This window comes from Bradyrhizobium sp. HKCCYLRH3099, from assembly GCF_051167855.1.
Lineage (GTDB): Bacteria > Pseudomonadota > Alphaproteobacteria > Rhizobiales > Xanthobacteraceae > Bradyrhizobium.
This window is the reverse complement of sequence record NZ_JBNPTW010000011.1, coordinates 1-115,343: the sequence shown is the minus strand read 5'-3', so window position 1 is coordinate 115,343 and position 115,343 is coordinate 1. Positions and strand designations below refer to the sequence as shown.

The following is a 115,343-nucleotide window of genomic DNA, read 5'->3' as shown; positions in this document are numbered from 1 at the left end:
CCGTCGACTACTACCTCGAATACAAGGACACCAAGCTGACCCTCCACTTCACCCTGCCGCTGAAGGCGCCGGTGAAGCCCAGGGAGCTGCAGGTCGAGGTGTACGATCCCAGCTATTTCATCGATTTCCAGATGGCGGAGAAGGATCCCGTCAAGCTGGTCAGTGCTCCCTCAGGCTGCAAGTTCGGCCTGGTGAGACCGAGCGACGGCGGCGCCGTCGCGCAGACCATGAACGAACAGACATTCCTGAGCGGCGGGGCGAACGCCAATTTCGGAATGAATTTCGCCAACAAGATCTCAGTGGAATGTCCATGACGCCTCGCCCCAGCTCTCGACCGCTCCTGACCTGCGCCGCGATCCTTGCCGCGCTTCTCGCCGCCGACGCGGCGTCCCATGTGCTGCTCGCCAAGTCGCCATTCGGCGCGCCGGCCGAGCCGCAGGTCGGCGGCATCGTCGGTTGGATCCTGGCCAAGCAATCGGAATTCTACCGCCAGATGTCGTCGACGATCCGCGCGGCCAAGGCCGACGGCTCGGCGGTGTGGTGGCTGCTTGCCATCTCCTTCGCCTATGGCATCTTCCACGCGGCCGGCCCCGGCCATGGCAAGGCGGTGATCGCCTCCTATCTCGTCGCCAACCAGGAAACGGCGCGGCGCGGCATCGTGCTGTCGTTCGCCTCGGGCCTGATGCAGGCGCTGGTCGCGGTCGCGATCGTCGGTGTCGGCGCCGTGCTGCTCAACGCCACCGCGGCCACGATGTGCAGCGCCGAGAAGGTGGTGGAGATCGCGAGCTACGGCCTGATCGCGCTGCTCGGCGCGCGACTGGTGTGGGTCAAGGGCGCGTTGTTCCTGCGCACGTGGCAGCCCCCGGCGCCGGCACTGGCGCTGGCGGGCGCGCCAGCCGCGGTGGTGACGTCGGCGCATGATCACGGCCACGCGCATGATCATCAGCATCGTGCGCCTGTGCATGATCATCATGGACATGATCACCACGGCCACGATCATCACGGCCACGATCACCATGGGCATGACCATGGTCACGGGCATCATCATGGCGACCACCATCATGGGCATGATCATCATCACCACGATCATGCCCCTGTGGCCGCTGCGCATCGTCACGGCGCTCATGATCACGTTCATCACGATCACGCGCACCATGGCCACGTGCACGGCGACGATTGCGGCTGCGGCCATTCCCACGGCCCGGCGCCGAGCGAGCTCGCCGGTCCCGGCGGCTGGCGGCGCGGCTTCCAGGCGATCTTCGCCGCCGGCATCCGCCCCTGCTCGGGTGCGATCCTGGTGCTGGTGTTCGCGCTGGCGCAGGGCATGTTCTGGGCCGGCGTTGCCGCCACCATCGCGATGGGCATGGGCACCGCGATCACCGTCGCCACCATCGCGGTGATTGCCGTTGCCGCCAAGGACGTCGCCCGCCGCCTCAGCGCCGGCCGCGACGGCGGCGGCGCGCTGATCATGCGGGGCTTGGAGTTTGGGGCGGCGGGGCTGGTCTTGTTGTTCGGCGTGGGCCTGCTGTTCGGCTACATGGCGGCGGAACGCACGACCTGTTTCTGAGCGGGCTGCGCTGAGCTACGACGCTCCTGCCCAACGCATCCGCCACGGCGTACTGGATGCCCGCCTGCGCGGGCATGACAGCGGTGGTGGTGGGCCGAGTTCGCGCAATACGATCACTGTCGTCCCGGACAAGCCACGAGCGCGCACTAGCGCGATCGTGGCGCCGATCCGGGACCCATACGCCGCGGCGGCTGTGATTGAGCGAGCCTTTAACTACACGCCTGCCTCGAACTGCTCCCTGTGGTTATGGGTCCCTGCGTTCGCAGGGACGACAGCAGAGTGCTTGGCGAACGCGTGCCCCACAACGGGTGTCGTCCCCGCGAACGCGGGGACCCATACCGCGGATGCTATCGAGGGACGTTGCTGCCAGCGGTCCGCCTCGTCACGAGCGGTGAGTATGGGTCCCGGGTCAAGCCCGGGACGACAGCGTGGGTGTGGACGCGATGTGGCCATGCCCCTGCGGCCGCAGCGCGCGGCCGAGGGCCATCAGCGGGAAATAGTGGCGGTACATGCCATAGCGCAGCATGAAGGCGCGGGAGAGCTCGGGGCCCTGCATCAGGCGCTCGGACAGCGCGGGATCATTCAGCTTGATGGTCTGGCCGACGCCATAGCCGGGGAAGCCGGTGCCGGTGAATTCGGGCTCGTCCCAGGTGCCGGCGGACTGGCGCTCGACCAGCCACATGCAGCCGCGCTCGATGGCGTCCTTGTCCTGCGGACGGTTGACGGCGAGCAGGGCCATCAGCGCCCACGCCGTCTGCGACGCCGTGGTGGTGCCGCGGCCGACGGCTGAGATGTCCATGTAGGAGGCGCAGCTCTCGCCCCAGCCGCCGTCAGGCTGCTGATGCGCAACCAGCCAGTCGCAGGCGCGGCCGATATAGGGCTGGGTCATGTCCTCGCCGATCGCGGCCAGCGCCGGCAGCACCGCGCCGGTGCCGTAGACGTAGTTGACGCCCCAGCGGCCGAACCACGGGCCGCTCGGCTCCTGCTCGCGGCGGATATAGTCCAGCGCCTGCACCATCGACGGATGGTTGCGCGAGATGCCGAGCTTGCCGAACGCCTCGATGATGTGCGCGGTCACGTCGACCGAGGGGGGATCGAGCGCCTCGCCGTAATCGCAGAACGGAATCTTGGTCAGGATCTGCTGGTTGTTATCCTTGTCGAACGCGCCCCAGCCGCCACCCCGGCTCTGCATGCCGATCAGCCAGTCGACGCCGAGCTGGATCGCCTCGTCGATGCCCTTGGCCTTCCACTTGGGATCATGGCGCAGCGGGGCCAGCGCGATCAGCGCCACCGCGGTGTCGTCCGTGTCGGGATAATAGTTGTTGGCGTATTCGAAGGCCCAGCCGCCGGGCTTGACGTGCGGCAGCTTCATCGACCAGTCGCCGGGCACGCGCACCTGGCGGTCGAGCACCCAGTTAACGGCCTTTTCGACCGCTTCGGGATAGTCGCCGAGCACGCCGGCATCGTCGAAGGCGAGAAGGGTGAGGATGGTGTCCCACACCGGGCTGTTGGTTGCCTGGATAAAGGTTGCATCGCCGACGTCCACGCGCCAGCCGGGATCGTTCAGCGCATCGAGCCCCTTGGCGAGCACGGGATGATTGAGCGGATAGCCTTCGGTGTACAGCGCCATCAGGCCGTAGATCCAGGGCGGCTGGATGCCGCCCCAGGCGCCGTCGAAATCCTGGTGGCGGATCATCCATTCCAGCACGCGGCTGGTCGCGGCGGGGCGGAACAGGCCAAGATTGAGCTTGTTGCCGAGGTTCTGCAGCGCATGCAGCACCTTGTCGGCACCGCGGAAGAACTTGTCCCAGCCGCCGGCATTGGCCTTGACCGGCAGCTCGTAGTCGAAGGCGCCGCGGCCGCGCGGAAACAGCGCGTCCAGCCGGTTCTCCGGCGGCAGCGGCCGGCTCGGCTGCTTGGCCGAGAGCACCGCGATCGGCATCAGCGTGGCGCGCGCCCATTGCGCGAAATTGTAGATCGAGAACGGAAACCAGAGCGGAAACCAGATGACCTCGGGCGGGATGTTCGGCGTCTTCTCCCACGGCCATTCGCCGATCAGCGCCAGCCAGTAGCGGGTGAACACACGGATGTTGCGCAAGCCGCCCTTGGCCTCGATCCATTCGCGCGCGCGTCGCACCGGCGGCTCGTCATCGCGGAAGCCGAGCGAGCGGAGCGCGGCATAGGCCTCGACGGTGGCGTTGATGTCGCCATTGGGCGCGCCGAAATAGACCTGCCAGGCGCCGTCAGGGCGCTGGCTGTCGAGCAGCGATTGGCCCAGGCGCTTGCGCAGGGGATGGTCCTCAAGGCCCAGGAACCACAGCGCCAGGCACCATTGCGCCTCCATGCAGGCGTTGGACTCGGCGCGGCCGACCCAATGGCCATCCGGCTTCTGGTTGGCGATCAGCCAGTCCGAGGCCGCCCGCACCGTCGATTGCAGGGCGGTCTGGTAGTTTCCCGGGTCGCGCGGCGCGCGCGCGGAGGCCGAGCTGGTCAAGGTCATCACAAGTCCTCTGGCGGCCTTACGGCGCCGCTGCAGCAGTCCGAATTCACCCCGCCCTATAGGGAATTTTACTGCCAAATCCAATCAACTGGCTGTAGCGGGCCGGATCAAAGGGGAAACGAAAAGCGTACAGACAGAGGTGTTCCGCCCCCTTGGTTAGCAGCCCCGTGGGGACGGGGATGTGACGCCCCTCACGTCCGGCGCGGGCTCAGACGGGCAGGTAGACGCGCAGCAGCGGCAGGAAAAAGATCCCGACCGTGATCAGGAAGCCGATCGCCCACAGGATCGAGCGCAGCGAGGGCCGATCGCCGATATAGGTCAGCACATAGGCCACCCGCACGATGACGAACAGCACCGACAGCTCGTTGATGAGGTTCTGCGGCGCGGCGCGGAACTCCGCCAGCAGCACGGCGGCGGCGAAGAACGGGAACGCCTCGATGCCGTTCTGGTGGGCGCCCAGGGCCCGCTCCCGAATCCCGGCGCGGAAAAACGCGGGATCGCGCGGCCTGGCATTGTCGTAGCGACCGCCGCCCTCGACGCTGATCCATTTCGCCGGCACGATCGTTATGAGATAGAGCATTACGCTGGCGAAAATGCATAGCTCAGCAATCGTCATGGCTCCTCCAGCCCGATGACATCGGTGAAATGGCCCTTATCTTGACAATGTCGAAACAAGCCGCCAAGCCACGCCCTTCACCAGTCACGGGCATCATGACCGCCGCCATCTCTCTCGACAATGCCAGGCCTGTCGAAGTCAGGCCCGTCGATATGAAGCCGTCACCAGCCGCGAGCACGGCGCGGGTCGGCGTGCTGCTCGTCAATCTCGGCACGCCGGATACGGCCGATGCCGCCGGCGTGCGCGTCTATCTCAAGGAATTCCTGTCCGACCGCCGCGTGATCGAGGACCAGGGACTGTTGTGGAAGATCATCCTCAACGGCATCATCCTCAATGTCCGGCCGCGCAAGAAGGCGAAGGACTACCAGTCGATCTGGAACAACGAGAAGAACGAATCGCCGCTCAAGACCATCACCCGCGCGCAGAGCGAGAAGCTTGCCACGGCGATGGCCGATCGCAGCCATGTCATCGTCGACTGGGCGATGCGCTACGGCAATCCGTCGATCAAGGCCGGCGTCGACGGCCTGATGGCCAAAGGCTGCGACCGCATCCTGGTGGTGCCGCTGTATCCGCAATATTCGGCCGCAACCTCGGCGACCGTCTGTGACGAGGCGTTCCGCGTGCTGACCGAGATGCGCGCGCAGCCGACGATCCGGGTGACGCCGCCCTATTACAATGACGATTTCTACATCGAGGCGCTCGCGGTCTCGATCGAAGAGCATCTCAAGACGCTGCCGTATACGCCCGAGCTGATCGTGGCGTCGTTCCACGGCATGCCCAAGGAATATGTCGACAAGGGCGATCCCTATCGCGAGCAGTGCGTGGCGACGACGGAGCTGCTGCGCAAGCGGCTCGGCATGGACGACACCAAGCTGCTGCTGACGTTCCAGTCGCGCTTCGGCTTCTCGGAGTGGCTGCAGCCCTACACCGACAAGACCATCGAGAAGCTCGCCAAGGACGGCGTCAAGCGCATCGCGGTGGTGATGCCGGGCTTCGCCGCCGACTGCCTCGAGACGCTCGAGGAAATCTCCGGCGAGAATTGCGAGATCTTCAAGCACAATGGCGGCGAGGAATTCTCGGCCGTGCCGTGCCTGAACGACAGCGCGCCCGGCATGGAGGTGCTGCGGCAACTGGTGCTGCGCGAGCTGCAGGGCTGGCTCTGAAGCCGGCAGCGGTATTGCCGGCCGTCTAGGTAAGCTCCACTTCGGCACAAGATCGACGGAGCCGCGGCCGTCGAAAATATGTTGCTGAACCGTGACCATCGGACCCCCGACAAAATCATGCGGCAATCCCTAGATTGTGATTGCTGCAGAGTTCGGTGAGGAGACGGCTGTCTCCTCCCTTGGAGGATCCATGAGCGGTTTCGACATTTTCGCCATAGCGCTGGTGCTGCTGGTCATCTTCACGCTGTACTCCGGCGTAAAGACCGTGCCGCAGGGCTTCGACTGGACCGTGGAGCGGTTCGGCAAATACACCCGCACCTTGTCGCCCGGCCTCAACATCATCGTCCCGTTCTTCGACCGCATCGGGCGCAAGATCAACATGATGGAGCAGGTGATCGACATTCCCGAGCAGGAAGTCATCACCAAGGACAACGCCACCGTCACGGTGGACGGCGTCGCCTTCTACCAGGTGTTCGATGCGGCCAAGGCGAGCTACGAGGTGTCCAACCTCAACCAGGCGATCATCACCCTGACCATGACCAACATCCGCTCGGTGATGGGCTCGATGGACCTCGACCAGGTGCTGTCGCATCGCGACGAGATCAACGAACGGCTGTTGCGCGTCGTCGATGCCGCGGTGTCACCCTGGGGGCTGAAGGTCAACCGCATCGAGATCAAGGACATCGTGCCGCCGGCGGATCTGGTCGAGGCGATGGGCCGGCAGATGAAGGCCGAGCGCGTCAAGCGCGCCGACATTCTCCAGGCCGAGGGCCAGCGCCAGTCGGAGATTTTGCGCGCGGAAGGCGCCAAGCAGAGCCAGATCCTGCAGGCGGAAGGCCGCCGCCAATCGGCGTTCCTCGACGCCGAGGCGCGCGAGCGCGCCGCGGAGGCCGAGGCCAAGGCGACGCAGATGGTGTCGGACGCTATCGGCAAGGGCGACGTCGCCGCGCTCAACTACTTCATCGCCGACAAATACATCAAGGCGTTCGGCCAGCTCGCGGATTCCCCGAACCAGAAGGTGATCATGCTGCCGATCGAGGCGACCGGCATGCTCGGCTCGCTCGCCGGCATCGGCGAGATCGCCAAGGCGACGTTCGGCGAGAATGCGGTCGCGGCCGCGCGCCGCGGCGGCTCGGTGCCGCCAGCGGGCACGCCGCCGAAGCCGCCGCAGGCCTGAGGCAGGGGAGGTCACTCATGAGCGACATTCTGGTGACGCTCGGCACCTGGAACTGGCTGATCTTCGGCGTCATCCTGATGGCGCTGGAGCTGCTCGCGCCGGGCGTGTTCCTGATCTGGCTCGGGATCGCCGCGCTTCTGGTTGGCGTGATCTCGTTTGGCTTCGCGCCCGCCTGGCAGCTGCAGATCCTGATGTTCGCGCTGTTCTCGATCGCGGCGGTACCGCTGTGGCGGCACGTCGCGCGCAGGAGCACGGCGTCGGACAGCGACAACCCGTTCCTCAACCGCCGCTCCGCCGCGCTGGTGGGGCGCGAGTTCACCCTGGAGAAGCCGATCATCGACGGCAACGGCACGGTGCGCATCGACGACACGGTGTGGCGCGTGGCCGGTCCGGACACACCCGCAGGCAGCCGCGTCCGCATCGTGCAGGCGGATGGCGCCCATCTGACGGTGACCGCGGCGTAGGTCTTCTGCGGGCGGTGTTGCTTGATTGAAGCGACGCTCCAACCGCGTCATTGCGAGCGCAGCGAAGCAATCCAGGGCGTCACGTGCGGCCCTGGATTGCTTCTTCGCTTCGCTCCTCGCAATGACGGGGAGAGAGAGGGCGGGGGCTCAGTTCTGCAACCTCACCCCCAGCATCACCACCGTGCCCGACGACGCCGCGCCTGCGATGTTCGAATCCAGCTTGTCGTAGCGTAGCGTGCCCTTGACCCAGAGGCTGCGCGTCATTTTGTAGACGAGGTTGCCTTCGGCCGAATAGGTCCGGTCGTTGCGGCCGTAGCCCTGGTAGTCGAGCGTGCCGAAGGTGAACTTGCCGATGCCGGTCAGCCAGCGGCGAAAGTCGTGGTCGACCTGCACGGTGTAGGTGCGGATCAGCACGCCGGAGGCCCCCGCGACGGTGGTCTCGGCGACCTGCGTGTCCGAGAGGAAGCGCGCCGTCGTCAGCGGCGTCGCCGACCACACCAGCGAGGCCGAGGTCAGAAATCCCTGCAGCCGGTCGAGCCGTGGATCGGTGTAGCTGCGCGTGGCGTAGCCGAGCGAGAGCTCGCCGGTGAGCAGACGGGTGAACTCGAAGGAGGTGCCGGCCTTGGCGTAGCCGCCGGCCGAATCGCGCTGATAGCCTGAGCGGTCGAACTGCCGGTCGTAGGTGCGGGTATTGCCCTGCACCTCGACGAACGGCTTCAGGGCGGGCGTGACCTCGTAGGACACCCGGCCGATACCGCCGAACTGGTTGTAGTTGCGGTCGTCGTTCGAGGTCATCGTGCCGTCGGTCAGCTTGCTCTGCTGATAGCTGGTGCGGTCGGCGGTGGCGCCGGCCGAGATCTGCAGCCGGTTGAAGCGCTGATCGAAGCCTACGGTGGTGCCGAGCGTGGTGTAGACCGGATAGCGGGCCAGTCCCGCCTGCACGCTCGGGCTACCGGGATTGTCGGTCGCGGCGCGCAGGCGGAGCTGGGCGCCGACCGAGGTGTCGCGGGTGACATCGAGGCGGCCATCGACATGGCCGGTGAAGTCGGGACGGTCGAGCGTGGTCGGCGCCGAATTGATGCCGCCGTCCATCATGGCGGGCAGAGTGCTGCCATAGCCGGTGAACGAGCCGCGCAGATCGGCGACCAGCGCGTGGCGCTCCCAGTTCGACACCGCCAGAAATTCCGGCGCGATCATCCAGGCCGGCATGCCGCGCGGCCGCGCGAGGCGCGCCGGGTTGCTGTCATAGCCGGCCGACAGCTCGACCGCGCCCTTGATCAGGAACGGCCCGACATAGTCGCCGACCGCGCCGAACGGGTCGTCGTCGATCCGCAGCCGCTTGCGCGGCGGCTGGCCGGGCACGGTGCCGGCCATCGCCGGCGGGACTGGCTGCCGGTTGGCGGAGGCGGACGGCGGCAGGGCCGGGCGGAGTTGCCCGGTCAGCTCACCCGAAGGCGGCGTGCCCGGTCCGGGCGCCGGCTTCGGCCGCGGTTGAGCGGGGTAGAATTTCGGCTTCTTGCGGGTGCGGTTCAGCGAATCATAGCCGACATCGGCCGCGCCGCTGGCGGCGGGGACGCCGGGCAGCGGGACCCGCGTCTGGCGCGCCGGGGAGCCGGGCGGAGGCGGCGTGGAGGGGACGCCGGGTGTCGTGACCGCATCGGACAGGCCGCTGACCGCGGTCCGCCGCAGCGGCGACTCCTGCGGGGCGAGAAAGCCGTCGCGCACGGGCCGGAAGACGTCGATGGTCTGGGCGCAGGCCGCGTCGGTGCCGAGGGTGCCGAGCAGCAGGCAAGCGGCGGAGACGCCGCGCCGCATCGCGCGCCCCCCGCGGCCGCTGTCAGGCCTCCACCCCACGATGAAAATACTCCAACAAAATCAATTGCGTCGCGAGGCCGTCCCGCGCCGCCGGCCAACACCGTCGTTAAGGGAGTAAAAACAAATATGGTTAATGGGCTGTTGATGACGCCTTGCCGCCTTACCCATGCTAAAGAGCGGCGCCTGACTGTCTCAGCCTTTGAATCAGCCTGGAAGCGAGAATGCCGAGATCGAAGCCGTTGACCGAAGCCCCTCCCGCCAACGCGGACATCCAATCGGCGCTGCGCACGCTCGACGCCGGCAGCAACGGCATTGCCGCGATCTCGGCCGCGCTGCGCGGCCCGTTGGGGGCGGCCTTCGCCGCCGCCGTTGAGCTGATCCGCCAGGCCAAGGGCCGCGCCATCCTGACCGGGCTCGGCAAGTCCGGCCACGTCGCGCGCAAGATGGCGGCGACCCTGGCTTCGACCGGCACGCCGGCCTTCTTCGTCCATTCCGCCGAGGCCGGCCATGGCGATCTCGGCATGATCACCTCGGATGACGTCGTCATCGCGCTGTCCTGGTCGGGCGAGCAGCCGGAGATGAAGACGCTGGTCAACTACACCAAGCGCTTCGCCATCCCCATGATCGCGATCACCTCGAACGCGCAATCGTCGCTGGGGCAGGCGGCGCGGATCGTGCTGGAGCTGCCCAAGGCGCGCGAGGCCTGCCCGCACAATCTCGCGCCGACCACCTCGACCTTGATGCAGGCCGCGATCGGCGATGCGCTCGCGATCGCACTGCTCGAGGGCCGCGGCTTCACCGCGCTCGAATTCGCCAATTTCCATCCGGGCGGCAAGCTCGGCGCCATGCTCAAGCACATCTCCGACCTGATGCGCTCCGGCGACGCCGTGCCGCTGAAGCCGCTGGGCACCGGCATGGCCGATGCGCTGGAAGAGATGTCGGCCAAGGGGCTCGGCTGCGTCATCATCGTCGACGGCCGCGGCCATGTCGCGGGCATCATCACCGACGGCGATCTGCGCCGGAAGATGCGGTCCGACCTGCTGTCCGTTTCGGTCGACGAGATCATGACCGCCAACCCGCGCACCGTCCGTCGCGAGGCGCTGGCGTCGGAGGCGCTGGAGATCCTGAACTCCGCCAAGATCACGACGCTGATCGTGACCGATGGCGCCAAGCCGGTCGGCATCCTGCACATGCACGATCTGCTGCGCGCTGGGGTGGCGTGATCTCAGCCGTCGTCATTGCGAGCGAAGCGAAGCAATCCAGAGTCCTTGCTGAGCCCTGGATTGCTTCGCTACGCTCGCAATGACGACGATTGATATAGCGGCCTGGGTTGTTGGAAGTTTTCGTCACGATGTCTCCCGACTTCAATCTCGACAAATACCTCGCCCGCATCGGCTATCGTGGGCCGCTGACGCCGACGTTCGAGACGCTCGCCGGATTGCAGGCGGCGCATGTCGATGCGATCGCGTTCGAGGGCATTGATCCCTTGCTCGGCCGTCCCGTGCACATCGACCTTCCTTCGGTGCAGGCCAAGATCGTCGACGGCCGCCGCGGCGGCTATTGCTTCGAGCAGAACGCGCTGCTGAAGGCGGCGCTGGAGGCGATCGGCTTTGCGGTGACGCCGCTGTCGGCGCGGGTGCGCTGGCGGCTCGACGCGACCGCGCCGCATACGCCGCGCACGCATATGATGCTGAAGGTCGACCTGCCGGAGGGACCGTACCTCGCCGATGTCGGCTTCGGCTCCTGCCTGCTCGATACGCCGCTGCGGATGGTCCCCGACATCGAGCAGCCGACGGCGATGGGTATGTTCCGTCTGACGCTGTCCGATGGATTGTATTGGCTCGCGGCGAAGCAGCCGGCGGGCTGGCGCACGATGTATGTGTTCGATCTCACGCCGCAGATCCACGCCGACTATGTGCTCTCCAACTGGTTCACCTCGACCAGCCCGCTGACTCCGTTCACCTCGATGCTGATCCTGGAGCGGCTGACGTCCGAGGCGCGCTACAAGCTGGTCAACCGCCGGCTGGTGGTCGAGGCGCGCGACGGCGAAGTCAGGAGCGAGCAGATCATCGAAACGCCGGAGGCGTTGCAGCGTGTCGTCGAGGAGGTCTTCGGCGTCACGCTGCCGGTCGCCGTCGATGCGATCTGGGCGCGGATCGAGAACTGATCGGAAGGCGATGCGATGGCGGACGAGTTTCAGCTGGAATCTTATCTCGCCCGTATCGCCTATCGCGGGCTGCTCGCCCCTGACCTGGCGACGTTAAGCGCCCTGCAGGCCGCGCATGTCGATGCCCTGCCATTCGAAGCGCTCGATCCGCTGATGGGGCGCCCCGTCCATGTCGATCTCGCCTCGGTGCAGCGGAAGCTCGTCCACAGCCGCCGCGGCGGCTACTGCTTCGAGCAGAACGTGCTGTTCCAGGCGGCGCTGGAGTCGATCGGCTTCAAGGTCACGGGCCTGACGGGCAGGGTGCGCTGGCGCTCGCAGCCGACCGATCCGCTCGGACCGCGGCAGCACATGATGCTGCTGGTGGAAGCCGAAGGCCGGCCATATCTGGTCGATGTCGGCTTCGGCATCTGCCTGATGGATGCGCCAATTGCACTGGAGGTCGGGCCCGAGCAGACCACGCCGATGGGCACGTTCCGCATCGGCCTGTGGGACGGGCTCTACACGATCAGCGCCAGGCAGCCGGCCGGCTGGCGCATGATGTACGCCTTCGACCTTGCGCCGCAGATCCACGCCGACTACGTGCTCGGCAGCTGGTACACGTCCACCAACGCGAATGTGCCGGCCACGCACACGCTGATGATGGAGCGCGTGGAGCCGACCGTGCGGCACAAGCTGGTCAGCCGCCGCTATCAGACGCAGGCCCGCGATGGCGAGGTGATCGAGGAGCGCACGATCGCAAGCGCCGACGAACTCGGCCGGTTGATGGACGAGGTGTTTCGGGTGACGCCTCCCGTGCCGGTCGAGGACATCTGGGCGCGGACGACAGCCTGATTGTCAGTCGGCTTGATGTGTCAGTGATCGGCCGACCGTCCTGCCGCAAAGACGGTGCGCTCCCCTCCCCCTTGCGGGGAGGGGGCGGGGGTGGGGGTCCACGAATCCAGACCTACGTCGTTGAGCTGAACTCTTCCCCGCGGGCGAACCGCTCGCTTAAGCCGATGAACTTACCGCGTCATTGCGAGCGCAGCAAAGCAATCCAGAGGCCTGCCCACGACTCTGGATTGCTTCGCTGCGCTCGCAATGACGGAAGTAGCTAGAGTGGAGAGCGTCGGCGGGAGCTGCGACTGCCGCTTGCTTGGCTGAAGAGCCGGCGGACTCAACTTCGTTCAGCGCCCGGGGACCCCCACCCCCGACCCCTCCCCGCAAGGGGGAGGGGGGCGCAGCGAGCTCGGGGTTGGCGGATCGGGTCCGATTAAGAAGGTAGAGGCCAATACGCGCGGCGTCTGCCGCGCTCAGCGCGGCAGCTCGGTCTTGCCCATCAGGAACTTGTCGACGGCCTGGGCGCACAGCCGGCCCTCGCGGATCGCCCACACGACCAGCGACTGGCCGCGGCGCATGTCGCCGGCGGAGAACACCTTCGGCAGCGAGGTCTGGTAGTCCGAGAGGTTGGCCTTGACGTTGCCGCGCGGGTCGAGGTCGACGCCGAGGCTCTTGAGCAGGCCCTCGTGGACCGGATGCACGAAGCCCATCGCCAGCAGCACGAGGTCGGCATCGAGCACGAACTCGGTGCCGGGGATCGGCTTGAACTGGGCGTCGACGCGCACGCAGTGCATCTTCTTCACCGCACCGTTTTCGCCTTCGAACTTCTGCGTCAGCACCGCGAATTCGCGCACCGCGCCCTCGGCCTGGCTCGACGAGGTCCGCATCTTCAACGGCCAGTTCGGCCAGGTCAGCGCCTTGTCCTCGCGCTCCGGCGGCGCCGGCATGATCTCGAGCTGGGTGACGGACAGGGCGCCCTGGCGCAGCGAGGTGCCGATGCAGTCCGAGCCGGTGTCGCCGCCGCCGATCACGACGACATGCTTGCCGCCGGCGAGGATCTCGGTGGCGTTGACCGGCTCGTTGCCGACGCGGCGGTTCTGCTGCGGCAGGAAGTCCATCGCGTAGTGGATGCCGGCAAGGTCGCGGCCGGGGATCGGCAGGTCGCGCGGGGCTTCCGCGCCGCCGGTCAGCGCCACGGCGTCATAATCCTTCAGCAGCGACTTCGGGTCGATGCCGTCCTTGCCGCCGACATGGGCGCCGTAATGGAACACGACGCCTTCGCCTTCCATCTGCGCGATGCGGCGGTCGATGATGCCCTTCTCCATCTTGAAGTCGGGAATGCCGTAGCGCAGCAGGCCGCCGGCCTTGGCGTGCTTCTCATAGACGTGCACTTCGTGTCCCGCGCGCGCGAGCTGCTGCGCGGCGGCAAGGCCCGCGGGGCCGGCGCCGACGATCGCGACCTTCTTGCCGGTCTTCACCGCGGCCGGCTCCGGCTTGATCCAGCCCTGCTCGAACGCCTTGTCGACGATCGCGCATTCGATCGTCTTGATGGTCACCGGATTGTCGTCGATGTTCAACGTGCACGACGCCTCGCACGGGGCGGGGCAGATGCGGCCGGTGAACTCCGGAAAGTTGTTGGTCGAGTGCAGGTTGCGCGACGCCTCTTCCCAGTTGCCATTGTAGATCAGGTCGTTCCAGTCCGGGATCTGGTTGTTGACCGGGCAGCCGGGCGTGCCCGGCGCGGCCGAGCCGGTGCCGTGGCAATAGGGGATGCCGCAGTTCATGCAGCGCGCCGCCTGGTCGCGCAGCTCCTTCTCGGAGAGCGGCACCACGAATTCCTGGAAATGCTTCAGCCGCTCGGCAACCGGCGCGTACTTGCGATCGTGCCGCTCGATTTCGAGAAAACCTGTGACCTTGCCCATGACCTGTGACGTCCCTGACTGCTCGGGCCTCATGGTTCGAGACGGCGCTTTCGCGCCTCCTCACCATGAGGAATTTCCTCTGTGCTTCCCCTCATCCTGAGGAGCGGCGCCTTCGCCGCGTCTCGAAGGATGAGGCCTCGATCCTGGCCTCATGGTTCGAGACGGTGCTGCGCACCTCCTCACCATGAGGATCTAGTTTCCTGCTTCTCCTCACCCCCGGGGAGCGGCGCTTGCGCCGCGTCTCGAAGGGCGAGGCCCCGCTCTCGGCCTCATGGTTCGAGACGGCGCTTCGCGCCTCCTCACCATGAGGAGCAACATCAAGCCCCGATCGCGATCTTCGGCTCGGCGTCGGCCTTGGCCGCGAGCTCGCGAAGGGCGCGGCGGTACTCGACCGGCATGACCTTGCGGAACTTCGGCGCAAATTCCTTCCAGTTCGCCAGGATGTCGGCGGCGCGCTTGGATCCGGTGGCCTTGGCGTGACGCGAGATCAGGACGTGCAGGCGCTCGACGTCGGACGCCAGCAGGTTCTTGAACACGTCGACCCGGCCATGCGCCTCGAGGTCGCCCATCTGGTGATAGGTGTCCTCGGCGATCATCTCCTCCGACAAGACAGGCTCAAGCTCGACCATCGCCATGTTGCAATGCTTGTCAAAGTCGCCGGCCTCGTCGAGCACGTAGGCGACGCCGCCCGACATGCCGGCCGCGAAGTTGCGCCCGGTCTTGCCGAGCACGACCACGATGCCGCCGGTCATGTATTCGCAGCAATGATCGCCCGCGCCTTCGACCACCGCGACAGCGCCGGAGTTACGAACCGCGAAGCGCTCGCCGGCGATGCCGCGGAAGAAACATTCGCCGGAGATGGCGCCGTACATCACGGTGTTGCCGACGATGATCGACTCCTCCGGCACGATGCCGGAGTTGCGCGGCGGCTTGATGATGATGCGGCCGCCCGACAGGCCCTTGCCGACATAGTCATTGCCTTCGCCTTCGAGCTCGAAGGTCACGCCGTGCGCCAGCCATGCGCCGAAGGCTTGTCCCGACGTGCCCTTCAGGCTGACATGGATCGTGTCCTGCGGCAGGCCGGCATGGCCGTAGATCTTGGCCACCGCGCCCGAGAGCATCGCGCCCGCCGAACGGTCGGTGTTGTTGATCTCGGCCTCGATCCTGACCGGTGCGCCGCGGTCGAGCGCGGGCCGCGCCTGCTCGATCAGACGACGGTCGAGCACGGCCTCGAGGTGATGGTCCTGCTTCTCGGCGTGATGGATCTTCTGGCCCGGCGCTTCCTTCTGCTTCACGAACAGCTTGGAGAAGTCGAGGCCCTTGGCCTTCCAATGCGCCACCAGCTTGGACTGGTCGAGCATCTGCACCTGGCCGACCATCTCGTTGAACGAGCGGTAGCCCAGCGCTGCCATGATCTCGCGGACCTCTTCGGCCACGAAGAAGAAGTAGTTGATGACGTGCTCGGGCTGGCCGGTGAAGCGCTTGCGCAGCACCGGGTCCTGGGTGGCGACGCCGACCGGGCAGGTGTTGAGATGGCACTTGCGCATCATGATGCAGCCCGCCGCGATCAGCGGCGCCGTGGCAAAGCCGAACTCGTCGGCGCCGAGCAGGGCGCCGATCACGACGTCACGGCCGGTGCGGAAGCCGCCATCGACCTGGACCACGATGCGGCTGCGCAGCCGCTCGCGCACCAGCGTCTGATGCGTCTCGGCAAGGCCGATCTCCCACGGCGAGCCCGCATGCTTGATCGAGGTGAGGGGAGAGGCGCCGGTGCCGCCCTCGAAGCCGGCGATCGTGACATGGTCGGCGCGCGCTTTCGCGACGCCGGCCGCGACGGTGCCGACGCCGATCTCGGACACCAGCTTGACCGAGACCTGACCGTCGGGATTGACGTTCTTCAGGTCGTAGATCAGCTGCGCGAGATCCTCGATCGAGTAGATGTCGTGATGCGGCGGCGGCGAGATCAGGCCGACACCAGGGGTCGAGTGGCGCACCTTGGCGATGGTGGCATCGACCTTGTGGCCGGGCAACTGGCCGCCTTCGCCGGGCTTCGCGCCCTGCGCCATCTTGATCTGCATCATGTCGGAGTTGACGAGATACTCCGTGGTCACGCCGAAACGTCCCGAGGCGACCTGCTTGATCGCCGAGCGCATGGAATCGCCGTTCGGCAGCGGCTTGAAGCGGTCGGCTTCCTCGCCGCCCTCGCCGGTGTTCGACTTGCCGCCGATCCGGTTCATGGCGATCGCGAGCGTCGTGTGCGCCTCGCGCGAGATCGAGCCGAAGCTCATCGCGCCGGTGGCGAAACGCTTGACGATCTCCTTGGCCGGCTCGACCTCGTCGAGCGGGACCGGCTTGCGCTTGTCGTCCTCGGCCGACTTGATCCGGAACAGGCCGCGCAGGGTCAGGAGCCGCTCGGACTGCTCGTTGAGCAGTTTGGCGAATGCCTGATAGCGGTCCTTGGAGTTGCCGCGCACGGCATGCTGGAGCGTTGCGACCGACTCCGCCGTCCAGGCGTGATCCTCGCCGCGGGTGCGGAAGGCGTATTCGCCGCCGACGTCGAGCGCGGACTTGTAGACCAGCGCGTCGCCGAACGCGTCGCGGTGACGGCGCGTGGTCTCCTCGGCGATTTCGGCGAGGCCGACGCCTTCGACGCGGGTGTGGGTGCCGGCGAAGAACTTCTGGACGAACTCGGCACGCAGCCCGACCGCGTCGAAGATCTGGGCGCCGCAATAGGACTGGTAGGTCGAGATGCCCATCTTCGACATGACCTTGAGCAGGCCCTTGCCGATCGACTTGATGTAGCGCTTGACGACCTCGTAGTCGCTCAGCGCGCCCGGCAGCTTGTCCTTCAGCGCGATGATGGTCTCGAAGGCGAGATACGGGTTGATCGCCTCGGCGCCATAGCCGGCCAGACACGCGAAGTGATGCACCTCGCGCGGCTCACCGCTCTCGACGACGAGACCGACCGACGTGCGCAGGCCGGTGCGGATCAGATGGTGATGCACGGCGGCGCAGGCCAGCAGCGACGGGATCGGGATCCGGTCGTTCGAGACCATGCGGTCGGACAGGATGATGATGTTGACGCCCTCGCGGACGGCAGCTTCGGCGCGGCCGCAGAGATCGTCGAGCACCTGCTCGAAGCCGGCGGCGCCCAGGCTCGCATCGAACGTGGTGTCGAGCGTGCGCGAGACGAAGTGGCTGTCGGAGACCTCCGAGATCGAGCGGATCTTCTCGAGGTCCGCATCCGTCAGGATCGGCTGATGCACTTCGAGCCGCTTGGTCGAGGCGACGCCTTCGAGGTCGAACAGGTTCGGGCGCGGGCCGATGATCGACACCAGGCTCATCACCAGCTCCTCGCGGATCGGGTCGATCGGCGGGTTGGTGACCTGGGCGAAGTTCTGCTTGAAGTAGGTGAACAACAGCTTCGGCTTGTCCGACAGCGCCGAGATCGGCGCGTCGTTGCCCATCGAGCCCGTCGCCTCCTCGCCGGTGGCCGCCATCGGCGTCATCAGGATGTTGATGTCCTCGGCGGTGTAGCCGAACGCCTGCTGCCGATCGAGCAGCGGCAAATTGGTGCGCGCGCCCTTGGTCGGCGCATCCGGCAGCTTCTCGACCTGGATCTGCGTGCGGGCGAGCCACTCGGTATAGGGATGGCTGGCGGCGAGCTGCGCCTTGATCTCGTCATCCGGGATCAGGCGGCCCTGCTCGAGATCGACCAGCAGCATCTTGCCGGGCTGCAGCCGCCACTTGGTGACGATCTGGTCCTCCGGGATCTTCAGCACGCCCATCTCGGACGCCATCACGATGCGGTCGTCCTTGGTCACGAGATAGCGCGCCGGCCGCAGGCCGTTGCGGTCGAGCGTGGCGCCGATCTGGCGGCCGTCGGTGAAGGCGATCGCGGCGGGGCCGTCCCACGGCTCCATCAGCGCGGCATGATATTCGTAGAACGAGCGGCGCTCCTCGCTCATGAGCGGATTGCCGGCCCACGCCTCCGGGATCATCATCATGACCGCGTGCGGCAGCGAGTAGCCGCCCTGCACCAGGAATTCGAGCGCGTTGTCGAAGCAGGCGGTGTCGGACTGGCCTTCATAGGAAATCGGCCAGAGCCGGCTGATGTCCTTGCCGAACAGCTCCGACGACACCGACGCCTGGCGCGCCGCCATCCAGTTGACGTTGCCGCGCAGCGTGTTGATTTCGCCGTTATGCGCGATCATCCGGTAGGGATGCGCCAGCGACCAGGTCGGGAAGGTGTTGGTCGAGAACCGCTGATGCACCAGCGCCAGCGCGCTCTCGAAGTCCGGCTCGTGCAAATCGGCGTAGTACTTGCCGAGCTGGTCGGCCAGGAACATGCCCTTGTAGATCACGGTCCGGCACGACATCGAGCACGGGTAATAGCCCGACATGCCGCGGTCGCGGCGCTGATAGATTGCCTGCGAGATCGACTTGCGGAGGATGTAGAGCTTGCGCTCGAACTCATCCTCGGTCTTGGCGGCGCCGTTGCGGCCGATGAACACCTGCATGCTGCGCGGCTCGGTCGGCTTGACCGTCACGCCCAGCGAGGAGTTGTCGGTCGGCACGTCGCGCCAGCCGAGCAGCACCAGGCCCTCGTCCTCGATCTGGTCGGCGATGATGCTCTTGATGACGTTCCGCCAGGCTTCGTCGCGCGGCATGAACAGCGCGCCGATGGCGTATTCGCCGGGGGCGGGCAGGGCGAAGCCGAGCTCCTTCGCCTTGCGCGAGAAGAAGGCGTGCGGAATCTGCACCAGGATGCCGGCGCCGTCGCCGAAGCGCGGGTCGGCGCCGACGGCGCCGCGGTGCTCGAGGTTGCACAGGATGTTCAGCGCATCGGCGACGATCTGATGCGACTTCTGGCCCTTGATATTGGCGATGAAGCCGACGCCGCAGGAATCCTTCTCCAGCGAGGGATCGTACAGGCCCTCAGCCTCGGGGCGCCACGTGTGCAGCTCGCGGGTGATCTCGGCCGGTTTTTCATGCGAATCCACAGCCAGCACCGCGCCGCCCAACTTTCCGTGCTCGACCTTCGATCCGCTCATATCCGTCCCCATCAGTTATTGGTCAGGGCCTTCACCACAGTCCGGTACACAGTCCGGCGCACCCCGGGCGCTGCGCGGGCCCCTCTCCGGAACCAACGCTCGTCCTTGTCAGCGAGCCGCATTTGCAGAGTTCAGGCCAGCCACCGGGGGACCATGTCCCACTGAACGACCGCGGCCTGTTCATGTCGCAGCGCCCACGATCGGGAGCGGCGCCGTAACATCATTGCAAAGTCTCGGTCACCTTTGCAACGAAATTTTAGACAGCAATTCTGTCCTAAACCGCAAGATGCCAAACTTGACCCTATCACACAAGCGGCCCGGAGTCCCCGGTTCCGCAGCGCTCAGGCCGGTATTCTCCAGGCAAATCTCCCGTTTTCTCTTCACTGAACGGCCCGTCCGGCTCGGCCGATCACGTGCATCGCTCGATTTTGCAACACGGCGCCCCGATCCCGCCCACACTCCGACCCAGGACCGCCGGAATCGCGGCAGACCTTCCGTGGCACTTGAGAAGAAGCGAACAGCTTCACGTGCGGGGGCATGCAGGAGCTTTGAGCCATGAAGTTGCTAGTTGGAGCCGTCTCGGCCTCGTTGATCGCAGCCTTTGCCGCCCAGGCGGAGCCGCTGCCGGGTATGCGCGGGCCGTACACGGCGGTCTCCGATTTCGATGCGCCTTATTCCGAGGCGCCGCCGCCGGCGGTCGTGCCCGCGCCGCCGCCACGCTACGGCTACGGACCGGGGCCGGACGACGGCTATCGCGAGGAGCGCTACGCGCCGCCGGCGCCGGTGTACCGCCAGGATAGCTACCGCGACGGCTACCGGCAGGACGGCTACCGTGAAGGCTATCAGCAGGACTATGGCTACGCGCCCGCGTTCCTGCCGGTGCACGAGGTCTACGCCATCCTGCGCGACAACGGCTTCTCGCCGCTCGGCGCACCGCGCCAGCGCGGCAACGTCTATGTCGTCGCGGTGCTGGACCGCCAGGGCGAGGACGGCAAGCTGGTGGTTGACGCCCGCTCCGGCCGCATCATCCGCTTCGTGCCGGCGTTCCAATGGGGCGAGCAGTACGAGCGCATGCGCTACGAGCCGGCGCCGCGCGGCGGCCTCGACCGGCTGCCGCCGCCGACCGTGATCCGCGCTGATCCACGTATCGTGCCGCCGGCTCCGGTGGCGCCGCGGGTGGCGGCTGTTGCCCCGACGCAGGCACCAAGGCTGGCCGCTCCGGCCGTCCGACCCGCCGCGCCGTCGCCGCAGACCGCGGCGCTCGCGCCGAGGCCGGCTGACGCCCCCAAGGCCGCTGTGCCGAAGGTCGCCGACGTCAAGCCGGCCGAGATCAAGCCTGTCGAGTTGAACCCTGCAGAAACGAAGTCGGCAGACGTGAAGCCGGCAGAGACCAAGCCGATCGAGGCCAAGGCCGACGCGCCCAAGCCGGCCGAGGCGAAATCGTTGGAGGCGAAGCCGGCCGACGCCAAGCCCGTCCAGTCTGCGGCAGCCGCTCCGCAGACGACCGGATCGACCGCGCCGGCAGCCAAGCCGGCGCCGCAGATCCTGCCCACCGCAAAGATGCCGCCGGCGCAAGGCCTGGAGTAGCAGCAGCCGGCAAGCGGTCCGCCCCACCGCCTGCCGCCACCGCAACTGTCACCGCCCGGCTTGACCGGGCGATCGGGTCGCCACCGGCACCTCCGTTCATCACCACTGCCGCGGCGTGCGGGATGCCCGCCTCTGCGGGCATCCCATCTTCAGTTGGAAGCCGGCATCGCCGGAGGCACTACTCGTGCTGCCTGGCCGCCTTGAGGATCAGCTCCGCGATCTGCTTCGGATGCGAGACCATCGACAAATGTCCGGCATTGAGCTCGATCGTGGTGGCGTGCATGCGGCTGGCCAGGAAGCGCTCGAAATCGGGATCGATGGTCTTGTCCTGTTTCGACACCGCATAGAATGACGGCTTGTCGTGCCACGCCGCCTGCGTGGTGCGGTTGGCGAAGATCGTCGCCGCCGTCGGCCACTGCACGGCATAGAGCTCCTTTGCGGTGGTCGCATCGACGCCGTTGGCGAAGTCGTTCAGAAAGGCGCTCTCATTGAGCTTGGTCTCGCCGTCATGATCGACGATACCCGCCCGCGCCGGCGGAGTAGGATATTGCCCGGCGAGCTTGACGAAATCCTCGTCCGCATCGGGCGCCCGTGCCGCGACATAGACCAGCGCGCTGACCTTCGGGTCGGTGCCGACCTCGCTCACGACCGTGCCGCCCCAGGAATGGCCGACCAGCACGGCCGGTCCGTCCTGCTGGTCCAGAGCGCGGCGGGTGGCGGCGGCCGCGTCCGCCAGCGAGGTCAGGGGATTTTGCACGGCCGTGACCTTGAGGCCGGCGGCCTGCAGATAAGGGATGACCTTGGCCCAGCTGGAGCCATCGGCCCAGGCGCCGTGCACCAGGACGACATTATGGACCCTGAGCGGCGCTGCCGGCTGGGCGAGGGCGGGGCCGGCCACGAAGGTCAGGGCGGCGATGAGGGTGAGAGTGCGAACGACGTTCAAGGAGAGGCTCCAGTGACTTAGGGGTAGGCAACACTGGGCTGTTCGCGTCCGGTACGCGGGCCGTTACCGACCTCACAAGTGTTTGATTGCACCGCAGCAAGGCTAGAGAAGACGCCCGGCGGCTCCGCGCATGTCGTCTTCAGCGCGCGGTCGGCCGCTTCTAAGCCGCGCGGACCAGCCACCAGGTCCAGACCAGTTCGAGCGCGATCCAATGCTGCAGGCGCTGGTAGAAACCGGCGTCGAGCAACACCTCGCCGCGGCGTGGTCCGAGCGTGAGCCAGCCCTGGTCGCGCGCGGCGGCCAGCAGCTTGTTGAGATGGGTCCGCGAGACGTCTACGCGCGGCGCCAGGATTGATGGCTGGACGGCGGTCAGGACGCCGATACCGTCGGTGGGGCCGCAGTTCTGCAGCAGCTCGAGCAGAAGCAGATAGCCGGACGCCCGGTCCATGAAGGCCTGGATCTCCGGGAATCCGTCATAGAGCCTGAACCGATGGCGCGCGAAGACTTCGACATTGCCGCCGTAGAAGGCGAGCATCACATGGCGCTGGCGGCCCCATTCGTGCGCAGGAGCGGGAAGCGGCTGCACGGTCTCCAGCGCCGCGAGCCGCGCTGCGACATTGTCGCTCTGGATGTCAAGCAGCAGTGGCAACGGTCGCAACCGCGTCGCGCGCCCGTCGGTCGGATGGTCGTCCTGCCCGATCAGGTCAAATGACAGCAGCGTCTGGATTGCACCCTTCACCGCCTTCGGGCCCGCGAGGCCTCCGTTGGTGCAGAGCTCGATGAGTTGCGAACTCGTCGTTCCCTCGGGGCTGACGTGATCGAGATAGACGATCAGCACCGCGACCGCCCAACCCAGCGTATGGCCGAGTCCGATATTCGCGAGGCGACGGCCGGCATGGGTCTCGATCATGCCCTGGCAGAACGCCCGGACCGCGCGATCAAAGTCCGGATGGGACCGCAAAGCCCGCGCTTCCTGATCGAGCGCGGCCCGGTCCGGCGCGGAATTAGAGTCCCTTTGTTTCATTGCGTGCATTCCTGTGGCCGATCTACTTTCCCGTAGAAATACTGTGAAACAGACCAGGAAATCGAGGGGCAGCAGATCGTGGGGACGGCTGAACTGCGTTCCGGATATCGTCCGCCGGGCGCGGGGGACGGCTGCGATCCGAGCGGTCTAATCTCATGGCTCTTTCGGGCCGGCCAGCGCGGCCTGTACTCCCTGGCAGCCTTCGCGATTATCGCCTCGACATTGGCACTTGGCTCGAGCCCAGCGCGCGCCGTCATATGCGGTGTTGCAGGCGCGACCGCGGGAGGCAGCGTGGCGTCTGTGCCGTCTGGAACGGTGATCGCGGTCAATGCTTTTCCCCCTTCCGCTGTTTACGCGATACCCATCACGGGTGGTGCGCCCGCGGGCTCTCCTACGTATCTCGGGGCGCCGGGTGCCTTCGTCTCTCAGCCGATCGTGAATGGGGCGGGAAATGACGCAGGCGCGGCTGATAGTTTGGCATGCGGAGACGGTGCAGTTGCGCATGCAGCGGCAGCAACCGCAATCGGCGCCCGTTCGGAAGCAACTGGCGGTGCCAGCACGGCGTTAGGGATCGATGCTCGCGCCAGTGCAGTAAACTCCATTGCCATTGGCTCCTCCGTCGTCAATGCAAACTCCTACAACGGCATCGCCATAGGTCAATCGGCCGGTGTACTCCCAGCAAGTAACAACGCGATTGCGCTTGGCGTCGCAGCCAGGTCGAATGGTGACAACGCCGTCGCGATCGGCACTGTTAATACGGTCAATGGGAGAAGCAGCGTCGCCTTAGGCAGCTTCAACTCACTAAACGGCATTAACTTTGTCGGTACGCCGGGCTGGGGCGACAACGTCACCGTCCTCGGCTTCAACAATCAAGCCGCAAGGACGGCTAATGCGTCAGGCAGCGCCATCGTCGGCAATAGCAACGTGGTCAACGCCCAGAACGCGATCGCGATCGGCAACAACACGTTCGTGACTGGCGATACTTCAGTAACGATCGGCTTCGGCGCGGAGTCGTCTGGTCTCAGCGCGATCGCGATCGGCAATGGCGCTACGTCCGCCGCCAGCTCGGCGGTGGTCGGCGCCGGCGCCACCGACAACGGTTTCGCCAATGCTGCGGTCTACGGCGCCGGTGCCCAGGTCGGCGCGGCCGGCAACGTTGCGATCGGCAGCGGTGCCAACGCGGCCGGCGCCAATTCTGTCGCGATCGGCCAGGGTTCGGTGGCGAGCGCAGCCAATACCGTGTCCGTCGGAGCGGCGGGAAGCGAGCGGCGTGTGACCAACGTGGCCGCCGGCGTTAGCCAGACCGATGCCGTCAACGTCTCGCAGCTCAGCAGCGTGGCTGCGGGTGTCCAGACCCAGATCACCGGCCTGCAGACGCAGATCACCGGAATACAAACGCAGATCAACGGGCTGCAAAGCCAGATCAGCCAGGCCAATTCCGGCATCGCGATGGCGATGGCGATGGGCGGCGGCTTCCTGCCCGACAACAAGCGTTTTGCGCTCGCGACCAATTACGGCACCTTTGCCGGCCAGAGCGCGGTCGCGATGACCGCGCTGGCGCGGATCTCCGACAACGTCGTGCTGTCGGGATCGGCGAGCTACGGCATGCGCGCTGAAGGCGGCCAGTTCGGAGGACGCGTCGGCGTGCAGGTGGCGTGGTAGATCGACGCCTGATCGTTGCTGCTGGCTCGGAACGGCGCTGCCGCTGGCTGCTGACCGGGTTGGCGGTCATGCTCGATCCAGGCTTAGTCCTCGCCCAGGGCGCACCAGCGCCACCACCTGTTCAACAACAGCAACCGGTCCCACAACAGGTCGCGCCGCAGCCGCAACCGTCGCCGCAATGGATGCAGATGCCGCGGATGCAGCTCGAGCGGCAATATGCTGGCCCGCTGCAGGACACCATCGTGCAGCGCTGGCGCGATCCGGCGGACGGGGCGGTCTGCTACATCTATCTGCCGATCACCGTGCAGCATTCGCCGCCGACGTCTGCCGGCTTCGTACAGTATGGCGGCAACGCGATCGGGACCATCTCCTGCTTTGCAGGCCCCGCGCCATCGCCGCCGCGCGCTGCTGCTCTGCCCCGTCCCGCGCCGCAGCAACGGGCTGCGCAATAATCGCGATCGCGGTCGAACGACGGACCGCGCCGGTCCCCCACAAAAAACGCCCCGGTCTCCCGGGGCGTTCGTAGTCCTGATGAGCTGTCGGGCCGGTGACGCGGCGGCCTTCTCAGCCGTGCCTTCAATCGCTGGCCGCAGCGCGACCGGCCGCACCCGTCGATGCGCTGCCCCCGCCGCCTGCCGCCACACGCAGTACGGTCTCTGCCTGCAGGAGTGAAGTTGTGGCTGTGCTCATATTCGCGCTCCTGGTGTGGCGGATGGTCACAGTTGCGGGGCCGACCACGAACCCGAAGCCTGCGGGGGGCAACGAACATCTGCCCAGTCAAATGAAGGGCGTCGGTAAATCTCATTTGCACCCCCACAAGGAGCTAGTCCCATGACGCGCAATTCCCTCAATCGTGTTTCCGCTCTCGCCGCGGCAATCTCTGCTACCTTCCTGCTGACCGCTGCCCACGCGACCGTCCCGTCCGCTGCTCCGGCCGATACGGTCGTCGGTGCTCCGGTGCAGACGGCAGGCCTTGCCTGGCGCTGCGGCAAGAACAACCCGGCCGAGTGGGGCACGTTCGGCAACGGATGCCTGAAACAGAAGCGCGCGGCTCGGCGCAATGCATCCTTCATCGGCCCGGAGTCGTCTCAGCCAGCGTGATGGGGAAACTTCATCAGACCCTGGAGGCTGGCGGCCTCCGGGGTCTCCGCTACACCAACTCGCGGCGTAACTTCTGGTTAAGCCACCGCGATCTTGCGAGGCGCCGGGCAAACCAGCCAGGTGAGACGCGCCCGACCCCATCGGTCACCGACCACGCCGTCGTCGGCGGACTTGTGCAAGCACCGTCACCGCTGGCTCTCAGCGTTGCCATCGCACGATGATCAATGACTCGACACTTCAGCATGATTCGCCGGAACGCGGCGGGTAGCGTCGCGGTCCTGACGCGTCAACTCCACCGTGTCTTACGGATCTCAGTCAAGAATAGCGAGACGCCCCGGTTTCCCGGGGCATCTGCGACTGCAACGAATGACGGAAGATCGACGTGCGATCAGGCGGCGGCCTTCTCGGCGGTGCCTTCGAGCATCGGCTGCTCGGCGCCTTGCGCCGACGTCGAGATCGGAATCGACCGCGGCTTCTTGGCCTCGGGGATCTCGCGCACGAGGTCGACATGGAGCAGGCCGTTCTCGAGGCTGGCGTTCTTCACCACCACGTGGTCGGCGAGCTGGAACGAGCGCTCGAACGCGCGGGCGGCGATGCCGCGATACAGCACTTCGCTCTTCTTGCCGTTCTCGTTGGCGGCCTTCTCGCCCTTGATCGTCAGCGTATTTTCCTTCGCGACGAGGGAGAGTTCGTCCTTGCCAAAGCCGGAGACGGCGACGGTGATGCGGTAGGCGTTCTCACCGGTGCGCTCGATATTGTAGGGCGGATAGCCGGGGCTGGGCTCGGCGGTCGCCTGGTCGAGCAGCGAGAACAGACGGTCGAAACCGACGGTGGAACGATAGAACGGGGTGAGATCATAGGTACGCATGGTCAAAGTCCTCCATTGAGCGACTGCTGGGCAAACCCGCCCGCCATCGGGCCGGGCTGTCGTGCAGCCGTGACGGCCTGCACCTCCCCGATATGGTTCGGACGTCTGGACGTTCAAGGGCTCCCGAAAGCAGCTCTTTTTGCCGTTCCACCCCTTGATTCCCGCACCCTTTCACCTATTCGATGGGCGCCTCATGACGCTCGTCTCGATTCCCGCCAATCCCGTTCCCGAAAACGCCACCTCCGGCACCATCAAGACCCCTGATGGCGCCGAGCTGCGCTTTGCGCGCTGGGCGCCGCCGGCTGGGCGCAAGGGCACCGTCTGCGTGTTCACCGGCCGCAGCGAGTCGATCGAGAAGTATTTCGAGACGGTGCGCGATCTGCGCGACCGCGGCTTTGCGGTCGCGATCATCGACTGGCGCGGCCAGGGCCATTCGTCGCGGCGGCTGCGCGATTCCCGCAAAGGCTACGTGCGATCGTTTTCCGACTACGAGCTCGACGTCGAGACCTTCGTCACCGAGGTCGTGCTGCCGGACTGCCCGCCGCCTTACTTCGCGCTGGCGCATTCGATGGGCGGCACCGTGCTGCTGCGGCTCGCCCATGCCGGCAAGCGCTGGTTCGACCGCATCGTGTTGTCGGCGCCGATGATCGACCTGCCGGGCAACCGCACCTCGCTGCCGGCGCGGCTGCTGCTGCGCGCGATGCGCATTGCGGGGCAGGGCGGCCGCTACGTTCCGGGCGGCAATGACGAGATGAGCGGGCTGGCCCCCTTCGTCAACAATCCGCTGACATCAGATCCCGTGCGCTACGCCCGCAACGCCGCGATCCTCGAGGAGGATCCGACGCTCGGCATCGCCTCGCCCACCGTGGCCTGGGCCGATGCCGCCTTTTCGGCGATGATGACGTTTCGCGGCATGACCTATCCGTCGCAGATCCGCCAGCCGATCCTGATGCTGGCCGCCTCCAGCGACACCGTGGTGTCGACCGCGGCGATCGAGGAGTTCGCCTATCACTTGCGCGCCGGCTCGCATCTCGTCATCGCCGGCGCCAAGCATGAGATCCTGCAGGAACAGGACCGCTACCGCTCGCAGTTCTGGGCCGCGTTCGACGCCTTCGTCCCGGGCACGCCGCTGTTCGGCTGAGTTGATTGCCCCACACCTACCGTCATTCCGGGGCAAGGCCGAAAGGCCTTGAACCCGGAATCTCGACATGGCCTGGAATTCTTTTTCAACAAGCTCGAGATTCCGGGTTCAATCGTCGACGCGCGGCCGCGTCGCGGCCCCGCATTGCCGATTGCCCCGGAATGACGGTGAGGAAGCTTATTGAGCTCGGTCCGACCCAGGAGCAGCATCCGCCTGTTTGCTGGACACCTCATCTCCTCGCGGGCTAGACCTTTCGTTCCCCTCGCGTGGTGATGATGGATCGTGAGCAAGGCGCAGAACAGGTTGCAGGCGCAGGCGCTGCAGGAGGCCATCCACGCGCTGCGTGGGCGGCAGTTCGCGCGTGCCGAGCAGATCGCCGCCTCGATCCTGCGTACCGCCAAGACCGATCGCGCCGCGCTGCTCGTGCATTCCCATGCGCTGCTCGGGCAGCAGCGCGCCGCCGAGGCGGTTGCGCCGCTGGAAAAGGCGGCGTCGCGCGGCCCCGATCCCGAGATCGAGACGCTCTTGGGCGCCGCACTCTGCGACTCCCGGCGCGCGGCTGACGGCCTCGCGCAACTGCGCAGGACTGCGGCGCGGCGGCCGCCGTTCCTCCCCGCGTTCCAGGAACTGGCGGGGCGGCTTGCGAAATCCGGCCAGATCGCGGAAGCGATATCCGTCATAGAGGAGGCGCTGGCGCTGGCCCCCGACACCGTCGATCTCAAGCTCGATCTCGGACGGCTCTGCCTGCAGGCCAACCAGCGTGCGCGGGCGCGCGAGAACTTCGTCGCGGCGCGCGACGCCGCGCCCGGTCGTCCCGACATCCTGATCGAGCTCGCCTGGGTGCAGTTCCTCGACGGCGACTACGCGGACGCGGCCGGGACCTACAAGCACGCGCTCGGCCTGCGCCCGGAGGACACCCAGACCCGCGCCAATCTCGCGATGTGCCTGATGGAGCTGGGCGACCGCGCCGGCGCGGAGGCGGCGCTGCGCACGATCATGCGCGGCCGGCCGCATCTGCTCAGCCGCGCCGCCTACACGATGGCCGTCAGCTCGCATGGCCGCTTCTTCTTCCGCCCGAGCGACGCCGCGAGATTCCTCGGCGCCGACGGGGCAGGGGCCATCAAGCCCTGAACTGCTTGCGGTACAGGCCCTGCTCGCGCTTCAGGGCGTCGCGGACGCTGTGAATCTCGGCAACGTCCTCGTCGGTGAACGGCGCGGTCTGCATCGCCCAATCCTGCCGCTTCACCGGGATGCATTGCGCGACCGGCGTGCCCCTGGGCAGCACGCCACGAAATGACATGTCGTGCCAATGCGCCGGGAAATGCACGAAGCTGTCGTGAAAGCGGTCGCTGTCGACGAGCCCCGTCACGGTGGTGAAGGGCAGGTCGAAGCGGTTGAGCGGGTGCGTGAACAGCAGCGACCAGCCCTCCGGCGCCTCGATCGTCCATAGATTGTGAAACTTCAGCAGGAAGCGGTCGGCCTCGAACAGCGGCGAGCCCGTGACCTGCGACACGTCGTGGAAACTGACCGGCGAGCGCGGAAAATCGATCGCCCCGCCCGGCGGCAGCTCGTTGTCCCAACTGATGCCGCCGTCCTCGACCTTGAGGTCGCAGACCAGCGGAATCAGGAAGCCGGCCGCCATCGCATCGATGAACGGCGGGCAGCGCTTGACCGTCTGCTCGTCCGCCTGGTTGAGCTGACTGAACGCGGTGGCCGGCATCGCCTTGACCCAGTCGGGAATGCCCATCGGCGCTGGCACCGGCGGTGGGATCAGGCCGTCGAGCTCCCGCGGGCAGCGGAATTTCAGCGTGAGGGCATCAGTCTCGGACATCGGCGCCGCGGCTCTCCTGTGGTCGACAGGAGAGGTCTACGCCTCCGGCGCCGAAACGCCAACCCGCAGCTATTTGGTCGAGAGCACCTCGCCGAACCGCTCCCACTGCTTGCCGGTGAAGCGCATGAACTGCACCTGCTCGACCGGCAGGTGGTCGCCCTCCGATGTGCTGATCCTGATGCCCGGCAGCAGCATCGGCAGCTCCAGGTCCTTGATCGACAGCACCTGCTTCAGGATGTTCTCGCGCGACAGGTCGTTGCCCGCGGCCTTCAGCACGTGCTCCAGCACCATGCCGTTGTTGTAGCCGTTGACGTAGTTGGAATCGCGGATGTCGCCGTCGGGCACGTATTTCGCCATGTACTCTCGCCAGCCCTTGACGCCGGCATCATCGGCCCAGGCCGGATCGAGCGGGTCCTTGACATAGGCGGTCGAGATGATGCCGGTGCCGGCCTCGAGCCCGGCTGGTTCCATCACCGAGGACACCCACACCGAGACGTTGGTCAGGAACGTCATCGGCCGCCAATTGATCTCGAAGGTCTTGCGGATCGCCTGTGCGGCGAATTTCGGCGTCGCGGCGATGATCAGCGCGTCGGCGCCGCTCGATTTCAGCTTTACGATCTGCGAGTCGATGGTCGGCTCGGTCGACTCATAGCTTGCCACCGTCACCGCCGTGTCGAAGCGCTCGCCGAGCACGTCCTTCAGCCCGGCAAGATAGTCGCGGCCGAAATCGTCGTTCTGCGCGAGGATCGCGAATGTCGCGTCCGGCTTCTTTTGCAGCGCGTAGCGTGCATACATCCGCGCCTCGTTGCGGAACGGCGCCATCACGCCCATCAGCGCGAACGGAAACTGTGCGGGGTCGCCGAACTTCGAGGCGCCGGAGGCCACGAACAGCTGCGGCACCTTCTTGGCCGATAGATATTTGGCGATGGCGGTGTTGTGCGCGGTGCCCATGGTCGAGAAGATGAAGGACACCTCGTCGCTCTCGACCAGCCGCCGCGTCTGCTCGACCGTCTTCGGCGGCACATAGCTGTCGTCGAGCGATATCAGATTGACCTTGCGGCCGTTGATGCCGCCGCGGTCGTTGACCATCTTGAAATAGGCCACCTCGCCCTTGCCGAGGATGCCGAAGGCGGACACCGGCCCGCTATAGGGCATGGTCTGGCCGATGCGGATTTCGCTCGCGGTGATGCCGGGCTGATCCTCGGCGCGCGCGCCAGGCGCCAGCACCGACGACATGACCACCAGACCTGCGGCTGCGATGACGCTTCGCATGGACTCCTCCCCTGAAGGCCGCTCGATCGGCGGCGTTTTGTTGGCAGCATAGGCTTGCCTCCGCGTCCGTCGCAAACAAAAAATATATTTTTGTATGAAAATCTATTTTTCGAGTCTGTTATGGTCGCGCGCGATGCCATCGAGTCCTCCCATGTCCGGAAGCGCGACCCAAACCGTCTATGAGCAATTGCGTGCCAGCCTGCTCTCCGGCCTCTACCGGCCGGAGGAGAAGCTGAAGATCAGCGAGCTCGGCTCGGCGTTCTCGGTCAGTCCCGGGGCGATCCGCGAGGCGCTGGCGCGGCTGACGGCGGAGGGGCTGGTGACGGCGATGCCGCAGCGCGGCTTCCGCGTGGCGCCGGTGTCGGTCGCCGATCTCTGTGATCTCACCGAGATGCGTATCGAGATCGAGACCAAGTGCCTGCGCCGGGCGATCGCCAACGGCGATCTCGCCTGGGAGACGGCCGTGGTTGCCGCCCATCACCGCATGGCGGCGACGCCGATCGCCGCCGCCGACGGCAGCTTCTCGCCGGCCTGGACCATCGCGCATGGCGAGTTTCACGCCGCGCTCGCCCAGGCCTGCGGCAGCGTGTGGATGATGCGGGTGCGCGATCTCCTGTTCGTCCACAATGAGCGCTATCTGGACCTCGCCCGCAAGGCCGATCGCGGTCATCGCGACGTCGCGCGAGAGCACCGCGACCTGATGGAGGCGGCGCTGGCCCGCGACACCGAGCGGGCGGTAAATGTCATGACGGCGCATCTCGGCAAGACCCGGGACACGATCGAAGCGGCGCTGCTCGCGTCCGCCGCGCTGAGCGCGGCGAGGTGAGGGCGATGACAGCGCGGCCGCGGACTGTGCTCCGGCGGCTCTCGCGCAACGCGCCGGCTTGCGTCATCCTGCCCCCGCCGCGCCTGACCAGCATGCGTGCGACCGACCTCTGCGGCCCCTGCGCGTCACGGGCTGCAGGACGCCAACGAATGAGATGACCATGCGGGACCAGCGCGAATCTCTGAGGGCCCTTCAGGACTGGTACGCCGCCCAATGCGACGGCCAGTGGGACCCGCTGTCCGGAATCCGGATCGGGACCCTGGACAGTCCAGGGTGGTCGCTCCGGATCGACCTCTCATCCACCGGTTTGGCCGGGCGGCCGTTCACCGAGGTGAAGGTTCAGGGCGATGACGATGACGATTGGTGCCACTGCCGCATCCAGAGCGAGGTGTTCGAGGCCTTTTGCGGTCCCGATCATCTCGTCGATGTGATCGCGATCTTCCTGGCCTGGGCGGTTGCGGCCGCGCGGAATGCCGCGCACTGAGCGCAACACTCGCGCGTCCCGCGGCGACGCAAAGCGGGCATTCTGCGACCAGGATGGACAGCAGCGCTGCCGGGATTTCTGGTGACCGATCGGGTTAGCCGGCATATGATACCGTTAAACGTCGCCAGTAAGTCCGGAGAGGCCGCCTCGTGGATCGGTCGGAAAAGTATCGTTCGTTCTATGCCAAGTTGATCTGCGCCGCCGCGAAACACGATGATGCTCGCATCGAGGAGGCGTTTCGCGCGGTCAGGCGCGAGCCCTTTGCAGGACCGGGTCCCTGGTGGATGATCATCGGCGGCCATCCCTATGTGCAGACGCCCGACGATGATCCGGCGTTTCTGTACCAGAACCTGCTGCTCGCTCTGGACCATGAGCGCGGCATCAACATCGGCCAGCCCGCCGCGCACGCGCTCTGGCTCGGCGCCTGCAAGATCAAGCCGGCGGATACCGTGGTGCAGATCGGGGTTGGCAGCGGCTACTACACAGCCATCCTCGCGCAACTGGTCGGTCCCCAAGGTCAAGTCTACGGCTATGAGATCGACGAGGCGATGGCGGCGCGGGCGCGCGAGAACCTGAAGGACCTGTCGAACGTCGGGCTGCGCACACAATCCGGCGCCGAGGCGGAGCTGCCGCCGGCCGACGTCATCTACGTCTGCGCCGGGGCGGCGAAGCCAAGCCCGAGCTGGCTGAACAGCCTGCGGCCTGGGGGACGCCTGCTTTTCCCGCTGGCGCCACAGGACGTGTTCGGCGGCATGCTGCTGATCACCCGTCCCAGCACGGGCGCGGCGTGGCCGGCCACGTTCGTCAGCCGCGCCGGATTCATCGGCTGCGTCGGCCTTCAGGACGACGAGGGAGGCCGTCGCTTGAGTGAAGCCTTCTCCGGCAGATGGGACGCCGTACGCTCGCTCCATCTCGATGATGCGCCCGATGAGAGCTGCTGGTTCGCGGGTGACGGCTGGTGGCTGTCGACCAGAGAGGTGACCGTTCCAGGGACGGACTAATTCGACTGCATCGGAAGCAGCCGAACGGTTGCCATGCCACCGTCGTGCCGGGCGGGTGCACCGGCAAAGACGTGCATCATCACCAGCAAGCGCGTCCTGCGCGCGCCAGCAGTCCACCCCTGCTGCCGGCATCGCGATCTCCAGGCGGGAGAGCTGCACGATACTCACATTTTTCGTGCGCCCGCATACCGCGCGTAGCTCATCAATTTCAACCACCCCCCGTCAGCGTTAAGCAGGCTTCATGCTGGCCGCCTTGCGCATTCAAGGATGCATTCACCACGCGCTATGCGGCCAGCTCCCTTCTCGATGCCCGGAAACTTCCCGGTAACGCGCCCTCCCTCTAGTGATGCGCGTTGATATTTCCAGGAGGAGACATTCATGTTGAAGATGATCGCGCGAAAACTACTTGGTCCCCACGCCCTCAATTCCGGCTTCGGCCTGGTGACGATGTTCGCACTTACCGGCGTCGTCGCGTCTCTCGTGCTGGTCCAGCACGGTGTCAATCTCAGCCCGCCTGCGATGTTCTGATCCGCTGTCGCCACGATCGTGCTCCCAGTTCACGGAAGGATCTGGGAGACACGCCGAAGATCCTTGGTCTCTGGCGACGCAGGCTCCAAAGCCGCGCATCGCGCGACTGATTTGCCCGACAGGCGGGCGTTGCGAAAACCTGTCCAGCCCTACGACGAAAAATATTCTGATTTACAGAATTAAAAGCTCGTGTAGTCTGTGCGCGTCCGGTCTCCGCGAGGAGGGGCGTATCGCGGTCGTCACGAGCGTGGGAGGCTGGACGCGGTGGGCGCGGTGGGTCGCAGCGTGAGCAATCATGCCGACGAACGATCCGCTGCGCACGATGAAATCGCGTGGTCCTGACGCCCCGATGCTGGCGTCAAGCTCGCTGCGCTGTCTTGACGAAGCGCGCGGGCGACGGTGGCTAAGAGCCGGACACCGGGGAGATCGCGTATAAGGTGCGCCGTGGAAAGGCGCGGTTCTTGAGAGGGTGAAAGTCCCTTCCGGCAAAGGTCGTTCCAGCCGGTAGCAATCGGAGCAGTCGGCAAGGCAACGACCCGGCTGAAGCCTCCGGTGGAGAGGGTCACGAGGTGACTTGGCGAGTGGGCGGGCTGTAACGCGAGTGAACGTTGAGCAGGCCTCGAAAAGTTCGATGTGGAGGCTGACCTGGCCTTATTGCAGGGAAAGCTGGCATCGCTGGGGAAGAGAACGACAGGCGCACCCAGGGGCTCCACCGGGGTAATGACGACGGCACGTCCATAGCGAGAACCGAAGCAACACGGGAGACCCCATCGCGCGGTCGAGCGAGAGACCAACCGGAGGCCTGTGAAGGTCGGGCCGGGCGCGGCGGGGAGTCGGATGGGCTCGTAGTACCGGGGAAGCCGGGTAATGCCGGTGGAGGGAAGGAGCCCTCGTTCAAGCCGATGTAGGACGTGGCGCGGGAGGGGAGATTGGGTCACCTCGAAACTCCACCAAGTGTCCGGAAGCTGCAGACTGCGTTACATGCGAAAGCGAAGGCAGAACCCGAGTTCAGGTTCTATCTTCTGTACGACAAGATGTATCGGGCGGATGTTCTGAGCTTCGCCTATGCCAGGTGCAAAGCCAATGGCGGCGCGGCTGGCGTGGATGGTCAGACGTTCGATGACATCGAGGCGTATGGAGGCCAAGGTGGATCGTCCGCGGATCGCAAGAGCCCGGACGTCGACACTGGCTGGAATCCGTGGCTCGGGGAACTGGCGGAAGAGCTCAGGAACAAGACGTATCGGCCGCAAGCGGTCAGACGGGTCTGGATTCCGAAGCCGAACAGCAAGAAAATGCGACCTCTGGGGATCGCGACGATACGCGACCGGGTGGTTCAGACGGCGGCGATGCTGGTGCTTGAGCCCATCTTCGAAGCCGATCTGGATCCGGAGCAATATGCGTACCGCGCCGGCAAGACTGCGCTGGATGCGGTGGAGACCGTGAACCGCCTGCTCAATCTGGGGTACACGGCCGTCGTCGACGCGGACCTGCGTGGCTACTTCGACGAGATACCGCACGGACCGCTGATGAAATCGGTGGCGCGCCGGATCTCCGACCGGCACATGCTGCATCTGATCAAGATGTGGATCGAGGCGCCGGTCGAGGAGACGGACGATTGCGGACGCAAGCGTCGGACCACGCTGAATCGGGACGAGCACCGCGGCATCCCGCAGGGCTCGCCGATCTCCCCGCTGCTGGCGAACCTGTACATGCGACGGCTGGTGTTGTGGTGGAGACAATCGGGCGCGCGGCGGCGGCTGAAGGCCGTCATGGTCAACTATGCCGACGACCTGGTGATCTGCTGCAAGGGTACGGCCGACGTCGCCATGCAGACGATGCGAGAGGCGATCAAGAAACTGCAACTGGCGGTCAACGAAGACAAGACGCGCATCTGCCGTCTGCCGGAAGAGCGGTTCGACTTCCTGGGCTACACGTTCGGACGGTGCTACTCCCGAAAGACCGGGAAGGCACATCTCAACTCGAAACCGTCGAAGAAGAGCATCAAGCGAATCTGCGATGCGATCGGGGACGAGACAGGCCGGAACCGGACGTTGCTATCAGCCGAGAAGGTGGTGAAGCGGCTCAACGCCAAGCTCACCGGGTGGGCGAACTACTTCCGTCTCGGGCCGGTCTCACCGGCCTACAGGGCGGTCGATGCCCACGCCAATCATCGGCTGCGCCAGTGGTTATGCGAAAAGCACCGGATTCCCGGCCGAGGGGGACATCGCTTCCCCGACCATTACCTCTACGAAACGTTGGGGCTGGTTCGGCTGCCGGGGCTGACGCGTCACCTGCCGTGGGCGAAGGCATGAGAGCTTGCCCGGGAGCCGGATGCGCGAAAGGCGCACGTCCGGTTCGATGAGCGGGGAAGGGAAACGGGGCGTTGCCGCATGGCCCAAGCCACCGCGCCCTTCCTCGACTCTACTCGTAAAGCCACCGCGCAGGGAAGGCCGGGTCTGTCCGGCTGAACCTGTGGTTCCTGCCCCGTGCATTCTTTTTCCGCACGGGGGCCACGGGCCTCAGTCGAGGTCCGGCCTTCCCTGCGCCCTCCCGTGATCAGCGGAGGGTGATGATGTGCAAAGCTCGGGCCATTCTGGTCGCGAGAGCGCGATCCCGTGTGTTATGCTGTTTGACATCCGTGTAGTATGTCCATGTGTAATAGCGTTGTCCTCACATGTGAGGACAGGCGTTGGAAATGAGCGCGCTGCTCGTGAATGCGCCCTCTCCCCCAAGGCGAAGCTTCGCTTCGCCTTGGGGGAGAGGGCGCTGTATCGGGCAGCGAGTGGTATGGCCTCAGCCCGCCTTCTTGCCGCGCGATCCGATCAGCTCGGCGACCAGCGGGTTCGGGTAGCGACGCTGCTGGCTGACGGCGAAGAACTGCTCCTTCAGGGCGCCGAGCCGCGCGCGCTCGACCAGCACGCCGGTGCGCAGTTCATCGATCACGACGATCGACGGCACCAGGGTGACGCTGCCGCTCTCGCGCGCCATCAGGCGCAGCATCGCCATGTCGTCGACCTCGGCGGCGATGATCGGGCGGATGCCGCTCGACCCGACCAGCGCATCGAAGGCCGAGCGCAGCGCGCTTCCGCGGCCGGGCAGGATCACCGGCATCGTCGCGAGGTCCTGCGGAAAGCGAAAGCGGGCGGGCTTGGACGGCTTGCGGCTGACCAGGCTGACGCGCTGCTCGTCGATCAGCGTATTCTCGAAACTGCTGCGCGTATCCGGCGCCGCCGGGTGGTTGGCGAGCACTAGGTCGAGCTTGTGCGCGTCGAGCTGCTCCAGCAGGTCGGCGAACTGGCCGGTGCGGATGATGAGCTCGACATCGCTACGGCCGAGCAGGGGCCGCAGGAACGCGATCTGGAAGTTGCGCGACAGATTGGCCGCCGCGCCCACCCGCAGCAACTGCCGTCCGGGCCGCAGGCCTGACAAGGCCTCGATCAGCTCGTGGCCGGACTTGAACACGCTGCCGGCGTAGTCGAGCGCGATGCGGCCGGCCTCGGTCAGCTGCAATGAGCGACCGGTGCGCTCGAACAGCCTCTGTCCGAGCTGATCCTCCAACGCTTTCAACTGGATCGACAGCGAGGACGGCGACACGTTGAGGCGCTGCGCGGCGCGGCTCATGCTGCCTTCGGTGGCGATGATCCAGAAATAGCGCAGGTGGTGGTAGTTCAGGTGCGGCATGATATCGTTCTATAATCTCTAACGATCGTGTTCAATGATTGAAATTTTAAGAAGGCTTCGGGGCCGGTAAGACGTGGGGCCACCGTCTCATGTGATCAATCGTCCGAGCCCCCATGACCCAGCTTCTCCCCTGCCTCGCGGCGCTCGCGCCGCTCACGCTCTGTGTTGCCGCGTTCGCCGGCACCGATGCCGGCGCCCGGACCGTCGCCCGCCGCGCGATCGGGGCGGCGGCGCTGGCCTTCGCCATTGCCGTCACCGCGAGCCTCGCCGCAGCAATGTTCGGGGCAGGGCGGACGCCGCTGCTCGGCGCCTTCGGGCTCGGCCTGTCGCTGCAGCTCGATGCGTTGGCTGCGATCCTCATCGTGCTGGTCAGCTTCATCGGCCTCGTCGTCGTGCGCTACAGCCGCAACTATCTCGACGGCGATCCGGGGCAGGTCCGGTTCACGCGGTGGCTGCTGCTGACGCTGGCCGCCGTGTTGACGCTGCCGATCGCGGGCAACATGGTCGTGCTGTTCGTCGCCTGGGTCGCAACCAGCCTGTCGCTCGGCAAGCTGCTGCTGTTCTACGACACAAGGCCGGCGGCAATCCGCGCCTCGCGCAAGAAGTTCGTGGCCAGCCGGCTCGGCGACGCCTTCCTCGCGCTTGCTGCGCTGCTGCTCTACATCCGGTTCGGCACGCTCGAGCTCGGCGGCCTCGCTGCCCAGGCGCGCGCCGGCGAGGGAGCGGGATCGGCCCTCGTCACGATCGCGGCGCTGCTGATCGTCGCGACCGCGATGCTGAAGTCGGCGCAACTGCCGCTGCATGGCTGGCTGATCGAGGTGATGGAGACGCCGACGCCGGTGTCGGCGCTGCTGCATGCCGGCATCATCAATGCCGGCGGCTTCCTGGTGCTTCGGCTCAGCGACGTGCTGCTGCTGGCAACACCGGCGCTCGACGTGCTCGCGGTCGTCGGCGGCGCCACCGCGCTGTTCGGCTCGCTGGTGATGCTGACGCAGACTTCGGTCAAGGTGCAGCTGGCTTATTCGACAGTCGCACAGATGGGCTTCATGCTGCTGCAATGCGGCCTCGGCGCGTTCTCCGCGGCGCTGCTGCACATCGTGGCGCACTCGCTCTACAAGGCGCACGCCTTCCTGTCCTCGGGCAGCATCATCGATCTCGCCCGGGCGTCGTGGACGCCGAGCCCCGGCGGCCAGCCGCATGCGGCACGGCTGATCCTGGCGCTGGCCGCCGTGATCGGTCTCGCGCTGCTGACCGGGCTCGCCTTCGGCATGACCTTGCGCAGCAACCCCGCGCAGATCGCGCTCGGCGCGGTGCTGCTGATGGGCCTGGTGCATCTGATGGCCAATGCGATCGACGAGCGGCCGAACGGCTTCGTCATCGCCCGCGCCGCAGTCACCGCCGTCGGTGTCGCGATCGTGTACTTCGCGCTGCAGACGGGCATGGCCTGGCTGGTGGCCGGCAGCTTCCCCGCCTCGCGCCCGATCGACGGCGTCGTGCCGATGCTGATCGCGGTCGCCGTGGTGGTCTCGTTCGCGGCCGTCACCGTGTTCCAGAACCAGATGATGCGCCGCGCCGACGCGCCGTTCTGGATCGCAGCTTACGTCCACCTGCGCAACGGCCTCTATCTCAACACACTCGCCAACCGTCTCGTGCTGACGGTCTGGCCCCGCACCTCCACCTCCTCGCCGTCCAACCCGTGATCCGAGATTTCCCATGACCCAGGCCGCCCTTGCCATGACGACGACGGACCCGATCGACACCGCCGCCGATGCCGCGCTGATAGCCCGCATCGACAGCGCCTGCCAGCGGGTCGCGCCGCTGTGGCCGCTGAAGCATTTCGTCGCGGTGAACCCATTCCTCGGCTTCACCTCGCAGAGCTTCGCCGCGACGGCGGCGACCTTCGAGCGCGTGGTGCGCACGCGGATGCTGATGCCGCGGGCCTACTACCGGCAGGCGCTCGACGACGGCCGGATCGACGATGCAGCGCTGGCGCAGGCGCTCGCGCTGCATCCCTCGACCGGCCTCGATGTCGAGGCGCTGAAGCAGAAGGCGCGCGCCGAGGCCGGGCTGTCATCGCCGCCCGCCGTGGTGGCGACCGTGGCCGAGGTGCTCGACCGGCTCGCCGAGGGCGATCGCTACGTCTCGCTGGTCGCCTTCATGATCGACGAGATCTCGGCGTTCTGCGCCACCTATTTCGACGAGGGCCAGGCGAGCTGGCCGAGCCCGGTGCGCAAGCTGAAGCCGTATGCGGCGTGGCGGACGCTGGCGGCCTGCGACCGCAATCCGGAAATGATGGGGCTCACCGGCTTCCGCAAGGCGATCGCCGAACTGCCGTCCGACCCGGTGCAGGCGATCGGGCTGATCATCGACCGGCTGGGCATCCCCGAGCGGGCGGTCGAGGACTATCTGGTGCGCGCGCTGTTCGATCTCGGCGGCTGGTCGGCCTATGCGCGCTACATCGGCTGGAGCGCGCAGCTCGACGGCCAGCGGGACGAGACGCTCACGGAGCTGCTGGCGATCCGGCTCGCCTGGGGCTTCGCGCTGTTCCAGGCGCGCACCGACGACGCCTTCAAGGCGGCCTGGGCGCAGGCCATGGCGGAGGCGGCAAAGCTGCCGGCCGATCACCGGCTGGACGCGACGCCGGAGCTCGCGATCGATCTCGTCCTGCACGAGGCCCATGAGATCGCGTTCCGGAGCAAGGTCGTCGCCAGGCTCGCCGCGCACAGCACGCAGGCGGCGATCGCGCGGCTGCCGGCGCGGCCGCCGGTGCAGGCCGCGTTCTGCATCGACGTGCGCTCGGAGATATTCCGGCGCGCGCTGGAGACGGCCTATCCCGAGGCCGAGACCATCGGCTTCGCCGGATTCTTCGGCTTCCCGATTGAATACGTCCCGATCGGCCACAGCAAAGGCGGCGCGCAGTGCCCGGTGCTGCTCAAGCCGGCCTTCATCGTCTGCGAGGCGGTCAAGGACGCCGACGATGTCGAGCAGGCCGAGGTGCTCGGCCTACGGCTGTTGCGGCGGCGCGCGGCCAAGGCGTGGAAGTCGTTCAAGGTCTCGGCCGTGTCGTCGTTCTCCTTCGTCGAGACCGCCGGCCTCGGCTTTGCCGCCAAGATCGCGACCGACAGCCTGGGCGTGACGCGGCCCGTGCCGTCGCCGGTGGTGGATGGACTCGATCCGGAGATCGCCGCGCGGGTCCAGCCGCGGTTGACGCCGGGCGAACTCGGCGGGCGGATCACCGGCTTCAACGACGCGCAGCGCGTCGCGATGGCCGAGGCGGTGCTGAAGGCGATGTCGATGACCGGACCGTTCGCGCGGCTGGTGCTGCTCGCCGGACATGGCAGCACGACCGTCAACAATCCGCACGCCTCCGGGCTCGATTGCGGCGCCTGCGGCGGTCACACCGGCGAAGCCAATGCGCGGGTGGCGGCGGCCGTGCTGAATGATTGGCGCGTCCGCGAAGGGCTGCGGGCCAAGGGCATCGACATCCCCGCCGATTGCTGGTTCATCGGCGCGCTGCACGACACCACGACCGACACGGTGACGCTGTTCGACGAGGATGAGGTTCCCGCGGTGCTCGCGCCGGATCTGTCGCGGCTCAAGGCGCGGCTGAACGACGCCGCGCGGCTGGCGCGGCTCGAGCGCAGCGCGCTGCTCGGCATCCGCGACACATCCGATGTCGACGACGCCGTGATCGCGCGCAGCCGCGACTGGTCGCAGGTGCGCCCCGAATGGGGGCTCGCCGGCAACGCCGCCTTCATCGCCGCGCCGCGGAGCTTCACCCGGGGGCTCGATCTCGGCGGCCGCGCCTTCCTGCACTCCTACGAGGCGGCGCGCGACGAAGGCCATCGCACGCTCGAGCTGATCATGACGGCGCCGATGGTGGTCGCGAGCTGGATCAATCTGCAATACTACGGCTCGACCGTGAACAACGCAGCCTTCGGCAGCGGCAACAAGGTGCTGCACAACATCGTCGGGCAGCTCGGCGTGCTCGAAGGCAATGCCGGCGATCTCAGGGTCGGGCTGCCCTGGCAGTCCGTGCATGACGGCAGCCGCTTCATCCATGAGCCGGTGCGTCTGAACGTCTTCATCGCGGCGCCGGAGGCCGCGATGGACGAGGTGATGCAGCGCCATCAGGGCGTGCGCGATCTCGTGGTCAATGGCTGGGTGATGCTGCATTCCCTTGGCGAGCAGGGAACGATCCGGCGCTGCGTCCGCCCCGGTGATTGGAGGACAGCATGACCGTGGCGGCGCGCCTCGCCATGAGCAAGGCGCGCCGCCTGATGTCCTCACAAGGTCTTCAGGTACTCGATCAGGTCCCAGCGCTCCTCTTCCGAGAACGCGCCGCCGATGATGCCGTTCGGATAGTCCTTGTTGGGCTTGGCCGGACCCTCGAACGAGTGCCCCAGCGTGCTGTTGCCCTTGATCGGCTTGCCATCGGAATCCTTGGTGGCGAACAGCGACTGTCCGACCTTGCACGAGGTTTCGCCGCCCTTCGGCACGTCGAAGCCGACATGCTTCGGATCATAGTCGCGAGCGCCCTGGCAGAACGAGGTCGGCCGCTCCGCCGCCGGCGTCAGCATCCAGTACAGCGACGGCACCGAGCCGTTGTGCAGATAGGGCGCAGTCGACCAGACGCCGTTGAGCGGGCGGGCGCGATAGCTCTTGCCGGCCGGATTCGGGCAGTTCTTGCGGTCGCCCCAAAGCGCCGCCTGCTCGGCCGGAGAGAGCTTGCGGTCCTCCATCCATTTGTCGCTCGCCTTCTGCACCACGGCCATCAGTGCGAGCGCATAGGGCATCTCGGTGGTCGAGCCCTGCGGCAGGTTGCAGCCCTTGAGGTCCTTGGCCGGGTCGACATTGAGGAAGCCGGGCACCTTGACCTGGCGATTGGCGAGGATGCTCGCCTGGCCGGGGTCGGTCTGCATCGCATCGACCGACTTCTGCACCAGATCGAGGATCGGTCCCCTGGCGTTCCAGCCCTTGCTCTCCCAGTCCTCGGCCGGCTTGATCTTCCAGAAGCTCTTGTCCGGATAGGTCTTGTCGAACACGGGGTCTGCGACCGGGCCGAGATGGCACTCGACGCAGATGTTGGCGTAGAGCTTCCGGCCGCGCTCGACGCGCGCCGGGTCGATCTTCCAGGCGTCGTCGCCGCCGAACAGCTTCTCCGGCCATTTCGGCGAGGTGAGGCCGCCGAAAGCGGGCGTCGTCGTCGCGAACGGGTCGGGGCCGCGCAGCATGTCCTCGATATGCAGCAGGTTCTCGATCGCCATCGTCGAGCGCCACAGCCTGTTGCTCGCCGTCTCCGGCGAGAAATTGATCTGCGCGGACACGCCGAGCGCCTCGCCGGCATTGCGGATCAGCGGCTGCGCGATCGAGCCGTCATATTGCGCCCAGGAGAACCAGGGGACGGTCCAGATCGGCGGATAGGACACCGGCGCGTCGATGGCCTCCTGGTTGCCGAGCATGTTCGGCAGGCCGCTCACCGCCATGTCGAGATAGAAAACCTGGTTGCCGATGCGGTTGAGCGCATCGAGCCGGCCGAAGCCTTCCTCGGTCTCGGTCTGCCCCTTGGCCGCGATCGTCTTCGCGTAGTTGTTGGCCTGCATGTTGAGCGCGAAGTCGGTCGCCGCCTTCAGCCCCTTCTTGAGGGCGTCGCGATCGGCGTCCGAGGCGTTCGGCCCGAGCACGCGATCGGCGAAGCGCGAGAAGCGGCCGGGCACGTATTGCGTGAAGATCATCGCAAAGCCCATGGCCTCTTCGAGCTTGCGCAGGTCGACCATCCCCGGACCGCCGTCGAAGCGCACGCTGACGCCCTTGTAGTGGATGCTGCCGGAGTGGCAGGCGGCGCAGGTCAGTCCGATCTTGTCGGACTGCGGCGCGCCGGTGGCCGGATCGGTGGAGCCGGAGAGTCGCGCGAAGCCGACCGGGAGGCCGCCTTCATTGCCTGCCGGCGTGGGCTTCAGGCCGGCCGGCAGCGCCGGCGCGGTCTCGGTCTTGGCGGAGCTCGCGGCATAGCCAAAGGGGCGCAGCGCGCTCGGATCGCCATCGACGCTCTTCGGGCTCGGCATGAAGCCGAAGCGTTCGAGATAGGCGCTGTCGGAGATCAGGCCGGGTTTGCCGAACGGCGTCAGGTAGGGCTGCTCCATCGCCATGAACCAGGCGTAGGGGATCGGGAAGGTCGCCGTGCCCTGGGTGACATGGTGAAACCAGTGCCGGTCCTGCGTGCTCCAGCCCTGGTCGAGCCAATAAGCCGCCTTGGTCGGCTCGGTCTCGGGCAAAGCGGGCGGAATGAACGCCGCGGCGCTCTTGGGCAGGACCTTGACGAGCTTGTCGCTGACGGCATCCGGCGCGGCCACCCAGGCGATCAGAACGGCGGCGCCGGCCACGATCACCGTGCCGACCAGAGCCTTGCCGACGCGCCAGACGATGCTGGCGGGCTTGGGCTTCGCCATCAGCCGCGCAGTGATCCGCTGCGGCAGGCGGCGGTCGATGAACAAGGTGCTGACCTCGGCGACCGAGAGATAGCGGCTGTCACCCTCGCCCTTGCCGAGGATGTTCAGCAGCACCGGCCATTCGCCCTTCATCAGGATGGGATAGTACCAGTGCGCCTTGTCGCCATCGCGCTTCAGATTGGCGGCCATGAAGGCGTCGATCTGCTTGGCGTTCAGGCCGCGCTCGGTGCCGCCGGCAGGATCCGGATAATCGCTGCCGAAGCTCGCGAACCGCTCGATCTCCGCAGGCTGGACCTTGGCCTCGGCATCCAGGATGCGCGAGCCGCCGCCGTGCTTGTCGAGCGGTCCGTTGCGGAGCTGGTCGAGATCGGCCCCCGACCACAGGCTCTTCAACAGCCGCAGAGGCGACAGGCCATTGGCGATCAAGGCGACGCCGAAGGTCTCGATGCCGACGATCTGCTTCTTGAAGCCGGTCTCGCCGCTCGCCGCCTCGACCCTGTCGGCGATGGTCTTCAGGGGGACGCTATGGCCGTCGACGAAGCCCCCGGCGACGAGCGCGCGCAGGAAGGGACATGGATTGTCGGACGAGACCGGGATCTGCCCCGGCAGTGCGTCACGGACGCGGGCGCTGTCTTCTTGCATCGAAGAACATCCTCGAAAAGCACCTGAGTGATGAAAACGGACTTACACGAACAAAGCGGGCCGGCATCCGATGACGCCGAACAACGGGCGGCGCAGCCGCCACCATCTGAACGGTACAATGCAATAGTGAATGATGGCGTAACCCGCCGCGCTGTCAACCTCAAGTCGCGATCGCGCTACTCGCCTGCGAATTTGGCCTTGGTGTCGACCAGAGTGAGCTTGGTCAGCGGGATGCCGGCTTTGGCGAGGCCATCGCGATAATGGGTGAGGTCGGCCGGGTTGCGCCATCGGATGTTGCTCAGCAGGCGCTCGATCGTCATCCAGGGATGCTGGCTGAGGAGGCTGCCGACCGCTTCACCCGCCTCGACGGATCGTCCGAGCTGCGCCAGCGCCGCGGCGCGGATGGCGAGGCACTGCAGATGGTTGGGGTTCTGATAGTGCGACTCGCGCGCCCACGACAGCGACGCGTCATATTGACCGAGCAGATAATGGCTGAACGCACTCAGCACCGACCACTGATAGCGTGGGTCGCTGTTGCCGCGCTGCGCCGCGACCGAGAACAGCTCGATTGCCTGACGGTGCTCGCCGGCGACGAGATGGCAGACGCCGAGCACGCCGCGGGCCCCCATGTCATAGGGATTGAGCTGCAGCGATTTGCGGGCGGCCTCCATGCCGGCCTCGACCCGCCCCTGCATCGCGTGGACATAGGCCAGCAGCGAGTAGGAGAAGGACGAGCGCGAGTCGAGGCGCACGCCGGCCTCGGCGAGCGCCATCGCCTCGTCCCACAGCGCGCGCGTGTTCCTGATCCAGCCGAAATGGATGCCCTGCAGCAGGATGGTGCCGAGATAGGTGTGGGCGATGGCGAGGCCCGGGTCGATCTTGATCGCCTCGCGAAACAGCGCGATCGAGCTTTCGTAGTCGGCCTTGGTCGGCTGATAGTAGTGCGACAGGCCGCGCAGGAAGCGGTCCCACGCCGTCAGGTCGGTGGTCTTGGACCGCACCGGCACAGCGGCCTCGGCGCGGTAGATCTCGGGAATCAGCGCCGTGCAGAGGTTTGCGGTGATGTCGTCCTGGACGGCGAAGAGATCACCGATGTCGCGGTCGTAGCGGCCGGCCCACAGCTGCTCGCCGTTCTCAGGCGCGACCAGCTCCGCCGTCACCCTGATCTTGTTGCCGGCGCGCCGCACCGAGCCCTGGATCAGGTAGGTCGCATCGATTTCGCGCGCGATCAGGCGCGCGCTCATGCCGGCGTGCTTGAAGGCGAAGGTCGAGTTGCGGCTGAGCACGCGGAAGAACGACTGCAGCGACAGCGCGTGAATCAGGTCCTCGGCCAGACCGTCGGAGAAATACTCGTCGGTCTCGCCGCTGAGATTGGCGAAGGGCAGCACGCCGACGATCGCGGTTCGGTATTGCGCGGGCAGCGTCGCAGCGGCCCGGGGCTCGCGGGCGGTCTCGGGCGCGGCCGGGTCCCAGGTCCAGACGTTGATCGTCTCTTCGATGTTCTTGAACCGGAACGGACCGCGGTCGACGAAGGTCACCGTCAGGTGCTTGCTGGCTTCCTGGTAAGCCTTGTTGGAGACGGCGATCCCGCCGGGAGGCGCTGCGGCTTCAAGTCGCACCGCGGTGTTGACGCCGTCGCCGAACACCTCGTCCTCATCGAAGATGACGTCGCCCATGTTCAGGCCGAGGCGGAATTGCATGACGCGATCAGCCGGGAGATGCGCATTGCGCTCGGCCATCAGCTTCTGCACCTCGACCGACGCGGCAATGGCGCCGACGACGCTCGGAAACTCCAGGAGAAACCCGTCTCCCGTGTACTTCACGATCCGGCCGCCGTGATTGAGGATGATCGGGTGGATAGCGCCACGATGCGCCTTGAACGCGGCATGGGTTCCCGCCTCGTCGGCGCCCATCATCCGCGAGTAACCGACCACATCGGCACAGACAATCGCGGCCAGCCGTCTCTCCATTCCGTCCTTGCTCCTACACAGGGCGATACCACGGCAACAGCGGTCGAATCCAATCATTTTGCGGAAGCAATGTGTAGGCCATGTGGCGGCTCGGCGCTATGCCGCGGGCCCGGCTCAGCTCAGCCCCGCCTTGATCAGCCCGTCGCGGTAGTGCTCGATGTCGGCACGGTGCTTCCAGCGGATGTTCTTCAGGTGACGGTCCAGCGTCAGCCAGGGATATTGCTCGCGCAGCGCCTCGATTGCGGCGCGCGCCTGCTCGGTGTCGCCAAGCTGCGCCAGCGCTGCGAGCCGGATCGTCAGCGCCTGGAGGTGATTGGGATACAGGAACAACTCCTCGCGCGCCCAGGACAGCGCGGCCTCATAGCGGCCGAGGAGATAGTGGCTGTAGGCGTTGAGCGCCGGCCATTGATAACGTGGATCGCTGTTGCCGCGCTGGGCGGCGATCGAGAACTGATCGATCGCCTGCTGGTGCTCGCCATTGACCATGTGGCACAGCCCAAGCACCCCGCGCGCGCCCATGTCATAGGCATTGAGCTCGGTAGCCTTGCGGGCGGCCTTCATGCCGTCGTCATGGGCCCCCTGCATGGCCTGTACGAAAGCGAGGATCGCATAGGCGAAGGAGGAGCGTGGATCGAGCCGAACGCTGTCCAACGCCAGGGTTTTCGCTTCGTCCCAGAGCGACCGAGAGCCCTTGATCCAGCCGAAGTTGATGCCTTGCATCAGAATGGTCGCGAGATAGGCGTGCGCGAGACCGAGGGTCGGATCGAGCGCGATGGCTTGCCGGAACAGCGAGATGGAGATTTCGTAGTCTGCCTTGGTCGGGCGGTAGTAGTGCGACAGCCCGCGCAGGAAGCGATCCCAGGCGGTCGGATCGGCTCCAGGCGAGCGCACGGGGATCGAGGCCTCGACGCGATAGATCTCCGGCATCAGAGCAGCGCAGAGGCTGGTCGTAATCTCGTCCTGCATGGCGAAGAGATCGCCGAGGTCGCGGTCGTAGCGTCCAGTCCACAATTGGGCTCCGGTCTCGGGCGCGATCAGCTCTGCCGTGACTCGGATCTTGTCATGCGAGCGCCGTACCGTCCCCTGGATCAGATAGGTCGCGTCGATTTCGCGCGCGATCAGGCGGGGGCTGAGGGTGCGGTCACGGAAGCGGAACGTCGAGGTGCGGCTCAGGACGCGAAAGAACGACTGCAGCGACAAGGCGTGGATCAGATCGTCCGCGAGCCCGTCTGCGAGGTATTCATCGGAGCTGTCGGCAAGATTGACGAAGGGCAGCACGCCGACGATCGCCGTACGATATTGGGGCGGCAGGCGCTGTGTCCGGTCATGGGATGCCGTTTCACTGCCAGGCTCCCAGATCCAGGCCTGGACCGGCTCAGGCTGGTTCCGGAACTGGAAGCTTCCGGCGCTGCTCAGCCGGATCGGCAGCTGCGCGCTCGCTTCCTCATAGGCCTTGGCCGAAACGGCGACACCGCCCGGCGTCGCAATCGATTCCAGGTTAACAGCAACATTGATGCCGTCGCCGAACGCCTGGCCCTCGTCGATCGTGAATTCACCCTTATGGATCCCAAGCCGAAAGCGCATGCTGCGCTCGGCGGGAAGATCCGCGTTCCGCTCCGCCATCAGGCACTGCATCTCGATCCCGAACTGGATCGCGCTGGCGGCGCTGGCGAACTCCAGGAGGAAGCCGTCACCGGTGTGTTTGACGATGCGGCCGGCGTGATTGAGAATGATCGGATGAATGGCGCCGCGATGCGCCTTGAAGGCGGCATGCGTGCCGGCCTCGTCGATGCCCATCATCCGCGAATAGCCGGCGACGTCGGCGCAAAGGATGGCGGCAAGGCGTCGTTCCATCACATCGTGCTCCCACCTCGCGCATACCATGGCCGAGGCGGCCGAATCCAACCCTTTTGCGGAACCACTCACGAGACCTTGCCGGCGGAGGAAGCCACTTGCGGCCCGCCGTTTCCGACGGCAATAGGCGGGCATCCTCGATCATTAGACCTATCTGGTTAGGAAACGTTCAATCATGCTCGGCATTCACGACCTGTTGCTGTTTCTGGTGTCGGGCCTGTTGCTCAACATGACGCCAGGTCCGGACACGGCCTACATCATTGGCCGCAGCGCGCAGATGGGCTGGCGCGGGGGCGCCGCGGCCGCCTTCGGCATCAGCGCAGGCTGTCTCGTCCACGTCGTTGCAAGCGCGGTCGGATTGTCGGCGCTGCTCACCGCGTCGGCCACGGCGTTTGCCGCGGTCAAATGGGCCGGTGCCGCCTATCTGGTCTATCTGGGTCTCACGCAGCTCCTGGCGCGGCGGCCCGCAGACGCGCAGGCCGGGAGGGAGATGACAACGGCGCCCGCGGCGACGCTGCGCCAAGTGTTCTGGCAGGGCGCTCTCACCAACGTTCTCAATCCGAAGGTGGCAATGTTCTTCCTCGCCTTCCTGCCGCAGTTCGTCGCGGCTGATGCGCCGCAAAAGCCGATCGCCTTCCTGCTGCTCGGCACGATCTTCATCGTCAACGGCACGATCTGGTGCCTTGGCGTGGCCGTGGTGGCGGCGCGGGCCGCGCGCCGCGTGCGCGGCTCTTCCGCGGCCCTGTCCTGGCTCAACCGCGCGATCGGCGGGCTGTTCGTCTATCTCGGCGTGAGGATCGCGATGCTGGAGGCGCGCTGACTACCAGGAAAGTTCGATCACGGCGCTGCCCGCCAGATAGAGTCCCAGGGCGATCATGGCGATCAGGAACACGCGGCGGAAGGCCTCGGCCGGCAACCGCGACCGCGCAGCTTGGCCGGCGAACATGCCGGCGAAGGCGCACACCATCGCCACTGCGCCGGGCAGGGCGGTCGCCGGGCTGAGCAGGCCGGAGCTCGTCAGGTTGAAGGCGAGGGTGACGGTGGCGACCGTGAAGAATACCCCGAGCGCCTGGACGAGTTCGTCCTTCTCCAGGCCGATCGCCTGCATATAGGGCACTGACGGGACCACCTGCACGCCGGTCGCGGCCGAGATGAGCCCGGTGACGAGGCCGACGATGCCGCCGACCCATTTCTCGTGGCGTGGCGCGACCTTGAAGGCGAATTTGGTGAGGCCCAGCACGGCGTAGAGCACCAGGAGAACGCCGAGCGCAACATTGCCCCAGCGCGTCGAGGCATGGCTGAGCGCGCCGGCATTGAGGCAGATGCCGATCGCCGTCCCCGCCATCAGCGGCCAGAGGCGCCGGGCGATGTCGCGCAGATAGGGGCCGGCAAAGGTCTGCCAGATATTGGTGATGACGGCGGGGACAATCACGATCGCAAGCGCCCGCCCGGGCGGCATGGCGACCGCGAGCAGGCCGACCGAGATGGTCGGCAGCCCCAGGCCGAGGGCGCCCTTGACGAAACCGGCCAAGGTGAGCGCGACAGCGATGAAGATGAGGATGGAATCGATCATGGCCCTCACATTTGACCAGAGCGCGCGGCGCGCACAATGTGGAGGTTACGGAGACAGCCTTCGTCCTGAGCTGAGGCAGAGAAAGCATGCGTTTCGATCTGGTCGATCTGAGGCTCTTCATTGCCGTCGCCGAAGCCCGCAGCATCACCGGCGGGGCCGACCGTGCGCATCTGGCGCTGGCGTCCGCGAGCGCCAGGATCAAGGGTCTCGAGGACGCGTTCGGCGTGCAGTTGTTCAAGCGCGGCCGCCGCGGCGTCGAACTGACCGCGGCGGGCGAGAGCCTGCTTGATCATGCCCGCATCATCATCGCGCAGGTCGAGACCATGCAGGGCGAGCTCGCCGGGTTCGCGTCGGGCCTTCGCGCCAACGTCCAGCTGCTTGCCAACACCGTCGGCCTCGCCGAGCATCTGCCCAAGGCGCTGGCCGTCTTTCTGCGCGAGCATCCCGACATCAACGTCGACGTGGAGGAGCGCGAAAGCACTGACATCGCCGAGGCGATCGCGTCGGGCCGGGCCGATCTGGGCTTTGCGGCGGAGCACGCCTTGCCCGAGACGGTCGAGCGTTTCGCCTTCGGAGAGGACCGGCTGATCCTGGTCGCCGGCCGGCGCAGCACGTTTGCGGGTCGCCGGCAGATCGATTTCAGCGAGACGGCGGGGGAGGACTTCATCGGCCTGACCCAAGGCACCGCGCTCAACGCCCATATCGGCCGGCATGCGGCGCGGCTCGGCATCCGCCAGCATGTGCGGGCGCGGCTGCGCGACTTCGATGCGATCTGCCAGATGGTGGCTGCCGGGATCGGCATCGCCGTCGTGCCGGAGGCCGCGGCGCGGCGTTGCGCGCGCTCGCTGCCGATCAGCCTCGTGACGCTCCGCGACGCCTGGGCGAATCGCAGGCTCGTGATCTGCGCCCGGAGCTTCGAGGCGCTGCCGCGTCCCGCCAGGCTGCTCGTCGAGCATTTGCGCAAGGCGGCGGGATGAGACAGCTTACGCGGCGCGCACGGTCTCCAGGAAGCGGGTGACTTCGAGCTTGAGCCGATTGCTTTCTCCGGCCAGCGACTGCGCCGCCGACAGCACCTGCGCCGATGCCGAGCCGGTTTCGGTGGCGCCGTGCTCGACCTGGACGATGTTGTCGGACACGCGCTGCGTGCCCTGGGCGGTGTGCTGGATGTTGCGGGAGATGTTCTGGGTCGCAGCGCCCTGTTCCTCGATGGCGGCTGCGATGGCCGACGAGATATGTGAGAGCCGCTCGATCGTTCCGGATATCTCGCGGATCACGTCGACCGATTCCACGGTCGCGGACTGGATGCTCGCGATCTGCTGACCGATCTCGCCGGTGGCTTTCGCGGTCTGCTCGGCGAGCGCCTTGACCTCGGAGGCCACGACGGCAAAGCCGCGGCCCGCGTCGCCGGCGCGCGCCGCCTCGATGGTGGCATTGAGCGCCAGCAGGTTGGTCTGGCCGGCAATGGTGTTGATCAGCTCGACGACGTCGCCGATCCGCGTCGCCGCGCGTGACAGCTCGCCGACCCGATCATTGGTGCGTCGGGCCTGCCCGACCGCCTCGCCGGCGATGCGGGCGGATTCCTGCACCTGGCGGCCGATCTCGTTGACCGACGCCGACAACTCCTCGGTGGCCGAGGCCACGGACTGCACGCCCGCGGCGGCCTCTCCGGAGGCGGAGGCGACGGAGGTCGCCAGCGCCTGGCCGTGTTGCGCATTGCGCGTCAGGGTCTGCGCCGAGGCTTCGAGCTCGGTCGATGCCGACGAGACCGTCTCGATGATCTGGCCCACGGCCAGCTCGAACCCTTGCGCGAGCGCGGTCATGTCGGCCTTGCGCTGCTGCGCCTGGCGCTTTTCGATCTCGTCCTGCTCGGCGCGCAGCCGCTCGGCTTCGATGCGGTTGGTCTTGAAGACCTCGACCGCATCGGCCATCTCGCCGATTTCATCGTGACGGCCGACGCCGGGAATGACGATCGAGGTGTCGCCGCCGGCGAGCCGCGTCATGGCGCGCACCATGCTGCGGATGGCATTGGAGATGCCGCGGCCGATCAGGAAGGAGATGCAGGCGACCAGCAGCAGTGACGCCGCGAGCGTGAGCAGCATGCTGCTCCGGACGGTCTGGCCGGTGCTGGCCTCAGCGGCTTGCGCCGCCGCATATTGCTGGGCCACGGTCTTTGCGATCTCGGCGATCAAGGGCTCGATGTCGGCGAACGCTTTCGACATTGCCGCGGCGTGTCGCGCGGCCTCCTGGGAGCCGTCGGCCCAGGCCAGAAAGTCCTTCTGATACTTGTCGAGCTTCTGGACGATGTCCGCCTTGACGGAGGCCGCCAGCTCCGCTGCCGCCACGGCCTTGCCGAACTCGCCGGCAGTGGTCTTCAACTCGGCCACATATTTGGGATCGCGGCGCAGCATGAAGTCCTTCTCATGCCGGCGCAACATCAGCATGCCGCTGGTCAGCCGGGGATCGTTGACGTCCTTCAGCCTGGCTTCGATGTCGTGGACGGCCGCGCGCAGCGATCCGGACAGGCCCAGCGTCTCGTTGAGGCCGAGGCGGACTTCCGCTTTTTCGGCTTCGGTGAATTCCATGCTGTAGGTGGTGAATCCTGAAGCCACCGCGTCCGCCTTGCCCGCAATCATTGCTTCGCCATGGCCGCGGACCGTGCTGCGCAGATCGTCGAGCTCGCGCTTGATGGCCGCGCTGAGCTCGGCGTGGCGAGCCGCATATTTCTGGTCGCGCCGCAGCAGGAAATCCTTCTCGGCGCGGCGCGCCTCGAGCAGATCCGTCGCCAGCTTCTGGTTGAGATCGGCAATGCGACGGGCATTGTCTGCGACCTCGCGGGACGCTTCCTGGGACCGGCTCCCGAGGAAGTAGATGCCGCCGACGCTGGCAAGCGCTCCGGTTCCGATCAGGGCGATGGCCATGATCTTGTGGGTGAGGCGGAGCTTGGTGCCGAGCATGAATCGTCCCCGGGGTCAGTCGTGCGGCCGCGCCCGATGCGCGTCGGCCTGCATTTTCTGTAAACCTAGACAGCTCGCCTCAATGCCATGTTAACAATGCATCCTATTGTGAATTGTACGTATTTGTACGGAAACGCCCCTTCAGCCTGCAGCGAGTCGCTTCAGCGCCGCCTCGTGCACGCGCTTGTCGCCGGCCGCGATGATCCGCCCGCCGTTCTGGGCCGGGCCGCCCTCCCAATCGGTGACGATGCCGCCGGCACCGTTGATGATCGGGATCAGCGCCGCGATGTCGTAGGGCTTGAGCTCGGTCTCGATGACGAGATCGAGATGGCCGGCCGCGAGCATGCAATAGGAGTAGCAGTCGCCGCCATAGCGCGACAGCCGGGTCTCGGCCTCGACGCGGCTGAAGATGGCGCGGTCCGACTCGTTCATCAGCCGCGGGCTGGTCGTGTAGCACACGGCATCTTCGAGCCGCTCGCAGCGCCGGACCGACAGCCGGCGCTCGCCGGCTGAATTCCTGTAATTGGCCGATTCGTTGTCGCCGGCGAAGCGCTCGGCGATGAAGGGCTGGTGCATCATGCCGAACACCGGCGTGCCCTTGTGCAGCAGCGCGATCAGCGTGCCCCAGGTCGGAAAGCCCGCGATGAAGGACTTGGTGCCGTCGATCGGGTCGAGCACCCAGACATAGTCGGCGTCCTCGCGCTCATTGCCGAACTCCTCGCCGACGATGCCGTGCTGCGGGAAGTTGGCCTTGATCAGCCGCCGCATCACCGCCTCGGCGGCGCGGTCGGCTTCGGTCACGGGGTCGAAATCCTGCCGGTTGCTCTTGTTGTCGACCAGCAGCGAGGTCCGGAAGAACGGCAGGATGGTTTCGCCCGAGGCCGTCGCGAGGCGGCCGATGAAGGCAGAGAAGTCGATGACCGTCACGGCACGTCCTTCGAACAGGGAATCGGAAAGCGGATGATGCCGTCATGCCTATCGCAAAGCCGGGAGGTGCGCATCCGGATATGGAACAGCGACTTGGTATCTTGGATTCCGTCCGGTGACCGGCGGCTTCGCATCGGTGCGGGATTTCTGCCCTCGCCACCCAACCGAAACCAGAACCGAAAGGTACCCGATCCCGCCATTGATCAGACTTTTAGATCAAGCCATTGAACATTCATATGAAATAAGGATCGGGTCGCGCTCAATGCAACCCGGCCTGTGTTTTTTGCATGGGGTTTGGCCGAAAAACCCTTGCGCTTTGTGCAGCGCATCTGCATATTGTTGCGGTGCGGTAGCGCTTCGCGTTATCGCTGCCCTCCTTGGGCGTTTCCTCCCTAGACTTGGGCCGCTTGTCATTCAAGCGGCCCTTTTTTTGCGCCGGCGCCAGCGGCGATCGTCGTCATTGCGGGCGAAGATGAGACAGCTCGGTCCGATCTATTCGGCCGCGGCCTGGAACGGGCCGAGATCACCGAGCGGCACGGTGGCCAGCACTTCAGCCAGGACCGCGAGATCTGAGGCGACCTGGGCGAAGCGCGGGCCGCGCTCGCGCTTGCGCTCGTCCATGTAGATCGCGCGGTTGAGCTCGATCTGGATCGCGTGCAGGCCGGAGGCCGGATTGCCGTAATGCTCGGTGATGAAGCCGCCCGCATAGGGCTTGTTGCGGCCGACCGAATAGCCGAGCCGTCCAAGCACATCCTCGAACAGGTCCGGCAGCAGCGACGCGCAGCTCGTGCCGTAGCGATCGCCGATCACCATGTCCGGCCGCCGCGGCTCGTCGCGCGACACGCCGACCGACGGCATGGAATGGCAGTCGACCAGCACCACGGTGCCGAACTGCTGGTGCACGCGGTTGATCAGCCGCCGCAGCGCGCGGTGATACGGCTTGTACAACGTCTCGATCCGGTGCAGCGCCTCGTCGACATTGAGCCGGTCGCGATAGATCTCCTGGCCGTCGCCGACCACGCGCGGAATGGTGCCGAGGCCGCCGGCGACCCGCATCGAGCGGGTGTTGGCAAAGCTCGGCAGCCGGCCGGTGAACATCCGCGGATCGAGCTCGTAAGGCTCGCGGTTGACGTCGACATAGCAGCGCGGGAAATGCACGCGCACGACCGGAAAGCCGCGCGTCAAGAGATCGGCGATCAGCTCGTCCATGAACGAATCTTCGGAGCGTCGCAGCGACGGCAGGTCGATTCGCGAGGCCAGCAGGAACTCGTCGGGATAGACCGAGCCGGAGTGCGGCGAATTGAAGATGATGGGCGCGCGCCATTCGGCAGGCTCCATGATCTCGAACGGCGGCAATTCGCCATCAAAATCGGTCATCTCTGGGCGTCGTCCCCTCAGGTCACGTGCGTTGGTGTCACGTCTGTTGATGCGCCGGTATCTTCCGGCCGTCGTGCGTTGGACAACGCAGGCGCTTGCCTTCGCCAACTCGCATCTTCGATAATCCGAGCCGTTCTGCCAAGCGAAAAGCAATGAAAAAGATCATCCCCGGCTTGGAACAACTCTGAGCTGGCGCGCAGCTTTTGGGCGAAACGCGTGGCGTCGGCCCTCAAATTGCCTTGCCGATGTCGGATCAAAAGCTGCAATCTTTCACCCGAAATTTACCGCCCGTCAGGCTTAGTGGCGGCAACGCTCGCCTCTCACCGGTCCAGACTCCCAAGCCATGCACAAGATCCTGCTCGCAGAAGACGACAACGACATGCGCCGCTTCCTGGTCAAGGCATTGGAAAATGCCGGGTTCCAGGTTTCGCCCCACGACAACGGCATGTCGGCCTATCAGCGGCTGCGCGAGGAGCCGTTCGAGATGCTGCTCACCGACATCGTGATGCCGGAGATGGACGGCATCGAGCTGGCGCGCCGCGCCTCCGAGCTCGATCCGGACATCAAGATCATGTTCATCACCGGCTTCGCCGCGGTCGCGCTGAACTCCGATTCGGAGGCGCCCAAGAACGCCAAGGTGCTGTCCAAGCCGGTGCACCTCCGCGAGCTCGTCAGCGAAGTCAACAAGATGCTGGCGGCCTGAGCCGCCGGGACCGCGGCTCGCGAATTCGCGGATTATTCCCAATTTCGGCATTTTGCGTCCTTGCCTGCCTGCGCGGGAGCCGATATAGGGACGCCCACCCGAACGGACTTTATGGATTAGGGCACGTAGCTCAGCGGGAGAGCACTACCTTGACATGGTAGGGGTCACAGGTTCGATCCCTGTCGTGCCCACCATCGGCCGAAACGGCCGGTGGCCCAGCCTGGTCCAAATTTCCATCATTGAATATCCTCCGTTATGAGTGCGCAGTGTTCGGCGCGGCGCTCCGCGCCGGGACGCTCGCAAAGCGCAACGGCCAGGAGAAGCGCTAGAGCAGCCTCTTGTGCCGCCGCGTCGCTGACCGGGTCGGATTTGGCTCCAACCGGCCATCCATACCGATCGCCTCGGTCTCTCTCACCTTCTCCGTCATTGCGAGGAGCACTTGCGACGAAGCAATCCAGAGTCGCACGCGTGACTCTGGATTGCTTCGCTTCGCTCGCAATGACGGCGGCTGGCGTGTGATGACTGCGATGGCACATGGCTTCGCTGCCTCGCGGCGCGTTCTCGCGTCCGAGTCTTGCTGATCGATGTCCCTCTTCCCTCGGAAGAGGCACGGGGAATGCCGGGCGCTGGCCGCACCCATGGCCCGCCTGCAACAAAAAAAGCAGGCGGCAGTCACCACAGGTTCAGCCGAGACCACCCGGCATTCCCCGCGCGATGGTTTTGACGGCTGCTTCGCGATCTCCCCGGTGCGCCGGGCTTTCTGGCCACCGTTGCCCGTGCGGCGCGTGAGCGCCGCCACGGACGTGACACCAGCATCGGGGTGTCAGGACCACGCGACTTGACCGTGCGCATCAATGCCGTTCGTCCGCGCAGATGATCCACGCGCAGCACCAACACGCCCACCGCATCCCGCCTCGACGTTCGTGACGACCGCGAAGCGTCCCTCGTGTGAGACGGGACGACTCGGATAAAAGCATGATTTCTGGAAAAAAGAAAGAAGAATCTTTGGGCGGACGGCTGGACGTAGCTGGATCGGGGCGGGTCCATCCGTTTGCGCAAGGGTGGCAAGCTGATCAGTGGTCGGATCACTTGAAGTTCCCAAGCGCCGCATTTGCATTGTGTTGAGGGTGTCCCGCTATCGTCCGCCGCCACCGAGGACCGCGAGGACGCCATGGCCGGGAATGCCAGACCCCAATCGAACTGGGCCCAGATCATCTCGGCCGCCGTGTCGGTGGTCGGCTTCGCCTTGCTGGCGTTGCAGATCAATCAGCTGCGCACCAATGCGCGCGAGGCTGCGGCGCGCCAAGTGTACATGTCCTACAGCGAGGCGCAGCTGCGCCACCCCGAACTGACCGAGCCCGACCTCGCGGCGCTGCGCGCGGACAGCGTCAAATACGTCCTGTACAAGAATTTCGTGGCGCATCTGCTCTTCGCCTATGACGAGATCCTGACGGTCTACGATCACGAGGAATGGCGCAGGAGTTTTGCCCAGGAGGTCAAATATCACATGAACTATGTCTGCTTCGGCATGACGCCGGACGACGATGCGACCTATTTCCCCAAGATGCGCGCGCTCCTGAAGGAGCTGCGCCGCAAATGCCCGGCCTCTCCCGACGCGCCGAAGCCGGCCGCGAATTGATCGGAGCGTGCGGGCGACCGGTGCGGACAGAACTCTGGATGCCTCGTCAGCTCGCGCAGTGTGCTGCAGCTTGCCCCGGACATGACGGAACGCCGTCCCTGATCGCGGGCGGCAGAACACGTCGATCAACCACCTTCCTGGACCTGCCGCCGGAGCTGGGAAGGTCCGCTTCTAGCTGTCGACCGGAAGTAAGTCGTCCGGCGCTCGCATGACCGCTTTTGACCCACAGCGGATTTGGAACGGGCCAAGTGTATTCATCTGCCACGGTCGCAATCGTCGACCAAGCGCCTAAGATCATCGTCCGAGGGGCGCTCCACCATACGATCAAATCCCAGCGCAGAGCACTCTCTGCTGAATTGCCGATGCTCGAGCATTCGGGTGACGATAACGTAAGCAAAAAAATTGCCACCACCGGGATCACGAGCCAAGCCTCAGCATTGTAGCGCATGTCCTACCTGCGGGTTGCTCCGGCGAATATCAGCATCCATGCGAGCGCTAACAGTCTCACAACCCTCCAAAGATACTCACGAGGGCATAGCTTCGATCAAAAATGACGTATTCATCGCGACCGAAGGCATGGGAAAAATTGTTCCCGTGTCGCTCCAATTCCTCGTTGATCAGCTCGCCATTGATCCGATTTGCCAAGTTTTGTGGGGCGGTTAACGTGGACGGTATATCATCGATATTCCACACAATATCGCAGTAGGCGAAACCTTTGAGCTGCGGATCAAGGTTGGCTTCGGAATAACTCTTTCTCGCTTTTGCCCTGATCTCCGCCGGCAACTCGCCGCTATCATCAAGGCGGTTGAACGAGAGGTCGGACTTCGCTGGATAGAGAGTGCCGACTGCGCTGTCTTTGGATAAAAATTTCGGCAGCTCAAAATATGAGCTAAGTCGATGGCCCTCAAAGAGTACTCCCGGCCGACTTGGGTTCTGGTAAACAAATGTTGCAAAGCCAGCCGCCGCTCGAAACGCTGCCTCTGCATCTTGATTTCCATACCAATAGTTTGGCTTGCTCGAGGGCCAGTAGGGACGGATCGCCTCGCGCGCCACTTCAGGAAGCTTGACCCAAGAAAAGGCTCTACAAATAGAGCCCATAGCCCGATATCCCGGCTTCCAGTGCGGATGCTCCCATATGTTCTTTGCGTTTATGCCCAGGAGTTCGTAGGTGATGAAACTCTTCGGCGCCTCGGTGCGGCGCCATTCCTGCCATTCCTCGCGCGTCGCCCTGCTGATGGTGGCGCCGAAGAACTTTAGCTCAGAGATCGGACTCTCGTAAGCGTCCTCCGATGCATAGGCGAGCCCGATCCAGGGTTTGTCCGCATTCTCGTAAGTGACGACTAGCGGGAGCAGCGCTGCGGGCACCTTGCCGTTATCGGTGGTCTCTCCCCGGCATGCTTCTGGCGGGCGAATCACCACGCCGCGCCCGTCCGTCATTTTCAGGCCAAAGACCATCGGAGCAATACCGATCTCGACCGTCCGATCATTGTCCTTGTAGGTCGTGATCCTGACATTGCAGCCGACCACGATGTCGAAGTGGAGCGGCTCGCCCATGTAAGCGTAGCCGGCCTTGAACCGATAGTAGTAGCTACGATCCTGGCCGGGGGCGGCGACCTTGACAGGCTTCGTGAAGCTCAGGGCGCCAAGGAGGAGCCACGGCTGCGAGAACAACAGCGTTAGCCCCAAGCCGAGCAATACGACTACGATCGCGAAGATCGAACTGAATAAGGTCTTCATGTCCACTTATGCGCAGCGATTGCGGCCAGACTGCTGCAGTAGTGCAGCCTCATATCAGACATAGGTTGTGGATTCGATCAGCGAGGTTAGACCTTTATTGGTTAGGCTTTCACTAATTGTTAGCCAACGTTATGCGTGACGGCTAACGGTCGCTGATCGCCGGTTACAAGTCCGATGCTGGCCTGACGGTCTACGATCACAAGGAATGGCGCAGGAGTTTTGCCCAGGAGATCAAATATCACATGAACTATGTCTGCTTCGGCATGACGCAGGACGACGATGCGACCTATTTCCCCAAGATGCCCGCGCTGCTGAAGGAGTTGCGCCACAAATGCCCGGCCACAGGCTGATGAGTCCCTCGATCTCGTGCGTCACAATCCGAAGTGGCTGCCTTACGTCGAATTGATCGTTGCTCCTCATGCAACCAGTTAACGAACAATTAGGGCGTTATGCCTCAACTGGGGCTACGTAAAACAACAATCCTGCCGGGCTTCATGGCCCGGTCTCGTAGCGTTGAATGCCGATGTTGGACGTGACTGCTCATCAAAAACAGGCGTCGAGCAGCACTTGGCCCGTGGCGAGCGCAGTCAATGTTTCGAGTGTGATAAGTCGATGGCTGTTGTTCAGCGATTGCGGGGTGTCTGCGCAGCGCTATATGGCGACGGCTTGGACCTGTGTTCTGGCACTCGCTCTTATCGACGCAATATGGCTGCTTCATGCGAAGCTTACCTTTGCGCCCGCGAACTGGCTGGCCCTCGCCGGAGAGGTCCTGGTTTTCTCATTGACCGGCCTTCTCGTCGCTTTGGCGTTTAGTCGACTGCGAGGTGACAGCAGCCGAATTGCAAGCGTTCTTCGACGTGGTCTCGTAGCCATCGAACTCTTGCGTCGGACCGCATTCGTGATGAGCGCGCTGCTGACAACCGGCGTTACTCTTTCCTACCTCATTACGGCAGCTAACCTGCCGTTGATGGATTCGCTCCTGGCTCGCTTCGATCATGGCCTAGGGTTCGACTGGCAACATTTTTTGGAAATGACGAACTCCGAGCCACGCGTTTCGGGGCTGCTCGCCCGGGCATATCAAACGACCGGTTGGGTGACTGAACTCGCCATCGCTTGGGCCGGACTGTCCCGCAATGGCGAGCGCTTGGCGGAACTGCTTGCAGTACTTGGCTTGTGCACCGTCGGTCTTTGTGGATGCATGCTTCTGTTTCCAGCTGCAGGCGCCTTTGCCTATTTCGATCCTTCTGCTCAACTCTTCTCAACCTACGGCGCGCGCGACCAGATGTGGACGTTTGGTCACACGTACAACATGCTGCGGGATGGGGCGCTGTCGGTGATTGATCTGTCCTCACTCGATGGCATCGTCAGTTTTCCGTCGTTCCACACCATTCTCGGTCTAATAGGGATCTATGCGGTGCGGGATGTGCGTTGGCTGTTGGCTTTGATCTTGCCAGTAAATCTCACCATGATTATTGCGACAATGCCCGTTGGCGGCCATCATCTGGCGGACGTGTTGGCCGGAGTTGGGCTGGCTGTCGGCGCGATGATGTTTGTGCGTTCGCAAAAGGAGCGTTTTGCTCCCTCGGCCGCACTTTGCAATGCAGGCTCTTGATCGGCAGAAGGGCTCGGCCTCGTGCGCAGTGATGCGCGATGTCGGCTCATGCGAAGGGTTTCGGATGCCGGCCGCATGATTGACGGCGCGGCACATTCGGGCGGCCGGAGTCCGACAGCCTTCACATGACCGGCCTTGAACTACGGCGCTCGAACGTCCGTAGCTGGCCATTCCGATGCAATGGACGGCGTCAGGTCATGCTGGCTCCACTTTGCGTCGCGCGAAGTCAACGAACGCCTTGAAAGCGGCGGTCGGGTTGCGGCGGCTCGGATAATAGAGGCTCAGCGGCGACAGAAGGGGCGTCCAATCCTCGAGCACGCGCACGAGGCGGCCTGCCTCAATGTCGTCTCGCACGTCGGACTCCATCGCGAGGGTGAGACCGACGGACGCGAGGGCCGCGGTGCGCGCGAGGCTCGCTTCGTCGAGCGTGATGGGGCCCTCGACGTCGATATGGACCGATTGTCCGTTCTTTTCGAACGGCCAGCGGTAGATCGCGCCATCGGGAAGCCGGACGCGGAGACAGCAATGCGTGGCGAGATCCTGGGGGATTAGCGGCGTCCCGTGCGCTTTCAAATAGCCCGGTGTCCCGACCACGACATTGCGCCGCGGGCCGCCCAATCGGAGTGCGATCATGTCGGCCGGCACCAGGTCCGAGCTGCGGACGCCGAGGTCGAAGCCGCCCGCGACGATGTCCACCAGGCGCCCCTCCGTGACCACGTCGATGTGGACCTGGGGATGGACGCGCAGGAACGGCAGGACGAGCGACGTGAAGATCTCCCGCGCCGCTGTCGGAAAGGCGTTGATGCGTAACGTGCCGGAAGGGGTGGCCCGTTGAGAGCGCGCAACCTCCATCGCCTCGTGAATGTCCTGCACGGCCGGAGCGACTTGCGCGACGAACCGCTCGCCGGCCTCCGTCAACGACACACTTCGCGTCGTCCGGTTGAAGAGCCGTACGCCGAGCGTGCGCTCCAGCTTTCCGACCGCGTTGCTGAGCGCGGTCGTCGAAACCCCGAGCTCGAGCGCAGCCGTGCGAAACTTGCCCCGGCGCGCGACCATGAGAACCGCGTCGAGTTCCGTCAGGCTGCTTTGCACATTGTCCCTCTTTTCGTGATGAGGCATCCCGAATTGTCCTGATTATCGCAAGACCTGTCCAGCGCTATGTCGGACGGACTCCACGCGCAGCCGCCCCGGCTGCGAGTGCAGCAAGCAGGACAAGACCAATGACGCTCGAACTTCCATCTCCCATTGCCGCGTATGTGGCCGCGAACGCCCGTCTCGATGTCGAGGGCATGTTGAGCCCCTTCACGCCCGACGCGGTCATTTTTGCTGATGGAGGCCGTCACGAGGGCCACGCCGGAATGCGGGCCCTGTTCGAAGCAGCGGTGATCCCGGTCAAGGCGATCTTCACGCCGGATGCCGTTCGCCACGAGAATTTCCAGGGGAGTGGTCAGGTCGTGGTCGAAGGTCCTGCCCATGGCGACTTCGAGGGCAGCCCGATCCGCTTCACCTACCGCTTCACCCTCGACAACGACGCCATCAAGGCCTTGGAGATCACGGCATGACCATCACGGCTGATCCGACCGAGTTCGCGGGACAGCGCGTGCTCATCAGCGGCGGCACCAAGGGCCTCGGACGCGCCACCGTCGACCGCTTTCTCGCCGGCGGCGCCCGGGTGATCACCGCCGCGCGCGGAGAGCTGGAGCCCATCAATGGCGTCGAATTCGTCCAGGCGGACCTGACGACGGCTGAGGGCGCGGCAAGCCTGGCCACAGCGGCGGTCGAGCGTCTGGGCGGCGTCGACATCCTGGCCCATGTGCTCGGAGGCTCGGCCACGCCGGGCGGCGGCTTCGTCGCCCTGACGGATGATCATTGGCTGTCCGAGCTCAACTTGAACCTCCTGGCCACAGTGCGCCTCGACCGGCTGCTGATTCCGCAGATGATCGAGCGGGGTAGCGGCGCGGTGGTGCACGTCACCTCGATCCAGTCGGTCCTGCCGCTTCCCGACGCAACCACCGCCTATGCCAGCGCGAAGGCCGCGCTCAGGACCTACAGCAAGTCCATCTCCAAGGAGCTGGGTCCCAAGGGCGTGAGGGTCAACGTCGTGTCTCCCGGCTGGATCATGACCCAGGGCGCCGATGTATTCCTCGAGCGCATCCGAGAAGCCAACGGTGGCACTCTCGAGGACGCGCGCCAGCTGGTGCTGGCCGGCCTGGGTGGCATCTCCATCGGGCGCGGCGCCGAACCCTGTGAGGTCGCCGACCTCATCGCCTACTTGGCCTCGGATCGCGCCGCCTCGATCCACGGCGCCGAGTTCGTCATCGACGGCGGGACCGTCCCGACCGTGTGATCGAAGCGACTCGTTCACGCTTGGCCGAACTGGCCGAGCGTGGACGGTCATGCCAGGGCAAGGCGGCTTCCGACCAGGCGGACTTTGACTTCCGGTAATTTTAACCGTCATCGGCTATCGACGTACCCTGGCCATGGGGCTCAATGAAACGTTCGCGCGCTCGTTCTAGCGCGTCAAAAATCTTTGTTGGGGAGACGGTCGATGGCTCAACTCAGTTCCAGGCCGCGCATTGGCGAGGGGCGCATCGGCAGTTCGCTCTGCGCCGCGATCGGCGTGCTCAGCGTCGCTGCGGTGCTGTGCCTGCGCTACCCCGCCTTTCTGACGACGCCCGAGCTGCGCGTGCATTACGACGTCGAGCTGCTCCGCCTGACGCTGGCGGTCGCCATGGTCGCCGGAGCCTGGCTCGGCGTCGTCGGGATCGTGCTGGGCGGCCCGCGGGTGAGCGCGGCGATCGGGCTCAGCGGGCTGTTCCTCGCCACCCTGCTCGGCGGGCCCTATGTGCCGACGCCGGATTTTCAGCAGCCGCGCGTCTATCTCGGCCTCGACTGGCTGGTGCTCGATCTCTTCTTTACGGGGGCGGCCTTCGTGCTGCTCGAATGGGTCTTCCCACGGGTGCGGCCGGAGCAGGGGCCGCTCAGCCCCGGCTGGAAGCTCGATCTCGCTTACTTCGGCGTCAACCATTTGCTGATCGGCGTCTTCCTGGTGATCTCGACCCATTTCGCCCATGACGCGTTCGCCTGGGCGATCAGCCCGTCCTTGCAGGCGCATGTCGTGGCGCTGCCGGCGATCGTCCGCTTTGTGCTGGTGATCCTGGCGGCCGATGCCGTCGAATACGTCACCCACCGCGCCTATCACGAGGTGCCGTGGCTGTGGCGGATCCATGCCGTGCATCATTCGCCCGAACACATGGACTGGCTGTCGGGATCGCGCCTGCATTTCCTCGAGCCATTGGCGACGCGGGCTCTGGTGCTGGTGCCGATCGTCCTGCTCGGCTTCCCGCAGGACACGATCTTCGCCTATCTGATCTTCATCTCCGTGCAGTCGGTGCTGATCCATTCCAACATCAAGATGGATGTCGGCTGGCTGCGCTACGTGATCGTCACGCCGCAATTCCACCACTGGCACCACGCATCGGACGCCGAGGCGCTCGACAAGAACTACGCGGCGCATACCCCGCTGTTCGACATGCTCGGTGGAACGTGGCATCTGCCCAGGGATCGCTGGCCGGTCAACTACGGCACGGTGAAGCCGATCCCCGGCGGCATGTTCGGGCAGTTCATGCACCCCTTCGTCGGGCCGGTGAAGGAATTCCTCGAACACCGGGATCCATGAAGCGGCGTGGATCGCTGGTCCTACTCTGGCAACGTCCCAGACGCAGACGGGCGAACCATATGAAGTTCAGAGGCGGGGATGGCACCGATGGTTCAGACGGCGCTCTGGATGTGCGTCTTCATCCTGATCTCGATGCTTCGTTCTGCGGACGCCTGCGCCCAGGAGCCGGCGGTCGATCGCGAGAGATACTACGACGCCGTGAATCACTGCCGCCATGCGGGACAGGCTCCGATGAGCCTCAGCCCGGACAAGCGCGTGCTCTGCTTCGACGGCGTGCTTGCCGAGAATATGGATGTCTCGTCGGCGAAGGATCTCCATGATGGGGGATTGTTCGTCGTGCGAAGTTTCGGAGGACATACAATTCCCGCGGTCACGCTGTCCGACATCGTCCGCGATCGTCGTGCCACGGTGGTGGTCTACGACCACTGCCTGTCGGCGTGCGCGCAATTCCTTCTTGTGGCGTCGGACAAGACCTATATCCTCAAGGACACGCTCGTCGCCTGGCACTATCCGCAGGGCCTCGAGCTATGCACGTATCTTGAAGCACCGCGGGACGGTGAGCCGAAGAAAGTGCAGCGTGGTCCGTGTCGGCAGGGCGGCGAACACGGCTTTACATATGAGCGGACGTTCACGGAGTTTTTCAAGGACCGCGCCGTCAAGCCGCCGCTCTCGCTTCCCACCGACAGTCTCTATGTGCGACGGATCGTCCGAAATCTCTACGCCGAAAGTGGCGTCTTTCGCGACGTCATGTGGACGCTTCATCCACGATATTATCCAAGCTTGTTCAAGACGAAGATCACCTACGAGGCCTATCCGGAAAGCCAGGACGAGGTCGACGACATGGTGAAGCGGCTCGGGCTCAGCGCCGGCCGCTCCGTGAAGGTCATCTACGATCCATGACATCCGCTCCCGATCGAGGTTGATTGCCGGCTGCGCTCAGAAGCTGGTCGAGAGCGAAACCTTGCGCCACCGCGCGATGATGGCGGCATCGGAGGCGTGCTTCGCCTCGATCGCCGCGACGGTGTCGGCCCCGAGCGGCAGCCGCACCGGCGGGTCGGGCTCGTCGGCGAAGTCGACGAGCACCCGCGCGAGCTTGTCGGGATCGCCGGGCTGGGCGCCGTTGACGGCGCCTGCGTTCGCCCGGACCCGTCCGACCGTCGCGCTGTAGTCGGGGATCTCGAGACGGCTGACCTTCAGCGACGAGGCGTCCATGAAGTCGGTGCGGAAATAGCCCGGCTCGATCGCCGTGACATGGATGCCGAGCGGCGCAAGCTCGGCGCGTAGCGCCTCCGACAGCGCCTCGACCGCGAACTTGGTTGCGCCATAGACACCGAAGCCGGCCGAGCCGCGATAGCCGCCGATCGAGGAGATGTTGAGGATGCGGCCCGAGCGCGCCTTGCGCATGTGAGGAAGCACCGCGCGGGTGACGGCGAGCAGGCCGAACACGTTGGTGCGGAAGACGGCCTCGATCTCGTCCTGGCTTGCTTCCTCGACCGCGCCCATCAGGCCGAAGCCGGCGTTGTTGAGGAGCATGTCGATCTTGCCGAAGCGGTCGACCGCCGCCTGCGCCGCCGCGACCGCCTCGCTCTCTTTGGTGACGTCGAGCGCGAGCGGCAGGAGGTTGGGATGCGTACCTATGCGATCGACGATCGCCTTGGGATTGCGCGCCGTCGCCACGACGGCGTCGCCTCTCGCCAACGCCTGCTGCGCGACCAGCGCGCCGAAGCCGCGCGAGGCACCCGTGATGAACCAGACTCTCATCGGATAACTCCTTGATGCATGTGAGGCTTGGGGAGCGCGCCGGCTCACGCCGCCGCGATGTCGATGGCGATCTTGCCGGCGCTGCCCGTCCTGAGCGCGTCATAGGCTGCGCCGACGTCCTCGAGCGCGAACCGGCGCGGGTCGAGCAGCGGCGTGAGCTTGCCGGATTCCACCAGCTGAGCGGCCTGTTCGAGGATTTCGCCGTGATGCCGCCGTCCCTTGCCGTCGAGCAGCGGCAGCAGCGTGAACACGCCGGAATAGGTGCCTCCCTTGAACGAGAGCGGCGCCAGCGGATGTGTGCCCCAGCCCAGCGACGAGGTGACGTGGCCGAACCGCGCGACCGCGGCGAAAGCCACATCGAGCGCGCCGACCGTGTCGTAGACGACGTCGAAGCCGTGGCCAGCCGTGATGCGACTGACGGCGTCGGCGATCGGCTCGTTGCGGTCGATGAAGACAGCGCCGAGGCGCTCGATCACCGGCTGGCTCTCGGGATTTCCCGTCGCGAAGACCGTGGCGCCGAAGGCGAGGCCGAGCTGGACGACGATGTGGCCGACGCCGCCGGCGCCGCCGAGTACGAGCAGGCTCTGTCCCGGCCGGATGCCGACGCGATCGACCAGGCCTTCCCAGGCCGTGATCGTCACCAGCGGCAGCACGGCCGCCTCGCGCATGCTGAGGTTCGCCGGCTTGGCCGCGAGCAGATCCGCGTCGGCGCTGACATATTCGGCGAGCGTGCCGGGGTGGCCGCCGACACCCCCGACCATGCCGTAGACCTCGTCGCCCGGGCGAAACCGGGTGACGCCTTCGCCGATGGCTTCGACCGTTCCGGCCATGTCCAGGCCGAGGATGGCGGGAGCCGGGTGCCTCGCATGCGCCGCCTGGCCGGCGTGGATCTTGGTGTCGAGCGGGTTGGTCCCCGCCGCGGCGATGCGGACGAGGACTTCGCCGCGGCCCGGCGCGGGGCTGCTGATCGCGGTGACGCGCAGCGGCGAGCCGGTTTCGTGGAGAATGGCAGCCTTCATCGAGATGGTCATGGCGACCTCCTGCTGTGATGAAGGCATCATCGGCGCTCGCAGTCTGAATGGACATCATCGAATTCGTATGTAATTCATTCAGTTCTGAATGGGGCGCTGTCCGTCGCGTCCCTGTCCGAAAGGTCTTGCATGGAGTGGAGCGACCTGCGGATCTTCCTCGCCATCGCGCGCGAGGGCACGCTCGGCGCGGCCGCGCGCCGGCTCGGCCTGTCGCAGCCGACCATGGGACGCCGCCTCGCGGCGCTCGAAGCGGCCGTGAGCCAGACGCTGTTTCAGCGCACGGCCGAAGGCTTCGTGCTGACTCACGAAGGCACGGCGGTGCTGGCGCATGCCGAGCGGATGGAGGAGGAGGCGCTCGCGTTCGAGCGGCGCCTGGCGGGCGCGCAGGCGCAGCTCGACGGTTTCCTCAGGGTCTCATCGTCGGACTGGTTCGGCCGCCTGATGCTGACGCCGGTGCTGGCCGAATTCGGCCGGCTGCACCCGCGCGTCTGTGTCGAACTTCTGACCGACGCGCGGCTGTACAGTCTTCCCCGCCGCGAGGCTGATCTCGTGTTTCGCATCCGCGCGTTCGATGAGCCGGAGGTGATCTCGCGGCGGCTGCTGCACATTCCCTACGCCGTGTACGGTCCCATGGATGGCCCGCGGCGCGTGAAGGGCGATGGCCAGGGGATCAGGGTCGTCACCATGGACACGGCATTCGCCGACATGCCCGACGCGCGCTGGCTCGCCAAGCGATTGCCGAAGGCCGAGGTCGCGATGCGCAGCAACAACCGCGACGTTCAGGCCATGCTCTGTGCGCAAGGCGCGGGCCTCGCCGTGCTGCCCCGGCCGCTCGGCGATGCGACGCCGGGCCTTCGGCCCGTCGACGTCGGCGAGCAGCCGCCGGGACGCGACACCTATGTCGGCTATCACCGCGACCTGCGCCGGCTGGCGCGGCTGCGCGCGCTGCTCGATCTCGTGATCTCGAAGCTGGCCTTGGTGTGAGGCGCCATAGAAACCGCGACAGGCCCGATCAGGATGACCGCGCGGAGCCCTGGCCCTTGCGGCCGAGGTCGAGGAGCATGTGGAGTTCATTGAGATAGCGATCGCCCACATTGAATGCTTTCGGCTGCACGCCGAAGACGGCGCTCTCATAGAGCAGCCGCGTGGGCTCGTTGCCACCGACGACCGTCAGCTGGACGAGTTCGATGCGTGAACGCGCTACATCCAGCAAGGCGCGGCGCTTGGGTGACGAATGACAATGTCGGACCTCATCAGGAACGTGCTCTGTGATCTCTAGGGCGCCACTGGCCGTCTGGTGAGCTCTGCCACCGGCGCGCTGGTCGGGGCTATGGCTTGCGTTCACCGCGCATGTCCTGGCCGTTCTGATGAAGAACGAGGTGCGTGATCTGCCCGGATGAAGCGGTGAAGAACTCCAACGGGGCATCGACCGGCTTGACGAAGAAGCGGCTTGGCGCCTCCGCGAACAGCTCGATCTTGCCCTGGCCCGTCGCCTGCGACATCAGCTTGCCGCCTTCCAGCGTGATGGTGACCGCGAAGGTCGGCGTCAGCTGATAGACGCCGGCATAGGTCGCGAGCAGGGCGGGATCGACCGCGATGCTGCTGCGGACGATCGGATGCAGATCCGGCCAGCCATAGACATGGGCGATGCTGCGCAGGATCTCGCCGGCCAGCAACTGGCCGCCTTGCGCATTGGTCATGACGATCGCGCCCTCGCCGCGCTGCTGATAGCCGACGAGAATGGCTTCGAAGCCGGCGTCGATGCCGCTATGCGAGAAGAACGGGTCGTCAGGGGAGCCGCCGATCGGCAGACCGAGCGCGTGCCGGCCGAGGCCGGGGGTGAGCATCTCGCGGGTCATTTCGGCCGACAGCACATGGTTGGCATCGCCGCGCAGCGAGCGCTGGACCTCGATCACATAGCGGGCGAGGTCGGTCGGTGTGCTCCAAAGCCCAGCCGCTGCCATTTCCGGATAGGTGTGAAAACCGCCCGGGATCGGCGTGCCGTTGGCCCGGTAGGGCGTGGCGGCGCCGGAGCGCAGCGCCACCGGCAAGGGCTGCTCATAGGTGCTGCTGCGCATGCCGATCGGTCCCAGCACGGTGTCCTGCATGAGTTGGGGGAAGGACTGCCGAGAGATACCCTCGAGCAGCAGTTGCGCGATGGTGTAGCCGCCGCCGGAATATTTCCAACGGCTTCCCGGGGGCGCCTCGATGCGGACAGGCGCGGTGTTGGCGGGCGGCTCTCCATTCAGGATCTGCACCAGCGATGGCAGCGCCGCGCCGGCGGCGTAGCCGGGAAATCCATGGACCGTGAGTCCAGCCGTGTGGCTGAGCAATTGGCGCAGGGTGACGGCTCCGGGGGCTGCCGTGTTTGCCGGGAGCTTCCAGGAGGTCAGAGCGTGGTTGACGTCGGCATCGAGCGCCAATCGGCCTTGCTCGACGAGACGAAGCGCCGCCATCGCGGCGACAGGCTTACTGATGCTGCCGGCCTGGAACAGCGTCTCAGCGGTGACGGCGCGGCCGCCGACCTCCGCAACACCGAACCCCTGCGCCCATTCGATGGCGCCGTCGTGGATGACGGCGATGCTGACGCCCGGCACATGGCTGGCGGCCATGCGATCCTGCAGCCGCTGGCAGATGTGGGGATCGTCCTTCTCCACCACCTTGGTCATGAGACAGGCGCAGACGGCATCAATCTTTTGCTGGATGTCGGGCGCGGGCATGGTCTGGGCCGCCGTCGGTGTTGTCTGAGGCAACAGCGCAGCGAGGCACGCCGCCGCGGCGAAAATGCGAAATCGCTCCGCACTCATAGGTCGTCCCTTGCAGCCGGACTTCCAAACAAGTTAGCTCGATCCAGCAAGGAAGAGAAGCGAGCATCGGCGTACTCATGTCCGGACGATGATCTCTCTCCTGGATCGAGAGACGAACAGAGGCGAGAATAGCTTGAAGACCGTGTTGTCATTGCGCACGCCCAAATGGCTGCTTTGGGCAGACTTGATGGCGCTCTGGATTTGCGTCTTCATTTTTGGCTTCGATGCTTCGTTCATCAGAGGCGTGAGGCCGATCCAGAAAGGCAGGACGAGGTCGACGCATGCTGAAACGGCTGGGGCTTGGTTCGGGGCGCTCTGTCAAGGTCATCTACGATCCCATGACATCCGACGCCGGGACGAATGGGGTGAGGTCGGTCGGTCCTCGATGGAGACGGTGGTGATGGCGCTTTCCCGTACGAGATCCCTGTCCTGGCGGATGATCGTGATGATCGCCGCGGCCGCGCTGGCCGGGAGTCCTGGAGCGGCATCGGCTGCGTCAGCCGAAGGCCTCCAGGTGAAGGTGGCTCTCGTGCTCCCGATCTCCGCCAGCGGCGAATTGGGGAAGTCGGCACGTGCGATCAGGCAAGGTTTCGAGATGGCGGTCGCCGAGTGGCAGGAGTTCGGGATCGCCGTCCTGGTCGAGGATGATGGCGGCGATCCGGATCGTTCCGAGCGCGCGCTGCGGCGCGTCCTCGACCTCGGAGCAAGACTGATCGTTGGCCCGCAGCTCCCGGGCGCCGTCGGCAAGGTCTCCGAGACGGCCGTGGGCGCGGGCGTGCCGGTGATCTGCCTCACGGCCGAGCCCATCGTCGCGGCGCCGAATCTGTTCCGCCTGGATGTCGATCAGGATCATATGGCTGACGCAATGATCGCGTTCAGCCGCTCGCGCGGACTCGAATCCTTCGGCGCCTTGTTGCCGGATGCGAAGGCCGGACGGCGGGTCGAAGACGCGCTGCGCAAGTCCGTCGCCGATCGCGGAAGCAGCCTCATCGTCGAGCGTTACCCGGCTGGCGGTGAACCGCCGCGGGACGCCCTGCGGAAGCTTGCGGATGCGTCGGTGGGCGCGGTGTTTCTTTACGACGACCTGGGGAATGTCGGGCGGATTGCGCGCATGGTCAAAGCGGACGGCGGCGATCTGGCCAAGGCTCAATTCGTCGGAACGGTGAACTGGGCCAGCTACACCAATCTCAGCGAACCGGCGCTGGATGGCGGCTGGTTCGTATCGCCCGAGCTTCGCGGACTCGGCGCATTCGAGAACCGATACACCGAGCGGTTCGGTGAAGCGCCGACCGCCATGTCCTATCTCGCCTATGATGCGGGGTCACTTGCCGTCGCGCTGTTCAGGGAGCACGGCCCGCGAGGAATTGACGTGACGACCATATCCCAGCCGTCCGGCTTCTTCGGCGTGATGGGCCTGTTTCGTTTCCGCCGCGATGGAAGCACCGAGCGCGGGTTCGGCGTGTTTCGCGTCGACACGGCGCACGGGCCTCAGGTGCTGTCCCCGCCTCCGACGAAGTTCGAGAGCGAATGATGCGAGATCATTGCGCGGCCGGACAGGCCGCTCGATGCGTGTGCTCGGCTCGCCACCAGGCGGCTGGGATCAAGCGGCTGGGATCGCTTGGGCCGGGTTGATGCGATCAGGACGGCGCATCCTGAGGCACCCATACGCCGTGCCGGCCCACGTCATCCGTCGAACAAGGCGCATGTCGCCGGCCCACGCCAAGCGCGGGCCGGCGACGATGTGTTTATCGAACCGCGTCAGCGGGTGGACTTCAACCGCTTGATTTCGGCGACCTTGAACTTGTTGCCGACCTGCAGGCTGCTGCAGTGCCACCAGATCTTGTTGCGGTCCCAGCCCAGGAAGGCCTTGGTCTGCTGGCAATCCGAGTAGTGGGCGTAGGTGAGCGTGTCCGAGCACTTGCCGTCGAACGGCACCGATTCCTGACCCGACAGGCTGCAGCCGATCCAGGGCTGGTTGCCGGACTTGAAGCTGGTCTCACAGCCGCCGTTGCAGCTGCTGGCGGCGCGCTCCAGCTTGGTGATCCTGTCCAGGACTTCGTTGCTCGTCGTCGAGGGCGTCTGGCCCGACGCCGCCGCGCGGGCGGTTGATCGGTGGGTCGAGGCCGCCCGGTGCGATGTCGCCGTGCCTGCCGCCTCGGTCGGTCGAGATGGCTTGGCCGCCGTCTTCGGGGCGTCGACGGTGACGCCAGGCAGCGTCGGGGCGGGGCCCGCTACGGGCTGAGCCACGGCCGTGCCACATAGCAAAATCGCTGCAAACAGCGCGACGGCTGACGGAGTAACGCTCGACGACAGTTTCATGACCACGTCCTTTCCCGGGACGGCCAGGCCGCCCCAAATGCGTCCAACTAACCACACTGAGTTACCTATCAGAAAGCTAAGAACCTGGCTACTGATGAGTGAAAAGAATCTTGTGTCGGTTTTGCGAAGGACGCTGGCCGGCGCCTATTGCACGCGCGGTCAATGAGGAGGATCGCCCCCGCGGGCTGTATCGCGGCCGCGTCCAGCCATCTGCTGGGATGGCCAGCTTGGACCTGGAGCTGCCGCGTTTGATCTGCCGACTTTGATCTGCCGGCTTGGAGCTCCCGGCTTGGAGCTGATGAGTTCGGCGCTCACCCTGCAGGCGATAACGGTCAGAACAGCGCGGGGCTCAGATCGAGCCCGTAGGTCAGCGTCAATATCCAGACAAAAACGACCGCTGCACCGAACAACGTCAAATGTCTCAGCAGCGTGTTGTGCGTCCCCTGGGATTGCTCGGAAAATGCCTTCGAAATCACTCTGGCCAGAGTCGTCATTTGCGACCTCCACCTCGGCCTTGCTTTGAATACGTCGGTTCACGCCTGGAAAAGTTCAGCATCGCACGGTGTTGACGAAGGCCCGGTTGCCGTCATGGCCCGAAGCCGGCCGCGAGACCTGGGCAAGTTCCTATGGAGCCGGGCGGGGCAATGCTGTTAAGGACAGGCGCGTTCACGCACCTCACGAGGATGAAAAGACGATGACAACAAAGCGCGTGGTGTTCACCGGAGGAACCGGCAAGGCGGGACGGCATGTGCTGCCGCATCTTCAGGCCAAGGGTTATGAGTTGCTCAACGTTGACCTCAAGCCGTTCGATCATCCCGGCATCAACACCCTGATCGCCGATCTCACCGACAGCGGCCAGGCCTTCAATGCGCTGACCAGCCATTACGGCTTCGGCGGCTTCAACGCCGGCCGGCCGGCGCAGGCGCCGGATGCCGTGGTGCATTTCGCCGCGATCCCGCGGGTGCTGATCGAGCCCGACAACGAGACCTTCCGGGTCAACACGATCTCGACCTACAATGTGATCGAGGCGGCGGCCAAGCTCGGCGTGCGCAAGATCATCATCGCCTCGAGCGAGACCACCTATGGCGTCTGCTTCGCCGAGGGCGACAAGGACTTCCACAGCTTTCCGCTCGAGGAGGATTACGACATCGACCCGATGGATTCCTACGGGCTGTCGAAGGTCGTGAACGAGAAGACCGCGCGGGCGTTTGCGATGCGCTACGGCATCGACATTTATTGCTTGCGGATCGGCAACGTCATCGAGCCGCATGAATACGACATGTTCCCGCGCTTCCTCGCCGACCCGCCGTCACGCAAGCGCAATGCGTGGTCCTACATCGACGCGCGCGACCTCGGCGAGATCGTGCATCTGGCGATCGCCAAGGACGGGCTCGGCTTCCAGGTGTTCAATGCGGTGAATGACACGGTCACGGCCAACATGCCGACCCGCGAGCTGCTGCAGCGCTATTGCCCCGGCGTGCCGGTGACGCGCGAGCTCGGCGAGCGCGAAGCGCCGCTGTCGAACCGCAAGACGCGGGAGGTGCTCGGGTTCAAGGAAGAGCACGACTGGCGGAAGTATGTGAAGGCGGGGTAGGGCACTCAATCGCGAGATATGCTCGACTCTCTCCACAACGTCATGGCCGGGCTTGTCCCGGCCATCCACGTCGGGCCTCGCGGAAGGACGTGGATGCCCGGGACAAGCCCGGGCATGACGAGTAACCCAATTGCCTCACGTGCACGCCGCGCGTTACGCCATCCGCCGCCGGATCGCCAGCATCGCGAGCGACAGTACGATCGTGCCGACGATGAACACCGCGGCGGCCGAGACGATCGCCGGGCTGATGTTCTCGCGGATCGTGGCGAACATCTGCCGGGCGAGGGTGCGCTGGTTGGGGCCGGCGACGAACAGGGTCAGCACGACCTCGTCGAGCGAGGTCGCGAAGGCGAACAGCGCGCCGGAGATGATGCCGGGGAGCGCAATCGGCAGGGTCACCGAGAACAGCACGGTCGGCGGCGCGGCGCCGAGGCTGGCCGCGGCCTGCTCCAGCCGGATGTCGACGCCCTGCAAAGCCGAGGAGACGTTGACGAGCACGAACGGCACCGCCACCACGGTGTGGGCGATGATGACGCCGAGATAGGTGTTGGTGAGACCGTAACGCGCGAACATCAGCTGCATGCCGACGCCGAGCACCACGGCGGGCACGACCATCGGCAGCAGGAACACCGTGCGCAACGTCGAGACCAGCAGCGATGCGCGCTTGCCACGCAGGCCGAGCGCGGCGAGGGTGCCGAGCAGGGTGGCGAGCACCGTCGTGCCGGCGCCGATCAGGAGGCTGTTGACGATCGAAAGCCGCCAGGAGTCCGCGGTGACGAGCTCCTTGAACCAGCGTGTCGAGTAGCCGGGGATTGGATAGTTCAGGAACACGCTGTCGGTGAGCGACAGCGGCAGCACGGCGACCAGCGGCCCGAGCAGGAAAATCACGACGAGCGCCGCGAACACGAGCTTGAGGATCGGCAGCGGCTTCATGCGCGCTGCTCCTCGACCGTCAGGCGCATATAGATGGCGTAGAGCAGGATGGTCATCGCCAGCAACACCAGGCCGAGCGCGCCGGCCATGCCCCAGTTCGCAGCACCAGTCGCGTAATAGGCGATCACGGACGAGATCATCTGGTCGTTGGCGCCGCCGATCAGCGCGGGCGTGATGTAGTAGCCGAGGGCTGCCATGAACACGAGCAGCGCGCCGGACACGACGCCGCGCATCGACAGCGGCAGCAGCACGTGGAAGAAGGCGCGCAGCGGATGCGCGCCGAGCGAGGCCGCCGCCGGCATCAGATTGCGCGGGATCGATATCAGCACGCTGAAGATCGGCAGCACCATGAACGGCAGCAGCACATGGGTCATCGCGATGACCACGCCGAGCCGGTTGAACATCAGCGGCACCGGCGCCGAGGTCAGGCCAAGTCCTTTCAAGGTCGCGTTGATCAGGCCGTTGTCCTGCAGCACGACATACCAGGCCGCGGTACGCACCAGAAGCGAGGTCCACAGCGGCAGCAGCACGGCGCCGAGCAGCACCTGCCGGCGCCATCCTTCGACCGAGGCTGCGACCATCGCATAGGGCAGGCCGATCAGGATGCAGGCCAGCGTCACCAGCGCCGAAGTGATGAAGGTCCGGATCATGATCAGCCGGTTGGCCGAGGCGCCCTCGGGCATTGCCGCGATGTTGCCGGATGCATTGCGTTCGAGATCGACGGCCGCGAGCAGGTTCTTGTCGGTCCAGGGCGAGGCGACGGCCTCGGCGATCGTCACCCACCAGGACGTCTCGCTCCAGCGTGAATCGATCGCGGCGAGATCAGTTGCGCCGCTGCCGTCGAGCGCGCGGCGGGTCTTGCCGAGCAGGCTGCGGAAGCCGGATTGCGCGCTGTTGAGGCGGCGGACGAGATCGCCGAACTGCTCGTCGTTTTTCAGCGCACGGATGTCGTCAGCGAACGCCGCCTGCGCGGAACCGGGCGGGGCGCCCTTGCGATCCCAGCCGGACAGCGCTTTCGCCGTGCGCGGCAGCGCCCCGGTCGCGACGGGATCGGACACCGCCGACTTCATCATCGTCACCAGCGGCACGACGAAGAACGACAGCATGAACGCCAGCAGCGGCGCGAGCAGCAGGGCCGCCTTCAGGCGGTGGCCGAGGTCTGGTCGCATGATCCCACCACCCAGACATCCGACGCCGCAAAGGACAGCGCGACGTCGCGGCCGACCTCCGCCGCCTCGCTCATGCGATCGCCCTTGATGATCAGCCGCTGCTCGCCGACGGAGGCGACGAGACGCATGTGATCGCCGAAATACACGGCGTCGAGGATGCGCGCGGTGACGCGGTTCGCGGTCGCCGCGGCATGATCATTGATCCGGATCGCCTCGGGCCGGATCGAAACCCGCACCTTGCCGCCGTCGATGCGTGCGGCGGCGGCATGCGCCGACAGCGTGAGCCCGCCGTCCGTCGTCAGCCGGACCGTTTCGCCGGCCTGCTCCTCCACCTTGCACGACAGCAGATTGGTCTCGCCGATGAACTCGGCGACGAACGGCGTGCGCGGGAGCTCGTAGATCTCGCGGGGCGGGCCGATCTGCTCGATCCTGCCGTGGTTGAACACGGCGATGCGGTCGGACATCGTCAGCGCCTCGTCCTGGTCGTGGGTGACGAACACGATGGTGAGGCCGAGCCGGCGGTGCAGGTCGCGGATGTCGAGCTGCATCTGCTCGCGCAGCTTCTTGTCGAGCGCACCGAGCGGCTCGTCCATCAGCACCACCTGCGGCTCGAACACCAGCGCGCGCGCCAGCGCGACGCGCTGCTGCTGGCCGCCGGACAATTGCGCCGGCTTGCGCTCGGCCATCGCCGACAGCTTGACCATGTCGAGCACGCGCGCGACGCGCGTCGCGATCTCGGCCTTCGGCGCGTTGCGCATCTTCAAGGGAAAGGCGATGTTGTCGCGCACGCTCATATGCGGAAACAGCGCGTAGTTCTGGAACACCACGCCCATGTTGCGCTTGTGCGGCGGCAGCCCGTCGACCCTGACGCCATCGACCGCGATCGTGCCGCTGGTCGCCTGCTCGAAGCCGGCGAGCATCATCAAGAGCGTGGTCTTGCCGGAGCCGGAGGGGCCGAGCAGGGCGATGAACTCGCCTCTCGCGATGTCGAGATCGAGATGGTCGACGACGGTCAGCGGGCCGAAGCGCTTGACCACCTGCCGGAACGAAATGAAGGGGCTGTCCATGAACGCTGGCTTTCGGCGCCGATCACGCCGGTACGCTTGCACGTGAGGCGGACGCACGATGCGAGGATCGCGCGTCCGAGGTATTCGGCGCAGTTAGCGCGCCAGCCAGGCTGGCGAAGTTAGCGCGCCAGCCAGGCGTTGAAGCGCTTCGACAGCTCTTCCGAATTGTCGGTCCAGAAGCCGACGTCGAGCGCGATCGCCTGCTTGAGATTGTCTGGCGTGGTCGGCAGCTCCGCGGCGTACTTCTCCGGCACCAGCTTGGCGGCGGCGATGTTCGGCAGGCCGTAGGCGATGTATTCCGGCAGCTTGGCCTGGTTCTCCGCCTGGCTTGCGAATGCGATGAAGTTCATCGCGGCGTCCTTGTTCGGCGAGCCCTTCAGCACCACCCAGCTGTCGACGGCGTAGATGCTGCCCGGGAAGACGAAGCCGAAATGCTTGCCCTCGGTGCGGTTGATGGCGGTGATGCGGCCGTTATAGACCGAGGTCATCGCGACCTGGCCCGATGACAGCAGTTGAAGCGGCTGCGCGCCGGCCTCCCACCAGACGATGTCGGCTTTGAGCGCATCGAGCTTCTTGAAGGCGCGCTCGACGCCCTCCTTGGTCTTCAGCACCTTGTAGACGTCGGCCGCCGGCACGCCATCGGCCATCAGCGCAAATTCGAGCGTGTACTTGGCGCCCTTGCGCAGGCCGCGCTTGCCCGGAAACTTCTTGGTGTCCCAGAAATCCGCCCAGGTCTTCGGCCCATCCTTGATCTTGTCGCCGTCGAACGCCATGCCCGTGGACCAGACGATGGCGCCGACGCCGCAATCGCTGACGCCGGCCGGGATGAAGCCGTCCTTGCCGCCGAGCTTGCTCCAGTCGATCTTCTCATAGATGCCGTCGCTGCAGCCGAGCTCCAACTCCTCGGCTTCGACCTGCACCGCATCCCAGTTCGGCACGCCGGCCTTCACCTTGGCCTGTAGCACGCCATAGCCACCGTCCCAGCTCTCGTCGAGCACGGTGGCGCCGAGCTTGGCGGCGAACGGCTGGAAATAGATCTTGCGCTGCGCGTCCTGATAGTTGCCGCCCCACGACACCACGGTGAGATCGCGCGCCTGCGCCGAGGCGATCACGCCGAGCAACGCGGCTGCAGCCACCAGCGCCGTCTTCGACACGGTTGCAACTGCGCCTCTGGCCCTCCGATCCGTCGTGTTCGACACCATTGCCGTCGTGGAGGTGGTCCGCAGAAAAAGCATGCTCGATGATCCCAGGCGCTTGAAAGGTTCAAAAAAGCTATCGGCTCGACCAAGCCGTGGCAAGCGCGAGTTTTGATCGTCACATGATGCTATTTTGGCGTTCATGCACTGCATCAGCGGCGTTGCGGCGACGCGCGGGCGTGCCGACCTCTCGTGACAGGCCGCCGCGCGGCGGCCCGTCCGCTTCGCGCGAGTGCGGGTCCGGCCGTCGTGATCAGCAGCGCTGTCGCGGCTGTGGTGTCACCCGATGTCCGTCTCGGCCGACGGCGCCTCCTCATATCTCAGGAGGTCTCCGGGTTGGCAGCCCAGAAACCGGCAGATCCGCTCGAGGGTCTCGAAGCGCACACCCTTCACCTTGCCCTGCTTGAGAAGGGAGAGGTTGGCCTCGGTGATCCCGACATATTCAGCGAGGTCTTTGGACTTCACATTGCGTTCGGCGAGCATCACGCCCAGCCGCACTCGGATCGGCATGTCCTGTCCTTCAGACGAACTGATTGTTTTCGTCGGCGATCTCCAGCGCCTCGGTCATCACCCAGGCGATGACCGCGACCGTCCCTGCGAAGATCAGAGCTAGCAGCGTGTCCGATCCCATGCTCAGCGCGAGGGTCTTCGGTCCCGCCGGCTGTTGCAGGCTCAGGACGACGGACAGCGCCGCAGCAGCGAGTGGCTTCAACAGGGCTGATGCTGCGACAGCGATCGCGAATGCCCGGAGCTGTCGGATCGAGTCCCGCGAGAAGATGCGGCCGGCGGCGAAGGCGTCGAAGCAACGACGTCCGCTCAGCAAGCCCCAGATCAGCGTGCCCAGCGGGATCATGGCGATGGCGAACGCGAGCGCGCGCGTGGACGGGTCGATCTCGGTCACCGGAGCATGCGGAATTCCGGCCTGGCTGAACAGCGTGTGTGTCGGCGTCACGGCCCAATAGATTGCCATGGCCGCGGCAAGCAGAGCGGATGTCGCGAGGCAGCCCGCCGACATCAATCGGCTGAGCCGCCGAATGCGATCGCCGCGCCTGTCGTGCGCGGCCGTCGTGCCGAAAGTCTCTGCTGTCTGCGTCATGGTCGAACGGCTCCGCTGTTGATGGGTCTCTCGACGATCTGGCCATAGGGTGATCCAAAAATTATTGTTTGACAATAATTTATTTTCGCACGACAGATCGGTCCTCCGCTCGACTGCGGCTCTGCGCGACGGGTCTCACCCTCCCCTGGAGGGGGAGGTCGATCGCGGGCGACACTCCAAGCTGCGCGTGCGGAATCGGGAACGTGCGCGAGGCTGCCAGATGCGATTCCGAAGAAACACATTGTCTCACTCAGGAGCCATTTCATGTCTCGTTGCCTGGCCAAACTGACCCTCACGGTCGCCGTCTTCGCGTCAGCTATCGCGGCGACGTCGCCATCCAGCGCCGCGTCGTCCACCTCCCAAGGCCTGATATCGGTCGCCCAGGTGATTCAGATGCTGGAGAAGGCGCCGACCGACCGCACGGCCCAGCAGGTTCTCACCGCCTACCTTGCCGGTGTCGGCGAGGCCGCCGGCGCAGTCGCCAGCATGGGGCGCGCGACCTGCCGGACATCGTTGAACTTGAGTGCCGCGCAGGCCGGTCAGGCGCTGAGCTCCGCTGCCGCAGCGCCCGATGCGGCGCAAACACCGGCAACGCCCTTGATCGTCAGGGACATGCTCGATCGCGCAGGATGCAAGCGGCCGTGAGCCGTTCCGGCGCCGCAGTACGAGCACCAACGCCGATCGTCCGCATCCATGTCGTCACGTCGCGCCGTGACGCGGCTGTCTGGCGCCATGCCGTCGATTAGTCCGACGCGATGCTCTCGTCGAAGCGTTGCCGCGAGGCCTTGATCGCGGCGTGATGCTGCTCGGCCCAGCCGATCAGGTGTGACATCGGCCCGAGCAGGCTCCGGCCGATGTCGGTGAGGCTGTATTCGACGCTGGGCGGCACCGTCGGCAGCACGCGGCGGGCGATCAACCCGTCGCGTTGCAGGTCGCGCAAAGTCTGCGTCAGCATCCGCTGCGAGATGTCGCTGATCTCGCGCCGCAGCTCGCCGAAGCGGTGGGGCCGCCAGCCCAGCACGGCCAGGATGAGCAGGCTCCATTTGTCGCCGATCTGATTGATCACCGTGCGGATCGGACAATCGTCGATCGAGGCGAACTTCGCCTTCCAGCGGCCGGGATCATTGTCGCATGCGCCTTCAGCCGCGATCGTGCCGGGAGGGGCAGTTCCCTTCATGTGCCTATCTCCCAGAAAACTGCCTTCTTTCGGCGGGTCATCGTGGTTCCTAATGTAGTGCTGGTCTCGAAACGAGACTTTAAGGCGACTGCGGCCGAAAGCCAACGTCTTGCCCATCCAGCCCCTCGTAACGAAGGTTAACGATGTCTCAATCCGTTCTCGTCTCCGGCGCCGCCGGGCAGCTCGGCCGCGCCGTGATCCGCCACCTGCTGACCACGCTCGGTGTGCCGGCCTCCCGCATCATCGCCACCACCCGCAAGCCGGAGCAGTTGCAGGCATTGGCGGCGCAAGGCGTCCAGGTCCGCTGCGCCGATTTCGACGATGCAGGCTCGCTTGTCGCGACGTTCGCCGGGGCGGAGCGGATGCTGCTGATCAGCACCGATGCGCTCGACCGGCCGGGCCGTCGGCTGCAGCAGCACAAGAACGCGATCGCGGCAGCCGAGCAGGCCGGCGTCAGCCACGTCATCTACACGTCCATGCCGAAGCCGGAGGGCTCGCCGATCCTGCTCGCGCCGGACCACGCGTTGACCGAGGCCGCTCTCAAAGACAGCCGGCTCGCCGGCTGGACCGTGCTGCGCAATCACTGGTACTTCGAAAATCTGATGAGCTCGTCGCCGCAGATCCTCGGTTCGGGCCGCTGGTTCACGGCGGACCAGGGTGGCGCGAGCGCGGACATCGCGCGCGACGATCTCGCGCGCGCGGCGGCGACGGTTCTCGCCGGCAGCGCCGGCGGCAAGCAGGTCTTCACGCTGAGTGGTGGGGAGGCGCTGACCAAGGCGCAAAAGGCGCAGATCATCTCGGCCGCGGTGGGCAAGCCGATCGAGGTGGTGCAGGTGCCCCTCGAAGGTCTCATTCAGGGCATGGTCGGCGCCGGACTGCCGCGACCGCTGGCGGAGGTGTTCGCGTCGTTCGAGCCGAATACGGCTCAGGGGCTGGTCGCCGAGGTGACGGGCGATTATCAGACGATCACCGGCGTTGCGCCGCAGAGCTTTGCCGATTGGGTCGAGAAGACCAAGCCTGCGCTCACATGAGGCCTGGCGTGGCGGGCATGGCCCGCCACACGGTCGCCATCAGACGCCGTCGGCGCCTGAGCAGCATGGCGCGGCGGACGGGTCACGTCCCTGGCGATCGACCACCAGCGCCAGCGTCGTCGGTGTCGTGCCCAAACGCTGAGGTGGAGCCGGGAGCCGGTGTGTGGCGCGGTGAACGCCGATGCGCTCGAAACCCTGCGCCGTCTTCATCAGCCGGGCTGCGACCAGGTGATTCAAAAAATCCATGTTGCAACTCCTTCGTCAAATGACCCGGCGGCCTGGTGCGGGACAGGCCGCCGGGTCGGCGCAACGTGCTGGAGTTGGCGTCCTCCATCTCGCTGCGCTGGTCTGTGATCCGGTTCACAGTTTTGCAGAATTGATCGTGCACCGGATCATCGGGGAAGCATGATGAGGACGCCGACTGTCACTTGCCTCTACGTGAGAAGAGACGATTGCGTTTCGCGGCGGACGACATCACGCCTGTTCACATCGGCGTTTACTCCGCGGGTTGGGCCGCCACGGTGCCGTGGCCGCCATGCTGGATGAGCGGCCTCATGCCGGTCAGTGTCCGCAGCAGGACGTAGAACACGGGCGTCAGGAACAGGCCGAACACGGTGACGCCGATCATGCCGGAGAACACCGCGACGCCCATTGCCCGCCGCATCTCCGAGCCCGCGCCGGTCGACAGCACCAGCGGCAGCACGCCCATGATGAAGGCCATCGACGTCATCAGGATCGGCCGCAGCCGGAGACGGCTGGCTTCGATCGCGGCGCGCAGCGGCGTGCGTCCGGCGAATTCGAGCTCGCGCGCGAATTCGACGATCAGGATCGCGTTCTTGGCGGAGAGGCCGACGAGCACGATCAGGCCGATCTGGGTGAAGATGTTGTTGTCGCCCTTCGAGATGTAGACGCCGGCCATCGCCGCCAGCAGCGCCATCGGAACGATCATCAGGATCGCCAGAGGGAGCGTCAGGCTCTCATAGAGCGCGGCCAGCACCAGGAACACCAAGAGGATCGCGAGCGGAAACACCCAGAGTCCGGAATTGCCGGCGATGAACTCCTGATAGGTCAGGTCGGTCCATTCGAAAGCAAATCCAGGAGGCAGCACCTCGGCCGCGATCTTCTCGGCCGCCGCCTGCGCCTGGCCCGACGAGAAGCCCGGCGCCGCCGCGGCGTTGATGTCCGACGACAGGAAGCCGTTGTAGCGGATCGCGCGCTCAGGACCGGCGCTCTGGCGGACGTTGAGCAGCGCCGACAGCGGCACCATCTCGCCCGTGGACGAACGGACCTTGAGCTGGCGAATATCGTCGGCCCGGGCGCGGAACGGCGCGTCGGCCTGCACGCGCACCGAGTAGGTGCGGCCGAACTTGTTGAAGTCGTTCACGTAGTACGAGCCGAGGTAGATCTGCAGCGTGTTGAAGACCTCCGTCACGGGAACGCCGAGCTGCAGCGCCTTAGTGCGATCGATGTCGGCGAACAGCTGCGGCACGTTGACCTGGAAGCTCGAAAACGCGCCGGCGATCTCCGGTGATTTCTGCAAGGCGCCCATGAAGGCGGTGGTGACGTCGTTCAAGGCTTCGTAGCCACGGCCGGCGCGGTCCTCGATCTGTAGCTTGAAGCCGCCGATCGTGCCCAGGCCGTTGACCGGCGGCGGCGGGAACATCGCGATGAAGGCGTCCTGGATGCCTGCGTATTTCTTGTTGAGCTCCAGCGCAATCGCGCCGCCCGACAGCGACGGATCCTTGCGCTCATCGAACGGCTTCAGCCCGGAGAACACGATGCCGGCATTGGAGGAGTTGGTAAAGCCGGAGATCGAGAGGCCGGGAAAGGCGATCGAGCTCTCGACACCGGGCTGCGTCAGCGCGATGTCGCTCATCTTGCGGATCACCTCCTCGGAGCGGTCGAGCGTGGCGCCGTCCGGCAGGCGGGCGAAGCCGACCAGGTATTGCTTGTCCTGGCCCGGCACGAAGCCGCCCGGCACCTGCTTGAACAGGACGGCGGTGGCGCCGATCAGCAGCACGTAGAGGATCATCACGGCGGCCTTGGCCGTGATCACCCTGGAGACGCTGCCGCTGTAATTGTCGGAGGCGCGGACGAAGGCGCGATTGAAGCCGCGGAAGAACCAGCCGAGCGACTTGTCGAGGATGCGGGTGAGGCGGTCCTTCGGGTCGTGATGGCCCTTGAGCAGCAGCGCCGACAGCGCCGGCGACAGGGTCAGCGAGTTCGCGGCCGAGATCACGGTGGAGATCGCAATCGTCAGCGCGAACTGCTTGTAGAACTGCCCGGTGAGGCCGGAGATGAAGGCCAGCGGCACGAACACGGCGACCAGCACCAGCGCGATCGCGATGATCGGGCCGGAGACTTCGCGCATCGCCTGATAGGTGGCGTCGCGCGGCGACAGCCCCGCTTCGATGTTGCGCTCGACGTTTTCGACCACGACGATGGCGTCGTCGACGACGATGCCGATCGCGAGCACCAGGCCGAACAGGCTGAGCGCGTTGATCGAGAAGCCGAACAGATGCATCACCGCGAAGGTGCCGACGATCGACACCGGCACCGCCAGCAGCGGGATGATCGAGGCGCGCCAGGTCTGCAGGAACAGGATGACGACGATCACGACCAGCACAATCGCCTCGAACAGCGTGTGCACGACGGCCTCGATCGAGGAGCGCACGAATTGCGTCGGGTCGTAGACGATGTGATACTCGACGCCTTCGGGCATCGTCTTCTTGATCTCGGCCATGGTGGCGCGGACGTTGTCGGAGATCTGCAGCGCGTTGGAGCCGGGCGCCTGGAAGATCGGGATCGCCACCGCCTGCTTGTTGTCGAGCAGCGAGCGCAGGCCGTATTCGGAGGCGCCGAGCTCGATGCGGGCGACGTCGCGCAGCCGCGTCACCTCGCCATGCGCGCCGGTCTTCACCACGATGTCGGCGAACTGGTCCTCGTTGGAGAGACGGCCCTCGGCATTGACCGAGAGCTGCAAATCGAGCCCCTTGACGTTCGGCGATGCGCCGACCACGCCGGCGGCGGCCTCGACGTTCTGCGCCTGGATCGCCTTGACTATGTCGGACGCGGACAGGCCGTGCTCGGCGGCCTTCTGCGGATCGACCCACACCCGCATCGAATAGTCGCCGGCGCCGAACAGCTGGACGTCGCCGACGCCGTCGATGCGCGCCAGCCGGTCCTTGACGTTGAGCACCGCGTAGTTGCGCAGATAGGTCGTGTCGTAGCGGCCGTTCGGCGAGTTCAGGTGCACGACCATGGTGAGGTCGGGCGAGCTCTTCTTGGTGATGACGCCGAGCTGCCGCACCACGGCCGGCAGCCGCGGCTCGGCCTGCTGCACCCGGTTCTGCACCAGCTGCGTCGCCTTGTCCGGATCGGTGCCGAGCTTGAAGGTGACCGTGAGCGTCATCGCGCCGTCGGTGGTCGCCTGGCTGCTCATATACAGCATGTTCTCGACGCCGTTGATCTGCTCCTCGATCGGCGTCGCTACCGTCTCGGCGATCACTTTCGGATTGGCGCCGGGATAGGTCGCGCGCACGACCACCGAGGGCGGCACGACGTCGGGATATTCCGAGATCGGCATCGAGAACAGCGCAATCAGGCCGCCGAGGAAAATGAGCGTCGACAGCACGCCTGCGAAGATCGGCCGGTCGATGAAGAATTTGGAGAGGTTCATGGGAGGCCCCGTGGTCGGGAGGTCAGCGTGTGGCTGACGTTGTTAGTTGTCTTGATCGGTCGGTCAGCGGGCTCGGTGTACCTCGCCCCGCCAGGGCGAAGCGAAGCTTCGCTAAGGCGGGGAGAGGTCGGATTGCATCGAAGATGCAATCCGGGTGAGGGGGGCCTTCAGCACGGTCGGTGGGTGTGGTGCCCCTCACCCCAACCCTCTCCCCGTGAAGAACGGGGAGAGGGAGCGCACTGCCCGTGGCGCGACGATATCGTCACCGACGATCAGCGCTGCGCCAGCTGCTTGTTGTCAGCCCCATCCCGCGCGCCCATCGCCGCAACCTGCGTCTTCAGCAGCGCGCCGGGGCGCACCCGCTGCAGGCCGTTGACGACCACGCGCTCGCCCGGCTTCAGCCCGGCCGAGATGATGCGCAGACCCTCGACGCTGCCGCCGAGCGTCACCGGCCGATACACCGCGCGCTCGTCGTCGCCGACGACCATGACGAACTTCTTGTCCTGGTCGGTGCCGATGGCGCGCTCGTCGAGCAGCACCAGGGACTGCTGCTGCGGCTGGCCCATGCGGACGCGGGCGAACTGGCCGGGGATCAGGGTGCCGGTCTCGTTCTTGAACACGGCGCGGACGCGGATGGTGCCGGTCTGGCCCTGGACCTGGTTGTCGATCAGCTGGATGTGGCCCGACGCGGTGATGCCGCCCGACGTCGTCATCTCCACCGGAATGCGGTCGAGATTGCCGCGCTTGCCGGAGGCGTCGGCCACGGCGGCCAGCGCCCGCAGCACGACATCCTCGGTGGCGTCGAAGCTCGCATAGATCGGATTGACAGAGACCAGGTTGGTCAGCACCGGCGAGGCCGAGCCGGCGGCGACGAGATTGCCGACGGTGACCTCGATGCGGCCGACGCGACCGTCAACCGGCGCGCGCACCTGCGTGTAGTCGAGATTGAGCTTGGCCGCCTGGAGTGCTGCTTCCGCCGCCTTGACGTTGGCGATCGCCTCGCGATTGCCGTTGTCGCGCTGGTCGAAGTCGCGCTTGGTGACGATCGAGCTGCCGACCAGTTGTGCGCCGCGCTCAAGCTCATTGGCGGCGAAGGAGGCGCGGGCACGCGCGGCTTCGAGCTGGGCCTGGGCGCGGTCGACCTCGGCGGCATAGGGCGCGGGGTCGATCTTGAACAGCACGTCGCCGGCCTTCACCAGGGAGCCCTCGGTGAAATTGGTGGCAAGGATGGCGCCGGCCACGCGCGGCCGGACCTCGACCCGCTCGACCGCTTCGAGCCGGCCGGAGAACTCGTCCCACAGGCTGGCCTTGCGCGGTTCGATGACGGAGACCGTCACGGGGACGGCCTGCTCCGGCGCAGCGGCGTGAGCCGCCTGCGGGACGGGGCTGAAATGGAAATACTGCGAACCGGCGTAAGAGCCGGCGGCGATCACCACGCCGGCGACGGCAACGGTGCTCAGCCACCGCTTCAGGCGGCTGGGGGAACTTGGTTCGGGCGAAGGCATTGTCGCGCTCCAGATTTGTAGTGCTCGCTACAAATGTGGCGCTGGCAACTCGTTCGCAAGAGACTTATGTAACGGATGCTACGAAAATCCTAGACGGAACTTTGGCGGCTGCGGCAGATCAAAGAAATGGCTAGGAATCGCAAATAGATAAGAATCAGTCGGGGCGGAGACGAAAACAGGAGTTTTGCATCATGGGCGTCGGACGGCCCCGGAATTTCGATCGCGACACCGCGCTGGACCAGGCGATGGAGGTGTTTTGGCGCCATGGCTATGAGGGCGCGACCATCGCCCAGCTCACCGACGCCATGGGCATCAACCCGCCCAGCCTCTATGCCGCCTTCGGCAGCAAGGAGGCCCTGCTCAAAGCCGCGCTCGACCGCTACACCCAGCGCCGCGAAGAGTGGATGGAGGAGGTGGTGGGCGCGCCGACAGCCCGCGAGGTCACCGCGCGGATGCTGATGGGCGTCGCCGAGAAGCAGACCGACCCGTCCAACCCGCCCGGCTGCCTGCTGGTGCAGGGTGGCCTTGCCTGCGGCTCCGGCTCCGCCAACGTGCCGTTCGAGCTCGCCGCTCGCCGCGCCCAGACCGAGGAGCAGCTCCGGCATCGCTTCGAGCGCGCGAAGCAGGAGCGCGACCTGGCCGAGAGCGCCGACCCCGCCGCGCTCGCGCGCTATGTCTCCGCCGTCATCACCGGCATGAGCGTGATGGCGTCGTCCGGCGCCGATCGTCAGTCGCTGGCGCAGGTCGCCGAGGTCGCGATCAAGACCATCGCGGATCAGTCGGTGCCGGCGCCGGTCACCGCGAACTGATCGCTCGCATGCGCTGGGCGATGGGTCGCTCTGCCCTCGCGCTGTCTTGTGCTCGTGGACGCGATGCGGTCCGCTGCGGCCGCTTCATCGTCATCGCGCCAACTCAAGAGCCGTTCCTTCATGCGTGTCTTCTCCGCCGCCCTCGCCACCGAGACCAACACCTTTGCGCCGATGCCGACGGGGCTCGGGACCTTTCACGAGCGGGCGTATTTCCCGGCCGGTCAGCATCCGGACAAGATGCAGATGCATGGCGGGCCGCTGTGGGCGGCGCGGCAGGTTGGGCCGTCCAAGGGATGGACCTTGATCGAGGGCCTGGTGGCGGCGGCGGTGCCGAACGGGCTCGTCACACGCGCGGCGTTCGAGACCTTGCGCGACCAGATCCTCGCCGATCTCAAGGCCGCGCTGCCGATCGACATGGCGCTGATCGGCCTGCACGGCGCGATGATCGCCGACGGCTATGATGATTGCGAGGGCGAGCTGCTGTCGCAGATCCGCAAGATCACAGGCCCCGACGTGGTGATCGGCGCGACGCTCGATCCGCACGTCCATATGAGCGAGCTGATGGTGGACAGCGCGGATCTGTTGATCTGCTGGAAGGAATATCCGCACACCGACATTCTCGAGCGCGCGCAGGATCTGGTGCAGCATTGCACCGAACTGGCCGAGAAGCGGCTCAAGCTGCGCAAGGCGCTGGTCGACACCGACATGATCGTGACCCTGCACACCACCCGCGAGCCGGTGCGCAGCTTCGTCGACCGCATCACCGCGCTGGAGGGCAAGGACGGCATCGTCTCGGCCTCGATCGTGCACGGCTTCGGCTGGGGCGATACGCCCGCGATGGGCACCAAGGTGCTGGTCTACAGCGACGCCGCCGCGGATCCCGATGGCGCGAAGGCGCAAGCGCTGGCGCGCAAGCTCGCGGACGAGCTGATCGGTATGCGCGACGCCGTGACCGAGCGCATGCCCGGCGTCGATGCCGCGCTCGACCAGGCGCTCGCCAAGGACGGCACCATCGTGCTGGGCGATGCCAGCGACAATCCCGGCGGCGGCGCGCCCGGCGATTCCACCTTCATCCTGCGCCGCGTGCTCGAGCGGAAGATCGAGAACGTCTGCGTCGGTCCGATGTGGGACCCGATCGCGGTGCGCATCGCCTTCGATGCCGGAATCGGCGCCAAGCTTCCCTTGCGCATCGGCGGCAAGATCGGCCCGCTGTCCGGCGAGCCGGTCGATGCGACCTGGGAGGTCAAGGCACTGAAGGAGAACATGGTGATGACCGGGCTCGCCGGCACGCCGGCCAAGCTCGGCGATTGCGCGCTGATCGCGTGCAATGGCGTCGAGGTCGTGATCACGACGTTCCGCTGCCAGGCGTTCGGGAAGGACTTCTTCACTCAGCTCGGCTGCGATCCCTCGACGCGCAAGCTCGTCGTGGTGAAATCCGCGCAGCATTTCCGCGCCTCGTTCGCCCCGATCGCGGCCGACATCATCATGGTCGATGCGCCCGGCGTGGTCGCGCGCGACGTGACGAAATTGCCGTACGCCAAGATCAAGCGTCCGAAATGGCCGCTGGATGAGCTGCCGCAATCCTCGCGCGCATGATGTCCCAGAATGCGACGGCGTAGCGCGATGCTGTTAACGTTCGGAACGCGGCTGGAACGAACCGCGTCCGAATCAGCCGCGCATCGCGGTTTGAAATCTGTTCACGGCTAGATGTCGTGGTGCTCTGAGCAGACACGCAACATCCAGCGCGAGCGTTCGTCTCGCGCGGCTTGTCTTCACTTCAAAACGTTAAGCTCAGCGCGCGGCAAGGCTCACGTCGCCGACGATCCGAACCGCCGCATCCACGCTGCTCGCAAACCGATCGGCGTCGGCGAGAACGGCCCCGGCGGCGCGCGCGTGATCAAGGCGACGAGCAGCAGCGCGGCGATCGCGAGCCAGAAGCACAGCCAGAACGCATCGAGATAAGCCAGCACATTGGCCTCGCGCTGCACCTGGCCCGCCAGCGTGCCGACGGCGCGCGCCTTGGCCTGTGCGGCGCCGTGGCTGGTGAAATAGCCGGTCAGCCGCTGCAGCGCGCGGGCGACGTCAACGTCGCCGCTCTGGATGTTGAGGCCGAGATAGGCCGAATGCACCTGCTCGCGCACGCGCAGCCACGTCCCCATCAGCGCAACGCCGATCTCGGCGCCGCCGAGCCGCATGATCTGGATGTAGGCCGCGAACGACGTCGCGCGCGCCGGATCCGAATTCGACAGCGCCATGATGATGATCGGCAGCAGGGTCAGCGCCTGCCCGATCGACTGCAGCATGACGATGCCGATGAAGTCCTCGCGCGCCCAGGCATGGGTGAGCTGGGTGCCCCACAGATTGGCCGCCGCGAAGGCGCTGAACCCGAGGACGACGACGAGGCGCGCATCGACATGACGCAGCAGCCAGATCGACAGCGGCACCAGCACGATCAGCGGCAGCGCGCCATAGATCAGCAGGAGCGAGCCGCTCTGCTCGGGGCGCAACTGGGTGATCGTGGCCAGGAAGTTCGGCACCAGCGATGCGTTGGAGAGACTGGTCAGCGTGTACAGCAGGATGACCGTCAGCGAGAGCCCGATGTTGCGCGAGAACAGCACGTTGAAATGCGCCCAGGGCTGCGGGCTGAGGGCCTCGTTGACGAGGAAGAGAACGAACAGCACGGCGCCGCCGGCAAGCAGCGCAACGACCGTGCCGGATTGCAGCCAGTCGAGCCGGTTGCCCTGGTCGAGGCCGGCATAGATCATCGACACGGCGCTGCCGAGCAACAGCATGCCGCCCCAGTCGGCATTGCGAAGCAGCGTGCGATTGACCGGCTCGGCGGGCGTGCCGAGATAGACCATCGCCGCCATCAGCGGCGCCAGCACCACGCCCTGCCAGTACATCCATTGCCAGCCGAGATGCTCGACATAGAAGCCGACCAGGGAGGTCGAGGTGTCCAGCGCGAAGCCGACGCGGATGGAGTAGATCGAAATCGCCGGCAACCACCAGCGGATCGGCAGGTTGCGGAAGATGATCATCAAGGTCGCCGGCACGAAGGTGCCGAGCAGCATGCCGTGGATGATCGCAAGCGTGATCAGGGTCGGGTAGTCCCGCACGAACGGAATGATCAGCGACACCACCGCATAGATCAGGCTGGGAATGCCGAGCACGCGGCGCAGGCCGAACACGGTCGCGAGCCAGGCCACGGCCGGCGCGATGAAGATCTGCGAGCCGATCGCCGCGGTCGAGAGCCACGCGCCCTGGTCGAAGCCGAGCGCGAACGCGCCGCGCAGGTCGGGCAGGCCGACCGAGGTCAGCCGACTGTCGAAATTCGCCAGGAACGAGCCGAGCAGCACGGCGCCGACGGCGAACAGCGGATGCGCCGCCTGGCCGCCCTGCGACAGCGGTCCGCGATCGCTTGCACGGATACCCTCACGGATGCTTTCACTTGGCGCCATCGGCCGCGCCCGTGGTGCGGATGTGGGTCACGACCGACATGCCCGGCAGCAACCGGGTCAGCAGCTTCTGGTCGGCATCGAGTGCGATGCGCACGGGAATCCGCTGCACGACCTTGGTGAAATTGCCGGTGGCGTTGTCGGGCGGCAGCAGCGCGAATTGCGAGCCGGAGGCCGGCGCGATGCGCTCGACGCGGCCGTGCAGGGTCTCGCCCGGGAAGGAATCGACGGTGACGTCGACCGGCTGGCCGGGGGCGACATGCGTGAGCTGCGTCTCCTTGTAGTTGGCGATCACGAACACCTGGGGCAGCGGCACCACCGCGATCAGGCTGCTGCCGATATTGACGTAGTCGCCGGTCTGCACCTGGCGCTGGCCGACGACGCCGTCGAACGGCGCGGTGATCCGGGTATAGCCGAGCTTGAGCCGCGCCGCGGCGAGCGCCGCCTTGGCGCCGGCCAGGTCGGCACCGCGCTGCTTCTTGGTGCCGGTGAGCACTTCGAGCTGATGCCGCTGGGCGGCGATGACGGCGCGGCTGGCGCGCACATCGGCCTGCGCCTTGGCATAGGCGGCGGTGGCCTGCTCCAGCCGCTGCTTGGTGCCGGCCTCGCTCTGCGACAACGATTGCTGGCGCTCTTCCTCCTGGCGGGCCTGCACCTCGGCGGCGCCGGCCGACACCTGCTGCGCTTCGGCCTGCGCAATGGTCGCGTATTGCAGCTCGACCTGGTTGCTCAGATTGTCGAGCGCCGCCTGGGCGGCTTCGACATTGGCCTCGGCCTGCGCGACCTGCGCCTCGTAGTCGGCCGGATCGATCTGGATCAGGAGGTCGCCGGCCTTGACCCGCTGGAAATCGCTGACGGCGACCTTGAGCACCTCGCCGGCGACCCGGCTGGAGAGCTGGGTCATGTCGGCGCGGACATAGGCGTCGTTGGTGGTCTGCGTCGTGGCGTTGCCGGTCCAGGCATTCCAGCGCGAGGTGGCGAGCGCGACGAACGCCAGCGCGACCAGCACGGCCAGCAGCGGAATGCCGAGCCGTGCCCACAGCCCGGGCGCAGGGGCAGGCGAGGGCGGTGGCGCCGATGCCGCGCGTGGCGCCGTATCGACTTGGCTCGCTGGTTCACTCAAGACACGCCTCCTGCAGCTCCCGACATGGATCGAGCCAGACTACAGCTACCGCATTCTGCGATCCGCGCTACCTGTACTCTGGGGTATGGGGGATGCGCGCGGACGCTGGAACAGCCATTCCCGCCCTATGGAACTTGCGCCGCGGCGGCGATGGCAACTCGCATCACCGGGTTCCCGTTCCCGGAGGAAGACAGTTCAACCCTGACTTGGTGTGGGCTGCGGCTTAGCCTACTCTGGCGATATTTCGCGCCGGCCGCAGGCACGGCTGCGCTGATATCGAGAATTCAGGGGAATTATGGGGAACAAGGGTACGATCCTGATTGCCGGCGGGGCCGGCTATATCGGGGCTCATTGCAGCAAGGCGGTTGCCGAGGCGGGTTTCACGCCGATCGTTTACGACAATCTGACGACGGGGCACCGTAGCTTCGTGAAATGGGGGCCGCTGGTGGTCGGCGACATCGCCGACAGCATCAAGGTGGCGAGCACCATCCGGCAATATGACGTGCGGGCCGTGATGCACTTCGCGGCCTGGAGCGCCGTCGGCGAGTCCGTGGCCGATCCGCAGAAATATTATCTCAACAATGTCGCGGGCACGCTCGGCCTGCTGCAGGGCATGCGCGAGGCCGGCTGCACGCGGCTGGTGTTCTCCTCGACCGGCGCGGTCTATGGCAATGCCGGACGTGAGCCGATCCCGGAGAGTGCGGCCGGGCCGACGGTCAATCCCTACGGCCGCTCGAAATTCATCATCGAGCAGATCCTGTCGGACTACCGCGCCGCCTACGGCTTCTCCGCCACGGCGCTGCGCTATTTCAACGCCTGCGGCGCCGACGCCTCAGGCGTGATCGGCGAACTGCGCGATCCCGAGACCCACCTCATCCCGCGCGCCCTGATGGCGATCCTCGGCCATGTCCCGGATTTCGCGATCTTCGGCACCGACTACGAGACGCCGGATGGCACCGCGGTGCGCGACTACATCCATGTCGACGATCTCGCCGCGGCCCATATCGCGGCGATCGGACGGCTGCTGGAGGGACACACTGGCGGCGCCTACAATCTCGGGACCGGCAGCGGCTATTCGGTGCGCGAGATCGTCGATGCGATCCGCCAGGAGACCGGCGAGCAGGTGCCGCTGGTCTATCGCGAGCGCCGCCCCGGCGATCCGCCGGTTCTGGTCGCCGATCCCCGGCGCGCCGAGCAGGAGCTCGGCTTCAAGGCGCGCCACTCCGACCTCGGCCACGTCATCCGCTCGGCCTGGGCCTGGCACCAGAAGGCGCACCCGCGAATCGTCTGAGCAGGGGCGCCAGTCGAAGACACGCTACGCCGCCGCTGGCGGCGTATGCGCGTACTCGTCGATGAGGCTTTCCATGCGCTCGTCGTCGACCGACCAGCTGCCGATCTCGACGCTGTCACGGAAAAAATGGATGCTGTGCGCCGGTGAGCGGACGTTGTCGCCGCGAATCATCCGGAGCAGGTTTTGCGCCACGCGGCAGTGATCGCCGGGCAGCCTGAGGTCGAAGAATGCGTCGCCATAGCCCGGCAGCGGCGTGCCGGCCGAATCGCGAACTTCCATGCGCAACTGTGCCATGCTCGCATTCAACGACAGCAACGGTTTCCGCCCGGTAAATGCCGCCGCGGCGGAGATGATTCGCGACGCCGTCTACGGCGTGATCATCTCGCGTGAGACGCCGCGCGGCGCGGTGATCTCCTTCCAGGTGGAATTGGCGACATGCACAGGCGGGAACGCCGGCCGTTCGACATAGCGGCCGTCGCCGGCTTGCGCGCGCAGCTCGCCGTCACGCCAGGCGATCCGTCCGCGCGATACGGTGACGACCGGGCCGCCGGTGCAGGTGAAGCCCTCGAAGACGTTGTAGTCGATGCGGCTGACCTGGCGGGTCGCGCTGATCGTCTTGTGCATCGCCGGATCCCACACCACGAGATCGGCGTCGGAGCCGGCCATCACGGCGCCCTTGCGCGGGAAGATGTTGAGGATGCGCGCGATGTTCGCCGAGGTGACCGCGACGAACTCCTCCTTGGTCAGGCGTCCCGTTTCGACTCCCGCGGTCCATAGCAGCGGCATCCGGTCCTCCAGCCCGCCGGTGCCGTTTGGAATCCTGCGGAAGTCGCCGCGACCGAGCCGCTTCTGCGCGAGCGTGAAGGCGCAATGGTCGGTCGCGACCACCTGCAGCGAGCCGGATTGCAGCCCGGCCCACAGGCTGTCCTGATGCGACCGGTCGCGGAACGGCGGCGACATCACGCAGGCCGCGGCCTGGTCCCAGTCCGCGGCGCGATACTCGCTGTCGTCGAGCAGCAGATGCTGGATCAGAGGCTCGCCATAGACGCGCTGGCCGGCGGCGCGGGCGCGCGCGATCGCCTCATGCGACTGGCGGCAGCTGGTGTGCACGACATAGAGCGGCGCACCGGTCATGTCGGCGATCATGATCGCGCGGCTGGTCGCCTCGCCCTCCACCTCAGGCGGCCGCGAGAAGGCGTGGCCCTCCGGCCCGTCGATGCCGCGCGCCAGCATCGCCTCCTGCATTCGCGCCACGACGTCGCCGTTCTCGGCATGGACCAGCGGCATCGCGCCGAGCGCGGCGCAACGCGCAAACGAGTTGTACAGCTCGTCGTCGTTGACCATCAGCGCGCCCTTGTAGGCCATGAAATGCTTGAAGGTGTTGATGCCGTAGGTTTGGACCACGATCTCCATCTCGTCGAAAACCTGCTTCGACCAGGAGGTCACCGCCATGTGGAAACCGTAGTCGGCCGCCGCCTTCTCCGACTTGCGCCGCCAGTCCTGATAGGCGGCCAGCATCGACTGGCCGGGATCGGGGATGCAGAAATCCACCACCATCGTGGTGCCGCCGGAGAGCCCGGCCTTGGTGCCCCATTCGAAATCGTCGGCCGACACCGTGCCCATGAAGCCGAGCTCGAGATGGGTGTGCGGATCGATCCCGCCGGGGATCACGTAGCAGCCGTCGGCATCGATCACCTCGGCCGATAGCGGCGGCTCGATCGCAGTGCCCACCGCGAGAATGGTGCCGCCCTGGATCAGGACATCGGCGCGCCGGGAATGATCGTGGTTCACCACCGTGCCGCCGCGGATGAACAGTGACATCGCTTCGCCCCCGCGCTTGTCATCGCCTGAGGCGGCATCCACCTGCCGCCAAGTCGAATCTAGCGCGGGCGCGTGAAACCGCCTGATCAAATTTTGACCAGGGCAGCGCCATACTCCGGGCAGACGACGCGCAGCTGATGTCGTCAGTTGGTCACGGCGCGGCCGGCGACCGGAAGCTGCTTGGGGCGTGGTTTGACCGTCCTGCCGTTCAGGATCCGGCCGATGATGGTGTTCCGCACCAGCAGGTGATAGCTCGCCAGCATGAGAGGAAGCGCGATCAGCAGAATGAGCGCGAACTTGACCGGCCATGGCCAATCGAGCTGCGAGACCAAAAGCTGCAGCGCCATCACGATGGGCATGTGGATGATGTAGAGCCAATAGGAGGCATCGGCGAGATAGCGCCGCGTATGGCTGAAGCCGGCCAGGAAGCGTAGCGCCAGGCCGATCGCGGCGAAGGTCGTGGTCCAGATCGCCAGCGCGTAGGCGATCGCGCCCGCGAGCCTGAGCGTGGCGAGATCGACCGGAGCACTCCAGACGCGGGTTGAGACCTGCATCACCGAGAACGCCAGCATGAAGCTGAGCGCGATCAGGATCGCGGCAGCGAGCGTGTTGGACAGCCACCGTTGCTCCATGAGCCGCAGCAGCGCGATCTGCCGATGCAGCAGCCAGCCGACAGCTAAGGCACTACCAAATCCGATCCAGGCCTGGTTCGGGGTGATCAGCGACTGGTCGGGCGTGCGCACGCCGATGAAGCCGATCCAGGTCGGATCGAGACTGAGCGCGATCAGGATCGGCAATGCCAGAATCGCGGGCGCGAGCCGACTGTGCATGATCAGCGCGAACAGCCGGTCCAGCGCCGCGCGCAGCCGTCCGTCGGCGTCGGCCGCGAGCACGATCCACCGCAACAGCAGGGCCGCGGCGTAGAGTTCGATCAGCATGTAGAGAAACCACAGATGCGTCAGCGGAAAGCGCGGCAGCACCGGCGGCCAGCCGCCCATGCCCGGCGTCGGCCCGCCGTTGGGAAAGTGGCTGGCCCACACCACCAGAGCGGCCATCGGCATCATCACGAGCGGCCAGGCGACCACCAGCGGCAGCGCGATCCGTAGCAGGCGGTCCTTGACGAACCCCGCCGTGCCGCGGCGGTGCAGGCTCATGCGGGCGAAGAAGCCGGCCATCAGGAAGAAGGTCGTCATCCGGAAGATGTGGATGACGAAGGTGACGACGCCGAGAACGGCACTCGTATGGGTGTCTTCGATGAACCAGAACCGGTGCGGGCCGAGCGGCAGGAACGAGGTCGCGGCGTGCAGCACGATGCCGAGCAGCAGCGCATAGGCCCTGACCGCATCGAGCGCATGCAGCCGTTCGGAGGAGGGAGAAATGACGTTGGTCATGGCGTTCTCAGGGAAAGAGGGACGGGGCCATTTCTGCGCCCGCGCGCTATGTCGCGTTGGCCGCATCCCGGATTCGGCCAGCCGAATTCTTCAATCACCTTGCCGAATTCTCAAATCGGGTGCGGCGTCCGCGCCTCCTGCCAGCGCCTGGCGGCGGAATTCCGTCGGCGTCATGCCGGTCGCCGTCTTGAAAGCGCGGTTGAACGGCCCGATCGACTGGAAGCCGGCGTCGATCGCGATGGTCAGCACCGGCACCTCGCGCTGGCTCGGATCTGCGAGCGCGGCCTTGGCGTCGTCGAGCCGGTAGCGGTTCAGGAAGGCGTTGAAGTTGCGATAGCCCAGGCCCTCGTTGATCGCCTGCCGCAGCCGATATTCCGGCACGTTGAGCTCGGCCGCGAGGCCTCCGATCGAGAGACCCTCCCTGCGATAGATGCGCTCCACCGTCATGAGCTGGTCGAGCCGGCGCAGCAGCAGCGGCGCCACGGCATGGCGTTCGCCGGCGGTGATGTGCGCTCCCTGCGGCTCATCGGCGCCTGCAGCAGCCAGCATGGCGGGGCTCGGCAGCGCCGCCGCCGCGTTCGCTCCGAACAGAGTCCAGCTGGCGAGCATCGCAAGCGTGCACAGCGTCAGCGCGCTGATGAAGCTGCCGAGCCCGCCCGTATTGGCCGCGAGGCCAAGCACCTGTCCGGGAATCGGTAGCAGCGCCGGCCCGGCGACGAAGATGATGAAACTGAGGTTCAGGACCAGCACGGCCATGCGCAGCAGCCGCCGCCGCGCGATCAGGTCGTCGCGCCAGGTGGTCACGGTCTGCATCAGCGCGAGCAGAGAAAACGCGACCGCCACCACGGACAGGCCCTTGGCGCAGATCTTGGTGACCACAGGCCACATCGGCCAGCTCAGGGACGCCGTGAAGCCGAGGATAATCACGGCAAGCCAGACCGCGCCGTGCCACGGCTTCAGCGCAAAGTCGTCATCGAAGGCGGCGCGCGCCCACAGCCAGAACACGACCGGTTGCGCCGAGAGGATCGGCAGGGTCCACCAGAAGGTCGAGACCGGAATGAAAGGTGCAGTGGCGACGGCGAAACCGGCGCCACCCGCGGACATCGCAAGGCCGAGCACGGCCTGGCAATTGCCCGGACGCAGCCTGATCAACACGAGGACCATCATCGTGAACAGTCCACTCGCCGCGCCGCGCAGTCCGAGATCGAACGCCGTGAGACCGATGTCTTGCACGTCTATCGCATTCCACTCTGAGCTGGGCGATCATGGCATATCGCCCTTGGGGCGAACAGTCCCAGGTGGCGCGCTGCCGAAGGCTGTTCGAGCAGAAAGAGAAGGATCATGAACTCTGGAGCAAAGGTGTTCGCCCTTGCCCTCACCGTGCTGTTGTCGATGCTCCGGCTGGCTCGGGCCGGTTTGGACGACTTCAAAGTCGAAGCAATCGAGGTCGTCGGTGAGCGGGACAAAGCCGATGTCGGTGTGATGGGCGATCGGCCGCGGCCGATGATCAGGGTGACGCTATCCTCCGATGTCGATCTGCGAGGTTATAAGAGGGCCGGCTTTCATGTTGGCGTACACGGCGGTGTCTGTCTCGAGGGAAGCTTTACCGCTGACGAAACCAAGAATTTGATGGGAGCGTATGTGTACGACGAATTTGGCAACATCGATGACGATCGGGACATTCCGTCATCGGGTGCGTCGGTCTACGCCTATCACTTCTATGTCGATGTTGCCTTCAAGAGGCTTTTTGAACCCATCCCCGGGCAGTCCCCGCCGTTTTCATGGGACTTGCGCAACAAGCCGGAAGACGTTTGCTTCGTCGTCCGGGGCGGCAACATGCTCGGGGGCGGTTTCGCGACGAACCGCATGATGATTGCCGGCGCGGACATCAGCGATGCAATTCTGCGCAGCGACCTCACCAAGGAAAGCGCAAGTGCCAAGAAATCTGGCGTTCGAGATCGTCGTCGGGGAGCAAAGATCCAGGCGCCCTGAACCGCTAAGCGTCATGCCGACAGCCGTGCTGCCGGTGCCCCGTGAGGTCGCCATGGGCTGTTCATCGAGCCGCGTTGTCCGCCGCCACCAGTCCCGTCACCATCGCCTTCACCATCGCCGCGATCTGCTGGCGCAGCAGCGCCAGCGGCACGGCGATCAGCTTCTGCTCGAGACCGAGCGCGACCATGCCGTGGACCGCCGAAAACAGACTGCGCGCGATCACGCTGATGTCGTCGAACGAGCGCTGCGGAAACAATGCCGCCAGCGGCTGGTGGATGTGACGGAACAGATGCATCTGATCGGCGATGGCCCAGTCCGGCAGCGGCTTGTCGGGCGCCATGCGATGTTCGAACAGCGCGCGCCAGAGCTCGAGATTGTGGGCGGCGAAGTCGCAATAGGCCACCGCGATCCGCTCCAGCGCCGCCTCGGGGCCGGACGGGCCGGCGCTCTCGGCGGCCGACAGCTCTGCATCGAGCCGTGCCAAAGTGCGTGAGCCGACCATCAGCACCAGCTCGTCGACATCGGCGACGAGGTTGTAGACGGCGCCGTTGGCGACACCGATCTCCTGGGCGAGATCGCGCGTCTTGAGGCCCGCCAGCCCCCTCGTCTTGATCATCCGCTCGGCCGACTCGATCAGGGCCTCGCGCTGTTTCGCACGTCTTTCCAGGGTTTTAGACATTGTTTACCAAAATCTTGAGCGATGCTCAAAATAATCCTTGAGCAGCGCTCAGGTTTGCGTTAGAAGAAATCACATGAGCGATGCTCATAACAGGGAGCTGACAATGTTCAAGACTGTTCTGACGCTGTTTCGGGGCACCGTCGCCGTCGCGGAGGAGGAGCTGCAGGACCGGACCGCGCTGGTGATCCTGGATCAGCAGATGCGCGATGCGGCCGCGGCCGTCGAGCGCAGCAAGCGCGCGCTGGCGCTCGCCATCGCGCAGGACCAGCAGGAGGGCCGGCGGCTGGAGGCCACCTTGGCCCGGATCACCGATCTCGAAGTGCGCGCCACCGCCGCGCTCGACGGCGGCCGCGAGGATCTGGCGCGGGAGGCCGCGCAGGCGATCGCAGGGCTCGAGGCCGAGCGCGATGCCGCCAAGACCGCGCGGGCGCTGTTCGCCACCGAGATCAGCCGGCTGAAGAAACACGTCGCCGGTGCTGAAGCCCGCATCGCCGAGCTCGATCGCGGCCGCCGCATCGCCCGCGCTTCGGAGGCCGTGCGCAACCTGCGTCGCGGCGGCATCGAGGCGGCGCGTCCCTACGAATGCACGCTGCCGGAAGCGGAGGCGACCTTGAAGCGGCTACGCGAGCGGCAGATGGAGGCGCAGGCCGCCGACGAGGCGCTGATGGAGCTCGACGCGGCCACAGGCCCGATCACCACGGCCGAGAAGCTCGCCGAGCAGGGGTTCGGCCCGCGCATCAAGACCACTGCGGATGACGTGCTGGCGCGGCTGAAGGCCGGCCGCAACGTCCCGGCAAACTGATGTCCTTGAACGACCCATCTTAACGCATCCATCCAACTCATGTCACAGGAGCCGATCATGAACCAGAACGCCCAGCCCCACAGCGGTGCCTTCGTCACCTTCTCCTACGTCTCGTTCGCTGCCTCCGCCTTCCTCGTTGCGATCGGCGTGTTCTTCATGCCGATCGATCTCTGGATGAAGGGCTATCTGACGATGGGCATCGTCATGCTGGTGCAGACCTGCGTCACCCTGACCAAGACGCTGCGCGACCGCCACGAGAGCAGCAAGCTCGTCAACCGCATCGAGGACGCCCGCGCCGAGCGCCTGCTGATGGAGGTGTCGAAGGCGGCGTGAGCCGTGACCTCTTCGCCTTTCGTCGCGTGGAAGGAGAGGTCCGTGGTGAAGGAGAGGCCGGTGGGCGGAGCGCCCCTCACCCCACCCCTCTCCCCGTGAAGAACGGGGAGAGGGAGCGCAGCCGAACCGGAGTATGCAGTTTGCGCTGACGACTCGGCGTCAGCACGATGGATTGCTCTCCGAGCAAGAATTGAGCGACACACGAGGACTGATGGGCAAAGGCCAACGCCACGGCGCCGGTCTGCTCCCTCTCCCCGTTCTTCACGGGGAGAGGGGTGGGGTGAGGGGCAGCCACGCGGGCAGACTTTGTTGTAATGACCATCGTTCAAGCGGCGTTTACCGTGCTGACAGCATGGCTGCTCGGCGTGATCGCGCATTAACGCCCACGGCGCATATGACGCGAAGGGCAGGCAAGGCTCCGGCGAGCCATTTGCGTTGACGCCAGGCGGATGAGGGGGAATGAACATCGTCGCAGGCGCAAGGCGCATTCGTGACAATATCGGCTTCTGGATCACCGCGCTGGGTCAGGAGGCGATGGACCTGTCGCTGCGCACCCACGCGGAGTTGCGCACGCGGATCGTCGAGAGTCCGGGCACGACCTTGGACGATGCGGCGCTCGCCGCCCTCGTCGCCGATCTCCGCGCCATCGCCGGCAAGACCCTGCCCGCGGGCGATCTCACCTACGGCATTTTCTCCGGCCAGCGCGAGGCGCTCGCGCGCGCCATCATCACGCTCGTCTCCGACGCCTCGACCGGCCGGCCCATCGCCTTCAACGCGCTCGCGGTGATGCAGGTCGCGCGCGCCGGCGAGACGCAGGAGGTCATCCATCTCGGGCTCGTGATGGTCGATCCCGACGCGCGCGGCAAGGGACTGTCCGGCGTGCTGTACGGCCTGACCACGCTGCTGCTGTTCATACGCGACGGCCTGCGGCCGAAATGGATCTCCAACGTCACGCAGGTGCCGGCGGTGGCCGGCATGGTGTGCGAGACCTTCTCCGACGTCTATCCCTCGCCGCAGCCGCAGGCGCGCGCGAGCTTTGCGCATCTCGAACTCGCGCGCGGCATCATGGCTGCGCATCGCGCGGTGTTCGGCGTCGGCCGCGAGGCCGGTTTCGACGAGACCCGCTTCGTCATTACCGATGCCTATACCGGCGGCTCGGATGCGCTGAAGAAGACCTATGACGAGGCGCCGAAGCATCGCGACGACGTCTACAACGGCTTCTGCGCGCGCGAGCTGGACTACGCCAGGGGCGATGACCTGCTGCAGCTCGGCCGCATCGATCTCGCCGCCGCCCGCCGCTATCTGCTGCGCGCAATTCCCTCGGGCTCGCTGCCGGCGCTGCTGGCAACCTCGGCCGTGCTGGCGCTGCAGCGGATGATCCTGCCGCTGCTGCATTGGCTCGATGACACAAGGCCGTTCGGCACCTTGCGCCCGCGCGTTCCGTCGAGCGAGGCCGCGCAATGATGCCGGGCGTCGTCGCCGACTCCGTCGTCAATCTCTGCGGCGCAATCGGCCTTGCCGTCGCCGCCGCGATGCTGCACCGGCGCGATCCCCGGGGGCCGCTGACCGCGCGGCTGGTCGCCTTGCTGGCGCTGGTCGCCACGCTGTTCCTGCTGCGCGGCCTCGCCTGGTGGACCGACAACGCCGCGCTCGACCGCATCTCGCTGATCCCGGCGGCGCTGATCCCGCTCGGCGCGCTCGTCGTCACCGAGGGCCTGCTGCGCCGGCATGCGCATCGCGGACTGAAGATGGCGGCGCTGCTCGGCGGCGTCGTGCTCGCGCTGGCCGGTGCGCTCGGTCCGGTCGCGTTCGAGAACCACCATACGGCGGTGCTGTCGGCGTTTCAGCTCGCGGGCTTTGCGATCTGCGCCTGGCTGCTGCTCCGCCGCGACCGCGGCAGCCTGCTTGCCTGGGAGAACCGCGCCATCGATCGCGTCGCCTCCGGCGCGCTGATCGTCATTCCCTTCATCGTCACCGATTTCCGCGTGCTGGCGCCTGACATGCCGGTCCGGCTCGGCGCGCTCGGCGCGCTGCTCGCGGTGACCGCGATCCTGATCGCCGGCGCCAGCGCCGAGGCGCAGCGCCAGGGCCTGTGGCTGACCTTGCTGCGACTCTCGGGCGCGGCCGTGCTCGGCGCCGCCGCGGCAACGTTGTCACCTGACGTCGATGCGGCGCAATTGACACGTTTCTGCGCGGTCTCTGTCGCCGGCGTGCTGACGATCGGACTGCTGGGGGATGCGTTGCGCGCGATGCTCGAGGCGCGGCAGCCCGGCGTGCTCGATTCGATCAGCGCGGCGACCGCGGCGACGCGCGATGAGCTGATCGCCGAGCTCACCCGCCAGCCGATCTTCGAGAGCGCGCGACGCTATCGCGAGGCGGAGATTGCCGCCTATGATCCGCCGCTGCTGCGCGACTTTCTCGCCTCCCGCCGCGTGCTGCGCCGGGCCGACGCGCCATGGGGCCTGGCAGCGAGCGACCCTTCGGTCGAGCGCATGGTGGCGCTGATGACGGCGCGGCATGCGACGCATGTGATCGTGCTGTCGCATCAGCCGGTCGATCTCATCGTGCTCGCCGTCTCCGTGATCGCGGCCGATCCGGCCACCGAAACCGCGCTCGCACTGGTCAGGCGCCTGCTGGTGCAGGCGCCCGAGGCGGCTACGCCCACATGTGATGATGGGCGTGCTGATGCTGCGACATGTCCACCTGGGGCAGGTCGATGACGGGCGCCTCCGGGACGGTCGTCGCGGCGCCGTGTGAGGACGCGGCCGTCGGCAGCATGATCACGTTCGCGGCCGGCTGGGCCATGATCTCCGCGAGCACGGCGGCCGCGCTGGCGTTGCCGCCGCCGGTCGTCGCCAGCACCTGCGCGACGGTGGTGCCGTTGACGTCATAGGCGCCGCCATTGACCGGGATGTTGTTGCCGCCGACGTCGGCCGCGTTCTGGTGCATCTGGTCGGCGGCGGCCGCCACCAGCGCCTTGTTGCCGGTCTGGAAGCCTTCGAGAATCTTGGCGATCTCCGCGCCGAGCGTGCTCTGGTCGCCGAGCAGCTCGTTGTCGAAGCGGGCCTGGAAGATGCCGCCCTGCGCCGCGTCGAAATCGGTGACGTCCTTCTTGAACGTCATCAGGTCGGCGGTGACCTTCGCCATCGCCGCGGCGTCCCCTGCATTGACCGCCGCGATCGCCGCCTTGCCGAGCGCGTTCGACTGCGCGATGAACATGGCCCAGAAGTCGGTCTGTGCCTGGTTGTCCTGATAGGCCGGCGTCGGATTGAGGAAGTCGCCGAACTGGGTCCAGCCGTTGAGGCCGTTCTGCTGCGCCATGTTGGCGAGGTTGGTGTCGCCGGCGACGATGTCGATGATGTCGAGGAAGTCGTCGTTCAGCGCCCGGCCGATGTCGACATTGCCCGCCGCGCCGTTGATATGGGTGTTGACCAGCGCGAGCTGATCGATGATCGCGAGCGCGTGGACGCCGGTGAGTCCGCCGAACTGCAGCGGGTTGGCCGCGACCAGCGCGTTGAGGCCGGCGATCAGCGCGTCGACATCGTTCTGGATGAGTTCGACATTGCTGTCGTTGACCCCGCCGAGCAGCCGGTTGGCGGCATCGTTGAAGATCAGCCCGAGCTCGGCCAGCGTGCCCTTCGGCGCGGTCGCAGCCGTGACGCCGTCCGGCAGAAGCTGCGGCACCTGCAGGAAGCCGGTGGCGCCGTCGGCATTGGTGGTCTTGCCGGCGAGCGTCGGATCGTTGTTGACGACGTTGAGAATGTCGAGATGCGCGTTGCGCAGCGCGGTCTCCGCGGCGGCGATGCTGCCGAACGCGCCGCCGCCGGTCACCGAGGCCATCGCGGCATCCTGCGCGATCGTGATGTCGGCGAGGATCTTGTTGACGCTGGCGAGCGCCTGGCCGTTGAACTGGCCGGCCGCGACCATCGCCTTCAGCCCGTCCTGAATCACGGTGAGGTCGCCGGTGTAGTTGTAGACGCTGCCCAGCCCCTGGCCGCCTTCCTCGACGACGTTGCGCCACAGCCCGCCTTCCAGAAAGCGCGTCGCGTCGTTGAAGACGATGCCGAGATCGGCAAAGCCGAGTGCCGGCGTCGGCGGCGTGGGTGTGGGCGGAGTCGGTGTCGGCGGAGTCGGAGTGGGAGGCGTGGGGCACGGCGGCGGCGCCGGCTGGCAATGATGATTGTGATGGTGGTGGTGATGGTTGTGATGATGATGATCGTGGTGACTGTCGTGATGGTGACGGTGATGGCGCGTCATGTCCGATGGTCTCCCCAATGCTGCGCACCCCCCAACGCGTTCGCCGGCGCGCGATTTGTTGCGGCTGACGCGGGTGCGGTGATGGCGCCGATCTGACGCCTGCTTCGTGGCGGCTTCGCGCAGGGATTGTGGAATGCGTCTGCGTCAGATTGTCGTGCCGTGCGACCGCGGCAGCTGCGGCGTCTCATCGCTTGACGGCGAATGTCTCGCTGCCTTGTGGACGAGCGGTCGGGCGCGATGCCCGCCGCGATTCAGCGAGTTGCAGACACATTCGACGCCGTGATTCGCGCGATGATGCCGTTGCGGGAAGCCGATTGCGACGATCCGACGCGCCGGGAACCGGCACGTCGCCGTGTGGTGACGACGCGCCGCTGCCGCGGCGTGACCGGATCATGGCGATGTCTTCACGAATGTCGCAAAGGCGTCGGTATAGTCCGCATGCCAGCGCGACAGCGGCGGCCGGTTCTCGACGATGTCGCCGGCCGCCCACAGGATGCGCCGCTCGTCGAGCAAACGCGGCACGTCATTGTCGGGACACAGCACGTAGAAGTCGCCGGCGGAGACGCGCTCCAGCATGAAATCGACGGTCTGCTCCGGCGTCCATGCGCCGGCGGGCTTCTCGACGCGGCCATTGGCGGTGAGCGGCGTGAACACGAAGCCGGGAATGAACAGATGCGCCGTCACCTGGCAATTCGGCGTGTTGCGCAATTCGTGCTGCAGCGCCTCGGTGAACGCCTTCACGCCGGCCTTGGAGACGTTGTAGGCGGGATCGCCGGGCGGCGTGGTGATGCCCTGCTTGGAGCCGGTGTTGATGATCAGCGCCGGCCGCCCTTGCGCGATCATGTTGGGCGCGAATATTTGCGAGCCGTGGATGATGCCCCACAAATTGACGCCGAGAATGCGCTGCCAATTGTCCTCCGGCCCGAACATCTTGCTGCCCGGCTGGATGCCGGCATTGTTCATCAGCACGTCGACGCGGCCGAAGCGCGCGCGCACCGCCGCCTCCAGCGCGGCCACGCTGTCGCGGCTGCTCACATCTGTCTTGGCGGTCATCACCGCGGCCTTGCCGCGCGACGCGGCGGCGCCGACCTTGGCGGCCGCCGCGTTCAGCCGGGCCTCGTCGACATCGGCGATGCAGACGTTCAGGCCGCGCTCGGCGAAGCGGATGGCGGCGGCGAGGCCGATGCCGGAGGCGCCTCCGGTGACGACGGCGGTGTGATCGGCTGACAGAGCAGGGTGGGGCACGGCGTATTTCTCCGGCTGGACGAGAAAACATCTGTCTATGACGTCCGGACGCGGCCGCAAGATCATTCGGTTCGCGGCATGACAGGTCTTCGCGGCTGCAACGCGAGCGACGGCCTACAGTTGCAGGGCGCCCGCTTTCGGCATTCCGCTTTCAGCATGGAGGGTCTGCTCGTGCGGAGGTCGCACCAACATTGCCACCGTCATGTTTTGCGAACAAGATGATCCCAACCGACAATCCTAATGACAATCCTGGGGGAGAAATGCTGCCTGCGCTGTTTTCGCCGCTGACCATCGGTCCGTATCATCTCAAGCATCGCGTCGTGATGGCGCCGCTCACGCGCATGCGCGCCGCCAGGGAGACGCTCGCGCCGCGTCGGCTGAACGTCGAATATTATGCGCAGCGCGCGACTCCGGGCGGCCTGCTCATCGCCGAGGCCTCGCCGGTGCTGCCGACCGGCACCGGCAGCCCGAACGTGCCCGGTATCTACAGCGAAGCCCAGATCGCCGGCTGGAAGCAGGTCGTCGACGCCGTCCATGCCAAGGGCGGAGTCATCTTCCTGCAGCTCTGGCATGTCGGCCGCGTGTCGCATTCCTCGTTCCAGCCGGGCGGCGCGCTGCCGGTGGCGCCGTCAGCGATCGCGATCGGCGATGATCTCAAGGCGATGACGGCGGAAGGGAAGGGCGCCGCCTATGAGACGCCGCGCGCGCTGGAAACCGATGAGATCCCCGCGCTCGTCGCCGCCTATGGCCAGGCCGCGCGCAACGCGATGGCGGCCGGATTCGACGGCGTCGAGGTGCACGGCGCGAACGGCTACCTGATCGAGCAGTTCCTGCAGACCCGCAGCAACCAGCGCACCGACCGCTATGGCGGCTCCATCGAGAACCGCTGCCGCTTCCTGCTCGAGGTCACCGAAGCCGTGATCGCGGCCTGCGGCGCCGACAAGGTCGGCGTGCGGCTGTCGCCCTATGGCATCGCCAACGGCTCCGGCGAGGCCGAGCCGATGCCGCTGTACACGCATGCGATCGAGGCGCTCAACAAGCTCGGCATCGCCTATCTGCACCTGATCGAGCCGCGCTCCTCCGGCGCCGGCCGCGCCGACGTCAATTGGCAGAACGTGCCGTCGGCGATTGCCCTGTTCCGTCCGGTCTGGAAGGGCGTGCTGATCGGCGCCGGCGGCTTCACCGGCCAGCCGGCGGAGGCCGCCGTGGCCGGCGGCCAGGCCGATGCCATCGCCTTCGGCCGCTACTTTATCAGTAATCCGGACCTGCCGGCCCGCCTGCAGCACGGCTGGCCGCTGACGCCGTACAACCGGCCGACCTTCTACGGCGGTGAGGAGAAGGGCTACACGGATTATCCGGCGTATGACGCGACGGTGAACGCGTAGCGCCGGCGCTCTCTCCACCGTCATTGCGAGGAGCGAAGCGACGAAGCAATCCAGAGTCGCGCGCGCCGCCCCTGGATTGCTTCGCTCCGCTCGCAATGACGGGGAAAGAGCTTGCACTCAGACTGAGGCTGTGTTGCTCGGAGGGAATCGTATGAAAAACCGCACCACCGGACGCTCGGCCTTTCTCGCGCTGCTCAAGGACGAGGGCATCACGCATCTGTTCGGCAATCCCGGCACCACCGAGCTGCCGGTCATGCACGCGCTGAAGGATCATCCCGATCTCACCTACGTCATGGCGATGCAGGAGAGCCTGGTGGTGGCGATCGCCGACGGCTTCAGCCGCGCCTCGGGACGGCTTGTCGCCTGCAACGTCCATGTCGCGCCCGGCCTCGGCAATGCGATGGGATCGCTCTACAACGCGCAGTTCACGGGCACGCCGATGATCCTGACCGCCGGCCAGCAGGAGCAGGGTCACGGCCTGATGGAGCCGCTGCTCTATGGCCCGCTGGTGCGCATGGCCGAGCCGCTGGTGAAATGGGCGGTGGAAGTGACGCGGCTGGAGGACCTGCCGCGCATCGTGCGTCGCGCGGCGAAGGTTGCGACCACCCCGCCCACGGGCCCGGTCTTCATCTCGCTGCCCGGCGACATCCTCAACGCCGAAGCCGGCATCGAGCTCGGCCGCTCGACCCGGGTCGATGCGCGCGTGCAGCCGTCAGCCGACGCGCTGCGAGCGCTGGCGCAGCGCATCCTCAAGGCGCAGCGGCCGGTGATCATCACCGGTGACGAGATCGTCAAGAGCGATGCGCTGCAGGCCGCTGCCGATTTCGCCTCTGCGCTGGGCGCGCCCGTGCATCAGCAGTCCGCGCCCTATGGCTCGCATTTCCTCTCCGAGCATCCCTGCTACATCGGCTCGCTGTCGCGCGCCCAGAAGCAGGTGCGCGATCTGCTTGCGCCGCATGATCTCCTGATCGTGCTCGGCGCCGACCCCTTGCGGATGTCCGTGCACAGCGAGATCGAGCCGCTGCCGGAGGGATTGCCGATCGTGCAGATCGGCCTGGTCGATTGGGAGCTGGGCAAGAACTTCGGCGCGGAGATCGCGCTCAAGGCCGACGTCCGCGAGACTCTCCTGCAACTCACGCCACTGCTGCGCGAGCTTGGCGGCTCGGCCTTGCAAGCGACGTCTCAGGCGCGCATTGCGGAGCTGGCCTCGAAGAACTGGATCGCGCGGCGCCGCACGCTGACCGCGCAGATTGAGACGGCATGCGAGCGGATGCCGATCGATCCCGATTATCTGGCGCTGCAGGTGGCCGAGGCGATGCCGGAGCACGGCATCCTCGTCGACGAGGGCCTGACCTCGGCGCGCTACATGACCGCGCTCTGGCCGTATCGCGACCGCTACAATTATCACGGCCTCGCCTCCGGCGGCATCGGCTGGGGCCTGCCGGCGTCGGTCGGCGTCAGCCTCGCCAATCCCGATCGTCCCGTGGTCTGCTACTCCGGCGACGGCAGCGCGATGTATTCGATCCAGGCGCTGTGGACCGCCGCCCACCACAAGCTGCCGCTGTCGGTCGTGATCGTCAACAATGGCGGCTACCGCATCATCAAGCAGCGCCTGCTGTCGTTCCACGGCGACGACAACTACATCGGCATGGATTTCGCCGATCCGCCGGTGGATTTCGCCGGGCTGGCACGGTCGCTCGGCTGCGAGGCGCTGCGCGTTAGCGATCCGCGCGAGCTGAAGCCCGTGTTGTCGGAGGCCTTCCGGCGGCCGGGAGCGAAGCTGATCGAGGTCATGGTGAGCAACGCCGTGAATTGAAGCGACGCTGCCTCATCCCCGCTCTCGTCATTCCGGGGCACGCGGATCTCGGACAGCGCAGCTGTCCGAGATCTGCGTGAGCCCGGAATCCATACTCACAGGCGGACGTTTGGAAGCGGGATGGACATGACCACCTCGCCTTCTCATAGCCGCCTGTGGTTATGGATTCCGGGCTCATCCAAGTGCGGGGACGGCTTTGCCGTCCCCGCACTTGGATGCCCCGGAATGACGACCCTCACAAGCAGCCTCAAAGAATTCGCTTTACGAATATCCGAAGATGTGCTTTATTTCCGAAATCCCGCCTCGATACGGAGGGGCGCATCGCGATCGTCACGACACGCGAGGTGGGGTGCGACGGCTGTCGGCATGCCGCAGCGTGGGGAAGCCCGCGCGGACGAACGGCATCTGGCGGACGCAAAGGCGTGTGGTCCTGGCACCCCGACGCTGGTGCCAAGTCGCGGGCGATGATCCCGCCGACGACGGTGGCTATCAAGCCGGACACCGGGGAGAGCGCGCTATACGCGTGAAAACCGTCGCGCGGGGAATGCCGGATGACTGGCTGAACCTGTGGTGACTGCCGCCTGCTACTCTTTCTGCAGGCGGGCCATGGGTTGCGGCCAGCACCCGGCATTCCCCGCGCCCTCCGTCTTTCGAGGGTGTTCACAGCTCCAAGCTCGGATGCGCCATTGCATCGCGAGAACGAGGGCGCGCGTGCCCGTCGTTCATACCCCTTAGGCGCGAGGCGGGTGGTTCCGAAATCCGGGACAAGGCCGATGCTCCACTGAATTCAAACCCAGCCCCTTCCGCTTCTGCCGCGATCCCGATATGACGCCGCCTTCGTTGTGACTGGAAAAGCGCCATGACCAGGATTGATGCAATCGCCCGTGCCCGTCAGAGCCTGACCGGCGGAGACTTCCTGGCCGAGCTAGGCCGGCGGGTCGCCTATCGCACCGAGAGCCTCAATCCCGAGCGCAAGGACGAACTCGCTGCCTATCTGACCAAGGAGCTGACGCCATCCTTCGCCGAACTCGGCTTTTCCTCCGAACTCGTGCCGTCGCCGAGCGGCCGTGCGCCGTTCCTGATCGCGACCTATCATGAGAGCGACAGCGCCCCGACGGTGCTGAGCTACGGCCACGGCGACACGGTCGACGGCATGACCGGCGAATGGCGCGATGGCCGCGATCCCTGGGTGGTCACTCCCGACGGCAACCGGCTCTATGGCCGCGGCACCGCCGACAACAAGGGCCAGCACAGCATCAACATGGCGGCGCTGCGCGCGGTGCGCGACGCCCGCGGCGGCAAGCTCGGCTTCAACGCCAAGTTCATCATCGAGATGGGCGAGGAGATCGGCTCGCCGGATCTTGCCAAGGTGGCCGACCTCAAACGCGACACCTTGAAAGCCGACGTCTTCATCGGCTCCGACGGCCCGCGGCTGTCGACCGCGCGGCCCACCATCTTTCTTGGCTGCCGCGGCGGCATCCGGCTGCATCTCGACGTCAATCTGCGCGAGGGCGGCAATCACTCCGGCAATTGGGGCGGCGTGCTCGCCAATCCAGCCACCATCCTCGCCAACGCCATCGCCACCTTGGTGGATGGTCAAGGCCGCATCAAGCTGGACTCGCTGAAGCCGCCGCGCCTCACCAACGCGATCCGTGCCATCCTGGCCGACGTGAAGGTCGAGCCGACCGCCGACGAGCCGGCGCTGTCGGACAATTGGGGCGAGGACGGACTCACTCCGGCGGAGCGGCTCTATGCCTGGAACACGCTCGAAGTGCTGGCGATCTCCTCGGGCAATATTGACAAGCCGGCGAACGCGATTCCCGGCCGCGCCCGCGCCGTGCTGCAGCTGCGCTTCGTGGTCGGCACCAAGGTCGACACCATCGTTGAGGATGTGAAGGCCCATCTCGTCGCGCACGGCTTCCCGATGATCGAGGTCAGCATGACGCAAGGCTTCGCGGCTTCGCGGGCCGACATCGACAGCCCCTGGATCACATGGGCGGCGGACTCGATCAAGATGAGCACCGGCAAGGCGCCCGCCGTGCTGCCGAACTTCGGCGGCTCGCTGCCGAATGACGTGTTTGCCGACGTGCTGAAGATGCCGACCATGTGGGTCCCGCACTCCTATCCCGGCTGCTCGCAGCACGCGCCGGATGAGCACATTCTTGTGGACGTCACGGAGGAGGCGCTGGGTCTGATGGCCGGGCTGTTCTGGGATCTGGGTGAGTTGCGGAAGCCGCTGTGAGTTGGGAGCTTGGATGGGCCGCGCGTCTCGGGGCAGCGACGGTCTCAACCTCGCCCCGCTTGCGGGGAGAGGTCGGATTGCATCGAAGATGCAATCCGGGTGAGGGGGGCTTTCCGCACGGTCGGTGGGTGTGGTTGCCCCTCACCCCAGCCCTCTCCTCGTGAAGGACGGGGAGAGGGAGCACACTGCGAGCGTGGAGGGAGCGCCGATTCCAAACGAGCAGGGTCGCTCGCACGAGCGGGAACCAGAGCGAGAGTTGATGAGCACATACCGGTGCCGCTTCAGACTTTCGTCGCGTCGCCCGACCGCCGCGGCCCTCGTAGTTTACCATCCCGGCGTTCGGCGCTGCACTCTCAGGCCGAATCTCTTGTCGAACGGGGCGCTGGACAGGCAATTTGTCGCAAGCGTCCGAGAACTTGCCGCCGCGGGGCGGTCTATGGTGCCCGCGCTCGTCCGGCCGGAGATCATCCGAGGCCGGGCGGGACGATTTTGAGTTGGCTCAGGTTTATGCAAGCATCCGGCACTCAGCCGGATTGAGGAGATACAGATGAAGCAGCTTCGCCTATTTGGTCTGGCCTTTGCCGCCGCGCTCTGCGCCGGCCAGGCGCAGGCCGAGGACCTGACGGGGACCCTGAAGAACATCAAGGAGACCGGCGCCATCACCCTCGGCGTTCGCGATTCCTCGATTCCGTTCTCCTATCTCGACGACAGCCAGAAGCCGATCGGCTTCGCCATCGACATCTGCATGGGCATCGTCGATGCCGTGAAGAAGGAGCTCAAGCTCGACAAGCTCGAGGTCAAGCTCAACCCGGTGACGTCGTCGACCCGCATCCCGCTGCTCGCCAACGGCACCATCGATCTGGAATGCGGCTCGACCACCAACAATGCCGAGCGCCAGAAGCAGATCTCCTTCACCAACACCCACTTCCTGACGGCGAGCCGCTACGTCACGAAGAAGGCGAGCAACATCACCAAGATCGATGATCTGAAGGGCAAGACGGTCGTGTCGACCGCCGGCACCACCAACATCAAGCAGCTCACCGAAGCCAATGCCGCGCGCAACCTCGGCATCAACATCATCCCGGCCAAGGATCACGCCGAGGCTTTCCTGATGGTCGAGACCGATCGCGCGGTGGCGTTCGTGATGGACGACATCCTGCTCGCCAGCCTCGTCGCCGGCTCCAAGGATCCGGCCGCCTACGTCGTCTCCAGCGACGCGTTCTCCAAGCCCGAGCCGTACGGCATCATGCTGCGCAAGGACGATCCGCAGTTCAAGAAGGTCGTCGATGCCGCCACCGCCAAGATCTACACCAGCGGCGAGGGCGCCAAGCTGTACGACAAGTGGTTCATGCAGAAGATCCCGCCGAAGGGCCTCAACCTGAACACCCCGATCTCCGCCGAGCTGAAGGCCGAATTCGCGAAGCCGTCGGATTCGCCGGATCCCGAGTCGTACAAGCCGTAAGCTGAAGTCGCAGCTCTCGCCGCGATGGCGGTGCGCTCCCCTCCCCCTTGCGGGGAGGGGTCGGGGGTGGGGGTCCCAGCAGAGACTGCCCGTGTGGACCCCCACCCCAACCCTCCCCCGCAAGGGGGGAGGGAGCGCAGCGTCGCTTGTGGCGACGTCCCGTGATCCGACTGTGAGCTAATCCCTCAGGACACCCCCGTGAACTACACCTGGAACTGGCACATCTTCCTGGAGCCGAACCCGACCGGGGCCGGCACCTATTTCGACATGCTGCTGGCGGGGCTGAAGGTCACGATCGTGACCTCGCTGTCGGCCTGGGTGATCGCGCTGATCTTCGGCACGATCGTCGGCATCCTGCGCTCGCTGCCGTCCAAGCTCGCGACCTGGATCGGTTTTCTCTACGTCGAATTCTTCCGCAACATGCCGCTGCTGGTGCAGCTGTTCCTGTGGTTCTTCGTGCTGCCGGAGCTGCTGCCGCGCGCCGCGGGGCTGTGGCTGAAGCAGATGCCGAATGCGCCGTTCTACACGGCCGCCGTCGGCATCGGCCTGTTCATGTCGGCGCGCGTCGCCGTGCAGCTCGCGGCCGGCATCGGCTCGCTGCCGCGCGGCCAGAAGATGGCGGCGACCGCGCTCGGCCTCACCACCTTGCAGGTCTACCGCTACGTGCTGCTGCCGATGGCCTTCCGCATCATCCTGCCGCCGCTGACGTCGGAGTTTCTCAACACCGTCAAGAACAGCGCGGTCGCGATCACCATCGGCCTGATCGAGCTGACCGGCGCGGCCCGCGCGATGCAGGAATTCTCGTTCCAGGTGTTCGAGGCGTTCAGCGCCGCGACCCTGATGTATCTCGTCATCAACATCATCGTCGTGATCGGCATGCGCCTCCTGGAGCGCGCGGTGGCGATCCCTGGCTACATCACGGGCAAATGAGATGCTGGCCAATTTCGATTTCGACGTCATCCGCCGCTCGCTGAGCTATCTGTTCATCGACGGCATGACATTCACCTTGACGCTGACCGTGCTGTCGGCGACCGGTGGTCTCATCTTCGGCACCCTGATCGCGCTGATGCGGCTGTCCGGCTATCGCGTGATGGGCTGGATCGCCGGGCTCTATGTCGACTTCATGCGATCGCTGCCGCTGGTGCTCGTGATCTTCTGGTTCTACTTCCTGGTCCCCTATATCGGGCAGTGGATCACCGGCTCGTCCCGGCCGATCAAGGTCGGCGCCTTCGCCTCCTCGCTGATCACCTTCATCATGTTCGAGGCGGCGTACTTCTCCGAGATCATGCGCGCCGGCATCCAGTCGATCTCGCGGGGACAGCCGGCCGCGGCTTCGGCACTGGGCCTGACCTACGCGCAGACCATGCGCTACGTCGTGCTGCCACAGGCGTTCCGCAACATGCTGCCGGTGCTGCTGACCCAGACCATCGTGCTGTTCCAGGACACCTCGCTGGTCTACGTGCTCTCGATCCCGGACTTCCTCGGCGCCGCGTCGAAGGTCGCGCAGCGCGACGGCCGCCTGGTCGAGATGTACCTGTTCGCAGCTCTGGTCTACTTCACCATCTCCTGCATCGCGTCCTACGGCGTCCGCCGCCTGCAGTCGCGCATCGCCATCATCAGGTAGTCGGCTCCCATGATCGAAATCAGCCACGTCAACAAATGGTACAGCCCGACCTTCCAGGTGCTGAAGGACTGCACGACCTCCGTCGCCAAGGGCGAGGTCGTGGTGGTCTGCGGACCCTCCGGCTCCGGCAAGTCGACGCTGATCAAATGCGTCAACGCGCTGGAGCCGTTCCAGGACGGCACGATCACGATCGACGGCCTCAAGGTCAATGACTCGAAAACCAACCTGCCGAAGCTGCGCTCGCGCGTCGGCATGGTGTTCCAGCACTTCGAGCTGTTTCCGCATCTGAAGATCATCGACAATCTCTGCCTCGCCCAGCAGAAGGTGCTGGGCCGCGGCCACGCCGAGGCCGAGACCAAGGGCATGAAGCTGCTGGAGCGCGTCGGCCTCAAGGAGCACGCGCAGAAATTTCCCGCGCAGCTCTCCGGCGGCCAGCAGCAGCGCGTCGCCATCGCGCGCGCGCTCGCGATGGACCCGATCGCGATGCTGTTCGACGAGCCGACCTCGGCGCTCGATCCCGAAATGATCAGCGAGGTGCTCGACGTCATGGTCGATCTCGCCCGCGAGGGCATGACCATGATGGTCGTCACCCACGAGATGGGTTTTGCCAAGAAGGTCGCCCACCGCGTCATCTTCATGGACCGCGGCGAGATCGTCGAGGACGCCAAGAAGGAAGACTTCTTCGGCCAGCCCCGCAGCGAGCGCGCCCAGCAGTTCCTGTCGAAGATTTTGTCGCATTAGCGTTCGAAGTTGTTCGCGGATTTAGTCGCAGACGACAGTCTGCTCCCTCTCCCCGTTCTTCACGGGGAGAGGGGTGGGGTGAGGGGCAACCGCACGAGAAGTGCATGCGGTATGAACCGGGCTGAGTCCTGACATTCTAGACCGGGTTGATTCCTGACAGGCAAGCTTCGTCCGATTCGAAGGA

At 66.0% G+C, this 115,343-nt stretch carries 95 protein-coding genes and 1 tRNA gene (1 of these 96 running past the window's edge); 51 read left to right on the top strand and 45 right to left on the bottom strand.

From position 1 onward, the window contains the following. Positions 1-314 carry the final stretch of a DUF1007 family protein gene (locus tag ACQR1Y_RS21135; RefSeq protein ID WP_434879397.1) on the top strand. The gene continues 322 nt to the left of window position 1, outside the view, so 314 of the gene's 636 nt are visible here — the last part of the coding sequence; its start codon lies off the left edge, out of view; the stop codon is at positions 312-314. After that, positions 311-1,567: a nickel/cobalt transporter gene (locus tag ACQR1Y_RS21130; RefSeq protein ID WP_434879396.1), complete on the top strand. Its 1,257-nt coding sequence runs from the start codon at positions 311-313 to the stop codon at positions 1,565-1,567. The genes ACQR1Y_RS21135 and ACQR1Y_RS21130 overlap by 4 nt, the downstream gene beginning before the upstream one ends. 409 nt (positions 1,568-1,976) lie before the next feature. Here the strand turns inward: ACQR1Y_RS21130 and shc are convergent, their stop codons facing one another. Together shc and ACQR1Y_RS21120 are read right to left on the bottom strand one after the other, a co-directional pair. Continuing rightward, positions 1,977-4,067, bottom strand: a complete 2,091-nt coding sequence (shc, locus tag ACQR1Y_RS21125) for a squalene--hopene cyclase (RefSeq protein WP_434879395.1) — start codon at positions 4,065-4,067, stop codon at positions 1,977-1,979. 208 nt (positions 4,068-4,275) lie between these two features. After that, positions 4,276-4,683 (bottom strand): MAPEG family protein, encoded by a 408-nt coding sequence (locus tag ACQR1Y_RS21120; protein ID WP_434861595.1) that lies wholly within the window; start codon positions 4,681-4,683, stop codon positions 4,276-4,278. Between the two features lie 95 nt (positions 4,684-4,778). On the opposite strand from ACQR1Y_RS21120, the gene hemH reads away from it, so the two are divergent. From hemH to ACQR1Y_RS21105, 3 genes are all read left to right on the top strand, one after another. Further along, positions 4,779-5,846 (top strand): ferrochelatase, encoded by a 1,068-nt coding sequence (hemH, locus tag ACQR1Y_RS21115; protein ID WP_434861594.1) that lies wholly within the window; start codon positions 4,779-4,781, stop codon positions 5,844-5,846. 190 nt (positions 5,847-6,036) lie between these two features. Next, the gene (locus ACQR1Y_RS21110) at positions 6,037-7,023 is read left to right on the top strand and encodes an SPFH domain-containing protein (protein WP_434879394.1); all 987 of its coding nucleotides are present in this window, start codon (positions 6,037-6,039) and stop codon (positions 7,021-7,023) included. 17 nt (positions 7,024-7,040) lie between these two features. Next, on the top strand, positions 7,041-7,487 hold the full coding sequence (locus ACQR1Y_RS21105; protein ID WP_434879393.1) for an NfeD family protein: 447 nt from the start codon (positions 7,041-7,043) through the stop codon (positions 7,485-7,487). Positions 7,488-7,634: 147 nt separating this feature from the next. On the opposite strand, the gene ACQR1Y_RS21100 is transcribed toward ACQR1Y_RS21105, so the two are convergent. Beyond that, positions 7,635-9,341, bottom strand: a complete 1,707-nt coding sequence (locus ACQR1Y_RS21100; protein ID WP_434879392.1) for an outer membrane beta-barrel protein — start codon at positions 9,339-9,341, stop codon at positions 7,635-7,637. A 182-nt stretch (positions 9,342-9,523) separates the two neighbouring features. Here ACQR1Y_RS21100 and ACQR1Y_RS21095 point away from each other — a divergent pair, with 182 nt between their 5' ends. The 3 genes from ACQR1Y_RS21095 (at position 9,524) to ACQR1Y_RS21085 (ending at position 12,300) form a co-directional block, all read left to right on the top strand. Beyond that, positions 9,524-10,525: a KpsF/GutQ family sugar-phosphate isomerase gene (locus ACQR1Y_RS21095; RefSeq protein ID WP_434861590.1), complete on the top strand. Its 1,002-nt coding sequence runs from the start codon at positions 9,524-9,526 to the stop codon at positions 10,523-10,525. A gap of 128 nt (positions 10,526-10,653) precedes the next feature. Further along, complete coding sequence (locus ACQR1Y_RS21090) at positions 10,654-11,469, top strand: arylamine N-acetyltransferase family protein (protein WP_434879391.1); 816 nt, start codon at positions 10,654-10,656, stop codon at positions 11,467-11,469. A 15-nt stretch (positions 11,470-11,484) separates the two neighbouring features. After that, entirely contained in the window at positions 11,485-12,300 is an 816-nt protein-coding gene (locus ACQR1Y_RS21085) for an arylamine N-acetyltransferase family protein (protein WP_434879390.1), read from the top strand. 458 nt (positions 12,301-12,758) lie between these two features. On the opposite strand, the gene ACQR1Y_RS21080 is transcribed toward ACQR1Y_RS21085, so the two are convergent. Together ACQR1Y_RS21080 and gltB are read right to left on the bottom strand one after the other, a co-directional pair. Beyond that, positions 12,759-14,207 carry a glutamate synthase subunit beta gene (locus ACQR1Y_RS21080; protein WP_434879389.1) on the bottom strand — a complete coding sequence of 483 codons (1,449 nt, stop codon included), beginning with the start codon at positions 14,205-14,207 and terminating at the stop codon, positions 12,759-12,761. A gap of 317 nt (positions 14,208-14,524) precedes the next feature. Further along, positions 14,525-19,261 carry a glutamate synthase large subunit gene (gene gltB / locus ACQR1Y_RS21075; protein ID WP_434879388.1) on the bottom strand — a complete coding sequence of 1,579 codons (4,737 nt, stop codon included), beginning with the start codon at positions 19,259-19,261 and terminating at the stop codon, positions 14,525-14,527. Between the two features lie 555 nt (positions 19,262-19,816). Between gltB and ACQR1Y_RS21070 the strand changes: the two genes are divergently transcribed. Continuing rightward, entirely contained in the window at positions 19,817-20,848 is a 1,032-nt protein-coding gene (locus tag ACQR1Y_RS21070) for a hypothetical protein (RefSeq protein ID WP_434879387.1), read from the top strand. A gap of 178 nt (positions 20,849-21,026) precedes the next feature. On the opposite strand, the gene ACQR1Y_RS21065 is transcribed toward ACQR1Y_RS21070, so the two are convergent. Beyond that, positions 21,027-21,791, bottom strand: a complete 765-nt coding sequence (locus ACQR1Y_RS21065) for an alpha/beta fold hydrolase (protein ID WP_434879386.1) — start codon at positions 21,789-21,791, stop codon at positions 21,027-21,029. 160 nt (positions 21,792-21,951) lie between these two features. Continuing rightward, positions 21,952-22,815 carry a hypothetical protein gene (locus tag ACQR1Y_RS21060; protein ID WP_434879385.1) on the bottom strand — a complete coding sequence of 288 codons (864 nt, stop codon included), beginning with the start codon at positions 22,813-22,815 and terminating at the stop codon, positions 21,952-21,954. 291 nt (positions 22,816-23,106) lie between these two features. On the opposite strand from ACQR1Y_RS21060, the gene ACQR1Y_RS21055 reads away from it, so the two are divergent. The 3 genes from ACQR1Y_RS21055 to ACQR1Y_RS21045 all read left to right on the top strand — a co-directional run bounded on the left by ACQR1Y_RS21055 (position 23,107) and on the right by ACQR1Y_RS21045 (position 25,578). Beyond that, positions 23,107-24,477 carry a YadA family autotransporter adhesin gene (locus ACQR1Y_RS21055; RefSeq protein ID WP_434879384.1) on the top strand — a complete coding sequence of 457 codons (1,371 nt, stop codon included), beginning with the start codon at positions 23,107-23,109 and terminating at the stop codon, positions 24,475-24,477. 188 nt (positions 24,478-24,665) lie between these two features. Beyond that, complete coding sequence (locus tag ACQR1Y_RS21050) at positions 24,666-24,929, top strand: hypothetical protein (RefSeq protein ID WP_434879383.1); 264 nt, start codon at positions 24,666-24,668, stop codon at positions 24,927-24,929. 379 nt (positions 24,930-25,308) lie between these two features. Continuing rightward, a complete protein-coding gene (locus ACQR1Y_RS21045) occupies positions 25,309-25,578 on the top strand; it encodes a hypothetical protein (protein WP_434879382.1) in 270 nt (89 codons plus the stop codon). Between the two features lie 388 nt (positions 25,579-25,966). On the opposite strand, the gene ACQR1Y_RS21040 is transcribed toward ACQR1Y_RS21045, so the two are convergent. Beyond that, positions 25,967-26,446 carry an Hsp20 family protein gene (locus ACQR1Y_RS21040; protein WP_434879381.1) on the bottom strand — a complete coding sequence of 160 codons (480 nt, stop codon included), beginning with the start codon at positions 26,444-26,446 and terminating at the stop codon, positions 25,967-25,969. A gap of 193 nt (positions 26,447-26,639) precedes the next feature. Between ACQR1Y_RS21040 and ACQR1Y_RS21035 the strand changes: the two genes are divergently transcribed. Next, the gene (locus ACQR1Y_RS21035; RefSeq protein ID WP_434879380.1) at positions 26,640-27,587 is read left to right on the top strand and encodes an alpha/beta fold hydrolase; all 948 of its coding nucleotides are present in this window, start codon (positions 26,640-26,642) and stop codon (positions 27,585-27,587) included. Positions 27,588-27,869: 282 nt separating this feature from the next. Beyond that, positions 27,870-28,718: a tetratricopeptide repeat protein gene (locus ACQR1Y_RS21030; RefSeq protein ID WP_434879379.1), complete on the top strand. Its 849-nt coding sequence runs from the start codon at positions 27,870-27,872 to the stop codon at positions 28,716-28,718. Here the strand turns inward: ACQR1Y_RS21030 and ACQR1Y_RS21025 are convergent. Continuing rightward, complete coding sequence (locus tag ACQR1Y_RS21025) at positions 28,708-29,418, bottom strand: hypothetical protein (protein WP_434879378.1); 711 nt, start codon at positions 29,416-29,418, stop codon at positions 28,708-28,710. The two genes, ACQR1Y_RS21030 and ACQR1Y_RS21025, sit on opposite strands and share 11 nt — an antisense overlap. A gap of 69 nt (positions 29,419-29,487) precedes the next feature. Then, entirely contained in the window at positions 29,488-30,690 is a 1,203-nt protein-coding gene (locus ACQR1Y_RS21020; protein ID WP_434879377.1) for an ABC transporter substrate-binding protein, read from the bottom strand. Positions 30,691-30,841: 151 nt separating this feature from the next. Between ACQR1Y_RS21020 and ACQR1Y_RS21015 the strand changes: the two genes are divergently transcribed. The 5 genes from ACQR1Y_RS21015 to ltrA all read left to right on the top strand — a co-directional run bounded on the left by ACQR1Y_RS21015 (position 30,842) and on the right by ltrA (position 35,841). Continuing rightward, positions 30,842-31,516 (top strand): GntR family transcriptional regulator, encoded by a 675-nt coding sequence (locus tag ACQR1Y_RS21015; RefSeq protein ID WP_434879376.1) that lies wholly within the window; start codon positions 30,842-30,844, stop codon positions 31,514-31,516. A 160-nt stretch (positions 31,517-31,676) separates the two neighbouring features. Continuing rightward, a complete protein-coding gene (locus ACQR1Y_RS21010) occupies positions 31,677-32,000 on the top strand; it encodes an immunity 53 family protein (RefSeq protein ID WP_434879375.1) in 324 nt (107 codons plus the stop codon). 149 nt (positions 32,001-32,149) lie between these two features. Beyond that, positions 32,150-33,001, top strand: a complete 852-nt coding sequence (locus tag ACQR1Y_RS21005) for a protein-L-isoaspartate O-methyltransferase family protein (protein ID WP_434879374.1) — start codon at positions 32,150-32,152, stop codon at positions 32,999-33,001. A gap of 378 nt (positions 33,002-33,379) precedes the next feature. After that, positions 33,380-33,529: a hypothetical protein gene (locus ACQR1Y_RS21000; RefSeq protein WP_172132221.1), complete on the top strand. Its 150-nt coding sequence runs from the start codon at positions 33,380-33,382 to the stop codon at positions 33,527-33,529. 929 nt (positions 33,530-34,458) lie between these two features. Continuing rightward, positions 34,459-35,841, top strand: a complete 1,383-nt coding sequence (gene ltrA, locus ACQR1Y_RS20995) for a group II intron reverse transcriptase/maturase (protein WP_434861571.1) — start codon at positions 34,459-34,461, stop codon at positions 35,839-35,841. A 481-nt stretch (positions 35,842-36,322) separates the two neighbouring features. Here the strand turns inward: ltrA and ACQR1Y_RS20990 are convergent, their stop codons facing one another. Beyond that, positions 36,323-37,210 (bottom strand): LysR family transcriptional regulator, encoded by an 888-nt coding sequence (locus ACQR1Y_RS20990; RefSeq protein ID WP_434861570.1) that lies wholly within the window; start codon positions 37,208-37,210, stop codon positions 36,323-36,325. Positions 37,211-37,323: 113 nt separating this feature from the next. Here ACQR1Y_RS20990 and ACQR1Y_RS20985 point away from each other — a divergent pair, with 113 nt between their 5' ends. Both ACQR1Y_RS20985 and ACQR1Y_RS20980 read left to right on the top strand, forming a co-directional pair. Beyond that, the gene (locus tag ACQR1Y_RS20985) at positions 37,324-38,910 is read left to right on the top strand and encodes an NADH-quinone oxidoreductase subunit L (protein WP_434879373.1); all 1,587 of its coding nucleotides are present in this window, start codon (positions 37,324-37,326) and stop codon (positions 38,908-38,910) included. A 13-nt stretch (positions 38,911-38,923) separates the two neighbouring features. Beyond that, entirely contained in the window at positions 38,924-41,449 is a 2,526-nt protein-coding gene (locus ACQR1Y_RS20980; RefSeq protein ID WP_434879372.1) for a YbcC family protein, read from the top strand. Positions 41,450-41,496: 47 nt separating this feature from the next. On the opposite strand, the gene ACQR1Y_RS20975 is transcribed toward ACQR1Y_RS20980, so the two are convergent. The 3 genes from ACQR1Y_RS20975 to ACQR1Y_RS20965 form a co-directional block, all read right to left on the bottom strand. Beyond that, positions 41,497-44,301 (bottom strand): di-heme-cytochrome C peroxidase, encoded by a 2,805-nt coding sequence (locus ACQR1Y_RS20975; protein WP_434879371.1) that lies wholly within the window; start codon positions 44,299-44,301, stop codon positions 41,497-41,499. Positions 44,302-44,477: 176 nt separating this feature from the next. Continuing rightward, positions 44,478-46,271, bottom strand: a complete 1,794-nt coding sequence (locus tag ACQR1Y_RS20970; RefSeq protein WP_434879370.1) for an adenylate/guanylate cyclase domain-containing protein — start codon at positions 46,269-46,271, stop codon at positions 44,478-44,480. Positions 46,272-46,385: 114 nt separating this feature from the next. After that, positions 46,386-48,125 (bottom strand): adenylate/guanylate cyclase domain-containing protein, encoded by a 1,740-nt coding sequence (locus ACQR1Y_RS20965; protein ID WP_434861565.1) that lies wholly within the window; start codon positions 48,123-48,125, stop codon positions 46,386-46,388. A gap of 175 nt (positions 48,126-48,300) precedes the next feature. On the opposite strand from ACQR1Y_RS20965, the gene ACQR1Y_RS20960 reads away from it, so the two are divergent. Beyond that, positions 48,301-48,945: a LysE family translocator gene (locus ACQR1Y_RS20960; protein ID WP_434879369.1), complete on the top strand. Its 645-nt coding sequence runs from the start codon at positions 48,301-48,303 to the stop codon at positions 48,943-48,945. Here ACQR1Y_RS20960 and ACQR1Y_RS20955 read toward each other — a convergent pair whose 3' ends face one another. Beyond that, positions 48,946-49,698 (bottom strand): sulfite exporter TauE/SafE family protein, encoded by a 753-nt coding sequence (locus tag ACQR1Y_RS20955; RefSeq protein WP_434879368.1) that lies wholly within the window; start codon positions 49,696-49,698, stop codon positions 48,946-48,948. 86 nt (positions 49,699-49,784) lie between these two features. Between ACQR1Y_RS20955 and ACQR1Y_RS20950 the strand changes: the two genes are divergently transcribed. Continuing rightward, a complete protein-coding gene (locus tag ACQR1Y_RS20950) occupies positions 49,785-50,675 on the top strand; it encodes a LysR substrate-binding domain-containing protein (RefSeq protein ID WP_434879367.1) in 891 nt (296 codons plus the stop codon). A 6-nt stretch (positions 50,676-50,681) separates the two neighbouring features. On the opposite strand, the gene ACQR1Y_RS20945 is transcribed toward ACQR1Y_RS20950, so the two are convergent. The 3 genes from ACQR1Y_RS20945 to ACQR1Y_RS20935 all read right to left on the bottom strand — a co-directional run bounded on the left by ACQR1Y_RS20945 (position 50,682) and on the right by ACQR1Y_RS20935 (position 54,956). Further along, a complete protein-coding gene (locus ACQR1Y_RS20945) occupies positions 50,682-52,652 on the bottom strand; it encodes a methyl-accepting chemotaxis protein (RefSeq protein WP_434879366.1) in 1,971 nt (656 codons plus the stop codon). Positions 52,653-52,793: 141 nt separating this feature from the next. Then, positions 52,794-53,579: a histidinol-phosphatase gene (gene hisN, locus ACQR1Y_RS20940; RefSeq protein WP_434879365.1), complete on the bottom strand. Its 786-nt coding sequence runs from the start codon at positions 53,577-53,579 to the stop codon at positions 52,794-52,796. A 492-nt stretch (positions 53,580-54,071) separates the two neighbouring features. Then, positions 54,072-54,956, bottom strand: a complete 885-nt coding sequence (locus ACQR1Y_RS20935) for an N-formylglutamate amidohydrolase (RefSeq protein ID WP_434861559.1) — start codon at positions 54,954-54,956, stop codon at positions 54,072-54,074. Between the two features lie 343 nt (positions 54,957-55,299). On the opposite strand from ACQR1Y_RS20935, the gene cpdR reads away from it, so the two are divergent. The 3 genes from cpdR to ACQR1Y_RS20920 all read left to right on the top strand — a co-directional run bounded on the left by cpdR (position 55,300) and on the right by ACQR1Y_RS20920 (position 57,298). Continuing rightward, on the top strand, positions 55,300-55,659 hold the full coding sequence (gene cpdR, locus ACQR1Y_RS20930; RefSeq protein ID WP_006610087.1) for a cell cycle two-component system response regulator CpdR: 360 nt from the start codon (positions 55,300-55,302) through the stop codon (positions 55,657-55,659). 119 nt (positions 55,660-55,778) lie between these two features. Further along, positions 55,779-55,853 (top strand) — tRNA-Val (locus tag ACQR1Y_RS20925). Between the two features lie 977 nt (positions 55,854-56,830). After that, a complete protein-coding gene (locus ACQR1Y_RS20920; protein WP_434879364.1) occupies positions 56,831-57,298 on the top strand; it encodes a hypothetical protein in 468 nt (155 codons plus the stop codon). A gap of 504 nt (positions 57,299-57,802) precedes the next feature. On the opposite strand, the gene ACQR1Y_RS20915 is transcribed toward ACQR1Y_RS20920, so the two are convergent. Further along, a complete protein-coding gene (locus tag ACQR1Y_RS20915) occupies positions 57,803-59,035 on the bottom strand; it encodes a hypothetical protein (RefSeq protein WP_434879363.1) in 1,233 nt (410 codons plus the stop codon). A gap of 523 nt (positions 59,036-59,558) precedes the next feature. Here ACQR1Y_RS20915 and ACQR1Y_RS20910 point away from each other — a divergent pair. Continuing rightward, positions 59,559-60,647: a phosphatase PAP2 family protein gene (locus tag ACQR1Y_RS20910; RefSeq protein ID WP_434879362.1), complete on the top strand. Its 1,089-nt coding sequence runs from the start codon at positions 59,559-59,561 to the stop codon at positions 60,645-60,647. 195 nt (positions 60,648-60,842) lie between these two features. On the opposite strand, the gene ACQR1Y_RS20905 is transcribed toward ACQR1Y_RS20910, so the two are convergent. Further along, on the bottom strand, positions 60,843-61,766 hold the full coding sequence (locus ACQR1Y_RS20905; protein ID WP_434879361.1) for a LysR family transcriptional regulator: 924 nt from the start codon (positions 61,764-61,766) through the stop codon (positions 60,843-60,845). A gap of 101 nt (positions 61,767-61,867) precedes the next feature. Between ACQR1Y_RS20905 and ACQR1Y_RS20900 the strand changes: the two genes are divergently transcribed. The 4 genes from ACQR1Y_RS20900 to ACQR1Y_RS20885 all read left to right on the top strand — a co-directional run bounded on the left by ACQR1Y_RS20900 (position 61,868) and on the right by ACQR1Y_RS20885 (position 65,226). Next, positions 61,868-62,209, top strand: a complete 342-nt coding sequence (locus ACQR1Y_RS20900; RefSeq protein WP_434879360.1) for a nuclear transport factor 2 family protein — start codon at positions 61,868-61,870, stop codon at positions 62,207-62,209. After that, a complete protein-coding gene (locus ACQR1Y_RS20895) occupies positions 62,206-62,994 on the top strand; it encodes an SDR family oxidoreductase (protein ID WP_434879359.1) in 789 nt (262 codons plus the stop codon). Before ACQR1Y_RS20900 ends, ACQR1Y_RS20895 begins: the two co-directional genes overlap by 4 nt. Before the next feature lie 201 nt (positions 62,995-63,195). After that, positions 63,196-64,326 carry a sterol desaturase family protein gene (locus ACQR1Y_RS20890; protein WP_434879358.1) on the top strand — a complete coding sequence of 377 codons (1,131 nt, stop codon included), beginning with the start codon at positions 63,196-63,198 and terminating at the stop codon, positions 64,324-64,326. A gap of 78 nt (positions 64,327-64,404) precedes the next feature. Next, positions 64,405-65,226: a hypothetical protein gene (locus ACQR1Y_RS20885; protein WP_434879357.1), complete on the top strand. Its 822-nt coding sequence runs from the start codon at positions 64,405-64,407 to the stop codon at positions 65,224-65,226. Between the two features lie 36 nt (positions 65,227-65,262). Here ACQR1Y_RS20885 and ACQR1Y_RS20880 read toward each other — a convergent pair whose 3' ends face one another. After that, positions 65,263-66,087 (bottom strand): oxidoreductase, encoded by an 825-nt coding sequence (locus ACQR1Y_RS20880; RefSeq protein ID WP_434879356.1) that lies wholly within the window; start codon positions 66,085-66,087, stop codon positions 65,263-65,265. 44 nt (positions 66,088-66,131) lie between these two features. After that, complete coding sequence (locus ACQR1Y_RS20875) at positions 66,132-67,118, bottom strand: alcohol dehydrogenase catalytic domain-containing protein (RefSeq protein ID WP_434879355.1); 987 nt, start codon at positions 67,116-67,118, stop codon at positions 66,132-66,134. 129 nt (positions 67,119-67,247) lie between these two features. On the opposite strand from ACQR1Y_RS20875, the gene ACQR1Y_RS20870 reads away from it, so the two are divergent. Continuing rightward, on the top strand, positions 67,248-68,102 hold the full coding sequence (locus tag ACQR1Y_RS20870) for a LysR family transcriptional regulator (RefSeq protein ID WP_434879354.1): 855 nt from the start codon (positions 67,248-67,250) through the stop codon (positions 68,100-68,102). Between the two features lie 28 nt (positions 68,103-68,130). Here the strand turns inward: ACQR1Y_RS20870 and ACQR1Y_RS20865 are convergent, their stop codons facing one another. Both ACQR1Y_RS20865 and ACQR1Y_RS20860 read right to left on the bottom strand, forming a co-directional pair. Next, positions 68,131-68,463, bottom strand: a complete 333-nt coding sequence (locus tag ACQR1Y_RS20865) for a hypothetical protein (protein ID WP_434879353.1) — start codon at positions 68,461-68,463, stop codon at positions 68,131-68,133. Then, positions 68,447-69,838 (bottom strand): serine hydrolase, encoded by a 1,392-nt coding sequence (locus ACQR1Y_RS20860; RefSeq protein ID WP_434894313.1) that lies wholly within the window; start codon positions 69,836-69,838, stop codon positions 68,447-68,449. The genes ACQR1Y_RS20865 and ACQR1Y_RS20860 overlap by 17 nt, the downstream gene beginning before the upstream one ends. Positions 69,839-70,067: 229 nt before the next feature. On the opposite strand from ACQR1Y_RS20860, the gene ACQR1Y_RS20855 reads away from it, so the two are divergent. Next, the gene (locus ACQR1Y_RS20855; protein WP_434879412.1) at positions 70,068-71,456 is read left to right on the top strand and encodes a penicillin-binding protein activator; all 1,389 of its coding nucleotides are present in this window, start codon (positions 70,068-70,070) and stop codon (positions 71,454-71,456) included. A gap of 227 nt (positions 71,457-71,683) precedes the next feature. On the opposite strand, the gene ACQR1Y_RS20850 is transcribed toward ACQR1Y_RS20855, so the two are convergent. Further along, positions 71,684-72,172 (bottom strand): hypothetical protein, encoded by a 489-nt coding sequence (locus ACQR1Y_RS20850; protein ID WP_434879351.1) that lies wholly within the window; start codon positions 72,170-72,172, stop codon positions 71,684-71,686. Between the two features lie 404 nt (positions 72,173-72,576). Further along, a complete protein-coding gene (locus ACQR1Y_RS20845; RefSeq protein WP_434861540.1) occupies positions 72,577-72,738 on the bottom strand; it encodes a hypothetical protein in 162 nt (53 codons plus the stop codon). A 200-nt stretch (positions 72,739-72,938) separates the two neighbouring features. Between ACQR1Y_RS20845 and ACQR1Y_RS20840 the strand changes: the two genes are divergently transcribed. Further along, positions 72,939-73,838, top strand: coding sequence for an NAD-dependent epimerase/dehydratase family protein (locus tag ACQR1Y_RS20840; protein ID WP_434879350.1), 900 nt, complete (start codon positions 72,939-72,941; stop codon positions 73,836-73,838). Positions 73,839-73,991: 153 nt separating this feature from the next. On the opposite strand, the gene ACQR1Y_RS20835 is transcribed toward ACQR1Y_RS20840, so the two are convergent. The 6 genes from ACQR1Y_RS20835 to ACQR1Y_RS20810 all read right to left on the bottom strand — a co-directional run bounded on the left by ACQR1Y_RS20835 (position 73,992) and on the right by ACQR1Y_RS20810 (position 79,299). Then, entirely contained in the window at positions 73,992-74,771 is a 780-nt protein-coding gene (locus tag ACQR1Y_RS20835) for an ABC transporter permease (protein ID WP_434879349.1), read from the bottom strand. Then, a complete protein-coding gene (locus tag ACQR1Y_RS20830) occupies positions 74,768-75,877 on the bottom strand; it encodes an ABC transporter permease (RefSeq protein ID WP_434879411.1) in 1,110 nt (369 codons plus the stop codon). Before ACQR1Y_RS20830 ends, ACQR1Y_RS20835 begins: the two co-directional genes overlap by 4 nt. A gap of 35 nt (positions 75,878-75,912) precedes the next feature. Further along, positions 75,913-77,007, bottom strand: coding sequence for an ABC transporter ATP-binding protein (locus ACQR1Y_RS20825; RefSeq protein ID WP_434879348.1), 1,095 nt, complete (start codon positions 77,005-77,007; stop codon positions 75,913-75,915). Positions 77,008-77,126: 119 nt separating this feature from the next. Then, complete coding sequence (locus ACQR1Y_RS20820) at positions 77,127-78,242, bottom strand: ABC transporter substrate-binding protein (RefSeq protein ID WP_434879347.1); 1,116 nt, start codon at positions 78,240-78,242, stop codon at positions 77,127-77,129. A gap of 240 nt (positions 78,243-78,482) precedes the next feature. Further along, entirely contained in the window at positions 78,483-78,713 is a 231-nt protein-coding gene (locus ACQR1Y_RS20815; protein ID WP_172113245.1) for a helix-turn-helix domain-containing protein, read from the bottom strand. A 10-nt stretch (positions 78,714-78,723) separates the two neighbouring features. Next, positions 78,724-79,299: a DUF2975 domain-containing protein gene (locus ACQR1Y_RS20810; RefSeq protein ID WP_434861535.1), complete on the bottom strand. Its 576-nt coding sequence runs from the start codon at positions 79,297-79,299 to the stop codon at positions 78,724-78,726. A gap of 264 nt (positions 79,300-79,563) precedes the next feature. Between ACQR1Y_RS20810 and ACQR1Y_RS20805 the strand changes: the two genes are divergently transcribed. After that, on the top strand, positions 79,564-79,944 hold the full coding sequence (locus tag ACQR1Y_RS20805) for a chlorophyllide reductase (RefSeq protein WP_434861534.1): 381 nt from the start codon (positions 79,564-79,566) through the stop codon (positions 79,942-79,944). Positions 79,945-80,041: 97 nt separating this feature from the next. Here ACQR1Y_RS20805 and ACQR1Y_RS20800 read toward each other — a convergent pair whose 3' ends face one another. Next, the gene (locus ACQR1Y_RS20800) at positions 80,042-80,476 is read right to left on the bottom strand and encodes a winged helix-turn-helix transcriptional regulator (RefSeq protein ID WP_434861533.1); all 435 of its coding nucleotides are present in this window, start codon (positions 80,474-80,476) and stop codon (positions 80,042-80,044) included. 143 nt (positions 80,477-80,619) lie between these two features. On the opposite strand from ACQR1Y_RS20800, the gene ACQR1Y_RS20795 reads away from it, so the two are divergent. After that, on the top strand, positions 80,620-81,507 hold the full coding sequence (locus ACQR1Y_RS20795) for an SDR family oxidoreductase (protein WP_434879346.1): 888 nt from the start codon (positions 80,620-80,622) through the stop codon (positions 81,505-81,507). A gap of 39 nt (positions 81,508-81,546) precedes the next feature. Here the strand turns inward: ACQR1Y_RS20795 and ACQR1Y_RS20790 are convergent, their stop codons facing one another. The 3 genes from ACQR1Y_RS20790 to ACQR1Y_RS20780 all read right to left on the bottom strand — a co-directional run bounded on the left by ACQR1Y_RS20790 (position 81,547) and on the right by ACQR1Y_RS20780 (position 86,691). Beyond that, on the bottom strand, positions 81,547-81,753 hold the full coding sequence (locus tag ACQR1Y_RS20790; RefSeq protein ID WP_434879345.1) for a hypothetical protein: 207 nt from the start codon (positions 81,751-81,753) through the stop codon (positions 81,547-81,549). Between the two features lie 250 nt (positions 81,754-82,003). Continuing rightward, positions 82,004-85,186: an efflux RND transporter permease subunit gene (locus ACQR1Y_RS20785; protein ID WP_434879344.1), complete on the bottom strand. Its 3,183-nt coding sequence runs from the start codon at positions 85,184-85,186 to the stop codon at positions 82,004-82,006. A gap of 272 nt (positions 85,187-85,458) precedes the next feature. Further along, a complete protein-coding gene (locus tag ACQR1Y_RS20780; protein WP_434879343.1) occupies positions 85,459-86,691 on the bottom strand; it encodes an efflux RND transporter periplasmic adaptor subunit in 1,233 nt (410 codons plus the stop codon). 191 nt (positions 86,692-86,882) lie between these two features. Here ACQR1Y_RS20780 and ACQR1Y_RS20775 point away from each other — a divergent pair, with 191 nt between their 5' ends. Both ACQR1Y_RS20775 and ACQR1Y_RS20770 read left to right on the top strand, forming a co-directional pair. Continuing rightward, positions 86,883-87,500: a TetR/AcrR family transcriptional regulator gene (locus tag ACQR1Y_RS20775; RefSeq protein WP_434879342.1), complete on the top strand. Its 618-nt coding sequence runs from the start codon at positions 86,883-86,885 to the stop codon at positions 87,498-87,500. Between the two features lie 120 nt (positions 87,501-87,620). Beyond that, positions 87,621-89,096, top strand: a complete 1,476-nt coding sequence (locus ACQR1Y_RS20770) for a M81 family metallopeptidase (RefSeq protein ID WP_434879341.1) — start codon at positions 87,621-87,623, stop codon at positions 89,094-89,096. 212 nt (positions 89,097-89,308) lie between these two features. On the opposite strand, the gene ACQR1Y_RS20765 is transcribed toward ACQR1Y_RS20770, so the two are convergent. After that, positions 89,309-90,958 carry an MFS transporter gene (locus ACQR1Y_RS20765; RefSeq protein ID WP_434861526.1) on the bottom strand — a complete coding sequence of 550 codons (1,650 nt, stop codon included), beginning with the start codon at positions 90,956-90,958 and terminating at the stop codon, positions 89,309-89,311. Then, positions 90,945-92,078 carry an HlyD family secretion protein gene (locus tag ACQR1Y_RS20760; RefSeq protein WP_434879340.1) on the bottom strand — a complete coding sequence of 378 codons (1,134 nt, stop codon included), beginning with the start codon at positions 92,076-92,078 and terminating at the stop codon, positions 90,945-90,947. Before ACQR1Y_RS20760 ends, ACQR1Y_RS20765 begins: the two co-directional genes overlap by 14 nt. Before the next feature lie 295 nt (positions 92,079-92,373). Between ACQR1Y_RS20760 and galE the strand changes: the two genes are divergently transcribed. Continuing rightward, a complete protein-coding gene (gene galE / locus ACQR1Y_RS20755) occupies positions 92,374-93,369 on the top strand; it encodes a UDP-glucose 4-epimerase GalE (protein WP_434879339.1) in 996 nt (331 codons plus the stop codon). A gap of 24 nt (positions 93,370-93,393) precedes the next feature. On the opposite strand, the gene ACQR1Y_RS20750 is transcribed toward galE, so the two are convergent. The 4 genes from ACQR1Y_RS20750 to ACQR1Y_RS20735 form a co-directional block, all read right to left on the bottom strand. Continuing rightward, positions 93,394-93,663 carry a hypothetical protein gene (locus ACQR1Y_RS20750; RefSeq protein WP_434879338.1) on the bottom strand — a complete coding sequence of 90 codons (270 nt, stop codon included), beginning with the start codon at positions 93,661-93,663 and terminating at the stop codon, positions 93,394-93,396. A gap of 72 nt (positions 93,664-93,735) precedes the next feature. Continuing rightward, positions 93,736-95,190: a dihydropyrimidinase gene (gene hydA, locus ACQR1Y_RS20745; protein ID WP_434879337.1), complete on the bottom strand. Its 1,455-nt coding sequence runs from the start codon at positions 95,188-95,190 to the stop codon at positions 93,736-93,738. Between the two features lie 143 nt (positions 95,191-95,333). Beyond that, positions 95,334-96,581, bottom strand: coding sequence for an acyltransferase family protein (locus ACQR1Y_RS20740; protein ID WP_434879336.1), 1,248 nt, complete (start codon positions 96,579-96,581; stop codon positions 95,334-95,336). 90 nt (positions 96,582-96,671) lie between these two features. Continuing rightward, positions 96,672-97,814, bottom strand: a complete 1,143-nt coding sequence (locus ACQR1Y_RS20735) for a helix-turn-helix domain-containing protein (RefSeq protein WP_434879335.1) — start codon at positions 97,812-97,814, stop codon at positions 96,672-96,674. Between the two features lie 108 nt (positions 97,815-97,922). On the opposite strand from ACQR1Y_RS20735, the gene ACQR1Y_RS20730 reads away from it, so the two are divergent. Continuing rightward, entirely contained in the window at positions 97,923-98,573 is a 651-nt protein-coding gene (locus tag ACQR1Y_RS20730) for a hypothetical protein (protein ID WP_434879334.1), read from the top strand. A 61-nt stretch (positions 98,574-98,634) separates the two neighbouring features. Here ACQR1Y_RS20730 and ACQR1Y_RS20725 read toward each other — a convergent pair whose 3' ends face one another. After that, positions 98,635-99,252: a TetR/AcrR family transcriptional regulator gene (locus ACQR1Y_RS20725; protein ID WP_434879333.1), complete on the bottom strand. Its 618-nt coding sequence runs from the start codon at positions 99,250-99,252 to the stop codon at positions 98,635-98,637. 103 nt (positions 99,253-99,355) lie between these two features. Between ACQR1Y_RS20725 and ACQR1Y_RS20720 the strand changes: the two genes are divergently transcribed. From ACQR1Y_RS20720 to ACQR1Y_RS20705, 4 genes are all read left to right on the top strand, one after another. Then, positions 99,356-100,054, top strand: coding sequence for a PspA/IM30 family protein (locus tag ACQR1Y_RS20720; protein WP_434879332.1), 699 nt, complete (start codon positions 99,356-99,358; stop codon positions 100,052-100,054). A gap of 57 nt (positions 100,055-100,111) precedes the next feature. Further along, the gene (locus ACQR1Y_RS20715; RefSeq protein ID WP_009029394.1) at positions 100,112-100,387 is read left to right on the top strand and encodes a YiaA/YiaB family inner membrane protein; all 276 of its coding nucleotides are present in this window, start codon (positions 100,112-100,114) and stop codon (positions 100,385-100,387) included. Positions 100,388-100,846: 459 nt separating this feature from the next. Next, positions 100,847-101,851: a hypothetical protein gene (locus ACQR1Y_RS20710; protein ID WP_434879331.1), complete on the top strand. Its 1,005-nt coding sequence runs from the start codon at positions 100,847-100,849 to the stop codon at positions 101,849-101,851. Continuing rightward, positions 101,851-103,107 carry a hypothetical protein gene (locus tag ACQR1Y_RS20705; RefSeq protein WP_434879410.1) on the top strand — a complete coding sequence of 419 codons (1,257 nt, stop codon included), beginning with the start codon at positions 101,851-101,853 and terminating at the stop codon, positions 103,105-103,107. Before ACQR1Y_RS20710 ends, ACQR1Y_RS20705 begins: the two co-directional genes overlap by 1 nt. Here ACQR1Y_RS20705 and ACQR1Y_RS20700 read toward each other — a convergent pair. Then, the gene (locus ACQR1Y_RS20700) at positions 103,043-104,644 is read right to left on the bottom strand and encodes a hypothetical protein (RefSeq protein ID WP_434879330.1); all 1,602 of its coding nucleotides are present in this window, start codon (positions 104,642-104,644) and stop codon (positions 103,043-103,045) included. The genes ACQR1Y_RS20705 and ACQR1Y_RS20700 overlap by 65 nt on opposite strands. A 390-nt stretch (positions 104,645-105,034) precedes the next feature. After that, a complete protein-coding gene (locus ACQR1Y_RS20695; protein ID WP_434879329.1) occupies positions 105,035-105,889 on the bottom strand; it encodes an SDR family NAD(P)-dependent oxidoreductase in 855 nt (284 codons plus the stop codon). 260 nt (positions 105,890-106,149) lie between these two features. Here ACQR1Y_RS20695 and ACQR1Y_RS20690 point away from each other — a divergent pair, with 260 nt between their 5' ends. The 7 genes from ACQR1Y_RS20690 to ACQR1Y_RS20660 all read left to right on the top strand — a co-directional run bounded on the left by ACQR1Y_RS20690 (position 106,150) and on the right by ACQR1Y_RS20660 (position 115,159). Continuing rightward, positions 106,150-107,274 (top strand): alkene reductase, encoded by a 1,125-nt coding sequence (locus ACQR1Y_RS20690; RefSeq protein WP_434879328.1) that lies wholly within the window; start codon positions 106,150-106,152, stop codon positions 107,272-107,274. A gap of 151 nt (positions 107,275-107,425) precedes the next feature. Continuing rightward, positions 107,426-109,090, top strand: coding sequence for a thiamine pyrophosphate-binding protein (locus tag ACQR1Y_RS20685; RefSeq protein ID WP_434879327.1), 1,665 nt, complete (start codon positions 107,426-107,428; stop codon positions 109,088-109,090). 859 nt (positions 109,091-109,949) lie between these two features. Then, the gene (locus ACQR1Y_RS20680) at positions 109,950-111,332 is read left to right on the top strand and encodes a M20 family metallopeptidase (RefSeq protein WP_434879326.1); all 1,383 of its coding nucleotides are present in this window, start codon (positions 109,950-109,952) and stop codon (positions 111,330-111,332) included. 547 nt (positions 111,333-111,879) lie between these two features. Then, a complete protein-coding gene (locus ACQR1Y_RS20675; RefSeq protein WP_434879325.1) occupies positions 111,880-112,794 on the top strand; it encodes an amino acid ABC transporter substrate-binding protein in 915 nt (304 codons plus the stop codon). Between the two features lie 198 nt (positions 112,795-112,992). Next, entirely contained in the window at positions 112,993-113,724 is a 732-nt protein-coding gene (locus ACQR1Y_RS20670; RefSeq protein ID WP_006612549.1) for an amino acid ABC transporter permease, read from the top strand. Position 113,725: 1 nt separating this feature from the next. Then, positions 113,726-114,418 carry an amino acid ABC transporter permease gene (locus ACQR1Y_RS20665; RefSeq protein ID WP_434879324.1) on the top strand — a complete coding sequence of 231 codons (693 nt, stop codon included), beginning with the start codon at positions 113,726-113,728 and terminating at the stop codon, positions 114,416-114,418. Between the two features lie 9 nt (positions 114,419-114,427). Next, positions 114,428-115,159, top strand: a complete 732-nt coding sequence (locus ACQR1Y_RS20660) for an amino acid ABC transporter ATP-binding protein (RefSeq protein WP_434879323.1) — start codon at positions 114,428-114,430, stop codon at positions 115,157-115,159. The last annotated feature ends 184 nt before the right edge of the window (positions 115,160-115,343 follow it).

Coding starts and splice junctions, on each gene's coding strand:
- ACQR1Y_RS21130 (WP_434879396.1), top strand. CDS start 311: ATGACGCCTCGCCCCAGCTCTCGACCGCTCCTGACCTGCGCCGCGATC.
- shc (WP_434879395.1), bottom strand. CDS start 4,067: ATGACCTTGACCAGCTCGGCCTCCGCGCGCGCGCCGCGCGACCCGGGA.
- ACQR1Y_RS21120 (WP_434861595.1), bottom strand. CDS start 4,683: ATGACGATTGCTGAGCTATGCATTTTCGCCAGCGTAATGCTCTATCTC.
- hemH (WP_434861594.1), top strand. CDS start 4,779: ATGACCGCCGCCATCTCTCTCGACAATGCCAGGCCTGTCGAAGTCAGG.
- ACQR1Y_RS21110 (WP_434879394.1), top strand. CDS start 6,037: ATGAGCGGTTTCGACATTTTCGCCATAGCGCTGGTGCTGCTGGTCATC.
- ACQR1Y_RS21105 (WP_434879393.1), top strand. CDS start 7,041: ATGAGCGACATTCTGGTGACGCTCGGCACCTGGAACTGGCTGATCTTC.
- ACQR1Y_RS21095 (WP_434861590.1), top strand. CDS start 9,524: ATGCCGAGATCGAAGCCGTTGACCGAAGCCCCTCCCGCCAACGCGGAC.
- ACQR1Y_RS21090 (WP_434879391.1), top strand. CDS start 10,654: ATGTCTCCCGACTTCAATCTCGACAAATACCTCGCCCGCATCGGCTAT.
- ACQR1Y_RS21085 (WP_434879390.1), top strand. CDS start 11,485: ATGGCGGACGAGTTTCAGCTGGAATCTTATCTCGCCCGTATCGCCTAT.
- ACQR1Y_RS21080 (WP_434879389.1), bottom strand. CDS start 14,207: ATGGGCAAGGTCACAGGTTTTCTCGAAATCGAGCGGCACGATCGCAAG.
- gltB (WP_434879388.1), bottom strand. CDS start 19,261: ATGAGCGGATCGAAGGTCGAGCACGGAAAGTTGGGCGGCGCGGTGCTG.
- ACQR1Y_RS21070 (WP_434879387.1), top strand. CDS start 19,817: ATGAAGTTGCTAGTTGGAGCCGTCTCGGCCTCGTTGATCGCAGCCTTT.
- ACQR1Y_RS21060 (WP_434879385.1), bottom strand. CDS start 22,815: ATGAAACAAAGGGACTCTAATTCCGCGCCGGACCGGGCCGCGCTCGAT.
- ACQR1Y_RS21050 (WP_434879383.1), top strand. CDS start 24,666: ATGCCGCGGATGCAGCTCGAGCGGCAATATGCTGGCCCGCTGCAGGAC.
- ACQR1Y_RS21045 (WP_434879382.1), top strand. CDS start 25,309: ATGACGCGCAATTCCCTCAATCGTGTTTCCGCTCTCGCCGCGGCAATC.
- ACQR1Y_RS21040 (WP_434879381.1), bottom strand. CDS start 26,446: ATGCGTACCTATGATCTCACCCCGTTCTATCGTTCCACCGTCGGTTTC.
- ACQR1Y_RS21035 (WP_434879380.1), top strand. CDS start 26,640: ATGACGCTCGTCTCGATTCCCGCCAATCCCGTTCCCGAAAACGCCACC.
- ACQR1Y_RS21025 (WP_434879378.1), bottom strand. CDS start 29,418: ATGTCCGAGACTGATGCCCTCACGCTGAAATTCCGCTGCCCGCGGGAG.
- ACQR1Y_RS21020 (WP_434879377.1), bottom strand. CDS start 30,690: ATGCGAAGCGTCATCGCAGCCGCAGGTCTGGTGGTCATGTCGTCGGTG.
- ACQR1Y_RS21015 (WP_434879376.1), top strand. CDS start 30,842: ATGTCCGGAAGCGCGACCCAAACCGTCTATGAGCAATTGCGTGCCAGC.
- ACQR1Y_RS21010 (WP_434879375.1), top strand. CDS start 31,677: ATGCGGGACCAGCGCGAATCTCTGAGGGCCCTTCAGGACTGGTACGCC.
- ACQR1Y_RS21000 (WP_172132221.1), top strand. CDS start 33,380: ATGTTGAAGATGATCGCGCGAAAACTACTTGGTCCCCACGCCCTCAAT.
- ACQR1Y_RS20990 (WP_434861570.1), bottom strand. CDS start 37,210: ATGCCGCACCTGAACTACCACCACCTGCGCTATTTCTGGATCATCGCC.
- ACQR1Y_RS20985 (WP_434879373.1), top strand. CDS start 37,324: ATGACCCAGCTTCTCCCCTGCCTCGCGGCGCTCGCGCCGCTCACGCTC.
- ACQR1Y_RS20980 (WP_434879372.1), top strand. CDS start 38,924: ATGACCCAGGCCGCCCTTGCCATGACGACGACGGACCCGATCGACACC.
- ACQR1Y_RS20975 (WP_434879371.1), bottom strand. CDS start 44,301: ATGCAAGAAGACAGCGCCCGCGTCCGTGACGCACTGCCGGGGCAGATC.
- ACQR1Y_RS20970 (WP_434879370.1), bottom strand. CDS start 46,271: ATGGAGAGACGGCTGGCCGCGATTGTCTGTGCCGATGTGGTCGGTTAC.
- ACQR1Y_RS20965 (WP_434861565.1), bottom strand. CDS start 48,125: ATGGAACGACGCCTTGCCGCCATCCTTTGCGCCGACGTCGCCGGCTAT.
- ACQR1Y_RS20960 (WP_434879369.1), top strand. CDS start 48,301: ATGCTCGGCATTCACGACCTGTTGCTGTTTCTGGTGTCGGGCCTGTTG.
- ACQR1Y_RS20955 (WP_434879368.1), bottom strand. CDS start 49,698: ATGATCGATTCCATCCTCATCTTCATCGCTGTCGCGCTCACCTTGGCC.
- ACQR1Y_RS20950 (WP_434879367.1), top strand. CDS start 49,785: ATGCGTTTCGATCTGGTCGATCTGAGGCTCTTCATTGCCGTCGCCGAA.
- ACQR1Y_RS20945 (WP_434879366.1), bottom strand. CDS start 52,652: ATGCTCGGCACCAAGCTCCGCCTCACCCACAAGATCATGGCCATCGCC.
- ACQR1Y_RS20935 (WP_434861559.1), bottom strand. CDS start 54,956: ATGACCGATTTTGATGGCGAATTGCCGCCGTTCGAGATCATGGAGCCT.
- cpdR (WP_006610087.1), top strand. CDS start 55,300: ATGCACAAGATCCTGCTCGCAGAAGACGACAACGACATGCGCCGCTTC.
- ACQR1Y_RS20920 (WP_434879364.1), top strand. CDS start 56,831: ATGGCCGGGAATGCCAGACCCCAATCGAACTGGGCCCAGATCATCTCG.
- ACQR1Y_RS20915 (WP_434879363.1), bottom strand. CDS start 59,035: ATGAAGACCTTATTCAGTTCGATCTTCGCGATCGTAGTCGTATTGCTC.
- ACQR1Y_RS20910 (WP_434879362.1), top strand. CDS start 59,559: ATGTTGGACGTGACTGCTCATCAAAAACAGGCGTCGAGCAGCACTTGG.
- ACQR1Y_RS20905 (WP_434879361.1), bottom strand. CDS start 61,766: ATGCCTCATCACGAAAAGAGGGACAATGTGCAAAGCAGCCTGACGGAA.
- ACQR1Y_RS20900 (WP_434879360.1), top strand. CDS start 61,868: ATGACGCTCGAACTTCCATCTCCCATTGCCGCGTATGTGGCCGCGAAC.
- ACQR1Y_RS20895 (WP_434879359.1), top strand. CDS start 62,206: ATGACCATCACGGCTGATCCGACCGAGTTCGCGGGACAGCGCGTGCTC.
- ACQR1Y_RS20890 (WP_434879358.1), top strand. CDS start 63,196: ATGGCTCAACTCAGTTCCAGGCCGCGCATTGGCGAGGGGCGCATCGGC.
- ACQR1Y_RS20885 (WP_434879357.1), top strand. CDS start 64,405: ATGGCACCGATGGTTCAGACGGCGCTCTGGATGTGCGTCTTCATCCTG.
- ACQR1Y_RS20880 (WP_434879356.1), bottom strand. CDS start 66,087: ATGAGAGTCTGGTTCATCACGGGTGCCTCGCGCGGCTTCGGCGCGCTG.
- ACQR1Y_RS20875 (WP_434879355.1), bottom strand. CDS start 67,118: ATGACCATCTCGATGAAGGCTGCCATTCTCCACGAAACCGGCTCGCCG.
- ACQR1Y_RS20870 (WP_434879354.1), top strand. CDS start 67,248: ATGGAGTGGAGCGACCTGCGGATCTTCCTCGCCATCGCGCGCGAGGGC.
- ACQR1Y_RS20860 (WP_434894313.1), bottom strand. CDS start 69,838: ATGCCCGCGCCCGACATCCAGCAAAAGATTGATGCCGTCTGCGCCTGT.
- ACQR1Y_RS20845 (WP_434861540.1), bottom strand. CDS start 72,738: ATGACGACTCTGGCCAGAGTGATTTCGAAGGCATTTTCCGAGCAATCC.
- ACQR1Y_RS20840 (WP_434879350.1), top strand. CDS start 72,939: ATGACAACAAAGCGCGTGGTGTTCACCGGAGGAACCGGCAAGGCGGGA.
- ACQR1Y_RS20835 (WP_434879349.1), bottom strand. CDS start 74,771: ATGAAGCCGCTGCCGATCCTCAAGCTCGTGTTCGCGGCGCTCGTCGTG.
- ACQR1Y_RS20830 (WP_434879411.1), bottom strand. CDS start 75,877: ATGCTGTCGTTCTTCGTCGTGCCGCTGGTGACGATGATGAAGTCGGCG.
- ACQR1Y_RS20825 (WP_434879348.1), bottom strand. CDS start 77,007: ATGGACAGCCCCTTCATTTCGTTCCGGCAGGTGGTCAAGCGCTTCGGC.
- ACQR1Y_RS20820 (WP_434879347.1), bottom strand. CDS start 78,242: ATGCTTTTTCTGCGGACCACCTCCACGACGGCAATGGTGTCGAACACG.
- ACQR1Y_RS20815 (WP_172113245.1), bottom strand. CDS start 78,713: ATGCCGATCCGAGTGCGGCTGGGCGTGATGCTCGCCGAACGCAATGTG.
- ACQR1Y_RS20810 (WP_434861535.1), bottom strand. CDS start 79,299: ATGACGCAGACAGCAGAGACTTTCGGCACGACGGCCGCGCACGACAGG.
- ACQR1Y_RS20805 (WP_434861534.1), top strand. CDS start 79,564: ATGTCTCGTTGCCTGGCCAAACTGACCCTCACGGTCGCCGTCTTCGCG.
- ACQR1Y_RS20800 (WP_434861533.1), bottom strand. CDS start 80,476: ATGAAGGGAACTGCCCCTCCCGGCACGATCGCGGCTGAAGGCGCATGC.
- ACQR1Y_RS20795 (WP_434879346.1), top strand. CDS start 80,620: ATGTCTCAATCCGTTCTCGTCTCCGGCGCCGCCGGGCAGCTCGGCCGC.
- ACQR1Y_RS20790 (WP_434879345.1), bottom strand. CDS start 81,753: ATGGATTTTTTGAATCACCTGGTCGCAGCCCGGCTGATGAAGACGGCG.
- ACQR1Y_RS20785 (WP_434879344.1), bottom strand. CDS start 85,186: ATGAACCTCTCCAAATTCTTCATCGACCGGCCGATCTTCGCAGGCGTG.
- ACQR1Y_RS20780 (WP_434879343.1), bottom strand. CDS start 86,691: ATGCCTTCGCCCGAACCAAGTTCCCCCAGCCGCCTGAAGCGGTGGCTG.
- ACQR1Y_RS20775 (WP_434879342.1), top strand. CDS start 86,883: ATGGGCGTCGGACGGCCCCGGAATTTCGATCGCGACACCGCGCTGGAC.
- ACQR1Y_RS20770 (WP_434879341.1), top strand. CDS start 87,621: ATGCGTGTCTTCTCCGCCGCCCTCGCCACCGAGACCAACACCTTTGCG.
- ACQR1Y_RS20765 (WP_434861526.1), bottom strand. CDS start 90,958: ATGGCGCCAAGTGAAAGCATCCGTGAGGGTATCCGTGCAAGCGATCGC.
- galE (WP_434879339.1), top strand. CDS start 92,374: ATGGGGAACAAGGGTACGATCCTGATTGCCGGCGGGGCCGGCTATATC.
- ACQR1Y_RS20750 (WP_434879338.1), bottom strand. CDS start 93,663: ATGGCACAGTTGCGCATGGAAGTTCGCGATTCGGCCGGCACGCCGCTG.
- hydA (WP_434879337.1), bottom strand. CDS start 95,190: ATGTCACTGTTCATCCGCGGCGGCACGGTGGTGAACCACGATCATTCC.
- ACQR1Y_RS20740 (WP_434879336.1), bottom strand. CDS start 96,581: ATGACCAACGTCATTTCTCCCTCCTCCGAACGGCTGCATGCGCTCGAT.
- ACQR1Y_RS20730 (WP_434879334.1), top strand. CDS start 97,923: ATGAACTCTGGAGCAAAGGTGTTCGCCCTTGCCCTCACCGTGCTGTTG.
- ACQR1Y_RS20725 (WP_434879333.1), bottom strand. CDS start 99,252: ATGTCTAAAACCCTGGAAAGACGTGCGAAACAGCGCGAGGCCCTGATC.
- ACQR1Y_RS20720 (WP_434879332.1), top strand. CDS start 99,356: ATGTTCAAGACTGTTCTGACGCTGTTTCGGGGCACCGTCGCCGTCGCG.
- ACQR1Y_RS20715 (WP_009029394.1), top strand. CDS start 100,112: ATGAACCAGAACGCCCAGCCCCACAGCGGTGCCTTCGTCACCTTCTCC.
- ACQR1Y_RS20710 (WP_434879331.1), top strand. CDS start 100,847: ATGAACATCGTCGCAGGCGCAAGGCGCATTCGTGACAATATCGGCTTC.
- ACQR1Y_RS20705 (WP_434879410.1), top strand. CDS start 101,851: ATGCCGGGCGTCGTCGCCGACTCCGTCGTCAATCTCTGCGGCGCAATC.
- ACQR1Y_RS20700 (WP_434879330.1), bottom strand. CDS start 104,644: ATGACGCGCCATCACCGTCACCATCACGACAGTCACCACGATCATCAT.
- ACQR1Y_RS20690 (WP_434879328.1), top strand. CDS start 106,150: ATGCTGCCTGCGCTGTTTTCGCCGCTGACCATCGGTCCGTATCATCTC.
- ACQR1Y_RS20685 (WP_434879327.1), top strand. CDS start 107,426: ATGAAAAACCGCACCACCGGACGCTCGGCCTTTCTCGCGCTGCTCAAG.
- ACQR1Y_RS20680 (WP_434879326.1), top strand. CDS start 109,950: ATGACCAGGATTGATGCAATCGCCCGTGCCCGTCAGAGCCTGACCGGC.
- ACQR1Y_RS20675 (WP_434879325.1), top strand. CDS start 111,880: ATGAAGCAGCTTCGCCTATTTGGTCTGGCCTTTGCCGCCGCGCTCTGC.
- ACQR1Y_RS20665 (WP_434879324.1), top strand. CDS start 113,726: ATGCTGGCCAATTTCGATTTCGACGTCATCCGCCGCTCGCTGAGCTAT.
- ACQR1Y_RS20660 (WP_434879323.1), top strand. CDS start 114,428: ATGATCGAAATCAGCCACGTCAACAAATGGTACAGCCCGACCTTCCAG.